At 37.4% G+C, this 115343-nt stretch carries 73 protein-coding genes, 2 tRNA genes and 1 pseudogene (1 of these 76 running past the window's edge); 37 read left to right on the top strand and 39 right to left on the bottom strand.

What is annotated here, in order from left to right; genetic code table 11:
* The 5 genes from AADJ06_RS20465 to AADJ06_RS20445 form a co-directional block, all read left to right on the top strand.
* On the top strand, positions 1-621 hold the end of the coding sequence (locus AADJ06_RS20465; RefSeq protein ID WP_341228362.1) for a DUF4139 domain-containing protein. It extends 942 nt beyond the left edge of the window; 621 of the gene's 1563 nt are visible here — the last part of the coding sequence; its start codon lies beyond the left edge, outside the window; the stop codon is at positions 619-621.
* A 3-nt stretch (positions 622-624) separates the two neighbouring features.
* Positions 625-1221 (top strand): DUF502 domain-containing protein, encoded by a 597-nt coding sequence (locus AADJ06_RS20460; RefSeq protein WP_341228361.1) that lies wholly within the window; start codon positions 625-627, stop codon positions 1219-1221.
* Between the two features lie 7 nt (positions 1222-1228).
* The gene (locus AADJ06_RS20455) at positions 1229-1810 is read left to right on the top strand and encodes a hypothetical protein (protein ID WP_341228360.1); all 582 of its coding nucleotides are present in this window, start codon (positions 1229-1231) and stop codon (positions 1808-1810) included.
* 87 nt (positions 1811-1897) lie between these two features.
* Complete coding sequence (locus AADJ06_RS20450) at positions 1898-3136, top strand: 3-phosphoshikimate 1-carboxyvinyltransferase (RefSeq protein WP_341228359.1); 1239 nt, start codon at positions 1898-1900, stop codon at positions 3134-3136.
* 92 nt (positions 3137-3228) lie between these two features.
* Positions 3229-4716, top strand: coding sequence for an FMN-binding glutamate synthase family protein (locus AADJ06_RS20445; RefSeq protein WP_341228358.1), 1488 nt, complete (start codon positions 3229-3231; stop codon positions 4714-4716).
* Here the strand turns inward: AADJ06_RS20445 and AADJ06_RS20440 are convergent.
* The 5 genes from AADJ06_RS20440 to AADJ06_RS20420 form a co-directional block, all read right to left on the bottom strand.
* On the bottom strand, positions 4706-5119 hold the full coding sequence (locus AADJ06_RS20440) for a PIN domain-containing protein (protein ID WP_341228357.1): 414 nt from the start codon (positions 5117-5119) through the stop codon (positions 4706-4708). The genes AADJ06_RS20445 and AADJ06_RS20440 overlap by 11 nt on opposite strands.
* Complete coding sequence (locus AADJ06_RS20435) at positions 5119-5376, bottom strand: DUF6364 family protein (protein ID WP_341228356.1); 258 nt, start codon at positions 5374-5376, stop codon at positions 5119-5121. The genes AADJ06_RS20440 and AADJ06_RS20435 overlap by 1 nt, the downstream gene beginning before the upstream one ends.
* A gap of 626 nt (positions 5377-6002) precedes the next feature.
* Complete coding sequence (locus AADJ06_RS20430; RefSeq protein ID WP_341228355.1) at positions 6003-6884, bottom strand: tetrahydrofolate dehydrogenase/cyclohydrolase catalytic domain-containing protein; 882 nt, start codon at positions 6882-6884, stop codon at positions 6003-6005.
* Positions 6885-6967: 83 nt separating this feature from the next.
* On the bottom strand, positions 6968-7471 hold the full coding sequence (locus AADJ06_RS20425; RefSeq protein WP_341228354.1) for a hypothetical protein: 504 nt from the start codon (positions 7469-7471) through the stop codon (positions 6968-6970).
* Between the two features lie 15 nt (positions 7472-7486).
* On the bottom strand, positions 7487-9025 hold the full coding sequence (locus AADJ06_RS20420; RefSeq protein ID WP_341228353.1) for a helicase HerA-like domain-containing protein: 1539 nt from the start codon (positions 9023-9025) through the stop codon (positions 7487-7489).
* Between the two features lie 369 nt (positions 9026-9394).
* Here AADJ06_RS20420 and rpsU point away from each other — a divergent pair, with 369 nt between their 5' ends.
* The 3 genes from rpsU to AADJ06_RS20405 all read left to right on the top strand — a co-directional run bounded on the left by rpsU (position 9395) and on the right by AADJ06_RS20405 (position 12628).
* Positions 9395-9589, top strand: coding sequence for a 30S ribosomal protein S21 (rpsU, locus tag AADJ06_RS20415; protein WP_341228352.1), 195 nt, complete (start codon positions 9395-9397; stop codon positions 9587-9589).
* Positions 9590-9630: 41 nt separating this feature from the next.
* Complete coding sequence (locus AADJ06_RS20410; RefSeq protein ID WP_341228351.1) at positions 9631-10560, top strand: tyrosine-type recombinase/integrase; 930 nt, start codon at positions 9631-9633, stop codon at positions 10558-10560.
* 76 nt (positions 10561-10636) lie between these two features.
* Positions 10637-12628, top strand: a complete 1992-nt coding sequence (locus AADJ06_RS20405; RefSeq protein ID WP_341228350.1) for a M1 family metallopeptidase — start codon at positions 10637-10639, stop codon at positions 12626-12628.
* Positions 12629-12703: 75 nt separating this feature from the next.
* Here AADJ06_RS20405 and AADJ06_RS20400 read toward each other — a convergent pair whose 3' ends face one another.
* The 5 genes from AADJ06_RS20400 to AADJ06_RS20380 form a co-directional block, all read right to left on the bottom strand.
* The gene (locus AADJ06_RS20400; RefSeq protein WP_341228349.1) at positions 12704-13513 is read right to left on the bottom strand and encodes a TPM domain-containing protein; all 810 of its coding nucleotides are present in this window, start codon (positions 13511-13513) and stop codon (positions 12704-12706) included.
* Positions 13510-13947: a TPM domain-containing protein gene (locus tag AADJ06_RS20395; protein WP_341228348.1), complete on the bottom strand. Its 438-nt coding sequence runs from the start codon at positions 13945-13947 to the stop codon at positions 13510-13512. The genes AADJ06_RS20400 and AADJ06_RS20395 overlap by 4 nt, the downstream gene beginning before the upstream one ends.
* A gap of 5 nt (positions 13948-13952) precedes the next feature.
* Positions 13953-14546, bottom strand: a complete 594-nt coding sequence (locus AADJ06_RS20390) for a LemA family protein (RefSeq protein WP_341228347.1) — start codon at positions 14544-14546, stop codon at positions 13953-13955.
* Positions 14547-14662: 116 nt separating this feature from the next.
* Positions 14663-16039 carry a DASH family cryptochrome gene (locus tag AADJ06_RS20385; protein WP_341228346.1) on the bottom strand — a complete coding sequence of 459 codons (1377 nt, stop codon included), beginning with the start codon at positions 16037-16039 and terminating at the stop codon, positions 14663-14665.
* A 60-nt stretch (positions 16040-16099) separates the two neighbouring features.
* Positions 16100-16873: a DUF547 domain-containing protein gene (locus tag AADJ06_RS20380; RefSeq protein WP_341228345.1), complete on the bottom strand. Its 774-nt coding sequence runs from the start codon at positions 16871-16873 to the stop codon at positions 16100-16102.
* 434 nt (positions 16874-17307) lie between these two features.
* Between AADJ06_RS20380 and AADJ06_RS20375 the strand changes: the two genes are divergently transcribed.
* Positions 17308-20067 (top strand): TonB-dependent receptor, encoded by a 2760-nt coding sequence (locus AADJ06_RS20375; protein ID WP_341228344.1) that lies wholly within the window; start codon positions 17308-17310, stop codon positions 20065-20067.
* A 392-nt stretch (positions 20068-20459) separates the two neighbouring features.
* Positions 20460-20621: a hypothetical protein gene (locus AADJ06_RS20370; RefSeq protein ID WP_341228343.1), complete on the top strand. Its 162-nt coding sequence runs from the start codon at positions 20460-20462 to the stop codon at positions 20619-20621.
* Between the two features lie 113 nt (positions 20622-20734).
* Here the strand turns inward: AADJ06_RS20370 and AADJ06_RS20365 are convergent, their stop codons facing one another.
* Entirely contained in the window at positions 20735-23191 is a 2457-nt protein-coding gene (locus tag AADJ06_RS20365) for an outer membrane beta-barrel family protein (RefSeq protein ID WP_341228342.1), read from the bottom strand.
* Between the two features lie 344 nt (positions 23192-23535).
* Here AADJ06_RS20365 and AADJ06_RS20360 point away from each other — a divergent pair, with 344 nt between their 5' ends.
* Positions 23536-25125 carry a peptide chain release factor 3 gene (locus AADJ06_RS20360; protein ID WP_341228341.1) on the top strand — a complete coding sequence of 530 codons (1590 nt, stop codon included), beginning with the start codon at positions 23536-23538 and terminating at the stop codon, positions 25123-25125.
* A gap of 3 nt (positions 25126-25128) precedes the next feature.
* Here the strand turns inward: AADJ06_RS20360 and AADJ06_RS20355 are convergent, their stop codons facing one another.
* The 3 genes from AADJ06_RS20355 to tsaE are packed head-to-tail and all read right to left on the bottom strand — an operon-like array spanning position 25129 to position 27161.
* Entirely contained in the window at positions 25129-25533 is a 405-nt protein-coding gene (locus tag AADJ06_RS20355) for a hypothetical protein (RefSeq protein WP_341228340.1), read from the bottom strand.
* 12 nt (positions 25534-25545) lie between these two features.
* Positions 25546-26745: an alanine dehydrogenase gene (locus tag AADJ06_RS20350; RefSeq protein ID WP_341228339.1), complete on the bottom strand. Its 1200-nt coding sequence runs from the start codon at positions 26743-26745 to the stop codon at positions 25546-25548.
* The gene (gene tsaE, locus AADJ06_RS20345; RefSeq protein WP_341228338.1) at positions 26742-27161 is read right to left on the bottom strand and encodes a tRNA (adenosine(37)-N6)-threonylcarbamoyltransferase complex ATPase subunit type 1 TsaE; all 420 of its coding nucleotides are present in this window, start codon (positions 27159-27161) and stop codon (positions 26742-26744) included. Before tsaE ends, AADJ06_RS20350 begins: the two co-directional genes overlap by 4 nt.
* A gap of 176 nt (positions 27162-27337) precedes the next feature.
* Here tsaE and AADJ06_RS20340 point away from each other — a divergent pair, with 176 nt between their 5' ends.
* Genes AADJ06_RS20340 through AADJ06_RS20330 form a run of 3 tightly spaced genes read left to right on the top strand, consistent with a single transcriptional unit; the run spans position 27338 to position 31180 of the window.
* Positions 27338-29173: a penicillin-binding transpeptidase domain-containing protein gene (locus AADJ06_RS20340; RefSeq protein WP_341228337.1), complete on the top strand. Its 1836-nt coding sequence runs from the start codon at positions 27338-27340 to the stop codon at positions 29171-29173.
* Between the two features lie 3 nt (positions 29174-29176).
* On the top strand, positions 29177-30451 hold the full coding sequence (gene rodA, locus AADJ06_RS20335; RefSeq protein ID WP_341228336.1) for a rod shape-determining protein RodA: 1275 nt from the start codon (positions 29177-29179) through the stop codon (positions 30449-30451).
* A 30-nt stretch (positions 30452-30481) separates the two neighbouring features.
* Positions 30482-31180, top strand: coding sequence for an SAM-dependent methyltransferase (locus tag AADJ06_RS20330; protein WP_341228335.1), 699 nt, complete (start codon positions 30482-30484; stop codon positions 31178-31180).
* On the opposite strand, the gene aat is transcribed toward AADJ06_RS20330, so the two are convergent.
* On the bottom strand, positions 31177-31800 hold the full coding sequence (gene aat, locus AADJ06_RS20325) for a leucyl/phenylalanyl-tRNA--protein transferase (RefSeq protein ID WP_341228334.1): 624 nt from the start codon (positions 31798-31800) through the stop codon (positions 31177-31179). The two genes, AADJ06_RS20330 and aat, sit on opposite strands and share 4 nt — an antisense overlap.
* Positions 31801-31802: 2 nt before the next feature.
* Positions 31803-32348, bottom strand: coding sequence for a bifunctional pyr operon transcriptional regulator/uracil phosphoribosyltransferase PyrR (gene pyrR / locus AADJ06_RS20320; protein ID WP_341228333.1), 546 nt, complete (start codon positions 32346-32348; stop codon positions 31803-31805).
* A gap of 263 nt (positions 32349-32611) precedes the next feature.
* On the opposite strand from pyrR, the gene pth reads away from it, so the two are divergent.
* The 20 genes from pth to AADJ06_RS20220 all read left to right on the top strand — a co-directional run bounded on the left by pth (position 32612) and on the right by AADJ06_RS20220 (position 63856).
* Entirely contained in the window at positions 32612-33172 is a 561-nt protein-coding gene (pth, locus tag AADJ06_RS20315) for an aminoacyl-tRNA hydrolase (RefSeq protein WP_341228397.1), read from the top strand.
* A gap of 246 nt (positions 33173-33418) precedes the next feature.
* Positions 33419-33883: a hypothetical protein gene (locus AADJ06_RS20310; RefSeq protein ID WP_341228332.1), complete on the top strand. Its 465-nt coding sequence runs from the start codon at positions 33419-33421 to the stop codon at positions 33881-33883.
* Between the two features lie 233 nt (positions 33884-34116).
* Entirely contained in the window at positions 34117-35304 is a 1188-nt protein-coding gene (locus AADJ06_RS20305; RefSeq protein WP_341228331.1) for a Gfo/Idh/MocA family oxidoreductase, read from the top strand.
* 35 nt (positions 35305-35339) lie between these two features.
* Complete coding sequence (locus tag AADJ06_RS20300; RefSeq protein WP_341228330.1) at positions 35340-36539, top strand: nucleoside permease; 1200 nt, start codon at positions 35340-35342, stop codon at positions 36537-36539.
* 169 nt (positions 36540-36708) lie between these two features.
* Positions 36709-36782: transfer RNA gene (locus AADJ06_RS20295), tRNA-Asp, on the top strand.
* A 316-nt stretch (positions 36783-37098) separates the two neighbouring features.
* Positions 37099-38016 (top strand): hypothetical protein, encoded by a 918-nt coding sequence (locus AADJ06_RS20290; protein WP_341228329.1) that lies wholly within the window; start codon positions 37099-37101, stop codon positions 38014-38016.
* Between the two features lie 37 nt (positions 38017-38053).
* A complete protein-coding gene (locus AADJ06_RS20285; RefSeq protein ID WP_341228328.1) occupies positions 38054-38260 on the top strand; it encodes a helix-turn-helix domain-containing protein in 207 nt (68 codons plus the stop codon).
* A 164-nt stretch (positions 38261-38424) separates the two neighbouring features.
* Complete coding sequence (locus AADJ06_RS20280) at positions 38425-40230, top strand: hypothetical protein (protein ID WP_341228327.1); 1806 nt, start codon at positions 38425-38427, stop codon at positions 40228-40230.
* Between the two features lie 56 nt (positions 40231-40286).
* Positions 40287-40544 (top strand): hypothetical protein, encoded by a 258-nt coding sequence (locus AADJ06_RS20275; RefSeq protein ID WP_341228326.1) that lies wholly within the window; start codon positions 40287-40289, stop codon positions 40542-40544.
* Positions 40541-40786: a hypothetical protein gene (locus AADJ06_RS20270; protein WP_341228325.1), complete on the top strand. Its 246-nt coding sequence runs from the start codon at positions 40541-40543 to the stop codon at positions 40784-40786. The genes AADJ06_RS20275 and AADJ06_RS20270 overlap by 4 nt, the downstream gene beginning before the upstream one ends.
* Before the next feature lie 628 nt (positions 40787-41414).
* Positions 41415-44846: a helicase-related protein gene (locus tag AADJ06_RS20265; protein WP_341228324.1), complete on the top strand. Its 3432-nt coding sequence runs from the start codon at positions 41415-41417 to the stop codon at positions 44844-44846.
* Entirely contained in the window at positions 44843-45400 is a 558-nt protein-coding gene (locus tag AADJ06_RS20260) for a hypothetical protein (protein ID WP_341228323.1), read from the top strand. The genes AADJ06_RS20265 and AADJ06_RS20260 overlap by 4 nt, the downstream gene beginning before the upstream one ends.
* The gene (locus AADJ06_RS20255; RefSeq protein ID WP_341228322.1) at positions 45397-48519 is read left to right on the top strand and encodes a DUF1156 domain-containing protein; all 3123 of its coding nucleotides are present in this window, start codon (positions 45397-45399) and stop codon (positions 48517-48519) included. Before AADJ06_RS20260 ends, AADJ06_RS20255 begins: the two co-directional genes overlap by 4 nt.
* Before the next feature lie 12 nt (positions 48520-48531).
* The gene (locus tag AADJ06_RS20250; protein WP_341228321.1) at positions 48532-49905 is read left to right on the top strand and encodes a DUF262 domain-containing protein; all 1374 of its coding nucleotides are present in this window, start codon (positions 48532-48534) and stop codon (positions 49903-49905) included.
* On the top strand, positions 49898-51010 hold the full coding sequence (locus tag AADJ06_RS20245) for a DUF3696 domain-containing protein (RefSeq protein WP_341228320.1): 1113 nt from the start codon (positions 49898-49900) through the stop codon (positions 51008-51010). The genes AADJ06_RS20250 and AADJ06_RS20245 overlap by 8 nt, the downstream gene beginning before the upstream one ends.
* Complete coding sequence (locus tag AADJ06_RS20240; protein ID WP_341228319.1) at positions 51000-51908, top strand: hypothetical protein; 909 nt, start codon at positions 51000-51002, stop codon at positions 51906-51908. The genes AADJ06_RS20245 and AADJ06_RS20240 overlap by 11 nt, the downstream gene beginning before the upstream one ends.
* A complete protein-coding gene (locus AADJ06_RS20235) occupies positions 51908-53392 on the top strand; it encodes an RNA-binding domain-containing protein (RefSeq protein ID WP_341228318.1) in 1485 nt (494 codons plus the stop codon). The genes AADJ06_RS20240 and AADJ06_RS20235 overlap by 1 nt, the downstream gene beginning before the upstream one ends.
* 1 nt (position 53393) lies before the next feature.
* On the top strand, positions 53394-56648 hold the full coding sequence (locus AADJ06_RS20230; protein WP_341228317.1) for a DUF499 domain-containing protein: 3255 nt from the start codon (positions 53394-53396) through the stop codon (positions 56646-56648).
* Between the two features lie 84 nt (positions 56649-56732).
* A complete protein-coding gene (locus AADJ06_RS20225; RefSeq protein WP_341228316.1) occupies positions 56733-62072 on the top strand; it encodes a hypothetical protein in 5340 nt (1779 codons plus the stop codon).
* Complete coding sequence (locus tag AADJ06_RS20220; protein WP_341228315.1) at positions 62072-63856, top strand: AAA domain-containing protein; 1785 nt, start codon at positions 62072-62074, stop codon at positions 63854-63856. The genes AADJ06_RS20225 and AADJ06_RS20220 overlap by 1 nt, the downstream gene beginning before the upstream one ends.
* Positions 63857-63944: 88 nt before the next feature.
* On the opposite strand, the gene AADJ06_RS20215 is transcribed toward AADJ06_RS20220, so the two are convergent.
* The 6 genes and pseudogenes from AADJ06_RS20215 to AADJ06_RS20190 form a co-directional block, all read right to left on the bottom strand.
* A complete protein-coding gene (locus AADJ06_RS20215; RefSeq protein ID WP_341228314.1) occupies positions 63945-65153 on the bottom strand; it encodes a phage integrase SAM-like domain-containing protein in 1209 nt (402 codons plus the stop codon).
* A 247-nt stretch (positions 65154-65400) separates the two neighbouring features.
* Positions 65401-65538: a hypothetical protein gene (locus AADJ06_RS20210; RefSeq protein ID WP_341228313.1), complete on the bottom strand. Its 138-nt coding sequence runs from the start codon at positions 65536-65538 to the stop codon at positions 65401-65403.
* A 1-nt stretch (position 65539) separates the two neighbouring features.
* A pseudogene (locus AADJ06_RS20205) lies at positions 65540-66722 on the bottom strand (alginate lyase family protein).
* A 306-nt stretch (positions 66723-67028) separates the two neighbouring features.
* Entirely contained in the window at positions 67029-68369 is a 1341-nt protein-coding gene (locus AADJ06_RS20200; protein WP_341228312.1) for a Gfo/Idh/MocA family oxidoreductase, read from the bottom strand.
* Positions 68370-68414: 45 nt separating this feature from the next.
* The gene (locus AADJ06_RS20195; protein WP_341228311.1) at positions 68415-69344 is read right to left on the bottom strand and encodes a hypothetical protein; all 930 of its coding nucleotides are present in this window, start codon (positions 69342-69344) and stop codon (positions 68415-68417) included.
* Positions 69345-69366: 22 nt separating this feature from the next.
* Entirely contained in the window at positions 69367-72861 is a 3495-nt protein-coding gene (locus AADJ06_RS20190; RefSeq protein ID WP_341228310.1) for a family 78 glycoside hydrolase catalytic domain, read from the bottom strand.
* A gap of 271 nt (positions 72862-73132) precedes the next feature.
* Between AADJ06_RS20190 and AADJ06_RS20185 the strand changes: the two genes are divergently transcribed.
* Positions 73133-73447, top strand: coding sequence for a YbjQ family protein (locus AADJ06_RS20185; RefSeq protein WP_341228309.1), 315 nt, complete (start codon positions 73133-73135; stop codon positions 73445-73447).
* A 205-nt stretch (positions 73448-73652) separates the two neighbouring features.
* Here the strand turns inward: AADJ06_RS20185 and nhaB are convergent, their stop codons facing one another.
* The 6 genes from nhaB to AADJ06_RS20155 form a co-directional block, all read right to left on the bottom strand.
* Positions 73653-75128, bottom strand: a complete 1476-nt coding sequence (nhaB, locus tag AADJ06_RS20180) for a sodium/proton antiporter NhaB (protein WP_341228308.1) — start codon at positions 75126-75128, stop codon at positions 73653-73655.
* A gap of 280 nt (positions 75129-75408) precedes the next feature.
* Positions 75409-76041, bottom strand: a complete 633-nt coding sequence (locus tag AADJ06_RS20175) for a type VI secretion system tube protein Hcp (RefSeq protein ID WP_341228307.1) — start codon at positions 76039-76041, stop codon at positions 75409-75411.
* Between the two features lie 14 nt (positions 76042-76055).
* Complete coding sequence (locus AADJ06_RS20170; RefSeq protein WP_341228306.1) at positions 76056-77426, bottom strand: hypothetical protein; 1371 nt, start codon at positions 77424-77426, stop codon at positions 76056-76058.
* Positions 77427-77658: 232 nt separating this feature from the next.
* The gene (locus AADJ06_RS20165; RefSeq protein WP_341228305.1) at positions 77659-81393 is read right to left on the bottom strand and encodes a right-handed parallel beta-helix repeat-containing protein; all 3735 of its coding nucleotides are present in this window, start codon (positions 81391-81393) and stop codon (positions 77659-77661) included.
* Between the two features lie 227 nt (positions 81394-81620).
* Positions 81621-87602 carry a PPC domain-containing protein gene (locus AADJ06_RS20160; protein WP_341228304.1) on the bottom strand — a complete coding sequence of 1994 codons (5982 nt, stop codon included), beginning with the start codon at positions 87600-87602 and terminating at the stop codon, positions 81621-81623.
* Positions 87603-87604: 2 nt separating this feature from the next.
* A complete protein-coding gene (locus tag AADJ06_RS20155; protein ID WP_341228303.1) occupies positions 87605-87958 on the bottom strand; it encodes a LytTR family DNA-binding domain-containing protein in 354 nt (117 codons plus the stop codon).
* Positions 87959-88233: 275 nt separating this feature from the next.
* Between AADJ06_RS20155 and AADJ06_RS20150 the strand changes: the two genes are divergently transcribed.
* Positions 88234-91302 (top strand): triple tyrosine motif-containing protein, encoded by a 3069-nt coding sequence (locus tag AADJ06_RS20150; RefSeq protein WP_341228302.1) that lies wholly within the window; start codon positions 88234-88236, stop codon positions 91300-91302.
* On the opposite strand, the gene AADJ06_RS20145 is transcribed toward AADJ06_RS20150, so the two are convergent.
* The 10 genes from AADJ06_RS20145 to AADJ06_RS20100 all read right to left on the bottom strand — a co-directional run bounded on the left by AADJ06_RS20145 (position 91299) and on the right by AADJ06_RS20100 (position 107090).
* Positions 91299-92717, bottom strand: a complete 1419-nt coding sequence (locus AADJ06_RS20145; RefSeq protein WP_341228301.1) for a hypothetical protein — start codon at positions 92715-92717, stop codon at positions 91299-91301. The two genes, AADJ06_RS20150 and AADJ06_RS20145, sit on opposite strands and share 4 nt — an antisense overlap.
* 1 nt (position 92718) lies before the next feature.
* Positions 92719-93096, bottom strand: coding sequence for a LytTR family transcriptional regulator DNA-binding domain-containing protein (locus AADJ06_RS20140; protein ID WP_341228300.1), 378 nt, complete (start codon positions 93094-93096; stop codon positions 92719-92721).
* A gap of 7 nt (positions 93097-93103) precedes the next feature.
* Positions 93104-93943, bottom strand: a complete 840-nt coding sequence (locus tag AADJ06_RS20135) for a hypothetical protein (protein WP_341228299.1) — start codon at positions 93941-93943, stop codon at positions 93104-93106.
* 28 nt (positions 93944-93971) lie between these two features.
* Complete coding sequence (locus AADJ06_RS20130; protein ID WP_341228298.1) at positions 93972-95186, bottom strand: hypothetical protein; 1215 nt, start codon at positions 95184-95186, stop codon at positions 93972-93974.
* Between the two features lie 78 nt (positions 95187-95264).
* Positions 95265-98339 carry a hypothetical protein gene (locus tag AADJ06_RS20125; RefSeq protein WP_341228297.1) on the bottom strand — a complete coding sequence of 1025 codons (3075 nt, stop codon included), beginning with the start codon at positions 98337-98339 and terminating at the stop codon, positions 95265-95267.
* A gap of 105 nt (positions 98340-98444) precedes the next feature.
* The gene (locus AADJ06_RS20120) at positions 98445-100370 is read right to left on the bottom strand and encodes a histidine kinase (RefSeq protein WP_341228296.1); all 1926 of its coding nucleotides are present in this window, start codon (positions 100368-100370) and stop codon (positions 98445-98447) included.
* Entirely contained in the window at positions 100367-101077 is a 711-nt protein-coding gene (locus tag AADJ06_RS20115) for a LytTR family DNA-binding domain-containing protein (RefSeq protein ID WP_341228295.1), read from the bottom strand. The genes AADJ06_RS20120 and AADJ06_RS20115 overlap by 4 nt, the downstream gene beginning before the upstream one ends.
* Before the next feature lie 93 nt (positions 101078-101170).
* Complete coding sequence (locus AADJ06_RS20110; protein ID WP_341228294.1) at positions 101171-103042, bottom strand: sulfatase; 1872 nt, start codon at positions 103040-103042, stop codon at positions 101171-101173.
* 102 nt (positions 103043-103144) lie between these two features.
* On the bottom strand, positions 103145-105493 hold the full coding sequence (locus tag AADJ06_RS20105; RefSeq protein ID WP_341228293.1) for a family 78 glycoside hydrolase catalytic domain: 2349 nt from the start codon (positions 105491-105493) through the stop codon (positions 103145-103147).
* 1525 nt (positions 105494-107018) lie between these two features.
* Positions 107019-107090: transfer RNA gene (locus tag AADJ06_RS20100), tRNA-Glu, on the bottom strand.
* Positions 107091-107305: 215 nt separating this feature from the next.
* Between AADJ06_RS20100 and AADJ06_RS20095 the strand changes: the two genes are divergently transcribed.
* A complete protein-coding gene (locus AADJ06_RS20095) occupies positions 107306-109726 on the top strand; it encodes a M14 family zinc carboxypeptidase (RefSeq protein WP_341228292.1) in 2421 nt (806 codons plus the stop codon).
* 542 nt (positions 109727-110268) lie between these two features.
* Here the strand turns inward: AADJ06_RS20095 and AADJ06_RS20090 are convergent.
* A partial coding sequence (locus AADJ06_RS20090; RefSeq protein ID WP_341228291.1) for a gliding motility-associated C-terminal domain-containing protein occupies positions 110269-115343 on the bottom strand: 5075 nt, incomplete at its 5' end.

Here is a 115343-nt window from a genome sequence, read left to right as displayed (position 1 = left end):
GAGGTTTCTGAAAACATGCTAAATACACAATTTGACATCAGTATTCCGTATACCATCAATACTGGAAATACAGAGACAGTAGAAATTCAAGATTTAAATCTTCCTGCTAAATATACCACTTATGTAGTGCCTAAATTTGACACTAATGGCTTTTTGGTAGCCGAAGTGTCCGATTGGGAAAAGTATAACTTAATGTCGGCTCCTGCCAAAATTTATTTAGAAGGCACTTTTGTGGGTGACTCATATTTGCGTACTGCTGGTGTGGAAGACAAATTGAAAATTAGCTTAGGTAGAGACGAGCGTGTGGAAGTAAAAAGAGAGGCGATTAAAAACTACAAGTCGAGAAAAACCTTTGGCTCTAACGTGAAAGAAAGTTTCGGGTATGAACTTACTTTTAGAAACCTTAAGAACGAAGCAGTTAATATTTTGGTAGAAGACCAATTACCTGTTTCTCAAAATTCCGACATTGAAGTGGAAATAGAAGAGCTAAGTGGTGGTATATTAGACTCGGAAAAAGGGAAAGTTACTTGGGAGCTTAATATTCCAGCCACTCAAAGCAGTAAACTAGACCTTAAATACACCGTAAAATATCCAAAAGATAAACAAGTGCTTAACCTATAAACCATGGAGCGAATATTAAAACACCTATTAAACTACTTTATGCGAGGGCTGCTCTTTGTAGCTCCCGTTGGTTTTACGCTCCTGCTACTTTATAGTGCATTTGATTTTGTTGATAGCTTGGCTAGGATACGTTTTGCGGCAGATAACCAAAGCCAAGAATACGTAATTCCAGGTTTAGGTTTTTTAATAGTAGTGGGAGGTACGGCCTTAATTGGTTTTGTTTTTACCCGTTTGCTGCCTAGTACCCTTCAAAATTGGGTAGAAAACGCCATTAAAAACTTACCCGTAGTTAAGATTTTTTATGCGGCTTTTAAAGATTTGATATCGGCTTTTGTAGGTGATAAAAAGAAATTTAAACATCCAGTTTTAGTGACATTGAATAAAGAGAATAGCGTGAATAAACTCGGTTTTTTGACCCAAGAAAGTCTAGAACAAATAGGCGAGGCTGAAATGGTATCTGTATACTGCCCGCATAGTTATGCCATCTCTGGCGATATGTTTATAGTGCCGAAAACAAGTATAAAAATGCTGGACTTATCAAGTGCTGAAGCCATGAAAGTTATAGTATCAGGTGGTGTTTCGTTTTCTGACAAAGCTTAATTCGAATATGTATAAACATCTATTTTTTGCTTTCTTTTTTCTAATTATTGCCCAAAGCTATGCTCAAGACCCGCATATGCGTGAAGCCGAAAGCGTAGAAGAGATTCTGAAAAAAAATAATCCAGAAGAATTTGAGGCAATGCAAAATCACGAGAAGTATCTGGTTATAGAAAAAATAGGCTCTACAAAAAGAAAGAAAATATTTCTAGACCAAGAAATAGCCTTACTCACTATGGATGATGTTCCATTTAAAGGAAACCTTACGAGGCTTACAGACAGCACGCTTTCGCTGACATACTTTGATAATACCATGCAGCGGTATGAGCTTCGAATGTTTTATTTGAAAGACATACAGCTCTTTTATAAGCGTTCTGTTCAAAAAGGTTTAAACTATAAACTTTCACCTGTAACGCTTCTTCCATTAGCTCTAGACTGGATTTACTTCAAAAGAAAACCCTGGGAAAACATTAATACCATTTACTATATAGCAGGAATAGAAGCCGCTAGAATATTGGTAGCTAATAGGAAGAAGTTTTTCAATAAGTATAAGTTTAATGAGAAAAGAAGACTCCGTGTTTTTCAATATTGATAAATACACCGTGGACAAAAGCCATATTTTTACAATATTTTAAGTCTTTGCTTTTATCTTTGCCACTCAAAATTTAAAAGGCAGTTCATGGAAAGCATTCTTCTCAAAAAAAACACGCATAGTTACCAAGGTAAAATACCTTTGGCTTCTTCTAAATCAGAAAGCAACAGAGCATTAATTATCAATGCACTATGTGGTTTTAAAGGCGACCTTGAGAACCTTGCTTCTGCCAGAGACACACAAACCATGATTCGGCTTCTTAAAGAAGACTCCGACACTGCTGATGTTTTAGATGCTGGAACTACCATGCGTTTTTTAACAGCCTACTTCTCTTCTAAAGGAGTTAAAAAGCTTATGACCGGCACACCAAGAATGCAGGAACGCCCTATTGGTATTTTGGTAGATGCTCTTAGAACTATAGGCGTAGAAATAGACTATTTGAAAAATGATGGCTACCCGCCTCATCAAATAAAAGGTTTTGCAAATCAAAGTAGTGACACGGTAACTATCAGAGGTGACGTGAGTAGTCAATATATTTCAGCTCTTCTGATGATTGCTCCTACTTTGCCAAAAGGACTCATGATTAACCTTACTGGTGAAATCGGTTCTATTCCATATATCACCATGACTATTCAGCTGATGGCGTCATTTGGTGTAACTGTTAAAGCAGATTGGGATGCCAAAACACTTTCTGTTTCTCCTCAAAAATATGAGCCCATTTCTTATAAAATAGAATCTGACTGGTCTGGTGCTAGTTACTGGTATAGTGTGGTGGCTTTATCTCGCTATGCTGATACCAAAATTGAGCTTTTAGGCTTGAAAGAAAACTCGCTTCAAGGAGATAGTGCTATAGTAGATATCATGAAGTTCTTAGGTGTAGAAAGTACTTTTACAGAGAATGGTGTTCTTTTGACCAAAATTCCTGATGCCAAAAGCTTAGAATGGGACTTTGCAAATTGCCCTGACTTAACACAAACTGTAGCGGTAATATGTGCGGCTAAAAATATTCCAGCTAAATATACGGGAATTGAAAGCTTAAAAATCAAAGAAACAGACCGCGTTTTGGCTCTTCAAAATGAGCTTAAGAAGATAGGCGGAGACTTGGTGGAAATAGAAACAAATCATCTTTACGAGGTAAAAGGAAATCCGAATATTTCTAATATAACAGAAACTCCAACTTTTACGACCTATGAAGACCACAGAATGGCCATGGCTTTTGCTCCTCTAGCAATGTTGATTGATGTGATTATTGAAGAGCCTGATGTGGTGGTTAAATCATACCCAGAATATTGGGAACATTTAAGTGAAGTTATTAAACAGCAATAATATTACTCCTGGTAAACCTTCTTATGAAAAAGCTCGTTTCTGAAAAGAGACGAGCTTTTTTAATAGCTTTGTCACACTAAACTTCAATATAAATGAACTTCATCACATCATTACCTTGGTGGGTATATTTAGTCCTAATTATTGTCACTATTATTCTTAGAGACATCTTCCAAAAAAGACATACCATTGTCCATAATTTCCCGCTAATAGGTCATATTAGATACCTCTTAGAGAGTATAGGGCCTGAGCTAAGACAATATATTGTAGCAAATAACAGAGAAGAGCTACCCTTCAATAGAAGGCAACGCTCTTGGGTGTATGCCTCTTCAAAAAAAGAGAACCATTACCAGGGTTTTGGTACTGACCAAGACATACATGAAGCAGGTTATATTTTCATTAAACCTGCTCTAATGCCCCTAAAAACCGACCCAAACGAATCTTTTGACAAGCCCTGTGCATCTGCCAAAATAATGGGTGCTCACAGAGATAAACCTTACCGACCAAAATCAATTATAAACATATCGGCCATGAGCTATGGCTCACTTTCTGCGGCAGCCGTTTCTGCTCTTAATCAAGGTGCTCATCAATTTGGCTGTTATCATAACACCGGCGAAGGCGGACTTTCTCCTTACCATAAGTTTGGCTCTGATGTTTGCTTCCACTTTGGTACAGGATACTTCGGTGTAAGAGACCATGACGGAAATTTTGATTTAGATAAGATGGTAGCCTTAGTTCAGGCCAACCCTAATATCAAGATGATTGAAGTCAAACTTTCTCAAGGGGCGAAACCAGGAAAAGGTGGCGTACTGCCTGGCTCAAAAATCACGAAAGAATTAGCGGAAATAAGGCATGTAAAAGTAGGCGAAGCTGTACTTTCTCCTGCTTCTCACTCTGCTTTTAGCAATATCCCTGAAATGGTGGATTTTATAGAAACTATAGCCAAGCACACGGGTTTACCTGTTGGAATCAAAGCTGCGGTTGGTAAATTAGAAATGTGGGAAGAGCTAGCTATTTTAATGAAAGACACTGGTTACGGGCCTGACTTCATCACTATAGATGGCGGTGAAGGTGGTACAGGGGCTGCTCCACCCTCGTTTGCAGACCATGTTGCTCTACCTTGGGTATATGCTTTTTCTTCTGTTTACAAAGTATTCCAGCGTTATGGACTTACCCAAAGAATAACTTTCATAGGCTCCGGAAAACTAGGAATGCCAGATAGTGCCATTATGGCTCTTGCTATGGGAGTTGACATAATAAATGTGGCACGTGAGGCTTTAATGTCTATTGGCTGCATTCAGGCACAAGTCTGCCACACTAATAGATGTCCAACGGGTATTGCAACCAATAATAAGTGGCTAGAGGCTGGGCTAGACCCTGCATTAAAGAGTGTGCGTTTTGCCAACTATATGAAAACCCTCACCAAAGAAATTATAGAAATAACGCATGCCTGCGGTTATGAGCATCCAAGCCAGTTTAACATGGATGATATAGACGTTTCTATGGGAGATAATGCCCATACCGCACCGCTAAGGTTAGCATACGGCTATCAGAAAGATGAGGTAGTGATGGCTAAGGATTGAGTTTTAGGAATTCGGAGGGGGTGTAAACGGGTATATCGCTAACTTTAAAATCATTTAAATCTCTAGTGATAATGCCTGCAATCTTATCAACCCCTGCTGCCGAATAATGTTGAAGAGCATCTTCTAAATCATTAAAGTCAGAATAGAGGGCTTGCTTTGCCAAATCAGAATTAGATGAGGTTATTTTCATAAAGCCGAGCAGGACTTTTAGATTCGAAATGGATTGCTCCTTTCCGACTATTTTAGAGCTGATATAGTGAATATTAGCAAGAGAAATTAAGTTCATAAATCCTGTAAGCTCTCCTTTTTCACATTTCCCTAACAATTCGGATGAAGCATCATAAAAAGGGTGCCTTAAATGGAATACATCCAAAATTACATTTGTGTCTATGAAAATATTCATCACAAAAACTTTTCTTGAAGTGCCTCCCAGAGTATATCATCATCTGTTTTCCCTTCAGGTATCGGTACGCATCCGCTCAATGATTTTACTAAAGGTGGTAGGTCAACGTCTTTAACATCTTCTTTTTCTCGTAAAACAGTTTTCAAGTAATTCTCAAACATGTTAGACAAGCTTCTACCAGTTTCTTTAGAATAAGCTTTGGCTTCCTCTATGATACTGGCATCTTTTATAGTCAATGTAAGTTTAGTGCTGCTCATTTTGAAATGATTTTATATCTAAAGCTATAACAAAAAAATAACACGTGCAAGTTCCTTGGAATTTGCACGTGTAATTGTTGTAGTCAAAAGTTTTAAAAAATGCGATTTCAGTTCCCTAGTAAAGAATAGATTGTATCCATTAACAACAAAAAATAGAATAATGAACCAACTCCGATAATAACTTTCTCTATCAAATATAGCCCAGCGGGTTCGTTTTCACTTATCAGGCTAAACTGGTAATTGATGCTTTTTTGCACAGGCATAAAAAGTAAAAAATTAACCGACAGAAAAATCACAACTGCCCACACATCTAATAATTCATTACCAGTTTCTATGAAATTAAACCCTAAATGAAGAAGAATTACTAGTACTGAAATAGTTAACCATGAGAATGGTTTCCCATCATTTTGCACTCCTAACTTATTAATCCTTTTGAGTAACCCAGGCAAGAATATCATATAAAACACCGACCTTATAACTGGTTGAATGTTCAACCCTAATTCATCAAGAATCATTGCCCAGTTTTTATAGAACCAATAAAAAAGATATAGTCCGAAACTGCACATTATTAATAGTGCAAAATTCAATATACCTATATGTCGTAAATGGATATTACTATTCATGATCTACCCATAAATCTCCCCCTTAGAGGCTAAAAGCGTATTATACATCAATGAAGCTACCGTCATAAGACCTACGCCACCTGGTACGGGTGTAATGAAACTTGACTTTTCTGATACCTCATCAAATTTGACATCACCCTTTAGAGCATAGCCACGTTTCTTAGAAGCGTCATCTACTCTAGTAAGACCTACGTCTATCACCACTGCACCTGGTTTTACCATGTCTGCTGTTATGAATTCAGGGCGACCAAGAGCCACTACCAAAATATCTGCTTGCAGCGTAATTTCCTTTAAATTTTGGGTTCTACTATGTGTTAGCGTAACAGTACAGTTTCCTGGGTAAGCATTTCTTTGCATCAAAATACTCATAGGCAGTCCTACTATCTGACTTCTTCCTACCACCACACAGTGTTTACCCGCAGTCTCAATATCATACCTTTTCATAAGTTCTAAAACACCATAAGGCGTAGCAGAAACATAAGCTGGTAAACCCTTTGCCATACGGCCAATATTTATTGGATGAAAACCATCAACATCTTTTTTAGGGTCAATGGCCTCTATCACTTTATCTACATTAATATGGTCTGGCAAAGGCAGCTGCACTATAAACCCATTAATATCTTCGTCTTTATTTAGCTCATCTATAATCTCTAAAACCTCCTCCTCAGTAGCACTCGCATCTCTTCTTACCAGCGTTGATTTGAAACCAATTTGCTCACAAGACTTGATTTTACTAGCCACGTAAGACTCACTGGCTCCATTATCACCAATCAAAACCGCAGCCAAATGGGGTACACTTCCTCCAGCCTCTTTAATTTTATCTACCTCAATTTTAAGCTCTGCCTTTACCTGGGCCGAAATTACTTTACCGTCTATTATGGTCATTTTATCTGTTTTGATTAATAAGATATCGCTTCTATTTATAAAGCAAGAAACCAGCTTTTATATAAACCTAAACCAGGCCAAACCTAGTCTACATACTTTCTAACCTTTTCCATGTCAAATTCATCTTCACCAGACACGGTGATATAGTTGCCTTTGATAGTATTCTCATTCCCATATTTCAAGAATGAGTTCCAAATATGGTCTACAAACCATGTAGGAATATAGCCCCATCTATTATCAGCCACTTTTCTTATAAAAAAACTGCGTTGAGAAATCTCCACAAACAGCCTCTTGTCATATAAGTTATTAAGGTTTTCATCATAAAAAGCGAAAAGTCCATCCACTATCACCACATCAAAACGTGCATTGAACTCTTCTACGAGTTCAAAAAGCAAAGCATGGTCAATAGAACTTGGCGACTCCCAGTCTGTTTTATCTCTAACTTTCGGAATTTCAGTTTCAGGAAACACAAAGTCATCTTGGTGAAAAATGATAGCTTTCTTACCTGTTTTCCTAAAGTAAGTCACCAGCAAATTTGCCAAGGTACTCTTCCCCGAACGGCTTACGCCTCCTATTCCTATAAGCATACTTTAATAGTTATTTTAGAACCAATTCTTCTTTCTAGTACTCACTCCTAAAGCTCCAAGTAACGTCCTGGTCAAGAGGTTTGCAGCAGTTCTTCCTACTTGCCTGGCCGCAGAACTACCCAAAATAGTTTCCATGGTAGATTTCTCTTTCTTAGGTCTTCCTCTTTTAGGCTTTGGAGCATTTTCGGCCTCTTCTGCCGCCTTTTCCATTTTGACACTCAATATTTCATAGGCACTTTCTCTGTCCACATCCTTATTATATTTCTTAACCAATTTAGAATTATCAACGATATCGTCAATCTCCCCTTCGGTCAAAACATCCATTCGGCTTCTTGGCGGGCACATATAAGTTACTGCCAATGGCGTTGGTCTACCTTTTTCGTCTAATGCAGTTACCAAAGCCTCCCCTATTCCCATAGAAGTCAATGTCTCTTCAGTATCAAAAAAGTCTGTTAATGGATAATTATCTGCCGCTTCTTTTATTTTTCTTCTGTCACTAGCTGTAAAAGCTCTAAGGGCATGCTGAATTTTCAAACCTAATTGACTCAAAACTGGGGCTGGTACATCTTGTGGGTTTTGCGTGCAAAAGTATATACCCACACCCTTAGACCTGATCAACTTAATAACAGTTTCTATCTGCTGGAGTAAGGCTTTTGAAGCTTCTTGGAAAACCAAATGAGCCTCGTCAATAAAAATCACCAACTTAGGTCTATCCTCATCTCCAGCTTCTGGAAGCCCCGCATAAAGCTCTGCCAAAAGACTCAACATAAACGTGGAAAACAACTTAGGCCTGTCTAACAAATCTGTCACTTTAAGTACAGAAACCACACCTCTACCTTTATCGTCAATTTTCATAAGGTCGTCCACATCAAAGCTGGTCTCACCAAAAAATTGGTCAGCTCCTTGCTGCTGCAACTCTATCACCTTACGCATGATAGTTCCCAAAGAGGTCGTTGATATTTTACCGTAATCTTGTTCAAACTCCTTTTTGCCTTCATCTGTAAGGTATTGAAGTACTTTCGTAAAGTCTTTTAAATCTAAAAGAGCCAAACCTTCATCATCACAATATTTAAAGATAGCCGAAACAATCCCTTCTTGGGTATCATTAAGTCCCAAAACTTTACCTAACAAAATAGGTCCAAACTCAGATACCGTAGCCCTAAGCCTAACTCCTTTCTCATCACTTAAACTTAATAACTCTACCGGAAAAGCCGATGGTTTATATTCTATTCCAGCAGCATCAGTTCTGGCCACAATAAAGTCTTTGGTTTCACCTTCAGCAGCAAGCCCACTTAAGTCACCCTTAATATCCATGAGCAAAACCGGAATCGAATTTTGACTTAGCCCTTCGGTCAATACTTGTAAACTCTTGGTTTTACCTGTTCCAGTGGCTCCTGCTATTAGGCCATGACGGTTCAGTGTACTCAAAGGAATTTTGATACCCGTATTAGGTACCACCTCGTCGTTTAGTTTTGCAGCTCCTAGTAAAATGCTGTCTCCTTTAAAAGTATAGCCACTGTTAATGGACTCTCTGAATTCGTCAATCTTGCTCATCTAAATGTAGGGGGTTTCTGGTTTTTCGGAAGCAAATTTAATTAAAACCACGTAGTTTTGAGGGCATCAATAAATTTAATGCCTTCATGGAGGACATAATAAAGAAACTTTCACTTGCCATGATTGTTTTCTCTTGCATTCTAATTGTCATTTTTTTGGTCGTTGACCTTGGTTTTTTTGGCAACGAGGTCAGAATCACCGGCTTATACTACGTGTTTATGGCAGCATTTCTGGGCTTTGCAACTTGGATTTATAAAAACAGAGGTAGATTTAAGGATTTTTAGAATATTTACCCCTGATTCTAAGATACTTATTTAAATAACGCTATCTTTGCAGCCCGAAAGAAGAAAAAAGAAGGAGGTGTAAAGTATGCTACAAATAAAAGTTAAAGAAAACGAATCAGTAGAGAAAGCTTTAAAACGCTTTAAAAAGAAGTTTGAGCGTACTCGTGTTTTGCGTGAATTACGTAGCCGTAAGCAATTCACTAAGAAATCTGTTGACAGACGTTTTGAAGTACTTAAAGCTAAGTATATTCAAAAAACTTACGGCGGTCAGGATGATTAATCCCTCGTTGTAAAGAATATTTTTCGACCATTTTTGAGTAAATGAGTTCTGCTAAAGGTACTTTTGTATCAATCAGTGCTTTCTCAGAAATGGTCGATTCTTTTTTATCCTACCTTCAGAACGAAAAAAGGTTGAGCCCAAACACCGTTTTGGCTTATCAAAAAGACCTTGCTCAGTTTTACCAATTTATTCAAGAAGACTTTGAAACAGATAAACCCTCTGAAGCTACTTTCAGAGAAATAAGGGCTTGGATTGTTTCCTTATCAAATCAAAAATTAGCGAACACGAGTATTAATAGGAAAATTGCCACGCTCAAATCTTTCTATTCATTTTTGCTTCGGAAAAATAAAATCAATAAAAACCCGACTTTAAAAATCCAGTCTCTCAAAACGCCTTCTAAACCTCCCGTTTTTGTATCAGAAACAGGTATGACCCAATTATTAGAAGAACTTTCTTTCACTGATGATTTTGCGGGTAATAGAGACCAAATGATTATTGAGCTTCTATATGGAACTGGACTCCGCTTGACAGAACTAATCAATATCAAACTAACAGACTTAGACCTTTTTGATGCGAAGCTTTCTGTACTAGGAAAAAGAAGTAAATACCGCATCATTCCTATTTCAGGAAAATTAAGACTCAATCTAAGTACTTACCTTGGCAAAAGGACAAATGAATTTGAGCAAAGCTCTGAATATTTATTTTTGACAAATAAAGGACAAAAGCTTTATCCTGTTTTTGTGCAAAGATTAGTCAAAAAATACCTCACCATGGTATCAACCCAAACGAAGAGAAGTCCACACGTTTTAAGGCATACCTTTGCTACGCACCTGCTAAATAAAGGGGCAGATTTAAATGCTATTAAAGAGTTACTAGGGCACTCAAGTTTGTCCGCAACCCAGATATACACCCATAATTCCATCGAAAAATTAAAGGATATCCATAAACTTGCCCACCCAAAAGCCGGATAATTCTATTTAATTTGCAGCGATTTAACACTGACTTTGTCTTTACTTAACATCAGAAACGAAAAACAATAATATTTTAATGAAGAAGACTTTAATAGTTGCTCTGCTTTGTTGCCTTGGTTTTGCATCAAGTGTAACCGCACAGCAAAAATCAAATTACGACCACAAAGAGGCTTTTGACCCTTTATTTTCTTACCGACAAGGTACCGTTTACAGAAGTGCCACTGGTGCACCAGGCCCTCAATACTGGCAAAACTCTGCCGACTACCAAATTAATGTAGAACTCAAACCAGAGGAAAATAAATTAGAAGGAAATGTAACTATCACTTACACCAACAATAGCCCAGACCTGCTTCCCTTTGTTTGGCTTCAGCTAGAGCAAAACCTTTTTAATGATGAGTCAAAAGGAGGTAAAACTACAGCATTAGAAGGCGGTAGACATGGCAATATGGGTTTTGAAGGTGGTTATAACATCTCAAACGTAACTGCGGTAAAAGATGTACCCGTTAGCAAAAGACGCTCCATTAGCTCTAGCACTTATGCTTCACACATTATCTCTGATACTAGAATGCAAATCAGACTAAGCGAGCCTTTAAGAACTGGTGAGAAAGTTACCATTTCTATGAACTACGATTTTCCAATTCCTCGCTATGGTTCTGATAGACTAGGAAAACATGAAGCGGCAGACGGTGTTATCTATGAACTAGCTCAATGGTACCCAAAAATGTCTGTATATGATGATGTAGAAGGCTGGAATATACTACCATACATTGGTGGTGGTGAGTTTTATTTAGAGTATGGTGATTTTGAATATAACATTACTGTTCCTTCAGACCATATTGTGGTTGGTTCTGGTGAGCTAATGAATCCATCGGAAGTATTAACTAATACACAAATAAGCCGTTTAAAAGAAGCTGCAAACTCTGACGAAACAGTTATGATTAGAACTGCAGGCGAAGTAAACGACGCTTCTAGTAGACCTAAAAATGATGGCACTTTGACATGGAAATTTAAATGTATCCAAACTAGAGATATAGCCTGGGCTAGCTCAAAAAGCTTTGTTTGGGACGCAGCAAAAATCAACTTACCAAGTGGAAAAACAGCATTGGCTCAATCTGTTTACCCTGCCGAAGTAGGTAGCAATGCTAAATGGGGACGCTCTACAGAGTATGTAAAAGCCAGTGTTGAATTTTACTCTGACTATATTTACGAGTACTCTTACCCAGTAGCTACTAATGTGGCTGGTGTGGTATCAGGAATGGAATACCCAGGAATAGTTTTTTGTGGTGTGGATGATGGTGGAGCTTCTCTTTGGGGTGTTACAGACCACGAATTTGGTCATAACTGGTTCCCGATGATTGTGGGCTCTAACGAAAGAAAATATGCATGGATGGATGAAGGTTTTAACACCTTTATTAATGGCTTATCAAGCAAAGCATTTAACAATGGTGAGTTTTATTCTCCATTAAACAGAAGACAGTACGCACCTTACATGTATGGTAGAGATGCCATCTTAAATATTCCAGAAGTAATCCAGTCAAAGAACTTTGGTTTAGCCGCATACTATAAGCCAGGTTTAGGTTTAGACCTTTTAAGAGAATTAGTTTTAGGCGAAGACAGATTTGACTATGCCTTTAAAGAATATGTGAACAGATGGGCATTTAAGCACCCTACACCTTTCGATTTCTACGAAACTATGGAAGATGCCGCTGGTGAAGACTTAGGATGGTTTTGGAAAGGCTGGATAGCAAACGACTGGAAGATTGACCTTGCGGTGGACGATGTAATGTATATAGACCAATTACCTGCTAATGGTAGTATTATCACTATTTCTACTAAAGAGCAGTTACCTATGCCTGCCATTATTGAAGTAGTAGAATCTAACGGAACTACAAACAGAGTAGAACTTCCGGTAGAAATTTGGCAAAGAGGGTCTGAATGGAAATTTAGATACAATTCTACTTCTCCAATCGTTTCGGTAACTATTGACCCTGATAATAGACTACCAGATGTAAACGGAAAGAATAATACGTGGGAGCCTAAAAGTTACAAGATGCCTGAGGCAAACTAAAAACTGGTTCTTTAAAAATGAAAAGGCTCGATGAAAAAAATCATCGAGCCTTTTTTATGTTTTTATCTTTGGTGATTAATAACTGCCGCCGGCACCGCCACCGCCAAAGCTACCGCCACCAAAACCTCCGAAGCCACCTCCGCCGCCGCCAAAGCCACCACCGAAACCTCCCCCGCCAGACCAGTTTCCTGAATGACGTCCCCAGCCGGTGTAAGTAGTATATTGTCCTGCCGATCCATCTCTCATCATACCTCCACCGCCTCTACCACCTTTCGAGATAGCGGATACTATGATGAAGATAATTACCACCATTAAAAAGAAAGCCCAAACAGGAAACTCACCGCCTGCGTCTGCTTCAGCATCAAACTCACCAGATGTGTATTTTATAATGGCATCCGTACCTTTATCTAAGCCTTCATAAAACCTTGACTCTTTAAAATACGGAATTATGACTCTATCAACTGTTCTTTTGGCATAAGCATCGGGCAAACCACCTTCTAGACCATAACCTGTGGCTATATAAACCTTCCTATCATCAGTAGCCCAAAGCACTACTATCCCATTGTTTTTGCCATCATGCCCTATACCCCATTCTCTTCCGAGTTTAACAGCATAGCTGTTTATGTCATAAGGCTCCACGGTTTTGACCACCACCACCGCTATTTGGTTAGATGTAGTGTCGTCAAAATTTACTAGTTTTTGCTCTAAACGCTGGATTTCTGAACTTGACAGTGCTCCTACAAAATCATTTACCAAACGAGCCGGCTTGGGTGCCGCAGGAATGTCTTGAGCTTTAAGATTAACACCCAAAGCAAAGGTCATTAAGAGCAGTAATACTGCTCTTATATTAAAAAATACTTTAAGTTTTCTCTGTGAGTTAATCATTTAATATTGCCAAAAGAGATGTCGTTTGATATTTCGTTGACATCGTCAGATTGATAAGGAAAGTGTTTTCGAAGAGCCTCGCCGGCCATTTCTATAGCTAAGCTGAGCCCTTCTACGGTATTTCCTGATTGAAGATATTCGAGCATTAATTTCTTTTCTTCTTCCCAGAAATCCGATCCTACTTTTTCATGAATACCTTGGTCTCCGAGAATAGCAAACTGCCTGTCTGAAATAGAAAGATAAAAAAGTACACCATTTCTTAAAGCCGTATGGTCTAAGGAAAGTAAAAGGAAAACCTCTTTCGCTCTTTCGATAGGCGAGTCTATTGGGCAATGTGCTTCCACATGAACCTTAATCTCCCCAGAGGTTTTCAATTCAGCATTGTGAATGGCTGAGGTAATACGATTTTTTTCAGCTTCTGAAAAAACTTTCATATTCTTTATTTGAAATCAAAATCCACGTCTGGTGCATCCTGAGCTCCTTCCGATGCTTCAAAGAAAGCTTTCTTAGAAAAGCCAAAGAAACCAGCCATCAAATTATTAGGGAATGTTCTAACAGAAAGGTTATAATCTCCCACGCCTGCATTAAAATCATTTCTTGCTACCGAAATTCTATTTTCAGTTCCTTCTATTTGAGCTTGAAGCTCTAAGAAGTTTTGATTAGCTTTTAAGTCTGGGTAACGCTCTACTGAAACTAACAGCCTACTTAAAGAACCACTTAATTGGTCTTGTGCTGCTTGAAATTTGGCCATATTCTCTGGAGTAAGGTCATCTGCAGATAGCTGTACTGCTGTTGCTTTTGACCTTGCCTCTATTACGTCTGTCAAGGTTCCTCTCTCAAAATCTGCCGCACCTTGCACTGTTTTGACTAAGTTTCCTATTAAATCAGCTCTTCTTTGGTACTGCGTTTGAACTTTTGACCAAAGGGTCTCTACATTATTATCTTTCTCTACTAAACCATTATAAGAGTTACAGCCATACATACCGAATAGCAGCAAAAAACCTACAATACCTAGGGTTCCTAATTTTTTCATTTTGAAGAAGGGGTTAATTGGTTTTAAAATTATGTAATCAAATGTATCAATTCTCTAACAGTTCTCAAACCGATTAATGAAAACCGGTCAAAAACCATTTTAAGAGGTGATTTTAACTATGGAAGTTCAATCATTGGCTTAGGATAGGCCTCAAAACCTTCTCCATTATAGAGGTTTTGAATTTCTTCGGCAGACAAATCTCTCAGTTCCGGTATCCACGCTTTTACATACGCGGCTTCTGGGTCATATTTTTCTGCTTGTTTCTTTATATGGAAGTACCTATTAGGACGTGGGTCATTTCCTATACCTGCTATATAGTTCCAGTTTCCCCAGTTACTACACACATCATAATCAATCAGCATGCTTTCAAAATAACGTGCTCCCCACCACCATTCTAATTTCAAATCTTTAGTAAAGAAGCTTGCCACTATTTGTCTTCCTCTGTTTGACATATAACCTGTTTGCTTAAGCTCTCTCATATTGGCATCTATAAACGGAATTCCAGTTTCTCCATCCACCCATTTTTGAAAGTCTCCTTTGTCTTGACGCCAGACTTTATTCATATCGTGCTTTATACCGCAAATCTTGAAAAGCCTAATGCCGTACTTCAAAGCCACCAAATGAAAATAATCTCGCCAAATAAGTTCAAAAATCACCCAGTAAGTAGATTCGTTTTTGATTACTTTTTCTTCAAAAAGACGAACCTCATGATAAATTTTTCTTGGCGACACGCATCCCAAGCTTACCCATGCAGATAGTTTTGAAGAAAAATCATTTCCTAAAAGACCATTTCTGGTTTCTTTATAAGTTTTGACGTTTTCGGTTTTCCAGATAAAATTATCTAGCTGTGCTAAACCGGCGGTTTCACCACCTTCATAAAAACTTGGAATGTCTTTGATTTCTTCTTTGTCAAAACCCAGTTCTTCCAAAGTAGGAATACCCGAACATTTGATATCCGCTACACTTTCTAATTGACCAGGAGTTTCAAACAAAGGTCTTACTTTAGCGTGAGCATCCATTTTCTTTCTAAAGTCTGTAAAAACATCAGGAAGAAACTTAATTTGAAAAGGAAGGTCTCTGACGTGGTATAAGGTAGCACCCCAAATTAACTCAATATCAATATTAAGTCGTTTAAGGTTTTGCGAAAGCTCAAACTCCTGAGAGGTTTCTTCTTGAGTTACCTCTTTAGAGGCCAACACATACAGAACGTTCTTCTTCTTAGCTATTTTAGCTAATTCCTCTTCAGGATTCCCTACCCTAATTATCAAATCAGAACCTCGAGCCTGCAAACTCTTTTTTAAGTCTGCCAAGCATTCTAAAAGAAACTTAACTCTAAAGTGTCCCGTTTTCCTGTAACCAAACTTTGATTTCTCGAATTGCCTTGGGTCAATTACATAAACAGGTATTACCCTGCCTAAATCACTGGCCTTTAAAAAAGCCTCATTATCATGTAATCTTAAATCATTCCTGAACCAGAAAAGTATATTTTGCATATTTGAGCGAAGATTTGATGCAAAACTAACAAGTATTTGGCTTAACCGCAGAAAGCTTTTTTAAAGTTTTCCGTTTAAATCCCAGTAATACTCTTTATAGGTAATATCAGTACCTGCTTTCGCTTTTGTTTTAGCGTATTTGTTTATCCAAGTTTCTATACTGGCCGTTTTCTTAAAATCGCCTCCGTACCAATCAAAAAGTTTTGAAACGTTCATTTTATTAGCCGAAACTTCATTCTTAAACGAATCATTTAGGAAACGAACGCCTTGGTCGTCTAACTGAGCATTTAGTTTAGAGGCCACAAAAGCCTCATTTCTTAATGGTGGGCAAGATTTAGCTGCACAAACTAAGGCAAAATGTATACGAGGCTCTTTAAACTGCTTCCTGATTATGCCATGCTCTATATTGTTCAAATCCATGTCCTTCCCTCCTATATTGATAAATTTAACATCCCATGGGGTATTAACAAAAGGTATTTTAATTTTACTTCCAATATCTTTAATACTCGTAATATTTTGGTCGGCATTGTTAAGAATCAATTTTACAGTAAAAGCATTATAGGCATTTATCCAATATGCCAATTTTTCATCCGAAGACCAACTGCTAGCAGGAGCACTTTTAGATATTAAAGCCAAATATTTGTCTAACTGTGCTTCATCTTTAGCAAAGCCTCCATAATTGACAAATCCTTTAGCGTCTACATGTTTTTTCAACAAGCCATCCCAAATAGAATGGCTTACAGGACCGGACGTAGATTCTGGCGAATCAATAGCGAAACAACTTCCTAAGACAAAAAAGAGAGAGGCAAAAAGTGTATAATATCGTTTTTTCATTTTTTTTATATCGTATAGGTTAAAAAGACCTTGAGAATAAAATACGATGGTCCCCCCAAAATAGTTTGATACCGTTAGATCTTAAAACATCTTGCCTTGCATAGCTATACATATACGAAACCCTTTAATTTATAAACCTCTACACTAATTTGAGCACGCATTAGAATTGCACAAATCGAATAAAGACAAAGAAAAAAAATAATGCAAGATGCTTAAAAAAGCCCATACGGAGCCATGTTAACAATTTAATAATGTTTCTCTTATAATAATTTATAGTATTTTTTCTATATTTAGAGTGAGTCTAACTAAATGGGATTTTAATCGGAAACAAAAAAAAGTACTTTTGTGGAAGAGTCCGATCCTTAAAACTTTTTGAAAGACTCTTATTAACAATACTAATGTCAAATTCTTCAAAACAAATTAACCCCAGAGTTATGGTGAGAAAATTTACTTTACTGCGAGCTAGTATGCTTGTAATGGTAGCTATGTTTATGGCTACTGCTGTTTTTGCTCAGAGCGTTATTACCGGTACGGTTACCGACGGTACTAATAATGAACCTCTAATAGGTGCCTCGGTATCGGTGGAAGGAACTTCAATAGGAGCCACTACGGATATTGATGGAAAGTACACACTGAACGGTGTACCATCTGGAAGTGAATCATTATTGGTTACATTTATTGGTTTTACTCGTCAATTGGTAGCTATTGAGTCACAAAGTGTTATTAATATTACATTAGTTGAAGACGCTAACATTCTTTCTGAGATTGTGGTAACATCTGGTGTAATTGATTTTGCCAAAACGAGACAAACTCCAGTTGCCGTTTCTGCCATTTCTACGTCCGAAATTTCTCTTAAAGTAGGAAACTTAGAATTTCCAGAAATCATGGCCAGAACTCCAGGTGTATATGCTACGAAGCAAGGTGGTGGTTATGGTGATTCACGAATAAACCTTAGAGGTTTTGATCAAAGTAACACATCATTCCTTATTAACGGTCAGCCTGTTAATGATATGGAAAATGGATGGGTTTATTGGTCAAACTGGCAAGGTCTTACGGATGTTGCTAGTGGTATCCAAATCCAAAGAGGTTTAGGTGCTTCGAGACTTGCTGTACCTTCAGTAGGTGGTACTATCTCTATCTTTACTAAAGCTGCTGAAAAAGAAAGAGGTACTTCGGTTTCTCAACTTGTAGGAAACAACGGATATTCTAAAACTTCAGCTTCTTTTAACTCAGGTAAAAATTCAAACGGATGGGCTACTTCATTGCTTCTTTCATATTGGAAAGGTGATGGTTACGCTTATGGTACTGCTGGTGAAGGATGGACGTATTTTGGTGCTGTAGGATATCAGCCAGAAGGCTCTAAACATTCTCTTAACCTTTCATTCCTAGGTGCTGCTCAATGGCATCATCAAAGATCTTCATGGGTATCAATTAGAGACTATCAAAACTTTGGCGATAACAGCGGTAAAGATGGCATAGATAGAAGATGGAACACAGACGCAGGTTTCCTAGATGGAGAAGAGTTTAATATGAGACGAAACTTCTATAACAAGCCTCTAGCTACATTTAACTGGGATTGGGATATAAGTTCACAACTTAAGTTGAATACTTCGCTTTATGCTTCTGCTGGTCGTGGTGGAGGAACAGGTCCTCGTGGTAATAACTTTAGAAATGGAGAAATCGATTACTATCCATTTAACATTGACCTTACTACCCAATACAACGAAAATGGTAGAGGAACTCGTGATGCTGACGGCTTTGTAGATTTTGATAAGGCTATTTCGGTTAACCGTTCTACTACCGACCCTTACACAGGTTCAAATAGTAATTTCACTGGACAGCTTTTGGGTTCTAATGGATTCAGAGATGATGGTGTTAATAGAGCTGTTTTAATTAGAAGAGCTTCTATGAACTCACATGACTGGATAGGCGGTATATCAAATTTAGAAGGAACGTTTGGTAAAATAAGAACTTCTATAGGTCTAGATTTAAGATCTTATAAAGGATACCACTACCGTGTGTTAAATGACCTAATGGGTCTAGATGGTTACTATTCTACTGGTAATAGAAACTCTAATGGACAAGTGGTAAATACACTTATTGAAGCCTCTCCATTCAAAGATACAGGTCTTAAAGGGCCAAAAATTGATTACTACAATGTAGGAATAGTAGGCTGGCAAGGAGTAAATGGTTTGGCAGAGTATATAGGCACTAAGCTTACAGCTGTAATTCAGGCCGGTGCATCTAACCAGTCTTTCCAAAGAGAAGACCTATTCGACCAGCCAGCAATGCCACTTTCTGACAAGCAGAACCAAGGTGGTGGATATGTAAAAGGTGGTGCTAACTTTAATATTGATGATAAATCAAACGTATTTTTCAATACTGGGTTTATCTCTAGACAACCACAATTTGACGCTGTATTCCCTAATTTTGCGAACGTAATTAATCCAGATATTCAAAACGAAAAGATTACTTCTTTTGAACTTGGTTACGGATTCATTGCTAAGAATTTCAATGTGAATTTGAATGCATATATCACAAACTGGGGTAACAGATTCCAGTCTCGTACATTATTTAATACTCAGGGAGATTCAGGAACTGCTCAATTCAAGGATATTGATGTTGCTCACAAGGGTATAGAGATAGAGGGAAATTATCGTCCAATGAACAAGTTAAAGCTTCAATTCATGGCCTCTTTAGGCGATTGGAGATATACAAAGGATTTCACTTCTACTATATTTGACAATAACAATCAGCAAATTGGTACTGGAACATTATATTTGAAAGATTCTAAAGTTGGAAATGCTGCACAGACCACAATGGCCTTAAATGCAGACTACAATATCAATAAAACTTTGAGTTTAGATTTGGGTTATCGTTATGCTGGAAACCTTTATGCAGATTACTCTGTAGTTGATGAGGTTTTCACTACACCTGATAACTCAGGGGCGATTAAACTTCCGTCTTATGGCTTAGTAGATGCAGGTCTTACTGCTAGATTTAAATTATTTGGTAGCACTTCTACTTTTAGATTAAATGCAAATAACCTATTCGATGCTCTTTATATTTCAGAATCACAAACAAACATCGCTGCAGAAAGTGGCTCTCCTACTTGGAATGGCGTTGATGTACGTAACTCTGTTTGGTTCGGGTTTGGTAGAACTTGGAATGCCAGTTTAAGACTGAATTTCTAATTCTTAAGACACGCTCTTAAAAGTCCCGCTTCATATGGAGCGGGATTTTTTTGCTTAATCCTATTCTTTTTTAGAAACCACTCCTCAAATAAACCTTTAAAAGACCCTCTTTCCACTTAGGCAAACTCCTTACTTTAAATCCTTTAAACCTTAGCCAGAACCCAATAAAAGTAAAGCTACCAAACAGCCTTTGAGCATACTCTTCACGTAGAGAACATATATATTAGCAAGCATTACTCAGATATTGAGCAAGAAAGTAAGACGTAAGACACTTCTAGTAAGAATATTATGATGATTGCTAATATATTCAGCAACAAAGTGCTAATATTTTACGCATCTTTGAAGTGTAAAAATTAAACGACTCATAAACAAGTCATTAAAACAATACACTTATGTTAGCTTTCAAAAATAATAATCCCGAAAGAGTTTTTGTTCCAATTATCCCTTTAAGAAGAGAGAAGCAAAACCCTTTTGAAAAATCGGCAACCATCACAAAGATGAGTAACAAGAATGCAGACCTACTTAAATTAATGGCTGCTTTCGAGTTAAAGTAATTTAGCACTCAAAAGAGCAACTTTTGTTCTTAATAAATAAGGTATAAAAAAGAGGCTGCCTTTTTGAGACAGCCTCTAAATATAAACCCTTATAAATTAGTTAAACTTAGCTTTTAAAAGCCCCCCTCGTCTCCTGCGTCACCTCCATCCACAGAGTCATCTCCTCGGTTGTTGCTTTTTCTTCTAAACAAACCCTTTCCGTCGCTTTCCATTTTACCAAAACGATACTGGAAATCAATACGGATACTTCTTCTATAAATGCTACGGTTACTTGAAGTTGTGAAATAGTTTAAAGCATCCGTTCTGTTTTCCAAAGCAGATTTAAAGTCAATAGTTTTAACAAATGGATTTTCTAAACCCAAGCCAATACTACCTCTTTTCTTATTTATACTTTTCTTAACGGTTATGCCGTGGAAATAGAAGCCATTTCTGGTTCCTTGAAGCTGCACCCTTGGAGATCTATAAAATGCAAAGAAAGACGCTGCCCAGTCTTTCGGAAAAGAATACGAAGTGTTTAAGTTAAGACCTCCGCTCCAGCCTTCATTTGATATAGTACGATTATCCATATAAGTATAATCTACATTTACTCCACCTCCTAAACGCCATTTGTTTGTAGGGTTCAAATTGGCAGAGATATTAGAACCGTAACGTTTATTTAAACCAATATTCCCATAAGTAGTTTCAGTTACGTCTAATCCGTCTTGTCGGGTAACAGTACTGATAGAAGTAATACTATTATCCTCAATTCTGGAGTATATAGAGAAGTTGATCGAATTAGTACCAAAGTAAGTACTCAAAGCTACCTCAAGCATATCAACCAACTCTGGAGCTAATGTAGGACTCCCGTATGAGATACTATTTGCGTTAGAATAATCTACGAACGGATTTAAATATCTAATGGACGGACGCTGAATTCGCTGTGTATAACTGGTTCTAATAGAACCTGCCTCTTTGAAACGTTTAGATACTGTAATACTCGGCAGAAAATTATCATAACCCGGAATTTCCACATCAGATAGTTCCTTGAAATCGGCATCAATAGTGGTTTTTTCATAACGTACACCTGCTTGAACACCCCATTTATTTGGCAATTCAAAAGTGAACGAAGAATAACCAGCTAAGACGTTTTGGTCATAGTCTAAGAAATTAGATCTGCTATCATTAAGTGCAAAGCTGTTTGTGGTGGTGTTATAGCTATAAAATTGTCCGTCAGAAAGAGCTGAACGTAACACTCCTTTTCCTCCCATTTCCCACTTTATTTTCTCACCCAAAGGTTGTACATAATCTAGTTGGAAACTCAACTCTCGATCTTTTCCTTGATTTTCGCTACTATCAGCTGAAATTCCGTTTTGAAGTGCTGTATAGTAATTGTCAGTATTGTTTTGTGAAACTTGAGCCAAGATAGAAAGCTCCTTTACAGGATTAGCGTATCTCTTGTTGAAGGTAAAGTCTAGATCACTCGAATTACTTTTATCACTTTGATCAATATCTCTGTTATTCTCATATATTAAATCCCTATTAGAATCCAATAAGGTAGATATTTGACCTCCATCACTGCCTCGTACCCTATTTCTTAAAGAATAAGTAATAGAGAAGTTAGTATTCTTATCAAAATCATAGTCAAAAGTACCACTATAACGCCCGCCAGCTCGCACTGCACGGTTATCATCAAGCTGAGTCAAATAAGTAGCCACACCATCAATTACACTCTCTCTAGAATTAATTCCGGTAGTTTTATAATTGTAAGAAGCCCTTCCGCCACCGTTAAGAGAAATACCCCATTTACCATCACGAAGATTAACCCTACCATTACCAGATGAACCTAGAACCCCTACTCCTACATTAATTGAACCCGTAACACCGGCAAGTGTATTTTTCTTCAAAATTATATTAACTATACCAGCCGTTCCATCTCCATCGTATTTTGCACTTGGTGATGTAATTACTTCCACCGATTTAATCTGGTCTGAAGGAATCTGTCTAAGTGCCTCTCCTACACTACTAGCAAAAATTGCCGAAGGCTTATTATTTATAAGAACTCTCACATTAGAACTACCTCTTAATTCCACCTCTCCGTCCAAATCCACGCTTAGCATAGGAACCTTTCTTAGAACTTCTTCAGCAGTACCACCTGTGTTAGAAATATCTTTTTCGGCATTGTAAACCAATCTATCAATCTTGTCTTCAATTAACGAAGCCTGCCCTGTTACGGTTACTGCATCTAACTGAATATTATCCCCTACTAATTTAATTTCGCCTAAATCAACATTTGAATTTTTACGTACCGTCACGTTTTCCAATGACAAAGGCTGATAGCCAACATAGGATACCAAAACCTTATAAGTTCCTGCTTTTACTCCTTCAAACTTGAACTTACCATTATCCGAAGTCAATGTTCCGTCAACTGCCTTATTAGCATCCCAAAGAGCCACAGCAGCAAACTCGACTAAATTATTTGTAACGGAGTCCACAATACTTCCAGAAATTATCGAATTCCCGGCTTGCCCTCTAGACTGCCCGTAAGACAGGTAAGACGACAATAACATTAAGCAAAAGAGTAGTTTTTTCATTTTCTTGATTATTTTAAATTATTACAGGTATAGGAAAGCTTAAACGATTCTACAAAGAAAGACATCATTGCTCTTAAAAATATTGCACCAATGTCATGACAAACGCAGTCAAGTAGATATAAATCAATGATTTGTCGATATTAACAGACTCCTGTCGACCAAAAGCCAATCTTTGAAAAATACAATCTTTGAAAAACACTAGAAATACTAAGTCAAGTGCAGTTCACCGAAAATTACAACTTGCAGCCTGAGAAAACCTTTGTATTCAATTAGCGAGTAATGGCTTTCATGCATCACATAAATGAACTAATTTTGCAGGTCATTTCCGCAGGATAAATTTTCATATGAGTTTCGACAAAGAATTTAATAAGAGAAGAACTTTCGCCATCATTGCTCACCCCGATGCTGGTAAAACTACCTTAACAGAAAAACTTCTTCTATTTGGGGGGGCTATTCAAACTGCGGGAGCTGTAAAATCAAATAAAATCAAGAAGTCTACCACTTCCGATTTTATGGAAATTGAAAAGCAACGTGGTATTTCGGTAGCTACCTCGGTAATGACTTTTGAATACAACGATCTCAAAATAAATATCCTTGATACTCCCGGTCACAAAGATTTTGCGGAAGATACTTACAGAACTCTCACTGCTGTTGATAGCGTAATTTTGGTTATTGACTGTGTTAAGGGTGTGGAGGAACAAACGGAAAAACTAATGGAAGTTTGCCGCATGCGAGACACTCCTGTTATAATCTTTGTCAATAAAATGGACCGTGATGGCCAAGACCCTTTTGACATCTTAGATGAATTAGAGCAAAAACTGGGAATTGGCGTTAGACCAATAACTTGGCCTGTAAATGGTGGTAGAGATTTCAAAGGTGTATATCACTTACTAGAAAATAAGATGAACTTCTTTGCTGTCAATAAGACAAAACTTGAAGAAGATATTTTTGAATATGACCTCGACTCTGAGGTTTTAAGGGGTAAAATAGGCAATAAAGATGCCGACCAACTTCAAGAAGATGTGGAGATGATTGAGGGAATCTATGATGAATTTGATAGAGAAAAATACTTGAAAGGTGATTTAGCTCCCGTGTTTTTTGGAAGTGCGGTAAGCAACTTCGGTGTAATGGAGCTTCTTAATACTTTTTGTAATGTAAGTCCTCTTCCAATTTCTAGAGAAACTGATGTACGCGTAGTGGAACCAAGAGAAAAGAAGTTTACAGGTTTTGTTTTTAAAATCCATGCGAATATTGACCCAAGACACCGCGACAGAATAGCCTTTTTAAGAGTGTGCAGTGGAACCTTTGAAAGAAGTAAATTCTACGAACACGTTCGTTTAGATAAAAAAATGCGTTTTTCTAATCCATATATGTTTATGGCTGATAGCAAAAACGTGGTAGAAGAGGCGTACCCCGGAGACGTAGTGGGTCTTTATGACACAGGTAACTTTAAGATTGGCGATACCCTAACAGAAGGTGAAGAACTACAGTTTACTGGAATACCTAGTTTCTCGCCAGAACTGTTTAGAGAAGTGGTAAATGCAGACCCTATGAAAGCCAAGCAGCTAGAAAAAGGTGTGCAACAGCTTTCAGAAGAGGGCGTGGCTCAGCTATTTATTATGCAGCCTGGAAATAGAAAAATTATTGGTACTGTAGGTGAACTACAGTTTGAGGTAATTGAACACAGGCTACTTCAAGAGTACGGGGCCAAATGTCGTTTTGAAGCAAAACCTTACTCTAAAGCTTGCTGGATAACTTCCAAAGACCCAGATAAATTAGCTGAATTTATTAGGCTAAAAAACAATTTCATAGCCTACGATAAAGACAAAAATCCAGTGTTTCTAGCAGAAACCGACTGGATTTTAAGAATGAATATGGAAAACAACCCTGATATAGTTTTTCATACTACCTCAGAGTTTAAAGTCAAAGCCTGAAAATCAATCTTCAGGAAACGGAATATATACAAAGCCAGCAAATTTGCCATCCATAACGAAAAGGCAGCAATACTCTTCTGGGTTTTTATAGTGTTCCTTAAATAGATCTGCGGATTCTGCCCCTACTATACCACGCTCTATAAACTCCTCTAGCATGGTAGCTTTATACTCATAACGTGTTCCTAGGTCATCTTTATAAAACAGAGTGTTTCCAATAGGTACGTCATTGGCTGTTGCCACAAAAACAGGGTGTTCACTAAATTTTCTACTTCTAATTTGGTATGAACCTTCTTTTAAGTGGTCACATACTTTTAAGAAATCTTCCGTTACTAAACCCATTTGTTTCTTATCTAACTCTGGCGAGTTAGCGTCGTCCATAATTGTGTTTTCGTTCGAATGATTTATCATTGTCCTTTCTATTTAAATTCTGGCTGCTAAAAGAAGCCTTAAATCCCTATGTCTTAAACTAAATTTTTTGGCAATATTCTGATGCGTAATATTTCCTTTGAAGGCATAAACACCTTTAAGAAACCATTGGTTCGTGAGAATCATCTCATCCATACCACCGAGGTTTATTATTTTAAGTAAAAGCGGCGTAAAAATATTGCTCAAACTATGACTGGCCGTATTACTCACACGTGATGCTATGTTTGGCACCGCATAATGAATGACACCGTGTTTCTTAAAAATTGGTTTTTCGTGGGACGTTGGCATAGATGTTTCAATACACCCTCCTTGGTCTATGGCCACATCTATAATTACCGCATTATTCTTCATGCTTTTAACCATATCTTCAGTCACCACTAATGGCGACAATCCTTTCTCAGAACGCATAGCTGCCACCACCACATCTGCTTCGGCTAAAGCTTTACATAGATTTTGCGAATCAAGAATAGAAGTAAATATATGCTGCCCAAGCGAATACCTCAAACGCTGTAATCTATATAAATAAGAATCAAAAATCTTTATATCTGCACCTAAACCTAAAGCAGCTCTGGCAGCGAACTCTGCCACTGTACCTGCTCCTAAAATTACCACCGAAGTGGGCGGAACACCTGCAATACCCCCTAACAAAGTCCCCCTTCCTTTAGCTAAATACTCTGAAGCCAAAAGAATGGCTGAACTACCGGCAATCTCGCTCATGGCTCTAATAACCGCAAGATTACCAGCCACATCTTCCATATATTCAAAGCCAATAGCTGTAATTCTTTTTTGAATCAAAGCCTCAAAATATGCTTTAGACTGATGCTGAAATTGCAGAGCCGAAAGAAGTGCACTTTCTGGCTGCATCAAGGCTATTTCTTCTAAAGTAGGTGGGTCTACTTTGATAACAATCCTACAGGCAAAAACACTATCTCTTGATATACATATCTCAGCTCCTGCTTCACTGTAAGCTTCATCTGTAAAGTCAGCAGCTTCGCCAGCACCTTTCTCCACTTTCACGCTCATTCCGTTTCTTACCAAAACAGAAACAGAATCAGGACTTAAGGCTATTCGTTTTTCTAAAACCGAGTTTTCTTTAGGAAGCCCTATAGAAAACTCACTATTCTGCTCTTTTACCGCCAAAGGTGATTCCTGCGTTTCTAAACTACTCCCAAGTTTTCCTGATGAATCCATCATTCTTTTATTATTTCAAGTCCAATAGTTCTTGATTGATCTTCTTCAATTTCCAAAGAAATAAGAAGATGTGGTACCGGAAGCAAATTAGCTATAACCTCAGGCCATTCTATCAAACATACATTCCCACTATATAAATATTCCTCTATGCCAAAATCGTAGGCTTCTTCCTCATTTTTTAATCTATAACAGTCAAAGTGGTATAGTTCTGCTCCATTATCTATTGGATAAACATTGACAATAGAAAATGTAGGACTTTGCACCGCTTCCGAAAAGCCCAATTGACTGCAAAGCTCTTTTATTAAAGTAGTTTTTCCGGCTCCTAGATTTCCTTCAAACAACCAAACATTGGCATCACCAGCAAATTCTATAATCTGCTGAGCCACACTTGGCAAGTCTTCTAATCTTATATGTTTCAAAGCCTTCTTCACAATAAGCACAAAAGTACTATTATTTTTAAAAATCACCTTTAAAGATATTTCAAGAAGCTTTTAAGCCGTAGTGTAATTTTTATATAATAAATTAGGCTCATTTTGGTTTTAACGTCCAAATTTTAAGACCTTTGTCTTCTAATTTCTAAAGACTTTCCTGGCTTATGTATGATGGCAGAAAACATGTAATTCTTTTCTTCTTTTTTACCATTGGTGCCATTTACCTTATTAGACTATTTTATCTTCAAGTAATTGATCCTAAATACCGTTCTATTGAGGCTACCAATGCTATTAAAAGACACGTTGAGGTTCCTCTAAGAGGACAAATTTATGACCGTAACCATAAGTTGCTGGTCAAAAATGAAGAGGTGTACAATATGTACGTTACTCCGAGAAAAGTCAAAAACTTAGATACCTTAAAGTTTTGTAAGGTGTTAAACATTGACCGAAACTATTTTGATAGTACCTTGGCTTTGGCTACGGCCTACTCTAAAAACAGAGCCTCACTTTTCAAGAAACAATTAAGCAAAACTGAATTTGCCCAGGTAGCTGATGCCATGGTTAATTTCAAAGGCTTTCATTTTGAACAATCTTTCTTTAGAAGCTACCCCGGTCATACACTCTCTAATGCTCTAGGTTACATTGGGGAAGTACCAAGGAAATTTTACGAAGAACAAGAAACCAGATATTATAGAAAGGGAGATTATATAGGACTTTCTGGAATAGAGAAAGAATATGAAGAAGAACTTCGTGGCGAGCGTGGCGTAAGATTTACCCTGATGAATGTAAAGGGGGAAGACAAAGGTAGATACGAAGGTGGTGCTTATGACACCACCGCTGTGGTAGGAAGAGACCTCTACTCTTCTATTGACATGGAACTTCAGCAGTTAGCCGACAGTCTTTTCCAAAACAAAGTGGGTGCTATTGTGGCCATTGAACCTAAAACAGGGGAAATTTTAGTCATGGGTTCTTATCCAACTTATGATCCAAACTTACTCTCGGGAAAAGCTTTTTCTGACAATTATATGAACCTTATCAGAGACCCTGATAAGCCAACTTTTAATAGAGCTATTTCTTCTTTTTACAGACCTGGCTCTACTTTTAAACTTGTTCAGGCTGTAGTTGGCTTACAGCAAGGCGTAATAAATCCGAAAACTTCATTTATTGGAGCGTATTCTCCAATGGGCTGCCATGGTCATGGTTTACACCACATGTCTAACCTTAACAATGCTGTTCAGTTTTCATGCAATCCTTATTTCTATAATGTATTTAAGAGGTTGATTGAAAACACCAACGAGAAAAGCCCATTCATTGGAGCTAGAGAAGGATTGACCAATTGGCGAAACATGGTTGAGAAATTTGGTTTTGGAACGCATTTAGGTATTGATATTCCAGGCGAAAGGAGTCAGCTTCTTCCTGGTCTACCTCTTTATGATAAATACTACGGTGAAAACAGATGGAAGTTTTCTAACATCTACTCCCTCGCCATTGGTGAAGGAGAAATTGGCCTAGACGTGTTGAAACTGGCAAACATGACCGCCGTTTTTGCAAACAAAGGTTACTGGATAACGCCACACCTTATTAGAGGAGTAGGTGCCGACAAAAAAGGCATGAAAGCCCAAAGACTTGAAATACATCAAACAGGAATTTCTCCAGAACACTTTGATGCCATTTATAATGGTATGGAAGAAGTACTAAGAGCTGGTACTGCCCGCCAAGCCTACATGAAGGAAATTCCAATTTTAGGAAAAACTGGAACCTCTCAAAACAAAAAAGGAAGAGACCACGCAATTTTTATAGCTTTTGCCCCTAGAGATAACCCTCAAATAGCAATAGCCGCAGTAGTAGAAAATGCAGGATATGGTGGTTCATCTGCTGCTCCTATATCTTCTCTTATTATTGAGAAATACTTAACGGGGAAAGTAGAAAGAAGAGCTTTAGTAGAAAGAATGAAAAATACAAGTTACACCACAGTGGCAGCCTCTGCCGTAGCAAAATAGTTAATGGCAGGAGAAATTAATATTAAAAATGGGGTTGACTGGATTACCGTAATACTTTACTTATCCTTAGTAATTGTGGGGTATTTAAATATTTACGCAGCCGTATTTAACCCAGAAGACCCAATCGCTTTCTTTTCACTACAGCATAACGCAGGAAGACAGCTTCTTTTCTTATGTCTATCAAGTATTATTGTGGTGCTTATACTTTTTGTAGACTATAAAGTATACGACTCCTTTGCCTATATTTTTTATGGGTTCATGATACTGGCTCTGATAGCTACCATCTTTTTGGGTAGCGATATTAAAGGCTCTCGCTCTTGGATTAAATTAGGTTCATTTTCTTTACAACCTGCTGAGTTTTCTAAAACAGTTACTGCCTTAGCATTAGCGAAGTTCTTAAGCTCACAAACCGTCAATTTGAAGAAATTTAAGGACTTGTGGAAAGCTGCTGCCATCATATTAGTGCCACCTATCATTATTATATTACAAAAAGAAACAGGTTCCGCTTTAACATTCGCCATATTTATGGTAGTGCTTTACAGAGAAGGTTTACCTTCTATTTTCCCTGCCCTTTTTCTAGGTTTCGTTACCATACTGGTACTCTCTCTATTTTACTCTAAATGGTACATCATGGGTGGGCTAATTCTACTCGGGGTGCTCTTTTGGTTTCTAGTATTTTCAAAAAGAGATCGTTCTAGACAAAACCTTTATAACCTCTTGGGGCTCTACCTCTTATTTTCCACCTTCACTTTAGGCTTAGATTTTTTCTTAACTAAAGTACTTCAACCCCATCAACAAAGAAGAATTGAAGCTTTAGTAAATCCAGATGCCGATCCTTTAGGAGCGGGCTGGAATGTAAACCAATCAAAATTGGCTATTGGCTCTGGTGGTTTTATTGGAAAAGGATATTTGCAGGGCACCCAAACTAAATTTGACTTTGTACCAGAGCAGTCTACCGACTTTATTTTCTGTACGGTAGGTGAAGAATGGGGCTTTGTGGGAGCTTTAGTTTTGATAGCCCTATACCTAGGCCTCTTTACTAGAATAATTCTGTTGGCAGAACAGCAGCGGGATAAGTTCGCCCGGATTTATGGTTACTGCGTGGCTTCCATTATGTTTTTCCACCTCTTGGTAAACATAGGGATGACTATTGGGCTTATGCCAGTAATTGGTATACCGCTGCCATTTGTTAGCTATGGAGGTTCTTCCTTATGGTCTTTCACTATTCTCTTATTCATATTCTTAAAACTGGACGCTCACCGAAGCTTTAAGGTCTAAATATTTATTTCTAAGACTTATTTGAAAATAATGAACTCCGTTTACCTTATACCCACGCTACTTTCTCCTGATAGTAAAGACGCAGTTTTGCCAGCAGAGGTAATTGACCGCGTTAAAAACTTGGATGTCTTTTTTGTTGAAAATTTAAAAACGGCGAGAAGATTTATCTCGGCCTTAAAAATTGGGAAAGTAATTGACGACATCACTTTTCACATTTTGACGAAGGATTCTGAATTTGAAGAAACCTTTAACCTCATGGCTACTTTAACAGAGGATGTAGGAATTCTTTCTGAAGCTGGCTGCCCAGGAATAGCAGACCCAGGTGCTTTGGCCGTGGAAATAGGTCACCAGTTAAATTATAATGTAGTGCCTCTGGTAGGACCTTCTTCTATTTTATTGGCTTTAATGGCTTCAGGATTTAACGGTCAAAGTTTCGCATTTAATGGATACTTGCCAATTGACAATAAAGAAAGAGCTAAACGAATTAAGGAATTAGAAAGATTAAGCCATACCTCCGGTCAAACGCAACTCTTTATGGAAACTCCATATAGAAATAGGCAATTATTTCAGGCAATCTTAGCAACCTGCAATCCAAGTACAAAATTGACCATTTCGGCAAATTTGACAGCACCTGACGCTTTCTCTAAAACTAAAAGTGTGGGAAAATGGAAGGAGTATAAAGATATTGACATTCATAAGAAACCTGCCATATTTGGTTTTGGTTCTTAGACCATAACCTCTGCAAGGTTTAAAGCACCTAATGACGGCACAAAAGTCATTTTCTTACTTATTGCTTCTTCAAGTTTGGCTTCATAGTCATCTTTAGGTATTTCTATAGCACCGTATCTTAATACATTGTCATTGATAAACTGGGTATCTAAAAGGATAAAACCTCTATGCTTTAGAATTTCGATAAGGTAATGGAAAGCTACCTTAGAGGCATTGGAAACCAAATGAAACATGGATTCTCCAAAAAACACGCCTCCTATAGATACTCCATAAAGACCTCCCACTAATGTGTCATTCTCATAAGCTTCCACAGAGTGTGCAAACCCCGTAGTATTTAATTGACAATACACATCAATTATTTCATCAGAAATCCAAGTTTCATCAGCTTCGAACCTTGGCTTGGCACAGTGATTCATTACTCCTCTAAAATTTTGATTAACTCGGATATCAAACTGACTCCTATTTAATATAGGTCTTAGAGATTTTGAAGGTTTATAGTTTTCTAAAGGTATAATAGCTCTTGGGTCTGGAGCATACCATGAAATCTCTCCATTGGCGTCAGCCATAGGGAAAAAGCCATTTAAGTATGCGTAAATCAATTCCTCTACCTTTAGAGACATAATTACTCAGAGTCCATCAACCAGATTTTATCTTCCTTAAAGTTCTGCTCTGTCCACTCTACCAATACTCTTTGGGTATCTTGGGTATTAACTTTCTTACCAGTATAATCTGGCTGAATAGGCAAGTCTCTATTATAGCTTCTATCTATTAAGCATAGTAATTCAATTTTTGCTGGCCTGCCAAATGCTTGTAAGGCATCAATAGCGGCCCTTACCATTCTGCCCGTAGCCAAAACATCATCTATTAAAATGACATTCTTATTTTCAACCACAAAGTTTATATTGGTAGCATTAGGCTTCAAAAATGAATCCCTCCGCCTGAAGTCATCTCTATAAAAGGTAGCATCAATAGAGCCACTAAGCACTTTCTTACCTAGCTCCTCTTCTAAAATACCTACTACCCTATCTGCCAGATACACTCCTCTAGGCTGAAGACCTATAATAACAGCGTTTTCTAAATCACCATGATTCTCAATTATCTCTTGAGACAGCCTTTTGAGAATAACACTCAGTAAGGGTTGATTTAAGATTAATCTCTTTTTACTCATTCGCATTAAGCATTAGAAACAAAAATATTGACTTAAAGCCAAAATGACTAAACCTAGCATGTTTCATTTTTTTAAAGTAGAATAAGATTGAATTTTAATGGAATCAAGCTGCTTCCTACATAAACCATTAAGAATACCCTTATATCTTTGCCTTAGTGTTAGTTTCAAATTAAAAATAAGACACTTTAATGAGTAATTTTTTCAGTAACCTTCTCCAAAAATTCAGAAAAGAGGAAAATAATTTACCAGAAGAATTAAACGAAATGAAATACCTTATAGTAGGACTTGGTAATATTGGACCAAAATATGCCTTCACCAGACATAACGTTGGCTTTATGGCTCTAGATAAACTAGCTGCAGAAGAAGGCTTAAAGTTTAGCATGGAAAAACTTGCCTACCATACAGAGTGGAAAGCGAAAGGCAGGAAAATACACCTAATAAAGCCTACTACTTTTATGAACCTCTCTGGCAAGGCTCTGCAATACTGGATGAACACTCTTAAGATTCCAAAAGAGAATATATTGGTATTAGTGGACGACCTGGCATTACCTATAGCCAAGCTAAGACTAAAACCGAAAGGCTCATCGGCTGGCCATAACGGACTTAAGGATATTGAAAGAGCACTCCAAGGTTCGGAATACGCTAGATTAAAAATCGGAATAGGAAACAATTACCCAAAAGGCAGACAAGTCGATTATGTATTGGGCGAATTTTCTGAAGATGAAATGATTCAAATAATGAATAAACTAGAGAAGGTCAAAGAAATGATTTTAAGCTTTTGCTTCGTAGGTGTTAACAAAACTATGAACTCCTGGAATGAATAATTGTACTTTTAGAAGAACTTTTAACTCTACTAGAAATACATACATTATATAGTTAAATAATTTAGGAATAGAATATTATTTGGATTCTACAGCTCAAATAACCACAAAACGATTACCCATTCTGGATAATAAACATAAATCAAAATAATATACCGTATGCCGTCTAGTGAAAAACTTGCACAGAGCTTACAAATACCTCACATTTGCATCATAATAAAAAACGGAAACATAAATATTCCACGAATTATGACACATAAATTAGTAACTTTAGTATTAGTAATCGCAGCAGCTATCTCGGGAGTGAGTTCAGCTAAAGCAAATGACTCTGTAAACGTAAATTCAAATATATACTTATCATCAGGCTCTGAATTTAACTTCAAAGTTTTCATGAATAAGAAAGCAAAAAGGTTCGTAAAAAAGAACAACGATGAGTGGGCAACCTTCAACAATGTGGTTCGTTTGTATAACAATCAAACAGGAAGCTTTTTAAACCTTTCAGATACAGAGAAAGTAGAATTTTCAAACGCTGTAGCAAGCATCAATACGAAACTTGCAAAAATGAACAGCAGAGAGTCTCAACTATGGCTTAAAAAAGTAGATGTAACAGAGAAAGTTTTCAACTTCCTTTGGAGCAACAAAGTTGAAGAAAAGCCATTAGAAAACATTTACGAAATCCCTGCTATTAGCTTAGAAGCTACAGTAGGTAGGTAATAAAACACAGGTTTCTTAGTAAGGTTTACAACGTACACCTCACAGAAACTTAAAGATTTAATAGGTTAGGGTTGAATAGACAAATGCCGCTCCTCATGGGGGCGGCTATTTTTTTTGTATACATTTAACTTTTCTGGCATACTCATAAAATCAGTATCAAATAAAAACCGAAGGCTCTGCTAATTGCCTATCTGTAGTTTTAGCTTTATTTTTAAAGAAAAACTATCCCTATTATGCAAAAATTAGCCATCCTAGGCTCAGGTTTCATTTCAGAATTTTATGCCTCATCTATTCTAGGACAAAGAAGTAAAGATGAAATAATAATAGCCGCTTCTAGAAGTGAAGAAAGCACTAAGAAGTTTGCCGAAAAATTTAATATTCCCGAATACAGCACAGACCTCAAAAAGGCCATAAACCACCCGGATGTAAGCATTGTGGTAATAGGCTTACCAAACTACCTCCACCTCGAAACTGTTTTAGCCTGTGCCAAGGCCGGCAAAGGAGTTATTTGTACCAAACCCCTCGGTCGGAACGCAGCAGAAGCCTTACAGATGCTAAGAGCCGTAGAAAAGACAGGAGTTTTCCATGGATATATGGAAGACCTCGTTTATACGCCCAAAACACTTAAAGCTATTGAAAACATCAAACAGGGCTCTTTAGGAAGAATACTTTGGGCCAAATCTAGAGAAACTCATCCTGGCCCGCATAGCGATTGGTTTTGGGACAAAGAAAAAGCCGGTGGTGGGGCCATTCTAGACCTCGCCTGTCATTGCATTGAAATAGGAAGGAGTTTTATTGGTAAAGAACAGAAACCCATTGAGGTTATGTGTTGGGCTGCCACACAGGTAAAACCAATAGATGCAGAAGACCACGCCATAGGCCTTGTAAAGTATGCTAATGGAGCTATTGGACAGTTTGAAGTAAGTTGGACCTTTCGTGGCGGACTTGACATCAGAGACGAAGTAATGGGAACAGAAGGTACTATCTGGCTAAACCATTTTCTTAGAACAGGTTTTGATATGTTTACCGCTCCAGGCCAAAGTGGTTACGTAGCCGAAAAAGCTGAATCAGATTCAGGTTGGATTTTTCCCGTGGCAGACGAAAATCAAGATCTTGGGTATAATCACATGTTCAACGACATGTTCACAGCTTACGAAAACGGAACTAGCCCCACAGAGACATTTTACGATGGCTACGTGGTAAACGCCATTATGGACGCAGCCTACTTATCGGTTAAATCTAAAAAATGGGAAACAATAGAAATTGAAGATTGGAGAGGAGAAGAACCCAACTCCACGGAAAGTCATAGCCTTACCTCTTACAACGACCAATATTACTTACTCAAAGAAGAGGTCATGCCAAATGGAGGTAAAACACTATTACTCAAAGACAAGAAGACAGGAGAAATTATCAGGAAGTAAACTTCCCTATTTTCAGTTTAAAACAACAAAGCCAAATGAAACTTAAAACCAAGTTACAACTGTCTAGTATGATGTTTCTCCAGTTTTTTATCTGGGGTGTTTGGTACGTTACCATGGGTACCTATTTAATAAAAATTGGCTTTGACGGCCTAGATGTGGGTGCGGCTTATAGTACCATTAACTGGGGTGCTATAATATCTCCGTTTGTAATAGGTATGGTAGCCGATCGCTTTTTCTCTGCGGAACGTGTCTTGGGAATAATGCACTTAAGTGGCGGTATAATACTCTACTTCTTAATTCAGGTAACAGACCCCACCGCGTTCTTCTGGACGCTATTAGTTTATGCTTTACTTTATATGCCAACACTCGCTTTAGTAAATGCGATATGCTTTAATCAAATGTCCGATACCAAAACTCAATTTCCACCAATTAGAGTTCTAGGAACTATTGGCTGGATAGCCGCCGGTATACTCATTAGCTGGATGAAGATTGAAGACACTAGTATGGTTTTTCAGATTGGTGCCGGAGCATCTATTCTACTGGGCGTTTACAGTTTCTTTTTACCTAGCACACCTCCGCAAAACAAAGGAAAAGCTCCATCAATACGCGATATTTTGGGTTTAGACGCTTTAGCACTTTTAAAAGACCGAAATTTTGTAACTTTTATACTATGCTCATTATTAATCTCGGTCCCACTTGCCTTTTACTATAGCTTCACCAATCCTTTTTTAAATGAAATTGGTCTGGAAAATGCTGCTGGAAAAATGACACTTGGACAGGGTTCTGAATTCCTGTTTCTGCTATTGATGCCCTTCTTCTTTAGCCGCCTTGGCGTCAAGAAAATGCTCCTGATAGCAATGGTGGCATGGGTAACAAGATACCTCTGTTTTGCCTACGGCAATAATGAAGCCCTAGCTCCAATGTTATATATCGGTATCATCTTACATGGCATCTGTTATGACTTTTTCTTTGTGACCGGTCAAATTTATGTAGACCAAGCAGCACCCAAAAAAGTAAAAGCTTCCGCCCAAGGATTCATTACACTTATTACCTACGGTTTAGGAATGTTAATAGGAAGTTGGTCTTCGGGCTGGTTTGTAAAGCAATACACACTAGCAGACGGTAGCCACGTATGGCAAACTATCTGGCTAATCCCTGCCGGAATGGCCTTAATAGCTACCATTTTATTCTTGATATTCTTCAACGATAAGAAAAATGCAGTTACTGAAAATTAATCTTCATTTTCTTTTTCGATATAACAAAATCATTACCAACACCTTACACGAAAAACGGACTAAGTGCCACAAAAAAACATGAAAAATATTCAGCACAGGTCTTGACATAAAGGAAATTTAGTATACCTTTGCACTTCCAAATCAGGAAAAAGCTTCCAAATTTGGTTCTGGTCTGGTAGTTCAGTTGGTTAGAATACCTGCCTGTCACGCAGGGGGTCGCGAGTTCGAGTCTCGTCCAGACCGCTCAGGGGAATTATAATACGCTAGTAACTAGCCATTTATGATTCCTCTTTTTTGTTTTAGTCCGCATTTAGCCCGTAACTGCCTTTTTATTCTTCTAGCTTTTCTTTTTTACCAATTACAGGTGCTTCTTAATTTTAGAAAAAGTAATAAAGCGTTTTTATACACATATCACAGCTTTTTCTATTTACGGTTCTCTAAAATTAAACGTACAACAATATATATTAGCTTTATATAAGTTTTCATTAGGAATATACCCAAGAATCAGGATTATGATGGAACACTTAGTTTGGCAAAAGATTAATAATCCTATTGAATTATGACCGGCGAAGAAAAGAAATTATTAAAAAAATTACTTAACATATTCTCCAAACCGTATGGTAAAATTAAATCCTTAAATCTAGGTGTGCTCCTTGATTTAATCAAACAAAGCAAAAAAGATTTAGACATTCCAGTTTTTAACGAAACATTAAATGAAATACAAGAATTCACAAACGCCCAACCAGAACATTTCCTCGATGAAGACTTTGCACTTGAATTACGATTAGCTATTTCTCAGTACAGCTTGAAGCTTCATAGAACCCTTGAATTAATTTTTGCTCATCATTCGACTGTTAGTCTACAAATCCTTCAATTGTTAACTGTAAATACCCCAGAAAGCGAGGAATACGAACAAAGCAAATTAGAATGTGAATTACGTTTCAAAGAAGCAAGGCAAGATTCAATGTGGGTTGAAATTTACAAACCTATTACCCCAAAAAGATTAAGTGTAATAAAATACTTTGAGTTGACTAGTATCGTCAAAGACTTGAATCAGCTCGAAACTAATCTGGCCTTCTATTTAAAATATATCGGACTAATCCAATGGCTACTTGACGAAAATATTAAAAGTTCCGCCTTTCGTTTAAGCATATCAGAACCCGATGCCAAAAACCCATACCCCAACATTTTTTATAAAGGTAACGGATGGAGAATCTTCAAGCATTACGTTGATACCTGCAAGTTCGGTCCATCAAATGGTGTCTTTAGTTATCTCTATCGGCAAATGATAAATGATGGTTATATATGGAAAAACCTATACCATAAAGACTATAAACCCTGGATATATAGCCAGTATGAGATAGATCTTACTAGGATTAAAACATTAAAAGAGATTAGTATTGAGCCTTATGCATATCACTATTATCAGACATTGGCTGACATCAAGACAAAATCGTTATTTCTAGATAACGACTGAGTCTATTCCTTTGTAATTCAACTAAAACAAATGCAAAATGGAATCAAACAAATCAATCCCAACATCTGACTCAAGAGAAGTCCTTTCTAGAAAACAAACAGCAGACCTTCTTCAAATTAATCTTTCCACCTTATGGCACTGGACTAAGAAAGGAAAAGTACAGTCCTATGGCATAGAAGGAAAGGTATACTACCTACGCTCAGAGATTCTGAACTCTCTAACCCCTCTTAACCGTCCTAGTTAAGATATTCCTTCCAATAGAATTCGATCTATCGGTCACACCGAAAACCTTTGAGCTAGTTGAAAAGGAAAGAAAAATCACCTACCTCCTATAGTTGGTTTATCTTAACGTCGATTCTCGGAAAATAAGGAATTCGACAAGTTTTAGAATTTAGAATCACCTCAAGCATGAATAATAGAATCACCCAAACTGGACTTTTTGGAACAGAGAAGCACTATAAAGAAGTAAAAGAGTTAGCTGAAAAAGAAGCTGAAAGTGTAAAAGAGTATCAAAGCATAGACGTAAACGGAGTTAGAGAGCTTGGAGCATTTGAAACGCTGGTCAAATTTAAAACTCAATCCATCACTCAAGTAGATGTTTACCGAAGGAAAGGTACCAAGCGTTTAGAAAATGCTAACGCCATAAATAATCTACTAAACCAAAATGGAGAAGATAATGCATACAATGGCTACATTTCACCCTCTACCAAGAGAAAGTTGGAACAAATGCTTCAAGTGTGGCTTACAGCCATTGAAGTATGTGTTGACCTTAAGAAGCAAGATAGGCGAGTTGACACTGAGCAAGTACTACCTACTTTTGTTACCTTAACACTTCCATCTTTACAAATACATAGAGACAGGGACATAAAAGAACATATTCTTCATCCATTTATAAACTGGCTTAAGCACTCCTCAGATGAACATTACAAGCGTGGAACAAGAAAAGGGGAGCAAAAAGGTTTTGGAGTAAATGCTTTTTTTTGGAGAGCCGAGCCGCAAAAGAACGGTTCCATACACTTTCACGTACTGGTAGACAGGTATGTCCCATGGGAAAGAATAAGAGAGAAGTGGAACCAATGCTGCGAAAAACTAGGCTATGTGACAGGCTATAAGCATGTACAAGAGCGTTATCACAAAGACGGCTTTAGAATTGAAAAAGAGCAATTTAAAAAGGATTGTAAACAAATTCAGAAAATTGCCGAAAAAATTCAAAGTACTCGAAGGTTACCAAAGAAAATACACCCTGTATTTGCTTCGTACATGGAAACAACGGTTAAGTACGGAACACCAATAAGACCAAAATTAGTAAAGGCCGCAGCTAGAGAAAAACAGCTTAAAGCTTATGAAGAGGGCGTTGCTTGCGGATGGACTAACCCTAATTCAACAGATATACATGGTATTCAAAACCTAAACCATGTAGCAGCGTATGTGATAAAATATGTCACTAAAAAGCCTACTGAGATACCTATTCAGGCAAACCAACGAGTTCAATATTCAGAAGATTTTAAAAGGGACTGCATACACACTTTTGACTATGAAGAAGATCCAGTGACAGGAGAATACCATGAAGTAGAGCAGGATATGCAGTTTTATAAGCCGCAGTTTGAAGAAAGGAAGATAAATGGAAGACTTTGGGGCTGTTCGGACAACTTAAGAGGTATCAAACTGGAAGAAGGCCAGAAAGTACTTCAAGATGAAAATGGTTTCAGGTATGTCATGGTAGAAGAAGAAGTTACAGAACCCGAAATTCCCTGTCAATCATTAACAGATGATTCTTCTGAATCTACACCTGATTTAGGAATTGAGATACCTAAGAGATACATCAAAAGGCCATTCTATGACCTAAAATACTATACCAAAGTAGTAGCCGAAATGATAGTGCTTGCACCATCAGACCATACACAAAGTCCTATTTATTCAGATAGAGAGATAGTTGACCATGATGTTCAAGAATATTTAGACCTAGTGACCAATAAGGTAGGTAAAAACGTGGTTAATTCAGCCAGCTTAAGAGTTGGGCCAGCTTTTGAAAGAATGCGAGGTAAGATAATTCCTCTAACACCGGAGAAGTTGGGTTTCAAACCCAAAGAAGGGCAAAAGAAAGCCCATGTTAAACACTCAGAGATACTAGAAAAATATGCTCCTGAACTTTACAAAGACTACGTAGCTCATCATACGCATATTTTTAACTGCCTATATGGGAAGGCTGCATAATTGAATGTTGAAAATGTACACCTAATCTTATAATCGTAATAAAAAGAACCTTTAATATGTTAAGCAAAATAGACCCGTTTTCACTAAAAGGTCAATGGGTAATAGAAGAAAATTGTAATTTGAAATATGAGTTTGAAGAAGAGCACAAGGGAATTTTAAATCCTATTATAGAAAAGGAACACCTGACTTCTCCGGACTTATTCTACCGAATGCGATGCGAACCCAACGTTGACTTACCTCAATTTTTTATAAAATTTCTGGAGGCACATAAGGTTGCTGGTAATAAAACCTTTCAAATTATTTTAGAAAAATGAAAGAATCAAAGTCTAGAAAGATAAGTTTCCGATTATCAGACAAACTGTATACAACGCTAAAAATAGAAGCAGAAGAGGAGGAACTAACACTCTCTAAATGGATAATAAAAGTTCTTGAAAATAGGCCTCAAAAGTTAAAAGAAAACAAGACCGAAAATAGAAACTGGTTAGCTATGATAGTTTGTGTTTCACTCTTTTTAGTTTTCTATACTTTTATAAAAACAAGACGAATTCTTGGCTAAACCTTGTATCAAAAGGAGATTTACAACAACATAACTTGCATGAATAATAAAATGTCGGACAAAATGTAAAATCTCCTGAGTTAGCAGCCCAAACTACAGCCGTTAGGAGTTAAAGTTAGGCCTCGTTAGCGTTCCGGTTAGAACTTCCGTTAGCTCGGTTAGGCCTCTTGTTAGCTCTTGTTAGCTCTTGTTAGGCGGTTTTTCATTGGTTAGGTGTTTCTGCGTTAGGTCAATTTCTAACTAAGAGCTAACTGCGTTAGAAGAAATTTCGGTTAGGTCTTCTAAATAACCTGTAATAGTCATAAAGGTTAAAGTAAAAAAGAATAATACTTCCCAAAACCTACCCATTTCATAGATGCTTTTCTGCTTCAGAAAATTGAATGACTAGAACATTTAGTTTTTCTTTTGAATTTTTAGGAAAATCTTAATAAACTTGATTTTAACTCTGTGTTTCACAGGATTGTTTAAGATGAATACTTTATCAAAGGAGACCAACATAAAGACCTCCTAAAATGAAACTCTTCCCTTTTAAAAAGATACTGTAAATTTGTTGACAATGCACGTTTTCGAATAAAAGCACTTTAGTTTGACTTTTAGTTTTGTATTATTGAAAGATTAACCCTTAATAATGTCCATACAAATAGGAAAAATAGTCAAGAATATCATTCCATCTGAGCCTGTAATTATAAATCAGATTCAGCCCTTAGGAAGTATGGTATCTATTAAATACACTGGGGTAAACAGCAATAAAGCGAATTCTAAAGTACTTTCTAAGTCTGATTTCGAGAATCTGGAAATTCTAACAGAAGATGGAACCTTCAATTTCAAAGGAGACCCTACTAATTTCGGTCTATTCGCAGAAGCTGAAAGAATAAATTCGGCTTATCAATTCGACCCCCTATTTGCAGTAAATTGTAGTATTGTCGACCCACTTCCACACCAAGTTGAGGCCGTCTATAAGTTCCTTTTACCATTACCTAAAATACGCTTCTTGCTTGCAGACGATACAGGTGCTGGCAAAACCATCATGACCGGTCTCTTAATTAAGGAATTAATGCTTCGAGGCTTAGTAGAACGTATTTTAATTGTAACCCCAGGTGGTCTGACCAAGCAGTGGCAGGAAGACGAAATGGGTGTTAAGTTTAACCTACCATTTACTCTGGTAAATAGAGCTCTATTTTCCTCTGACCCAAATGTATTCCATAATACAGAAAGAATTGTTACCTCAATAGATTTCATCAGTCAAGAAGACATCCTGAATGTGGCCAGCAATTCCCACTGGGACATGATAGTATTTGATGAATGTCATAAACTTTCTGCCTATGACTACGGCAATAAGCAATACCTCTCAAAACGCTATAAGGCTGCCCAAGTTCTTTCACAGCAGTGCGAACATATCTTATTACTTACCGCTACACCACATAGAGGTCGTGCTGATACATTCAAAAAACTATTACAATTACTGGATGAAGATATTTTCGCAACTAACGAGATAGCTTCAGCTAGAATAAAAGAACTAGAGCACAATGGGATTAACAAGTTCTTCATCCGAAGACTAAAAGAGGACATGAAGGACTGGCAAGGTAAGCCACTGTTTAAAAACAGGTTTACCAAAACAGTGGCCTACCAATTAACATCTGAAGAAAAAGAACTTTATGATTCTGTAACTAAATATCTCACTTCAAAAAAAGAAGAGGCTACAGAGACCAAAAATATTCATGTGTCATTGGCACTAACCGTAATGCAACGACGCTTGGTTAGTTCTATTTTTGCTATCAGAAACACTCTCGAGAGACGCTGGAAAGCTCTTCAAGGTATTGTAGATGAAGTTAATAAAAACCCGAACTTGTGGAATCAAAGACACAAGCTAGAAGGCTTTGATGTTGACAACATTGAAGAATATGAAGAACTAGAAGATGAAGAACGAGACGCTTTAGAGAACATCCTTTCTGACCCAAGAAAATTTAAGCTTTTCACCACTGCCAAAAGTTTAAGTGAAATACAAACAGAAGCCTCCGAAGTGAAAAAACTTTTTGAAATGGCTCAAAACCTCTATAACAGAAAGCAAGAGGAAAAGAAATTTCAAGAATTACAGGACTTATTACGTTCAAATGGTGTACTAGATAAGGGCGAGAAACTTGTAATTTTCACAGAGCATAAAGACACCTTATTATATCTTGAGGAAAGACTAAAAAGTAGTGGAGGTTATAATGTAGTTACTATTCATGGAGGCAAAAATGTGGATGAACGTAGGGATGCACAATGGTCATTTGCAACCCCTGAAACACAAATTCTAATAGCCACTGATGCCGCTGGTGAAGGTATCAACTTACAGTTCTGCCGTTTGCTTATAAATTGGGATATCCCATGGAATCCTAATAGGCTCGAACAGCGTATGGGTCGAATACACCGATACGGCCAAAAACAAGATGTTTTAGTTTTTAACATGGTTGCCAGTAATACCAAAGAAGGTAAGGTGTTAGAAAGGTTATTAACCAAACTTGACATTATTCGTGAAGGAATGGGAGACGACCGAGTATATGATGTAATTCAAGATGTACTAGAAGGTGTAGGCTTAGACCATATCATTAATTCCGTTTTTAATGGTAAAGAAACTGACCTTGACCGTTTTCTGAATCAAGATGAAGAAGCCCTAAAGTTAAAATTTTCTGAAAAAATTAAAGACCAAAAAGATAAGCTAGCTCATAGTGTAGTTGATTATAAAGATGCCAGGATTTTAAAGGAAAACTCCGATGAGAAGCGGTTACAACCAATTTACATAAAATTATTCTTTGAAAAAGCTTTCAAACATCTAGGTGGAGAATTCACTTCAGTGCGTCCTTCTATTTACCGCATTGATAAAATGCCCGACTCTATTGCCAATGAATTAAAAGACCGTTTTCGGGTTCATTTCGATAGTCTCCGTTCTATGTTTTTCTGCTTTGACAAACAAATCTTTTTAGATTACCAAAACGTGGGTGATTTAGGCAAAGTACATTACATTAACCCTGGCAATCCGGTCTTCGATAGCTTAGTAAATGTGGCAAGGAATCAATACAGAGAAGACATGTTGAAAGGCACTGTTCTTATATCTCCAGATGACAAAGAGGACTATTTTGCTTTTTTTGTAAAAAGTCAAATTGTAGATAATAGAAATGTGAATGGCGATGATAGTGTGGCAGATGAAAGGCTAATGATGGTTATCCAAAATAATTCAAAGGAATTCAAATTCACTTCTCCTGCAAAATTTATAGACCTACATGCTCCTACCGACTTCGCAAAAAATGTAGAGCCTCCCTCTGACATGAATCAAGACCAGGTAATTCTATGGAGCTTTGAAAATATTACTCAACCTCAGTTTGAGGAAACCCAACAGCACGTATTAAATGACTCAAGAGATCGTAAAGGATATTTGGAAACAGCTTTTACACAGGTAATTCTTGACCTCCAGGGCGAGATTCAAGAGTTACAAACGAAATTGTTATTTGGAGATCTTCGGGTACAAGAAAAACTAAACAAGAAGCAAGAAAGAATAGAAGAGCTTATTGAAAAGAAAAAATCGAGATTAGAGAGTTTGGATTTAATGATGCAGCTTAGCCCCAAAGCACCTGAAGTTTTAGGCTGTGCGTATATAATTCCACTATCACAAGTAGAATACACCGGACATTACGGTATGTCTAGAGATGACGAGGCTGAGGCCATAGCTATGGAAAAAGCGATGAACTATGAATTATCCCAAAACTGGACTCCTAAAGATGTATCAGCTAATAATGAAGGCTATGATATAAAAAGCATCAGCAATGAAGAACTTAAACGCTATATAGAGGTGAAAGGTCGTAGCGGAAGTGATGGAAGTGTAATGCTTAGCGAAAACGAAATGAACAGGCTAGCACAACTAGGAAATGCGGCATGGCTTTATATTGTAATTAACTGTAAGTCAACACCTGAGCTATTCAGAATACAAAACCCAGCCAAAGCGTTACAATTCATGAGGAAATCAAAGGGTATTCAATTCTTTCTTCCAATGGCGGAGTGGCAATCTAAAATTATTGCAAAGTGAAACCTTTATTCACCATACATGGCGGAGAGTTCTTATTTGGGAATGAAGTTGAAAAACGATTCCCAAACTTATCTATTTGGATTCCATCTAAAGATAGTGGAATTGACTTTTTATTAACAAATCAAGAGGTCACTAAGTCGCTTACAATTCAAGTTAAGTACTCTCGTGACTTTAATTGGTCTCATGGTAATGATGTAATACAGTCATATGTTAAAACTACAGCTTGGTATAATTTGAAACGTGAAAAAATCGTGGATTCTAAAGCAGATTACTGGGTATTTGTGAATTATGACGGTCTTACCCATTCAGCAGACTATATATTCGTAAAGCCTAAGGAACTAATTAGCATTTTCGATAAATTTAAAACCAATTCTTCCAACATTGTCATGTATTTAGCTGTTTTCAAAAGCAATAAATGTTACGAAACCAGAGGCCTTAAAAAATCTGAGCTTAAAGGTTTATTAGAAGGAAAATTGGATAACACTATTAGAGATTTCAGCCCGTTTCTTGAAAATTGGGAAATCCTAAATAAGCATTTTATAACAACAGTATGACCCAAGCTAAAAAACTAATAGAAGTAGCCCTACCTATAAAAGAAATCTCATCTGAAAGTGTACGAGATAAATCCATACGCCATGGGCATATTTCTACTTTACATTTATGGTGGGCACGTAGACCCTTGCCTGTTTGTAGAGCTGTGGTGTTTGCTAGCTTGGTACCAGACCCACTTGACCCACATTGCCCGCAAGCATTTAAAGATGCTGTTGAAATTCTATTGGGGTCAGAAGCAAAACCACTGATGGAGCAAGGACTTGTAAACAGATACAAACCTTACGATGATATACCATGGACTGCGGTAATAGACCGCATGGAAGACAATGCCCGTAACAGACTGCAAATGTTTATAGGTAAGTTTAGCCTCCCCATGCAGGAATACCTTTTAGGCAAAACAAAAAAACAACCTGGAGCAAAGGACAAACTAAGTAATGACAGCCTAATAAAGTGGGATAATAAAAACAATGAGGCTATTATTGGTAAAGCTCGCAAGCTGATTTTTGTAGCCCATAATGCTAGATCTGGAAAGAGTGCTGAAGCATTAATTACCGAATTTGATAGTCTATGGCAAATTATAAAAACTGCTGAGGAAGCCCTTTATAGCACCCCTAATCGCCACTTAGAAACAGAAGAGACAATACAAAAAATAGAAAGTTTAGAAAAAGTCAAAGAAGCATTTCTAAGCAAAATGCCGAAGGTGTTTGACCCATTTGCTGGTGGAGGAGCTATACCATTAGAAGCAGCCAGACTAGGCTGCCGCAGTTACGGTAACGACATTAACCCCGTAGCCCATATTGTACAAAAAGGGAGCTTAGAATTCCCGCAGAAGTACGGCAAGGCCATTTTTTATACGAAAGATGAGTTTTTAAAATTATATACCCAAGAGGCTTGGGAAGCCTTAGATACGAAATGGTTAGTCTATGAAAACGGAGACCCAAATGCGGTAAACATTCCCAACCGTCTAAGTTTTGATGTAGAGTATTATGCCAAAAGGTTATTAGCAGAAACGGAAAAGGAAATTGGGCAGTTTTACCCCAGTGAGTTCAGAGAACTAAAAAAAGGAAATAGCACCATTACGCAAGAAATTAAACCTATTGCCTATTATTGGGCAAGAGTTGGAACTTGTAGCAATCCTAGTTGTAAAGCTGAAGTTCCTTTATTAAAACAGTTTTATTTAGCTAACACTAAGGCTAAACAAGTTTATCTCCAACCTATTATAGAAGGTTCTTCTATTGCCTTTACAATTGAAATAGGCAAGTGTGTAGAGGAAGGCTGGGTGGATAGAGGAAATTTAAAATGTCCTTGTTGTGGTAATGCTACTGATGTGAAAACTTTAAAAAAGCAGTTTCTTGAAGGAAGAACAACTGAAAGGTTATTAACAGTTATTTGGGATGATATAGCAGGAAAGACCTACAGACTCCCAACAACTCAAGATATTGAATCTATCAATAACTTACCAATGTCGAGTATTCAAAGACCTTCTGAAAAAATGCCTGTGGAGTATACTCAAGCACTTCCTTCTTGCACATGGGGCTTGGAACAATGGGGTCAAATGTTCTCCAATCGTCAACTTTTAGCCATGCAAACCTTGATTTCGAAGTTTAGAAATTTAGGTGAAACATTCGAAAGTTTTAATGAATACGGAAAAGCACTTTCTACTTATCTGGCAATATTAATCGATAGAGGAGCTGCAATTAATACTACATTTGGCAGATGGGATGTTTCTCGAGAAAATATCCAAAGCCCTTTTTCTAAGCAGGCTATTCCAATGATGTTCGACTATCCTGAAGGAAATCTTTTAGGAGACACAACGGGAAGTCTTCTAAATCAACTAAATTGGATCACGAGGTATATTGAATCAGAGTCTGACAATTCATTTTCGGCAATTCTTCAGAACGCAAGCAGTGGTGATAAAACTCAATTTGGTGACAAAAGTATAACAGCGGTTATTACAGACCCGCCATATTATGATGCCATTGCATACGCAGATTTATCAGACTTCTTTTATGTTTGGCTTAAACGTACTTTAGGAAATGTTTATCCTTTAAATTTTGCAACTCCTAGCACACCCAAATCTGAGGAATGTACTGCACTTAAACATCACCATAAAAATAGCAAGGCTGAAGCCAAGCAGCACTTTGAAAACAAGCTAACCGAAATATTTGATGCCATAGAGCTACAAACTACTGACATAGTAAGCATTATGTTTGCCCATCAAAGTACAGAAGCTTGGACTACACTTTGTAATTCTATTCTAGATGCTAGAATGAATATTACAGGCTCTTGGCCAGTAGATACAGAAATGGCAAATAGAAGTTTAGGCTTAGCTGGAGCCGTTTTGGCTTCTTCCGTTACAGTATCAGCACGACCTTCGCAGCGTAAAGACTATGGAGATTACAAAGAAGTAAAAAAAGCCATAGAATCTACCGTAGAGAAAGAAGTAGAGTTACTATATAGTTTAGGTTTTAGAGGGGCCGATTTACTCACTGGTTGTTTTGGTCAGGCAGTAAGCGAGTTTGGCAAATATGAAAAAGTAGAAAAAGCAGATGGCTCTGAGGTTACTGTAGCCGAGCTGCTAGAAATGGCAAGGAAGTCTGCTTTTAATGCCCTACTTAAGGGCTTTGATGGAGATGATTTTACCAAGTTTTACATAGGCTGGCTTCAGCTTTATGGTTTTTCAGAAAGTGATTTTGATGATGCAGCCAAGTTTAGCAGAGTAGGTCTTACCATAAATGTACATGACCTTTTCACTGAGTATATTTTCATTAAAAACGGAAATAAACAGACACTAGGCGGTTTTAAAGAGCGTATAGCACAAAGTAAAACCCTAGGAGAAAAAGCAAACAGCAAACTCATAGACCAAGTTCACAAAGCGATGCAGCTCTATTTGGGCTCTAACCGTGGCCACTTACTACGTTATTTAACTGAGTATGGTGAAAACCCTGATGGTGGCTTTTGGAGAGTTGTAACTTCATTATGTGAGTTATTGCCAGAAGACCCAAAGAAAGATAGTGATTATACACAAGCCAATGGCCTTTTAGCTAATAAGGATAGTCTGCTTAGAGAAAGTAAGAGCAATCAAGAAAGCAAAGGTGTTCAAACAGGTTTGTTTAGTTAAATGAGATTAAATATGAAAACACTAATTTTAAAACTACCAAATACGGAGGAAATAATAAGTCTTACGAAAGATGACTCATCCAAATTTTGGGTATCTATTAGTCCGGAGTTAAAAATTGAAGAAGACCAAAATTTGGGTTATTCCGTTATTGAAATTGATGCTGAACTTGATATTGCTTATGGTTCAGAATATCTTATAAACATTTTCATTGACCAAATAAACGAGATTAAAAAGAAAGAAATTGATGACATTTCTCATGGAGTAGAATCCGAAAATAATGATTCTTCTATCTCAGAAACCCATATTACAAAACCAGATTTTGACCCTGAGCAAATCCGTGTAGACTCTAAAAACTTCTCAGTTCTTGATGTCGTAAGGTTTATTGACAAGAAACGAATTGATTTATCGCCGGATTTTCAGCGTTATTTTGTTTGGAAAGACTCTGTTAAGCAATCAAGACTAATAGAATCTCTACTTCTTAGAATTCCCCTACCTGTATTTTATTTGAGTGAAGATAATGAAGGTTTATATCAAGTAGTGGATGGTTTACAAAGGCTTACAACCATTGATTTGTTTTATAAAAACAAGTTGAAATTAAAGGGTTTGGAGTATTTAGAGGATTGTGAGGGTGAAACATTCGGAACCCTTAAGCTCAAATATCAAAATAGGATTGAAGACACTCAACTGACATTCAACATTATTGCTCCAACAACTCCATCTTCCGTGAAGTTTGAAATTTTCAAAAGGATAAACGAAGGTGGTAAACCTCTCAATAGGCAAGAAATTAGAAATAGTATGGCTAAACCTAATGTAAGGCAACTTATCCAAAGTTTAGCTTCGTCAGAAGGCTTTATTAATGCGACTGATAACAGTATCAAACCAATTAGAATGGAAGACCAAGAATTGGTCATGAGGTTCATTGCCTTTTACATCTCAAACCTCGAAATTACTGAAAGCCCATATAAAGGTGATATGGAGTTCTTTTTAGATGACACATTGGATTATTTAAACAAAAACTACTCACCCGAGTTAGAAGGAACCTTAGAAAATTCATTTAAGAATGCCATGGAGAATGCCTACTATTTATTTGGCAGATATGCATTTAGAAAAACTACTTTTGAGGCTTACCGAGATAGTAGAAGATCATTGATTAATAAATCTCTTTTCACCGTTTGGTCAGTATTGCTATCAAAAATACCACCTCATGTATTCCATAAAACTGTAAACAAAGGCCAAATGGTAGAATATTTTGTAAGTAAAATCACCGAGGATCAAGCTTATTTTGATTCCTTAACCATAGGAACGAATCAAGCGAACAAGCTTAGTTACGGTTTTAAAATAGCCGAAAGTTTAATCAACGAATCATTAAAAATAAGCCATGATTAAAAAAATACAAATCCAAAATTTTAAGTGCTTTTTAAATACTTCAATTGAATTCAACGAATTAACAGTTTTAGCGGGAGCAAATGGGGTTGGTAAATCAACAATTATCCAGGCAATGCTACTATTACGCCAATTTTACAAGAATGAAGATTCTAAAAATGTTATTATTTCTATTAACAATAAAATAGACTCGTTTCTCGAGTTGGGCAGTACTCAAGAAATTTTAGCGACTGAATCTGACTCTTTAGATATACAATTTAAAGTTGAAGATTCATTAAATCATTCGGAAACAATTGTTTTTAAAATAGATAAAGAAAACCCTTTGAGTTTATCTGCTGAAAAGATGTCTACAGATTATTCATTTAAAAACTCCTTTAATAAGTATCTTCATTATTTGAACGCGGAAAGGCTTGGCCCGAGAAATACTCAACAAATGAGTGTTCAAAAAGACTTAAATGTTGGTTTTCAAGGAGAGTTTACAGGACAAGCAATTTCACTAGCATCTAAGAATACAGAATCTATTTACGAGTATAAACAGTTTCCGAAAAGTGAGGCAAAAACATTTGAAAAACAAGTGGAATATTGGATGCAATTTATAATTCCAGACATTGAAATTAATGTTTCCACTTATGAAGATATAAATCAAGTAAGAATTGGGATAAGAAAAAAAGGTGCAGATACTGCTTTTTTACATCCTAATAATATTGGGTTTGGAATATCATATTCTTTACCAATAATTGTAAGTGCTTTAATTGCCGAACCTGGCTGCATTTTAATTATTGAAAACCCTGAAGCTCATTTGCATCCGCTTGGTCAATCAAGGATAGGGCAGTTTATTGCTAAAATGTCGAATTCAGGAGTTCAAATAATTATCGAAACACATAGTGAGCATGTAATAAATGGTGTTCGACTCGCAACAAAAAATGGCTTTAAAGACAAATCTAAAGTAACATTGAACTTTCTTAAATCTGATAAAAAACTAGAAATAATACCTTTAGATATAAATGAAAATGCAGAGCTATCTGAATGGCCAGTTGGTTTTTTTGATCAAGAAGAAAGTGACTTAAGTACTATTTTCAAGTTAAATAGAGCAGGTTATGAAGGCTGAGTTTTATTTATTGAATGAATCATTTGATTCTATTAATCCTGATATAAGTAGCTTCGAAGATTCAATAGGATTGCTTTCCGAGGATACTGAAAATATCAAAAGTAATGGCGATTCCATTTTACGTCACAATGATATTTATGAAGTCAACATTGGAAATAATACTCCTCTGTATAAATATTTATTTGAAGGAGATTTGAATTCTAGGAATAGTTCTAAAAAGTATTTAATGAAAATAATTGACCGAGCAAAAGAAACGAATTGGTCAAATTCCGATATTAAAGACTTGGTGAAAGACCAAGAAACTGCTGATTTTTGTAATGAAAAGAAAGCTTATGGTTTTATATCATATGGGGGTAAGGCTATCAAGGGTTTAGAAAAATATACAATTTCAAACATTAAAACTTGGTTTAGTTTTCACAGATATTTTTTGGGGAAATACCCTTGTGAGCCTTATTATTTTATTGATGAATGTCGTAAAAACTTCCCTTACATTCATATTCATACTAGGGTAAAAATGGAAATTGATAAAACAGATGGTGGTTGGATTAATTTCACACAATCCTTTGTAAAAGGTCTCTCATGTTTAAATGATACTTTACCATATTATTTAGAGAAAAGCTATGTTAGGAAAAGAGACTTACTAACTTTTAGTGCTTCCGTTGGAATTGATGTTACACCAGAAGGAAATCTAAAACATAAACCAAATATGACATTTGAGTTTTCTACAGTTAATGGTCTAAAAAAAGTGTGTTGTGAACCTCATATGAAGTTTAATCAAAGTGACAAAGTCGGGGATAATACATATTATAAAAATAGAATTTATTTTTATGAGAGCGACCCAGATATAGAAAATGGCAAAATATTAGTTGGCCACATTGGACAACATATTGATTTTTAATGCAATTAAAAGATATCATACAATTACCCGAAGGTAGACGACTAGAGTTTAAAGAGAGTTTGCCCAAAGCCATAGACTTGGCTAAGACCATTGTGGCCTTTGCTAATGATGCTGGCGGAGAATTGTTTATTGGTATAAAAGATAAGCCTAGAGAGATACTTGGTGTGAAGGGAGATGTGATGGAATTAGAGGAGCAGATAGCTAACATAATTCATTCCCATTGTCATCCTGTTATTCTTCCAGACATCTCAATTATTTCTGATAAATCTAAATCTGTTTTACGAGTAAAAATTCATCGGGGCAGCCAATTACCTTATTTCCTTAAATCCAAAGGGAAAAACGAAGGAACGTACATAAGAGTTGGTTCGTCTAGCAGGCAAGCGGATGTAGAAATCATAGCCGAGCTAGAGCGTCAAAGACGCAATATTTCATTTGATGATGAAATCGTTTTTGATATTGAACCTGAGGATATTGAATTAAAAGAATTTAGCCAATTGTTTTTAGAGAAAACGGGTGAAGCCATTACTCCAAATACACTAAAGAAACTTGGCCTTACAAAGGAGGTGCAGGGAAAACTTATGCCAACCAATGCCTTACTCTTATTTGCAGATGCAGAAAGTAAACGACAGCTGTTTCCTTACGCCAAAATAGAATGTGCAAGATTTAAAGGAACTAGTTCAGCAGTTTTTATTGATAAAAAAACTTTTGAGGGCAATATAGCTGTTCAGGCAGAACTTGCTTATGAGTTTGTACTACGCCATATAAACAAAGGTGCTGTAGTAAATGGTGTTTATACAGAAGAGCGTTGGCAATATCCTATTATAGCTATAAGAGAGACTATTCGTAATGCAGTAGTTCATAGAGATTACTCACTTACAGGTAAAGATATTAAGATTGCCATTTACGACGACATGGTAGAAATTACTAGTGCAGGTAAACTTTTACCATCTATAGATTTTGATGATTTAGAAGCACGTCAATCTGATGTTAGAAATAAATTAATAGCACCAGTATTTAAGAAAATGGGGGTAATAGACCAATGGGGTAACGGTCTTAAACAAATAGCAGATGAACTTCGAGATTATAAAGAGATAAAGTATAGCTGGGAAGAGAAAGGCATAGCACTACAAGTACAATACACTAATACAGAATACAAGCAACAGCAGGAGTTGCAGCAGGAGTTACAGTCTGAGTTACAGTCTGAGTTACAGTCTGAGTTACAGTCTGAGTTACAGTCTGAGTTGAAAAAGAAAACACTGTATAGTAAAACGTTACAATTTCTAAATAAAGAGGAGCTTAGCAGGAAAGAAATTTCTTTAAAATTTAAGCAGAAGCAAATATCAGGTCATTTAGCAAACATCATACGAAAGCTTGAAAGTGACCAGTTGATTGAAAGAAGTGAGGGTGAGCTAAATGACCCAAATCAGAAAAATAGAATAACAGAAAAAGGAAAGGTGTTTTTGGCAATCCTAAAAAAGAAATAAAATGCAACAAGATAATCTATACAAAGCCTTTAGTCTATTCATAGAAGCGTTTAGACCTTATACAGTGTCTATCTTAATGAAAGAAGTAGGAGACAAGTGGCCAGATATGTTTTTTGATTCGCTATATCCAAATCAAAAAGAACACTGGGAAATGGGCCTAAGAAGTGGCTCCCAACCTGAATCATTAGTTGATTACCCCTACCTAAAGGGTTTTGTATTAAAGTACAAAGACCTACTACGTGATGATTTTGGTAGAGATGTCAACAAATTGGCTACTCAACTTGAGACCATTAATGAAATCCGTAATAAAATGGCTCATTTTCAAAGCATAACTTCGGACGAATACAATATAGTATTCATTAATATGAAGCGAATTATGCGTGCCGTAAAAATGGAGGATTTAGAAACGGAATTGGCTCATTTACATGAAGCAAAGGAAGAAATTAAGCCCGTTCCTAAAAAACTTGAAAATAGTGCTGAATTACAGCCTTGGTTTGTCATTGCAAACCCTCATATAGATATCAAAACAGGGCGTTTAGACGAATCTGTTTTTGCGGCAAACTTGGCCGAAGTCGCACTCGGAAATGGCCGTGAAATATATAGAAGTAGTACCGTTTTTTTTGAAAAGACTTTTTTCACAGCTGGTTTAAAAAACATAGCCAGAACCGTAGTAAAAGGTCTTAATGGCACTGAAGATGGCAATAACACGGTAATTTCGCTTCAAACAGGATTTGGTGGTGGAAAAACACATACCCTGATATCTCTTTTTCATGTAGCAAAAAATGGAAAGAAACTAGCTGAATCTACTTATGCCAAAGAACTAATAAACTATACCAGTTTACCACAATTTGAAGAGGCAAATGTAGCTGTGTTTACAAATACCACAAATGATGCTGCCAATGGTCGCATGACCACAGATAATATACGCATTCAAACTATTTGGGGCGAATTAGCTTATCAATTAGGTGGTAAAGATGCGTATGAGATTGTTCGATTAAATGATGAACAATTTATCTCTCCTGGTGGCCTTTTTAAAAAAGTGTTAGAGAAATGTACTCCAGCACTAATTTTAATTGACGAATTAGCTGATTACTGTGTAAAAGCATCTGCCCGTTCGGTGGGCAAAAGTAACCTATCCGAACAGACAATAAGCTTTATGCAAGAGCTTACAGAGGCAGTAGCATCTACCAATAATTGCGTTGCTGTGATTACATTACCCGCATCACCACAAGAGGTAGGCAATACTCCAGAAGCTCAGTCTATTCTTAATTCCCTACAAAAACGTGTAAGTCGTGTAGGAGCTGATACCCAACCTGTAGCTGATGATGAAATATATGAAGTAATAAGAAGAAGACTTTTTGAAAACATTGGTGACCAAAAAAGCTTAGAACAGGTAGCATCGAAATATATGGAGCTTTATGAACAACATTTTACAGAGCTACCGGGTCACGCTGTTAAGACACAGTATAAAGAGAAGATTTTAAAATCATATCCTTTTCATCCTGAGCTAATTGATATTTTTAGAGTAAAATGGGCCAGTCATCATGATTTCCAAAGAACAAGAGGTGTATTGCGTTTACTGGCTGCAATAGTTAGTGACCTTTGGAGTCGTCAAAATTCACTTAGAGGAGAAAATCTATTAATACACCCTGGTCAAGTTAATTTCGCCAATTTAGACGCTCTGTCAGGGCAATTAAAAAAGCTCTACGGGAATGGCTATGATTCGGTAATTACGGCTGATGTGGCGGGTTCGTCAAGCAACGCATTTAAGATAGATGGTAATAAAGCAGAATATGGAGGCAATAATTTAACTCAATCTCTTTCGTCTGTAATCCTCATGAACTCATTTGGAAACGAAGGAGCTAATAAGGGGATTTCTGTACCAGAATTGAAACTTAGTTTACTTACTCCAAGAGGCTTTAATCATAACAATGTAAATGGAGCTTTAGACGAACTAGAAAGCAATGCCTATTACTTATATTATGCACAAGCAGGAGGAGCTAGCAAAAGGTATTGGTTCAATACCAAGCCCAATATTAATATATTAATTAATAAAGCAAAAGGAGACATCAAGGATGTAGATATCACTGCTGAAATTATTGATAGGTTAACTGCTAAATCAAAAAATGTACAATTCTTTAATACTCTAGTAAATCCTTCAGAAGATATTCCAGAGCAAACTAAACCTACATTACTAATTCTTAGTCCTCAGCATCTCGCAAACCCAAACGAAGTTTCAAAAACGACAAAAGCACTAATTGAAAAAATAGCAACTAAAAAAGGAAATAGTGAACGTATTTACCGTAATACTATTCTTTTTCTACTTTGCTCAGAAGTAGGAATAAGCAGGTTACAAACCGAAGTAAGAGAATACCTAGCGTGTAATAAAATAAGTTCAGAATATCAGGGACAACTCGAAAAAGAACAAAGAGAAGATTTAAAAAAGAGAATGAATGATGCCTCTCAACAATCCGAAGTTTCTTTAGTACCAGCCTATTCTTTGGTAGCTAAATATTCTGTCAAATCAGATATTTCAACAGTGGCCATCAAACAATTTAAGGACAGTATAGATAGCCAAATAAACACTACTGTTTTAAGTACGCTCATGGAGGAAGAGTGGCTTTTAGAGTCTATAGGCTTAAATACCCTTAGAAAAAATAATTTACTTCCGACCGCCGAACAGTCAGTTAAGGCTAAAGACATCTATGAGGCTTTCTTGCGTTTTGATGATAAGCCAATGATTACAAATGCGGAATCCGTAACTCAAAGCTTAAGAAAGTACTGTGAAAATGGGGCATATACTATTGCTACAGGCGAAGGCGAGCAAAATAACTTCACCCGATATTTCTTTCAAGAGTCTGTTCCATTTTTTGATGTAAAAGATGAAACTTATTGGTTAATAGACAACTCTCTAAGGCCAGTACCTAAGGAACAAGTAGGCGGAGATTCAATTAGCGAAAAAGAGGAAACACCACTTACCGTTCCTACAAGCACTACTTTGAATGTTGCGGCTGAGCCAGCTCATGCTTCAGATAGAAATATAAAATCTTTGACAGTATCAGGAAAAGTAGCATTAGAGAACTATACCCAACTATTCAATAGTTTCATAATGCCATTAGCTCAGAATAATATTGAAATAGAAATCAAAATAAAAGCAAATTCTACCGCAGCTAAGCCACTGACAGATGCTAGTCATGAATACAAAATTGTAAAGGAATCCGCCAAGCAGCTCGGACTTAATTTTGAAGAGGAATGATGAAAAGCTAACTTTTAAACATCCTTTTCAAAAACTTTACCATACCCTATAAAACAAATCATTTTACAAAACCACAACTAAAACATGAGCACACCACTTCAGCTATATCTAGAGAAAAATAGTATTGAGGAAAATCGTTTCTACGGCCGCTTTATTCAAACAAATAATAACGCATTTGTATTTACTAATGTTATTTCTAAATCCGAAGGTAATTTACTTATTAATGAAAAAGGAAACCGTGAGAATGTATGGTTAGGCTTTAGAAATGATGGATTTAAGGAGGGGAAATATTATGAGTTTAGTATTTTCATAAAAGGCGAGAATCAGCTTCCGAATATAGATTTATTCAACAACCCTCCTCTTAAATCAGACAAGAATCCATATGAAGAAATAGTTTTTGATAGGTATAACAGATTAGACCGACCCGAGTCCAACAAAATCATTGCCAACCTCTTACGTGAAATCGGCAAAGGAATGTATTCTTCTAAAGAGCGAATGATTTTCGAGCTTTTACAAAATGCTGATGATGCACCAGCCGGAGAAGAACTCAAATTTCATATTGATACACATCATGAATATTTGTTAATCATGCATAATGGTCTCCCTTTTAGTAAGAGTGATGTCGGTGCTATTACAAGTGCCGCTCAAAGCACTAAAAAAAATGACAAGAAGAAAACTGGTTATAAGGGTATTGGCTTTAAATCTGTATTCACAGATAGCAGCGAAGTAATTATAAAGTCGGGAGGCTTTATATTTCAATTTGACCGAGAATATTCCGCATACAAAGACTTTGATACATTTTATTTTGATAGAGAAGATTATAAAATTGCTCCCCAACTAATTTCTCGACACAAGCGAAAGTGGGAAGCCGAAGCAAAAAGTTTCAACGGCAATAAAGATGTACCCTGGCAGCTCTTACCTATTTGGAAAAACGAAATAGCCAGTGAGTTAAATAATAGCCGATTAGTTGAATACAATAATAATGTTGGTATAGCACTAAAAATTAATCGTAAAGTAATCGAGGATTATCTTGAAGCTGTAGATACTATAGCTGAAAACCCCGTTTTTCTATTATTCTTACGGCATATAAAAGTCTTTAAATCTTTCAAAAACGGACTTACCATTCGGAAAAAAGGTGAAAATCCTGTTCAAATTATAAAACAAAAAGGAAGAGATTATACATATGAAAGATTTTACTTTAAAAAGGAATGTGATGAAATTTCGATTAATCAAGACTCTTTTAAAAACGAGGGTCTTACAGTATTCCGTAATGAAGAAGTCAACGACTATGGAGAGGTAAGCTACTTTTTATCAAGAGATGAAGAAGGAAAGGACAAAATTGATAACATACCGCCTAAAATAGCTGCCGCAGAATCAACCCTGATAACTTTTGCTGCACCGATTATTAATAATAAACTGGGATGTGAGCCAGATTACCTTTTAGATAAAGATTTCAACTCGTTTTTTACTTATTTACCTTTAACAGAAAAACGTATTAATCTACCTTTTTTAGTTAATGCAGACTTTGTACTCTCTTCTAACCGTGAGGGTATTCAAGGAGACAACGAATGGAACATTTTCCTATTCGCCAAAATTGGACGCTTATACCTTAATTGGCTAAAGGAGATTGCTGAATTGGGTATAAGCCAGAATTCTCTACATCCCGAATATTTATCACTCTTATTAAAGAAACCACTTACCGACCAAAAGGAAGTACAGGCCTTAATAAATGTTTTCAATGAGATATACCTAGAAACTCTTGAGGATACAGCATTTATAGTTGATTATCGAAACGAGTTGCGGACTTGCTCTGAAATCATAATAGATGAAACTGGATTCACAAGTTTATTTGGGGAAGAAGTCTTTTATGCTATTCAGAACGAAGATAAATATTTAGTTCTTGATGGCATAAACACCAATTATCTAAAATATCAATATTTAGATATCGCTCTATTTGACTTTAGTTATTTAATAGAAATCTTAGAAAAGGAAGAAAACATTGAGATACTAAAACTGAATTTCAAAAAAAGTGACATTGTAAGCCAAGTTAAATATCAAAAATGGGTTGAAGACAATGTAGGAGTCTTAGGTAAATTAGCTCTTGAGTTATTCTTCATTCCTGTTGAATCTGAAATCTATTCATTAAACTTTATAACCGAATATGATGACTTTTTCCTTAGAATTAATGAAAACATTCCTGTTACAATACTAAATAATTTAGGCTTAAAAGGTGTTGAATTAAAATACTCGGATTTCCCTAAACTAATTGATGTCGTTACTTCTGAAGATAACTATTTAAACCCCATCAAAGGGAAACTCACATTTGAAAAATTAACCTTCGAACGTGACTTTACAAGTCTATCTTCTAAAGAAAAGAGTTGGTTCATTAATTTCCTCCAAAATTTAAAAGGTATTGGCCCAGACACATGGGGTAAAGAATTGAAGTTATTTAAATCGCAGAGTGGAAACTTGAAAGCTATTCAAGAGTTGACTAGTAATGCCTCTGAAACCATACCAAATTGGCTAAATGAGTTTATAATTGATAGAGATGAGGAGAGAACTCTAAGTGCAAAAGTATTAGATGAACTTATACCTCGTGCTGATATTTTTGACACTATAATTTGCAACCCCAGTAATTTCACCTCAATTACGGAGTTGGTAGATGTCCCGAAAGAGTTAGATAGCTTTTACACCTATTGTTTAGAATGCTATGAAGAAATTCCTGAAACAGAAAGACGTAACATTAGTAACATACCTTGGCTATATAATGAAAGGAATAACACCTTTCAATTAGCAAATGAACTATATTTTCCTGTTGGCTTACATAAAGCTAAGGAATCAGAATATAAAAGGTATGCCCTACTTATTGAAGAGAATACTGCATTACTGATACCTCACCACAGCTCAGTCGAATTAAAGAAGACATTTAAGTTAGGAGGTAACACAGATAATATTCAAGGTCATATCCCTAGGAACATGGGGTTGTCTTTGGAAGACAGTAATTTACTTCTGGATTTTCTCAAAGTAAATAAGGAAGATAACTTTTTATTACATTCATATTTTGAGGAGACTGAAGGGACATATTTTCATCATGAAACGGCTAGAATACGAACCTACTTTTCAAAGAACAAAAATCTAATCTCTCTCATAGAAGACATAGATGATTCTAACTTAATTTTACTTCCCAATGACTTATACCAGACTGGCTTAGAGACAATTGGACTTCTTGAGGGTGAAGAATTAATAGAATACTTGTTAGATATTAATTATGGCAACATTGCTTTTGTAGATTTTTTATATCCTTACAAAGCTAAAGAAACCCTTTGTAGCAAGTTTATAGCCAATATTTCAGCGTTTAACATTAATTCGCAAGCTGAATATTCTAAATCATCTCCAGAGTTTAAAGTTATTGAATTGGTTTTAGGTCAGGAGAAAGAAAAAATAACGCAGTTCAGGCAAATCATCATTCTAGATGGCGAACTGTTGTCTGAAAAATCGGTATCTGATGACATTTGGTTTCCAACAATAAAAAAGGAATTAAAATTAAGGTTAAGCGATTTATTTCCTTCCGATTTCGAAGGAAATGCCTATAGCCTCAATCAAATGCTTGAACTGTTCTCAGGAGTAGGTAAAGTAAGTGAATTAAAGGAGCTCTTTAAGGTAAGGAAGTATAGGTTTAAAGATGAAATTGCAAAAAAATTACTTGAGACTACAGACAAAAGATTTAGTGCCAAGGATTGCACTTTCTGGCACTTTTACATGCTTGAAACAGGTGAAGTAGACATTTTATCTGAGTCAACTACTTTCTTAGATTTATTCGAATCTAATCGAGTTCTATATGAAGAAGAATGCATTAAATTCCTCGATTATTGTGTTTTAGAATCTATTGAGAACCCATTTGATTTTTTCTCCTTCCCTGACTTTGTCCCAGCTGAAAAAATTTGGAGTGAGAAATATGCCTTAGAAAGCGAATTAGTTCCTAACTGGCTAAAAACATGGATTAGCGGCAATGATTCTAAAATAAGCTACTTAACAAACAGTGTGGTTGGCCTTAATCATGACGAAAGTAATGTGGTCAAATTTAGAATAGGCGTCGAAGACAATAACAAAAGTGCTCAGGATATAACACGAAGCTTACTAAGTGATTTGCAATTACGAAATAGTCTAATTTGGTTAAAGGAAAACACGAGAAGTATTCAATTAAGCTCTGTTTCTCTAAAAAACATATATGAAACGTTTGAGGAAAGGAATGTTTCCATAAAAACGCTTTTAATTCCGGTAATAATTGAAGGACAAGTTGTCCTGAAAAGCTGGAATAAAGATGACATATATCATCTTGAAAATTCCAAATGGGAAGAGTATGTACCCGATATTATCAAGGCCATAAATCATAACGATCAGTTCGTTTTAAATGAGGTACTTCCTTCCTCCTTTACTATTGAGTTAGATGCAATAGAAGAAGGCTTCCTGGAAGTTTTGGATACAAACAAACTTATAGCTTCAGATAAGTTAGAAGAGTTAAATTTAGGTTTCTACCAAAGCCTAAAAAACCACGCAAATGCCTCTATAATTAAGGTTTATAATGATACAACTCTGCCCTATAGATTTAGATATCATGATATTATAGATGTTGAAGTAGACTTAAAAATAGATTATGAAGTTTTGGAAACAGGAGAGATCATTGTATGCCAAAATCAAATAGAGAATATTCCTGAAGTCATTCGTTCAGAATTGAATAATGACTTCTTTACGTCCTTACTTGAGAAGAAATTTGGATCTGAAAAAAATGAAAGTTTTCAAGAAATTGATTTGTCTAAATCTGATTATCAATTTTCACCTGAAGAAGTAGATGCCCTTAATGTTCTTTTTGATGGTCAACCTCCGGAAGAGTTCTATAAAGACTGGAATGTAGCTGCTCTAGTAAAAGCACTCATCTATTTACCTCAAATTGGTTATGATGTCACAGAAGCCAAAAAGTTGTTAGCAGAGAGCCATAAATACGCACAACTCGAATCAGTTTTCATAAATGGAGATTCTGAGTCAGAGTACCTAATTATGGGCCGATCCGCAGCGAATGGGCTACTTTATTTAACAACTCAGGCATGGGAAAGATTAAAAGGTAATAAAGTGCATTTATTTGTGAATTTTGGAGGAACCCAAAAAGTTTTTCAAAATCAGCAGGCTGTATTAGACTATGCCATGGAAAGTTCGGACTTCCAGATAATGCGAATTATGACAGAGCCTACCGCCGAAAACATAAATGATGTTCTTAGTGGTAATTTTGATAAGAAAAAAGTTTGGCTAGTTTTCAAAATGAAGAGTGATGAAAAAATAGATCACCTCTTTAAGAGATGGGAGCCAAATGATAAGTTTGACACGGATAGTAATAGAGAGGGAATTACACCAGATGAAAATATGATTTAATGAGTTTACCTATTGAAAAACATATTGAATTCTACAAAGCAGAATACGCTGTTCAAGAACAAGACTGGCTTTATTATGTTCAAAGCCCAATCAAAACACTGATTGCAAGTAAAGAGAGAGAAATGTACGCAGGTTTTGCCTCGGGAATAGAAAGACACTCTGGCTTACTCTTATTGAAAGTTAGAAACGAATCGGCTCCTAGGCTAAACCAACCTTATTTTTTAAGTGTGGTTTTAGAACCAAAAACTCCCCCCAAAGGATGGTCTATTACTTATCAGCAATTTCGAGAGAAGCACCATATTGACTATTATGAAGGTATTGGTGGAACCATTGTTCCAATCAACTATTGGAAAACAGAAGGCAATTTCACCTTCTTCTTATGTGAATCCTTAGATGATGAGTTAATTCCTTTAATAGAACAAGAATGCTTTTCAAAATCCATCTACCCGCTAGTTCTTTTAGCAGAGTCTGATCCTCCCCTTGATTATCTAGTGAATTTAAAAGAGTTTCTTGAGAAAAATAAGAGCAATAAGATTGTAAATAGTACAGGAGATAACAGAAGTGCTCTAAGCCTTCAGAACTTAGATAATGGTCAAGATATTATACCTTTCCTTTTAAAGGATATTAATGAAAAAGAAATAACCCTTATTCAAGGCCCACCCGGAACGGGAAAGTCATATACAGCCGCTGCCATAGCGAATGAATATATTAATAATAATAAATCGGTTGTAATATGCTCCTTGGCAAACAAAGGGCTAATCGAAATAATAGGCCAAAACACTTTAAAAGAAGCTTTAAATGCTAGAAAAGTACACAAAACTAGTCTTAGCAGCCTTGAAAAAAAGGAACAACCTAAGCTCAAAAAGGCGACTGAGATTATTCCAATTGAAGGTAAGCTATTATTAACAACCTATTACTCCTTGTCAAAATATTTTAAGGCATACAAAGGGAATAAATATCGCTTTGACCTTTTAATAATAGAAGAAGCTTCTCAGGCATTTTTAGCCACCATAGCGATGTTTATTGAGATTTCAGAGCGAACATTAATTATAGGAGACTTCAAGCAAATCCCTCCAGTTGTCAGGTTAGAAAAGCGTCAAATAAATAGAATACACCCTAATTTAAATCAAGCAATTAATGGCTTAGAAACTTTTACATTAAACAAAACAGAAAGCACATATAGATTTACTAAAACAAGACGCTTAACTGCCTCATCTGCCAATCTTACAGGACTCTTTTATGAGAATTCACTCGAAAGTATCTCAAGTTTGACATTACCCGTTGCAAATAGCAGTAAGTATAAAAATATCTTTAATGACTCCGGAAATCCGACAATTGTCTTCTTACCTAAGGAGTCCTCCAATCCTTTGTCCAGCTTTCATTTTGTTGATAAACTACTTCAAATAGTAATGAGTTTATTAGAAACATCAAACGAATGTACTGTTGCCATACTAGCTTCGAAAAGAGATATGGAAGCAGTCTTAATCAGAGAATTCTATTCCAAATACGGAAAATTGAAACGAGTACATTTTAGCACAGTACATCGTGCTCAAGGGTTAACAGTAGATTATTGCTTTTTTTATATGCCGCTAGAAGCTACACATATGGATCTGAATCCTAACTTATTCAATGTAGCTACAAGCAGGGCGAGAAAAGGAACTTGCATACTTACAAAGGACAGCATGAATATGATGGTAAATACATCTGCAGAAGTGCAATCCTTTCTAAAAGGATGTCAAGATGTCACAAAAACCTTTACGGAGTTTATGGAGGTAGAGTTTTAAATAGAAGAGTTAATTGTACTGCTATTATTAGGCTCATATAATACCCTCCAAGCATATCCTCATTAAAATCAAATGCTTATATGAGCCGCTAAGCACTCAACAGCTCCGCAAGGGCAAGAGCATTATGAGATTGCCCTTTACCGATGTATTGGAGGAAGGTGGCCTCTCTAGTGTGTCCTGTCATAGACATTATTAGCGGAGTCGCATATTTGCCATACATATTGGTCGCAAGAGAACGTCTTCCAATATGCGTGCTAATCAACTTCCACTTAGGATAAACGCCTTCTACTTTTCTATTAGTTTCAGGGTCATTTAATGCTCCTTTGACTTCCTCATCAAGACCAGCCAATTTACCTACCTCTTTTATAAGTCTATTATAATTTTGGTCTGAAAACTTTAATGGAAATGCTCCTCTCCTTTTCTTTAATACTTCTTCCACCTCAGGAAAAATAGGGAGTAATACTTCTTTTCCTCCTTTTTGTTGCTTCAGACTAATAAGCCGATGACCCTCCATTTCCGTAATGCTTTCTTCTGTCAATTTCAGGAGGTCAGAAACTCTTTGGCCTGTAAAACAACTAATTATCAACCAATCACGTGCAGCCTCTAGGCTTTCACTAGGTAGGTCAACAGTTTTTATTAGTCCTAATTCCTCTAGTGTAAGAAAGATTTTATAAACTTTCCCAGGTTTGGCTGTCAAGCTCTCCAATTGATAGCTAGTCGGGATTCCTTGTGTTCTAGCGTAGCGACCAATGGTCTTCAACATATCCACAACCTTCTTTACATAATTAGGGCCATACTGCTCTTCCTCTCTTAAATACTCCTTAAACTCTTCATTGAACTCCAAATCGATATGATTCATTTGAAAATCTCTTCCAGAATATTCTTGATACTTTAATATTATCTTTTTTATTGATAGAATCTTTTGGAGTGAACTTTTGGCTAAACTTTCAATCTTTTGATCGTGGTAGCTTTGAATTAGATCAATCAGTAATGCCGATTTAATCTCTTCTTTTTTTGGAGAAATTGCATTCTTCAACCAAGCTGTGTTTACACCTCCTTTCGATTGATTAGAATTATAAGCAGTTAGTATTTGAAGCCTTAGTTTTTCAAGGTCAGATTGAACGTTCTTACTAAGCACGTCCCTTGCATTTTTTACCTGTCCTTTAGACGTACTCCATTTTTCAGAATTAATCACATAGGGAGTTTTAGCCTTTACATCTATGGAAGAGTCACGAAGTCTCACATAGATGTTTGCAGGATTTCGTTTTGATTGAATCAAGAATTTAATTGATGCCATATTTTTAGCCCGTATTTAGCCCGTAAATATGCAATTTAATAAAACTAAATACAATCCAAATAAAACAATATGGCTATAACTTTCTCATATATAAGTTGTTATGAATTCACCTAAATTGTATAAGATTGCATCACACGGTCTCGTCCAGACCGCAACACTAAAGCCTCATAATCATTCGATTATGAGGCTTTTTCTTTGATACCTATTTCATTTTTCTCGCCAAAACGAAACATTCTGAACCTAGTGGTCAAAAAGAATTGACCACCAGTTTTATTTCATGTTTTCCTAGCTCCAAACGTACTGAGCCAAACGCTGAATTTACTTTTTTGCCATTGTGCATCAACTCTTTCCCTGATTCGGAAGCTACCTCAAATTCAGCTACCATATTAGTTATAGAGCCAAATTGCCGAGTGCCTTACAGGCAGGTTCCTTATCACTTCTGAATTTATCGGGTAAGGAGGTAACTTCATATAGGTCTTTATGTACTCTTCATTATTATAGGCAAGTGCCGTAAATAGAAGTGACGAATGACAGGCAGGCCATTCGTCCCAGATATAGATGTCTTTATCAAAAGGCCATTCAGATTTATCTTTGATATATGGATATAAGAATTCTATTCCTTTTTTAAGCGATTTGCCATCTTCGGTGCTGTATTCAAATAGGTTATCCTCTTTTGTGGAAAATTTGAGCCAGGTTACAAAAGGCATCCAAGTTGAAAAGTGAATAACCATAAGGCTTAGTGCGTGCAAGTTCTAATGGCAAACTCCCGTCATCGGCCATTTGGTTGGGCAAGAGTATCTTTTAAAAACGATCTGTACATAACTTAATTAGTTCTTCGTTCTCTGTCAATGTGGCCATAGATGCCGCAGTTACTGCCCAGCAAGTACCATGGTTATTCTTCCAATTCATTTCGGCTATTCCGTATTCATGAGTGGTCATCCATCTTAAGAATTCGCCAAACCAGTTTTTAAATTTTATGATTTTAATCTCAGGAATAGCCCCCTTTTTTGAAAGTACTTTTACAGATTGAGCTACTTCCACAAGATGATAGGCATCAATTAGGCCGATACCTCTTCCCGTAACTTTACCAAAAATGGCTTGTGCTTAAAGCATATTCGAATTCATCATCCTCTCATCATCAATAAACCATGCATTTAGATGTTCTAGAGCTTTGTCTGCATAAACTTGTTCCTGAGTGTTAAAAAAGGCCGAGGTTAACGTAGAAACTATTTCACTTAGACGAATCATTGCAAAACGATGTGCTGTAAAATTATTTGGGTTTGTCTGCCCATCTTTTTGGATGTAAACACCGTTAAGATCTGCTGGGTTTGGCCACCAGTAATCACCTTCGGAATAAAAGTCATGTATTCCTCCAGAACTCCGTTCACAATGTGAATCTGCTACTGTTATAGGTTCCGATAGTAGAAAGGCTTTTGCTCTTGCTATTTCTGTAGCTTTAAGTCTTTCAATAACTTGTTCTCGTAGTGTTGGAGAAGTGTATGCACTGTTACTTAGAAGTAATGGGCTACATAGTACTACTATCAGTAGTGAAAATCTGTTTTTACTCATAGCCTGGCTAGCTTAAATCTAGTTCTGGTTTGTTGTACATTTTAGGGCATAATACTTCTACTGACAAATCGTTTTCCAAAGATAGGCTCAATGGCATCTCGTAATCATTACTTACTTTTCTGAATCAACATCATCAAATCCATACCCCGCGTGATGCTATTGGATGAACCGTGCCTTTTGCTGTCACTATTTTAACAGGAATCTTCCTGTAATTTACCGCCATTTGTAGGACCAAACTAATGAATGGAAAACTCATTTTGGATGAGACTAAATCAATAGTGCTAGTTTCTACAAAGCAGCTTTTAGCTATATAGTAGGTCTCCAGCCTTTGGCGTATTCTCTCCCCCATAATTCCAATGCTTTAAGATTTAGCATTCTTCCTGTTTTAGGGTCTACCTCAAAACTCTCATCAATTCTATAGGCCACATTTCCAAAGTGTACTAAAGCCATACTATAGGAGGCGTCATCTATAGGAGCCTGCAATGTTTCTTTACCTCTAATGGTATTAAAAAAGTTTTCTACATGTATAGAGGTCATTCCTCCCCCTCCGCCTAGTTCTAGACCACCTTCTTTGGTCATAGCATTCACTGTTTTTACTAAATTTCCATCTCTATCATAGAGTTTGTACAAATCACGGTTCACCAATACACTGCCTTCGCTACCATAAATAATGGTACCACGTCCTCCGCCGTAAGTGGCATACCCATTTCGGCTTTTACCATCCCATTTAATGGCGGTATTGTTATCAAACTTAAAGGTGGCCTCCATAGTGTCATACATTTCCCATCCATCATTTAAGAAGGAAGCTTTTATGCCATCTACAGCTACATGATTTGGGTAATTAACTTGAAGTGCCCATCGAGCCACATCCAACTCATGCGTACCATTGTTTCCTAATTCGGCTGTTCCATAGTTCCAGCCATACCAGTGCCAGTTATAGTTCCAAGTTTCAGAAGTGTAATCACGTCTTACAGCTGGCCCCTGAAACAAATCCCAATCTAAGCCATTAGGAATGGCACTTGCTTTTTGCAGCGGAACTTCACCACGTTTATTATTAAAAAATGCAACGGCTTTATAAGGTGTACCAATAATGCCATTATGAATTTCCTTAATAATTTCGATGGAATGTGCTGCTGAGCGTTGCTGATTCCCCATCTGAACTACACGGTTATATTTTTTCTGAGCAGCCACCAAAAGTTGATTCTCAGCCATATTGTGACTGCAAGGCTTTTCTACATAAACGTGCTTGCCTTCTTTCAATGCCATAATAGAGCCTGGAGCGTGCCAATGATCAGGAGTCAAATTAAAGAATGCATCTACTCCTTTATCTTCAAGTACTTTACGAATGTCGTTTTCAAGTTTAGGTGTATAGCCAAGTTTTGGTGCTAAAACTTTTGCGGCCTTTAAACGTTGACTTTCCATGACATCACAGAGATAAACGAGTTCTACGTTATTCACTTTAGAGCTCATTGGATCATACATTGCGGGCAACCTTCTGCCTAAACCGGCTATGGCAACTTGAATTCTTTCATTGGCTCCTATTACTTTTTTATAACTTTTTGCCGAAAGGCTACTCGCTCCACCTACCATGGCAGCAGATGTTCCTAATGCCGCTTTCTGAATAAAATTTCTTCGAGATGTTTTCATTGTTCTAAAACTTTGATTTGAATATTTTAATAATTGAAGTGACCATCATTTTTTAACATTGATATAGTCAAGGAGTACTTTTTTGACAACTTCAACTGATCCTTGTTTCAGACCCCCGTTTGTGGCTCCTGTAATCCAATATAGCACCATGCCTGCATCTGAACAATCCCACTTACCTTTTTGGAATGTAACTACATCGTCAATTTCTGCAATTTTTCCTTGGAGCCATACCCACTGAATTCTTGGATCTGGATGATTTTTTGCCCAATCCCATTCGTTGATATTCACTTTTAGGTTTATGTTTTGGTCTGGAATTCGTACTTCCTCAATCCCAAAATCTAAAATCTCCTGCCAAGTAAAAAAGTCCCCCGCATCATCATTGGCTGGATGATGAGTTACTACTTTCACAAATTGATGCTTGTCTTTAGAGCTAGCTTCTAAGGCATAGCCAATAATATCTGGTTCTCCAGACTCAATAATCCAAAGGGGGTCTAAATCATTAGACTCGTTTATAGCATTACTTAAATCTTTAATTGTTTTGTCTTTTTGCCATTTCGCATCATAAAATGTCAGCTTATCAAAACCTCCCCAGCGTCTAGCAGTTACGTCACAAGCACTTTGCATTAAAGCATGCCTTTCTATTTCAGCAGCTTCTGAAATCCTCTCAACTCGCTCTAAATCACAACTATGGGAATAATGCACCAACCTATTCTCAAGCCCAGATGCTCTTAATAGAGCAAGGGACACTGCTGTGCCGCCAAGGTCATCTGGGTCGGGAGAGTTACCATCAGCTACAATTGCAATCCTACCAAGAGGTGGGTTAATATTTAAAACTTTAGGTACTTTATTAACTGGTGACGATAAATGTCGAGTTTCCTTTACTTTCCCCTCTTGACTAGCCGAAGAGGAGACGTACGTAGTTTGACCGTTTGAAAACGAGCCAAAGCTCAGCAAGAGTATTATTAAGTAAAGCATTAATTTCATTTTAAGGTATGTTTTAAAAAGAATTGACCACCAGTTTTATTTCATGTTTTCCTGGCTCCAAACGTACTGAGCCAAACGCAGAATTTACTTTTTTGCCATTGTGCATCAACTCTTTCCCTGATTCCGAAGCTACCTCAAATTCAGCTACCATATTAGCCGGAATCTCTATCTCAAATACTTGCAAACGAGGATTCTTAAATTGATAAGTTCCTTTGATAGTACCGTTAATCGTAGGCACTTCTATTTGACTATTTTTCAATTTGCTCATTTGAGGTTTAATAACCGCAATTCCGAAACCAGGTGTTTTAGGTTGAATACCCCAGAGTCCTCTTGGAATAACATTGGCAGGTACTGCACCCCAAGCATGATTCCAGTCAAGATTGTTTTTGTATTTTAAATCCCACGCTTCTAAGGTCATAGTAGAGCCTGCTCTTATCATGTTATACCAGCTTCGGTCACTGGTATCAGCCAAGAGCTCTAAAGCATAGGCAGCCGCTCCTGCATTATAAAGGCCATCCATTAAATATTGTGAGCCATAAACGCTGCAAGCCATTCCTCTAGATTTCACATGGTCTACCACAGATTGAATATGTTCTTCTGGCACCATATTAAAAGCAAGTGGAAGCATATTGGCATGTAATGCCGCATGGTCTGTTCCTATGCCGTCTACATACACTCCTCGTTCCGAATCAAACATTTGTTCATTCACTGCTTTTTTAGCCTTTAGAGCTCGTAATTCAAAGTCCATCGACTCTTTAGTTTTGCCCAAAACTTTGGCAAACTCCGCCATGATTTTCATGTTTTGATAATAAAAGGCATTCACCACGGTATTGTAATCTTTAAATACATAAGCATCACGCTCTCCTTTATTAGCTGGGTCACCTCCCCAGCCAGCCGATGGCCAGTCCACTATATCTCTAAAGGTCTCTTTCATGGTTTTAGGGAAACCAAGATTAGCCATTAACTCGGGAGTCATTTTGGTTGAAGTTATTAGCCCATCTTCATTCGCCAACTCATAAAGTGTTTTGAATTTCAACTGCTCATAATACTTCTCAATGAGCTCCATATTACCCGTGTACATATAATCTGCATGAAACATAAGAGCTACATGCTGCTGCCACTCTGTAGGCCATGTAGGATGCTCCATAAAATACTCTATGGTTTGTCTTGCTATGGCATATTCGCGGTCAGTGGTGTAATGGCTTAATTGATTCAAGTATGCATCTGCCTCATAAGGAATTCTTTCACGGTCGCCGTCTACATAAAGCCCATTAAAAGTAGTGGCCTTTATAGTGTATTTACAGATATCCCAAACCTGATTTAAGATATCATTTGAGCTTTGAAAATCACTAGCAGATTCATCCCAATAGCTGTGATAAGCTAATTGTGTAAAGTTTTCTGCACTTAATGCTTCTTTTGCACCTTCTACCTCGGCATATCTAAATGGCATCAATACAGGAAAACCATCTGGGAGTGGCAATGCTTTCCCAGGCAGTGTGTTTCTTTTATCCACTTTGATAGGAAGTTGATATTCTGTTTGACCAGGTTTTACTGCAACTTCAATTTCTTGGTACCTGATATGGCTTTTATGAAACGGTGTTCTGTTAATGCCTTCGCCATCTAATTGCTCCCCAATTCTAAAGGTTAAAACATGTGCTTTTTTCGCCTTGTATGTAAAATTAATAGTACCAAAAGCGGCTTTCCCAAAATCTATAAAATATACCCCGTCTCTTTTTTCAAATACGCTTGGTTTAATTTTGTCAATTTGAAAGCTATTAGGAGTTGTAATTGTCTTTTTGACCTCACCCACTTTGAATGATTGACTCGCAGCGTATCTAGAAAGTCGATTGTCTTTGTCCCAAATTCTAGATTTCCAATAGTAAGTTTTCCCAGGAATTAATGCTTGACCTGCATATTCTATTTCAAAAGATTTATTGGTTCTCACCTGCTTGCTATTCCAAACGTCACCAATATTATTATCAATGTTTTCTTGAGAAGAAGCCACCAACACTTGATAGGCGGATTGACTTACAGCTCCTTCAGGAACTACCCAGCCAAATTCCGGTTTGTGGTCAATTATTTCAACACCCTCGGTATCTCTTATCCATTCCACTGTCAATTGGCTTGGTCCTTTTGAATATTCGTCAGAATGCTCCAGAATAAGCTGATTAGTTTTAAGACGGAAGGCCTTTAGCTTTTCTTGATAAGCAGCATTTTCTGCCAAGTTGTTAATTTCTTGTGGGTCTTCTTTAAGGTTATAAAGCTCTTCTATAGACTGGTCATTGACATATCTAAAGTATTTCCAGTCTTTGGTACGCACACCTTCGCTTGGCGGAATATTTCCAAATTCCCATAAATGTTCTACCAAAACCGTATCTCTTCCAAACGCCTTATTCGAATTTTCAACAACAGGTATTAGGCTTTTCCCTTGCCATCCTTCTGGTTGTTTCAAACCCGCAAACTCCAAAATGGTAGAAGGAACATCTACATTCAAGGCCATCACATCACTATCATTTTGATTATGGTTTCGTGGGTCAAACACGATGAGCGGCACCCTTATAGAATTATCATAAAGCAGCCACTTACCTGCTAGTTGGCGTTCGCCCAAAAAGTACCCATTATCACCCATAAGTATGATAACTGTATTCTGGTCTAAGCCTTTCTTTTTGAGTTCCGCACGAATCTTAGCTATTTCACGGTCAATCCCAGAAATCATGCGGTAATAGCCCTTCACACTATGTTGGTATTTTTCAGGGGTGTCATAACGCCAAGTCCAGCGTAATCTATTGAAGCCGTCGCGTACCATTTTTGGTAAAGACTCAAAGAAACTATCCTCGCCAAGCTCTGGATCGGGCATTTGGGTATCTTGAAGTAATTGGTCAGATTCCTCCTGCCAAAAATACTGGTCTTTGGCGGAGTCGTGAGCGTGAGGAGCACTGAAACTTAGTGAAAGGCAGAAAGGCTTATCTGCTTCTGCCCTATCTATAAAATCAATGGCTTGCTGTCCGGTGTACCGTGTAAGGTGGACGGTATCTTTTCCAATGGTCTTATAGTAATAGCCTCGTCTGTCAGCGTAAGCATTATTTCTATCATAGGATTCATATTCATCAAACTGGCTCTCCAAGCCGTCATATCTTACACCATATTTACCATAAAAACCTGTCTTGTAGCCATTCTGTTTTAAAACAGTAGGATAAGAGCTCGTCATATACGACTCACGAATATTACCCGTTTGGAAATTAAAATTGTGCTTTCGCTCATACATCCCTGTAAGAATACTCGCTCTACTAGCAGCACAAATAGGTGTGGTCACCATGGCATTCTTAAAGTAAGTTCCTTCTTTGGCTAGCTTATCCATTTCTGGCGTGGAAATCAGCTTATTTCCTGCATAACCTAAGGCGTCAAAACGCTGGTCGTCAGTTAAAATGAAAATAATGTTCGGTTTTTGGTTTTGAGCTTGCGAAGGAAAAAGAGAAACGCAAAATAGAGCTAAGAGTAGTAATCTCATTCTTAAAGGGTTGATTGATTGGTGTACCTAATAAAAGCATCCCATCTAATTAAGGGATAATTTATTTCAAACTTATCATTTAAAGCATCAAAAGGTGTCATGCACTGTGCATGTAGGGCTTTAGTTTAAGGCTAACCGAATCTTAAGTTACTCTCATACCAATTAAACTCCCCCCATACCATTTAAAATATTTAATAATTCACTTGTACGATTTTGATAGACAATAGCCTTGAATTAAGGTAAATTGTACTCATAATCAAACAAGATAGACATGATAATAACAACTACAGAGACCGTTCCTAACCAAGAAGTAGCTCAAATTTTAGGCGTAGCAAGAGGAAGTACTGTAAGAGCAAGAAACATTGGCCGAGACATTTTTGCTGGCCTTAAAAACATTATAGGTGGAGAAATAGAAGAGTACACAAAACTTCAGGCTCAAGCCAGAGAACAAGCTCTTCAGAGAATGCAGCAAGACGCACAGCGATTAGGAGCTGACGCCATTGTGAATGTGCGATTGGCAACGTCAATGGTGATGCAGGGTGCCTCAGAAATACTAGCCTACGGAACAGCAGTAAAACTCAAATAAAATGAACGACATGGAATCTGTATTAATAACCATTGCCTTGGCGGTATTCATCTACCTAGTAGTAAGAAGAGTAAAAATCAAAGACCAAGAGAACTTTGAAAACAGGGATAACTAAACCCTAGGAAATAGCTATAAAGTAAAATGAGCCTTAATCATCAAATCAATATTGATAATTAAGGCTCTTTAGGTTTGAGTACTTTATCTCCTATAAGAAATACATCACTCCAAGCAATCCTATTCCACCTAAGACTATGGTATAAGGCAGTGCCATTTTAATCATTTTGACGTAAGATAAGCGGATGGCTGGTGCTAAAGCTGACGTTAATAAGAACAAGAAGGCTGCTTGGCCGTTTGGCGTAGCTACACTTGGCAGGTTAGTACCAGTATTGATGGCGACAGCCAGTGTCTCTAATTCTTTCCTGCTGATGGTGCCTGCTTGAAAAGCCGCCTCAACTTCATTTATATATACCGTTGCCACAAAAACGTTGTCACTTATCATTGACAAAAGGCCGTTGGCTGCATAAAACAATGCTGGCTGAATGGCCTTGTCTTGCTCTAAAACATAATGGATAATTGGCTTAAATAAATGCAAATCATGAATCATACCTACTATTACAAAAAACACTGCTAATAAAGCTGTAAAAGGTAAGGCTTCCTCAAAAGCATGACCAATGCTGTGCTCGTCTGTAATTCCTGTAAAGGCTGTTTGTAAAACAATAATAGTTAAACCTATCAAACCTACTGGAGCCAAATGAAAAGCCAAGGCCGCAATTAAGAATACTGCCGAAATAGCTTGTACTACCAATGCGTACTTCTCTGAACCTGTTCTTTTGGCATCTTCTTCTGTTAAAAAACCATCTATAATATCTCTTACCTGTGATGGTAATTTAGCCCCAAAACCAAACGTACCAGTTACCTCTAATAAAACGCAAGTAAGCAGACCAGCAAATAGTACAGGAATGGTTACTGGAGCCATGGTATAGAAGAACTCCATAAAATCCCAACCTAACTTATCTCCTATTAAAAGGTTTTGTGGCTCACCCACTATGGTGCAAACACCCCCTAAGGCTGTACCTACAGCACCGTGCATCACTAAACTTCTTAAAAATGCTCTAAACTCCTCTAAAACGTCTCCTCCCAATTCCATTCTATCAGGTACGCCACTGTCATCATAATCGGTATTACCAGAGTGTACCTTATGGTAAACTTGGTAAAAACCTACAAATACACTAATTAAAACCGCCGTAACCGTTAGGGCATCTAAAAAGGCACTTAAAAAAGCAGCTATAAAACAGAAGAGAAGTGATAAAACTACTTTGGAACGTACTTTAATGAAGATTTTACCGAACACAAACATCAGCAAAGGCTTCATGAAATAAATACCAGCCACCATGAAAACCAATAATAAGATGACCTCTAGGTTACCTTCTATCTCACGAAAAACTGTTTCTGGACTGGTCATCTGCAGCAAAACAGCCTCTATGGCTATTAAACCTCCAGACTGTAATGGATAGCACTTTAGTGCCATGGCCAGTGTTAGTATAAACTCCCCAATTATTATCCAGCCGGTAGCCGAGGGGCCTATGGTGTAAAGTAAAATTGGGTTTAAAATTAGAAATGCTAAAATGGTTTTCTTGTACCAGCTAGGGGAATTCCCTAGGAATGAGTTAAATACCTCCATACTATAATTATACTATAAACCTTTAATGCGATTTACTATTTTTTAAGAGTGCATTAAAGTTTCACCAAACTTAGAATAATTATAATTGACATAAAACAGAACAGTACAAAAGTGCAAGAAAAAAGTAGGCGAGTGATAAGAATAGAATCGAACTCTTTAAAATCGCCCCCATTTAAACATGCTAACTTGATACCTATTTAAAATTAAACCATCTGATTTTCGGTAATCAGATGGCATGTAGTTCTAGACAGTCTTTCTAAATAACGTATTATTTGGCACCCTAAGGTTGAATCGAAACTGCTGTACTATTAACGTAATCTTCAATTACCATGGTTTCATAGGTAAACCTCAAAGTCTCAATCAATTCATAGAAGTCAAGTTTAAGTTCATTATGCGTTAAACCAATTAACCTTGCATTTGTTAGTGTGTACTTAAATTTTACTTCTTCACTCCCATTAGATGGATGATTTCCTAAAAAATATACCTCCATGTTAACTTGATAATTTTTTATTAAAGCATCTGCTAATAATGGCGTTGCTCTATCCATATGTTTTTTAAGGATGAGTGGTGTGTAAATAACAGCTCCAGGCTGAAAATTTGTCATTACTTTTCCCAAATCTAGATTGGCGGTAATCAGCTCGGAGGCATTCGTGAAATCTATGCCCGCATGCCAGGAACCATAACCTCCAGAAACTGTAGAACCATTCACAGTAAAAACGGCCAAAATCTTAGTAAAATTAGAAGCTGCTACGGCATTAGTTAGGTGACCTTTGGGCAGTAATTTTTCGTCTTCGTTACCACCTGAAATATGGGTTAGGTTTCCCAAAACAAAACCTTCTTTAGGTGTAATAATATTAGCTGCTCCAGCGGCTGTAAAACCGAAAACTAGTAGAACAAGAATTATTTTTTTCATTTTTCTGTAAGGTTTTATTTAAAAATACTTTTTGAATCAGATAAGCCAAACGCGGTAGGATGCAGGTATTTCCCTTTTTCAGCAACTGGCTTTTCTTCGGTGACTTTAACTCTGTTATGCTTTGCATAAGCGTCATTTCTTATGCCCGTTACCATCCAGCTAACTTTCACATTCGGCTTCTCTGTCTTTATCTTAAACTCGTTTTCGACTATTTCTTTCGCTATTATTGCTTGGCTAAATTGACCTATAGCCGTTAGCTGATATCGAAAGTCCATATTTAAAGCGTCAAAATAATCAGGCAATATAACTGTGGCATCACCATTTTCATCTGTCAGCACATTCCCGTTATAGATATTCATCATGTCAGGACTCTCCACAAAACTGTGAGATAAATACTTATTCTTTGGGTCAAGTGGATGATCAATCTTGAAAGTACCAGCTCCTTTGGCTATGGAACCAGAAACCGTTAAGTTTCCGTCAATTTTAGCCGATCCTTCTACGGTAAGGCCACCTTCTACATAAGCTGCTATGCCCGATGTGGAACCCTTTCCTTTAATTTTTAAAGCATGCGGATATCCCGAATTTTCTATAAATAACTTTGCCTCTTCATTTCTCAGATTCGTCCCAATCAAGACTTGCTCTGCCAAATCTGGAACCTTCGAAAGAATACTGCCACCATAAACAACCAGCTTAGTATCTGTGGTAGCATCAATAGCTGTTTCTAAGGAGCCTATGGTAACACCACTACGAAAAGAGGCATCACCACTTTTAAGTACTACTAAAGCATTTGATCTGGTTTCATGACTATCGCCATTACCCAGCACAAAGAGCCTATCTGTTAGATTTATTCCATACTGGTTAAGCGGTGTATAGTTAGACGCATAAGTACCTAACACAGTTTCTCCATAAGACCATGCGGTATTTTGAGTACCTATAGCTACGCTAGAAGCACCCTCGGCAAAGTTATCTCTTCCTATAGCCACCGAACCCACTTTTCTTGCATGATCTCCCGCCCCTATTGCAATGGAATAAGGAGCATTTGGTGGAACTACATTGTTTAGTCCAAAAGCAAGAGAATAATCACTTTGCACATTACTATACGCTCCTATAGCGACAGCACTTTTGGCGTTTACATAAGCCACCTTTCCCAGAGCTATGGCATATTTGTCTCTAGCTTCAGCCCCATCTCCAATAGCTACAGTAGCCGTATCTGTAGCAACAGAATTAATTCCTCCGGCGATAGAGGCTGTACCACTAGCTGCGGTATTGGTACCGTAACTAAAGGAGTTTACTCCTGTAGCCGAACCACCACCCATGGATATACCCTGCCCATAAGAACAGACGGAGCAAACCAAGAGTAAAATCAAATAAACGTTTTTGTTCATAATATGGATAGTTTAGGTTTAGGATATTTCCTATGCTAGAAAGCTTAAAAAGGAATACCAAAGTTCCCTCATTACCAAACACTTGTCAATCACCCTAAAGGGTGAATTTTCATAAATTTTGCCGCTTTTTTGTCACCCTTAGGGTGACATGGGCGTACTTTGATAGAATTAATAAAGCGAATTGACTCTTTTTACTAAAAAGCAACCATTAATAAGTAGGATAATAGAGAAGTTAATTTGGACAGGTAAAAGGCCCAGCGTTTGCGGTAAACACAGCACCATCTCCTGCCTCAAAGCCAACTTTAAGAAGGACATGATTCTCTCCATGAAATAATACCTCCGCTGGGTTAAACACAGTACTTTCTGCTTCTAGTACTTCAGAAGAAACCTCTATAATATCTGTGTTTATATCCTCACTAACATTTACATAAGTCAAAAAAGAATTTCCCTGATATTCATAAGCACCTAGATCTACCACTGCAGACGGCAAGCTGCTGCCATTTATGATTCGTGGATTAGCAGCTAAGTCTGAAATAAACGCCACATTTAATGAGTCATTAATCCCTTTATCAGTTACAGGAGAGCATAATTTAAGGCTAAAGTCTCCAGCAATTGATGGTGTCATGCTAGGAAGTAGTCCTTCTACAAAAAGTGGGTCTACACTTGGTAAGTTACCGTTAGCATTATCAAAAACCCCTTCAAACATGGAGAAAGCAACTGTATCAGAGCCGTCATAGTTTAAGATATGATTAGTAAGACCAGAATCAAACTCAGCATAATTCTGCCAAAAGATACTGTTACTTATGATAACAGGAGTGGTATTGTTAATCGTATAAATTCCTGCAGCGTTTCCATCAGAGTAATTAGAAGCGAAAGTACAGTTGGTTAGGCTTAGCTTCATTTCTCCAGTATTAAACAAACCAGCCCCCGCTTGTTTAGAGAAATTTCCTGAAAAAAGACTGCCAGAAATCTCGAGTTCACAGTTTCCATCACAATTATTATAAATACTAGCCCCTCTTTGCCCTGCACTGTTGCCCGAAAACCGACTATTCCTGATAATGGTGTTACTCAACCCTCCTTGGCTTCCATTATTATATAGTCCTGCACCATTTGTAGTGGAAACATTATTTATAAATGAGCAATATTCAACAAGAGGTGAAGACTCCCCATCAAAACCATTATTATACAAGCCTGCACCTGTCCGAGCATAGTTATTACTTATTACACAATTCCTGATAGTAGGAGATGATTTGCCTGTTTGCTCGCCATCATTTAAAATGCCTGCCCCATCTAACTCATCTGAAAAAGCGGCCCCAGTAGAATGTCCGTGACTAATGGTAAAACCATCTAAAAGGGTCTCTCTACCCACATTTTGTAATCTCACCACGTGATAAGAGTTATCACTACTATCACCTTTTACATTAATATCGCCAGATAATAAAGATTCATTCAGACTGAAGTTTCTAAGTGACAAATCATAATTAGCAGGCTCTACTCCTTCAAAACCACCAAAAAGTTTTGTACTATCAACCATGCTAAAGGAAAGGTTTCTATCAGCACTTTCTGTAGGATAATAAACTCCTTTTGCCACCCAAATAGTATCAATAGCTATACAGCGACTTTGCAATAATTGGGCATCTTGAATAGTAGAAACAGCGTCTTCCCAAGAACTACCCGAGCCAGATTCACCAGCGTCATCATCCACATAAATTATCGAGCTAGGAATACCTGTAAACTCAAAAGCACCAATATCTGGCAGACCAAGCCTAGTTTTACCAAAAACATCCGTGGTAGGAGCCCCGGTATTGGTTCCAGCATTTATTAGAGGTGAACAGAATATCACTCTAAAATCAACCGATAAATTAGGGCTACTAAAGGCATTTGGGGCATTAAATACTAATGGATCTAGCGTACCTAATAAATTTCCGTTAGACTCATCTGTATTATCTTCTACAAACGAGTAGAAAAACTCCGAACTGGCATTATCTAAATCTATAGTGTTTCGAATATCGTCTGAGTCATACTGCGAAGCACCATTAGCATAAGCTAAACTATTTTTTAAAATCAAATTTAATGACCCCGATCTTTCATAACCGTAAATAGCTCCACCATACCTAGCCGCATTACTTACAAAACTACAGTTAAGTATTTCCAAGTCTAAATCGGTGGCTATGGATGATATGTAGAGACCTCCACCTCTACCCGAAAACCCACCAGACCTATTTCCTGCAAAGGCCACATTTGTTATACGCACCTCTACATTATCCGATATATCACTAAAATAAAGGCCACCTCCGCTAAATTTGCTTCTATTACCTCTAAAGATACAGTTCTCTACTATGGCTCCTGCCTCTCCGAAAGAAACGCCATAAGAACCCATACCTCCTCCTGCGTTATCTGAATTATTATTCTCAAAAATAATATTTCGAGCTATGGGGTTTGAAGTTTCCCCTGAGCCATCTCCTTCATTATACCAACCTCCTCCTATATCATATTCAATACTAACACTATTGAAATTAGCATTGCCATCTCTGATGGTAAAGCCATCTAAAACGGTTTCTTTACTTACATTTCTAGTAGTTACTACATTATAACTGTTATCTAGACTATCACCTACCGTCCCTATATCGCCGCTGAGTATGGTTTTATTGATTTCAAAATCCCTACCAGATAATGAAAATGTATTAGGTTCTGTTCCAGAAAAACCACCAAAAACCTTCACAGAATCAGGAATATTAAAAGTACCATAACGACTAGAAATTGAAGGCTTATAAGTCCCTTTTGCTGTCCAAACACGAGTACCCGGAACAGCGTCAGTCAAAGCAGATTCTAGTTGAGTATAGGCATCAGCCCATGTACTTCCGTTAGCCAGACCTGTAGCGTTTTCATTTACATAAAAGCGTTTAGCAAACTCCGCTGCTCCTATGTCAATTCGGCCGTCATTTACTCGCATAAAACCGTAAAAGTCTTCATGTGGCGTGTTAGAAAGTGGGTCTCCTGTATTCAAAGCAGCGGAAGTACTTTTAATTCTAAAATTTTCTGTACTCACAGACACAAAGTCAGGGTCACCCGAAATATTTCCGTCAAGCCCAAGGCTTAGTCCAGAACCGGTAAAATCACTTAAAAGATTATAGCTACCTATTATGGAGGAGCTACTACTTGATATATCATTTCCGCCTGTGCTTCCTGTGTTATTATAGAAAATACAATTAGTCACAGTATTAACAGAGCCAGCCCCGCAAAGACCGCCTCCATCTTTACCTGAGGAATTTTCTACAAAAGTAGAGTTAGCTATAGTTAGGTTATTTCCTGTTTCCGAATATATGGCACCACCTCTTTCACTGGTAGCGTTTTGATAAAAAATACAATTTGTAATTGTTGAGCTTACGGTACCACTGTTTCTCGTATTAATAGCTCCGCCAAACTTAAAACTTTCATTCCCGACAAAACTAGTTTTTGATATGCTTATACTCCCTTCCTGCACCCTAATAGCACCACCTAGATAGGCCTTGTTATCAACAAATTTGCAGTCATTAATCTCTAATTCTCCTGAACCTCCAAAATTATAATTGACAGCCCCGCCCCATAGGCCAGTGTTAGTCACTCCAGTTACATCTCCTCCACCATTTTGGAATTTTATGCCGCTAATAATACATGGAGCTGAGAAACTTAATAAACGAAAATTAATTCCGTTGCTACCGTCTAAAATGGTCTGCTGAACCCCATTCCCCTGTATTACTAACTCCTTATTAAGTGAAATCTGTGAATTTAACAGAATAGCTTGCCCGTTTATGGAACTACTAAAGGTTATGGTATCTCCAGCGGATGCAGATAAAATTTGCTCTCTGAGACTACCTACTCCTGAATCATTTGCTGAACTCACCGTAAAAGTGGTTCCAAAAGAAGTACTCTCAAAAAGGAGCACAATAGTCAGGCTTTTTAAAAATAAAAGTGACTTGTTTTTCATAGCTATAAGTTGATAACACAAAATTCATTAATAAACAGAATTCCGTCAATCACCCTAAAGGGTGAATTTTTATGAATTTTGCCGACTTTCTGTCACCCTTAGGGTGACATTGAGGCTTCTTGATGTTCAGGGTAAAAAATAAAAAAAGGTACTTTTAGGCAGAAAAACAGGCCGTCTCCACTCTGGAGACAGCCTATTTTAAAATCAACCTTAATCAAATGAAACTATTAATTTCCTCTAACCTCTAATTTGTGATAGCTTTCAGTTTTATCTTTTAGCCCTTTGAATTTAAGGAAATAAGTTCCCGTTTCCAGCTCATTGGTATCTAAGCTGAAAGTGTTTACACCGCTTTGATAAATAGTATCAGAATTATAATCTCCCTCTTTAGACGCAGCGGTGGTTAAAAGCTCTATTTCAAACTGCTGTTCAAAGGCACTTGCAAACGGAATAAGTATTTTTCCATCTTTAGCTATCTTTTGAACAATCCCTTTACGCTTATCCAACCTACCCTTGTTTTCAATAGTGTAAGTAGCATACTCTGGTGCCGCAGAGTTATTAGCAGTGGCTAGTCTAACTCCTTTACCACCTCCTGAAGAACCCCCACCAGTAACTACGTTAGGACAATCTTCCTGAATAGCTAAGAAAACCGAGCCGTTTTGAACTTCAAAACCTGGCTTAAGTGTAACGGAATGCTCTCCTTTAAAAATCACTGTGGTGGGAGATTGCACCAAACCATCGGACTCTAAAAGTGATTTATGGTATTCCCCTGCAGATATTGAGGTGTTTCCTGCGGTGTTATTATTTACAGAGAATGGAGCCCCTCCATTTTCGCAATCATCGGTATCATCGTTAATAATGGTCAAGGTTACCTTATTGCTACCGCCAATATTATAATCACCTCCGCTCAAAATTCCAAGAATGATACTTTCGTCTAGTTCCTCCTCAGTATCGGCTGTAGGGTCAATTTGCAAATTGGCTAGCAAGCCTCCTTTTGGAATATAAATGGAGCCTTCATTACCATTAAAATTGTGAGCCCCACTTACCGTATAATCTACACCATAAGTGGCAGTACCAGCTACAATAAAGTAAACCAAAATACTATCCGAGGCTGCTGTTCCTACTGTGACATTCACACTTAGCGAGCCTATTTCATCTTCCTCTATTGTGGTAGCTGTACTTGAAATAGAAGATGAAGTGCTAAAGCCAGAAGATGAAGTGCTAAAGCCAGAAGATGCTGCATTTAAAGAAGCATAGTAAGAAACCGTAGAATCCACCTCTGGACTACCAACATTAAACTTCCATGAATAATTGGTGGTGGCAGGGTTTCCATATTTATCTGAGATATTGAATAGGTCAACTTTAATGCTATCTCCCAAATATTGAAGCACATCCACCGTAGGTGTTAGAATAATTTTGTTATTAAAACATCCTAGAATAGCCGGAATAGAAGCACTGTTTGACAGCCTAGTCATGGTAAAGTTGCTAGCATTAAAAGAACCACATGCTAAGGCTTCATTGAAAGTCTGAGATATTTCATCACCAAGAGAGTAAGCATCATCTGCTGGCTGAGGAAGTCCAAAAGCCTCTGGCCCTTTTCTATCAAATACACCACTCGCTCTTTGTGAGTAAACTACATCTAAACCACATTTTAATTTTAGCCTAAAACTATATTCGCCATCGGCAATTGCCCCTACAGCTAAATTAAGACTTGTGCCAAAAGAGCTGTTTTGTATTTGTGCTTTTGGTACTGTAATAGCTTCTATCCAATTACTGGTTCCTACTTTGGCATATTCCACTACAATCTCGTCAAGGTTGGCATAGTTATAATCACTCATGGTTATGCCCAATAGGTTATTATTTGCCTGACTTACCACGAAACCATTTTCTGGTGCAGTAAGCGTGATAGGGCTACAGCCATTGGCAAAAAATGCTGAAATGCTTATTTCTTTGCTTGTAAACGGGAATGGTGCTGTGGGAACCTGACAAGCATCTATCGCTTCAAAACGTATGTTTTCAAAACCATAAATATTAGGGTCGAAGCGTTTCACCCCTATAGTTACAGGAACTTGCTCAAGGTAATCGAGTTGATAATCATAAGCTACATTAAATGGATTCCCGTCTTTAGTAATGGTGGCTCCATTACTACTGGCGTTAAGATGCCTCAGCCAATAAGTCCTATTTTCCTCGCTTTGACTCGTATTTCCTATTTGTAGCTGAAAAACACCAGTCTCATTTTCTGGAATTCCGGCAATTACGGGATTGGCCGACGTTAGCGAAACTTCGTATCTTGGCTGGGTGCCAGGTTCTGTAGGGCAACTACTGGTACCCGCTATCAAATCAAACACTGGTGTATTATAAACAGGGTCTGTTTTTACATCAATGCTAAAATAATCACCAGGGTTTTGATCACCTATGGAGTAGCCAGTGGTGGTTTGGGTGGTGACTGTGTTACTTGTAGATTTTCCCGTTTCCATTTTGACCCTGATTTTCACACCTCCACTAGCACCTGCACCACCAATTTCTGCCCCTAATTCATTGGCTACGCCTAAATCAATTGCAAGGTCAAATTCTGTTGTGATGGTTCTTTTAGATGAAGCCGTTGTGCTTGAGGTGATAGTACCGCCTGCACCGTCAAAAGATATATTTTCTACGAACCTAGCTTTTCTCTTTAATTCTTTATTGTTCTCTACGGTTTGTTCCCACACACTTATCTGATCTTCCCACTGTTCTTTTTCTGCTTGGGTACTGCCAGGGTTGTTGATAAAACTCCTCAAAGTAGGGATAACCGTATTAACAATATGATTTTCGCTATAAATGTATTTTGTTTCAAGACTGTCTGTAGAAATCATTAAGAATTTCCTTAAATACAAAGAGCAGGTATCAGGTGAATAAATCACCTCATTAGTTACTGAATATAACAAATTCAATGCAGCACCTATGTACACATCTCCTTTGGCCCCAGTTACAAAATTACTGTTAGAAGTAGAAAATGCCTGGCTATTAGTGGTTGACATCACCACTTCATTTCCTGTTTTTACATTGCCTGTAGTAATAAGAGAGCCTCCTAGCTCACCCCATACTTTTGATTTAACAGAGACTCCTATTCCATTTTGAGTTTCTACGCCAACTTTTACTTTACCCCATATCTCCGTACTACCACCAACTTTTGCAAAAAACCTAGAAGCCGTTTCTATTGTAGTACCTTGGCTCCAAGAACTAAAACTTTGATCTCCTGGAGGGTCTCTTAAGATAAGCATAGGTATCTGTGGAGAGACTGTAGTAAAGGTTCCAATATTAGATTTCAGACCCGTTACTACTGGCGTCATAACCAAATTTGGTGCACCTCGACCCCATATATCTGTAAATACAAAAGCCAAGGTTTTATGATGTGGAGGAATAATATTTGGCAGCCCACCAGTTAACGTTAACTCTATTTGACCATTTACAGTCATTGTATCTAATTCTTCATTGACATCATCTACCTGAATATTAGTATTCATGATGAGTGTAGAATCTTGTGCTGGGCATTGTTTTAATGGGTTTCCTTCCCATACTTTTACTGTAAATGTTCGCTCTTCAGCTTGTACAAATATTGGATTTAATGATAAATCTGCAGCTCCAGTCAAACCAGATGTCCCGTTACAAGGACCCTCAAGACCATAGGCAACAATCTGCGGTTTTTCATGAAAAAATAGATTTAAGGTTGTATCTGCATTGGTGATATCTCTAACTCTAATGGAATCTGGATAGGCGTTTAAAAATGCGGTCATTTCTATCCCGTTCAAATCCTTTCCGGGAGGTACCTCAGAAAAGGAATTAACAGAAACCTTGTACTTCGCAGCTGGCAGGCGAACTGAATACGCACCTGAACCTGCATTGGTGGTTATCGTTTTTTGGAATGTAGGCAGTACAGGACTACCCTCAAAGTCAGGTAAAACTTGCGAAAATGTAATATTCGCTCGTCCTATATAATAGTCATTACAATCAATTGTAACAAGCCCTGAGATGACATGAGTAGTGGTGTCTTTAAAGTCTATACCATTGACAATAACACCATTACTGCCTCCCACCGCAACCGATTCTTGATGCAATTCAAATTGGTGTGTTTCATATTCTGGTTTAATATAATAACTCCCTTCTTCTAATTTAATGGTGCTATATTCACCATTTTGACCTGTTAGTTTTCCGTTATCAACTGGTGTACTATTTTCAGCCATTGATTCTAGTATAGTTACATCAGGCATAAGATAAACCTTAGGATTACTAGGTGATGCACCATCACAATCAGTACACTCTTGGCTTACTACGCCAGCAATTACAAAACCTGTAGTATCATTAAAAAGTAAACCGGAAGGTTGTGGTAGGGATTGCCTTACAATAGTGGTAGCCATATCTGGGTCAAAACCATGTCCGGGGCTTGAAGGTGTAACCTCAAAAGTTGCTTGGTCTCCTGAGCCTGAAGCTGTATTTCCATAATAAACATCTGGGATATCAAACACCCCATTAACTCCCGTTACTGTGGTGTACTCTTTATTCACCACACCACCTGGCACAGAGGTGGTCCTTTTTGCGGTAATGTAAATTCCCTGGATACCAGGAGTTCCATACCTATCTCTTACCACACCACTAATAACACCATTCGGATGGATTACTTTAATCTCTTCTTCATTTGAATACCTAACACCATTATAGCCTCCTTTCCCGTTACAGGAGTTTGAGACTTTTCTACGAAAACGAGTAGTTGTTGATAACTCTGGAAGTGCATAGGATTGGTCATCACCAAATGTTACGTCGGACCAAGTAGAACCATTATTTGTACTCTCTTGCCAACTAATTGATTCATCCGGGGAAGCACTAGCATCCGATACTGATGCAAGTTCGCCATTCGTATATTCTTCATGCGGAAATGGAATCATCTTGCCTCCTGTAATAGTTCCTCCAGAAACAGTTGGATTTCGTTTTTGAAATATGACTTGAGATGTGATTGCTGAACTACCACAATCAGATGCCTGCCTATAAATCCAAATCACATCGGCATTCATGGTACCCAAAGTTATAGGAGTAGCTCCCGAACCCGCTGCAGTATAATGAGCCCAACCTGAGGAAACTCCATTAGTGGTAGATGTTCTATACCACTTGTAAGTTACAGAACCTACCGTACTTGAAGCACTACTGACGTTGGTAACGGGCGGAATAGTTTCGCCTGGACAAAGCCATAAATGACTGTCATTTTCGACAGAATTAACTATTGAACCTGCTGTTACACTAATATCAGCAACTCCAACACTGAGACTAAATGCCCCTTCGGTGGAAGAATACCACCCTTCAACCACAACCGTATAAGTTCCAGGGCATAAATCTTTTACGATTTTTGAAGTATTAGCATAAGAGGTACCACCCTGATCGTCATCTTCTAATACGGTACCAGAACTGTTTACCAAGCTGATAAAGCTATCATCCATTCCACTATTTGTTGTAGAGTAATCGGTAGATATGGTTACTTTCTTTGATGAGGTAATAGTAAATTTATAAGTCACATCGTTTGCAGACCTAAAACTTCCTCCTGACCAATCATTATTATATCCTAAATAGGTTCCTGCTCCTGATGGCTTTGAGCGGTTATGGTTGGTGTGGTATCGTGTCCCTGATGATATTGTGCCAAAGTCAAGAGGATTAGTTTTATCACCTTTCGTATATCTCCAGGTATGCTTTATCTTATGTTTGGTACTATTGGAAGAATTGGTTTCTTCAAATTCCGTCCATTCGGCGGCAGGGTCATAAAATGGTGTACGACGTCCCCAGAAGTATGCCCTATTTTCATCTCCACTGTCCCATCTACACCTTTCTCCACTATCATTTTCCCAGGAAAAAACCTCATAATCATAATAATGTGAACTACTAGAAAAGGTTCCCATTTCACCGCTGGCTGTATAACCCCAAGAATTTGAGGTCATATCTTCTTGGTAGCAAAAATTAGGGGTATTAGAATGACCACTGCTTTTAGAAAAAAGTTGTTCAGATGATCCATTTGTATCTTCCCTTGCTCTTGAGATCCAAGTTTGCTCAGGGTTACCACCACAGCAACCGTCATCATCTATCATACCATAGCCTTGCACAAATTTGACTTGGATATTAATATCATCATTGGTAACCTGCCCCAAAACGGCGAAATTAGCAGTTAAAGCTATAAATAGTAGTAGTCTTTTCATATTTAAAACGGTTTAAGGATAGATGGTATAGTTCTCAGTATTGTATTTTTCTTTCTTCTTGGGATGAGTATTTCCTGGTTGTTTTGAAGTCTGACGTAATGTGAATTGTCTCTTTCAATAATGGAGGATATGTAGTCCTTGTTGACTAGGTTAGTCCGGTTAATTCTTAAAAAGACGTGCTGACTAAATATTTTCTCAAACACCCCTAGGGAGTATCCTGAAAGAAGTTTCTGCCCATTTTTCAAAAGAACAAAAGTGTAGTTTGAGGCGGCCTGAAATTGATTGATTTCATCCACCTCAATTTCCTTGAGTATTTTAGGTATATCGTTAGTATTTCTATTAATGAGTGTGTTCATGGCTATAGGTTAATTATAGTAATGTAAAGCTCACCATTAAATAGATCCCTGTCAATCACCCTAAAGGGTGCTTTTTTAAGAATTTCGCTTGTTTTTTGTCACCCTTAGGGTGACATGAAAGGTAATAAGCAGTATTTTAGTGTTGAAGATGATTTAGAAAACAGAAATTTCATTTAAGCAAAGTGCCAATTGGCAGAGTCTTGTTTTCTGATTCTATTATTTACAAGGCCATGAGGATTGTAAGTAATTTAACCCCGAATTATACATCTTAGTCCGTGAAAAAAGACCTTCTATTTCCCCTAATATTCTTATGTCTATTCTCTGTCTTTTCGTGTAAAAAGAAAACTGAATTTTACGGGAATACCATTAAAGAAAAAGGCACTTCCCATACCAGCAAGGCAGACACCAATTTATATTTCAAATCATATAACACTGCTGACGGTCTTATATCCTCAGAGTTATTAAACGTTTATACTGACAGCTTTGGTTATATATGGATAGCCACTGGTAAAGGAGTTATGCGTTTTGACGGAACTACGTTCACGCCTTTCTTTGATGACATTGACAAAAACATTCGTCTCCAGGGAGCCACCTCATTTTTTGAAGACTATACCGGAAAACTTTGGCTCTTCTCAGGTGCTGGATATCTCCACTGGTATAATAGAGAGACCAACAGCATGGTGGCACACGCTACCAAACTAGAGAATGGCTGGTCTGATGAAAGACCCATGAATATGATGCAGGGAGCTAAGGAGCATATTTGGGTAGGTGGCTATGGTGGAATACAAAAAGTGAGCCTAAAGAGTGATAGTACGATGGTTTTCCCTATTGAGAAAATTAGAAATATGGACTGGCCCCATCCTGAAAAAATACGTATTGAAATATTAGAAAAAGACCTTGATGGTCAAATATGGCTGGGTACCAGAAAGTTTGGACTTGTAAAGTTTGACCCAAAGACTGGAGCGTATGATTTTTTAAGAGATAGACCTGCCTTCAAAAACAAACTACTAGACGATTGGATAACGGATATTGAAATAGACAAAGATGGCACCTTCTGGATTTCAGATTTTGAACGTGGCCTCGTTCATTTTGACCCCAAAACTGAGACTATACTTGACTTCATTGAAGTTGAAAACATCATAAATTCTCCTTACAAAGTAGCCATAAGAGAGGTGCTAAAAGAAGGGAATTTGATATGGTTGGCGACCAATTACCATGGTTTGCTATTGTTAGATGTAGAAAACAAAGAAGTGGTGGTAGCGTACAACACAGAGAACTCTGAACTACCTGCTAATAAAATAATGACCCTTAACAGAGATGCTCAAAATAACTACTGGCTCTCAGGAAGTCATTTAACGGCGGCCTCTTCTGTTTTTTATAAGTTCAAATCCACCGCTCTTGGTAATAACCTGCCTGTCTATGACTTGGCCGCAACCGACAATGGAATTATTGGAAGCACGAAAAAAGGCATTTATGCTATAAATGGAAAGGGCCTTATCAGCAAAAAGTCATCTGACAACACCGCTTACTTCGGACTGTTACAGCGTAACAATAAAGAGATTTGGGCAGGAAGCTCCTTCAAAAATTACGTTTTTTCATCGGACCTTAAAAAAACTAATCAAACGTATGAATACGACCAAGTAGTAGACTCGCTTGGTAATTACCTAAGAAGGGGCTTACGAATCATGGAGGACTCTCAAGGAAAAGTCTGGATGATTGACAATTGGAATAGACTGAAATTCATTGAGCCAAAAACAGGACAAATAAAAAATATTTTTGAGCTTGCTCAAGACCCCATCAGTAAAAAATTCATTCAGGTTAAGTGCTTTCTCGATGACCCAGAAAATGACAGACTACTGGTAGGAACAGACATAGGACTGGCTACTTTAAGTTACGACGAATTAAAGCTTAACTGGATAAATAAATCTCCGCAGCAGAGTGAATTTGTTAGTTACTTATACCGAGATAAACAAAACAAATTATGGGGAATATTTGCCAATAAAATATTTGAGATAGACAACGAAGACTTAAGTCTGAAACCGCTACTGATTCAAGACAGAGACTCAGAAGAAAACTTTAACTGGATAGTAGAGGAGCCCATAAATACTTACTGGATGCAAAGCTCTTTAGGTATTATTAAGTACGAAGATGGCAAAAGTAGTTTGTACAAAAACAGCAATTTTAGTGAAGGCAGTTTCAATAAGCCTGCTCCGGTAGTTACTTATAACGGGAAAGTGTATTTTGGAGGTGAAAACGGTATAAGTGTTATAGAACCTGAACTTTTAAAAGCCAATCAAATAGCCCCTTTTATTAACCTAAGCTCAGCTACAGTCCCATTTTTAAAAAATGATTTAGCGTACGACTCTACCGTCTCTATTGGTCATAGAAAAGGGCTAGAATTAGAATACTTTCAAAATAGATTGAGTTTTGAGTTTGAAGCCTTACATTTTAAAGAATCTTCAAACAATAAAATAAAATATAAACTAGCTGGATATGACGAAGAATTCAAAACCTTAAAACACGGCAATGAAGCCTTTTACACCAACTTAAATGCCGGGGAGTATAAACTAGTTTTTGCGGCAGCGAATAGCGATGGTGTTTGGTCTGAAGAAAAGTCTTTCCCTATAATAATTCATCCGCCATGGTATAAAACTTGGTGGGCCATTATACTCTACGTATTACTTTCGGTAGCTGCTATTTATGCTTGGATTAGATACAGAACCTACCTGAACCTCCAAAAATTTAAGGCTACCGAAAATATCAGGACCAAGATATCGGCAGATTTACATGACGACGTAGGTAGTATTTTGACAGGCCTCTCCATGAAGTCTGAGCTGATGGCACTAGGCGTAAAGGAGATAGAGCCGGAAAGCCTGAATAAAATAAGCGAAATGGCTAGAGAAGCCATGGAACGCATGCGAGATACAGTATGGGCTATTGACTCCCGAAAAGATAAGTATGAAAACCTTTTGGACAGGATGAATGCTTATGCCAATACGAACCTCCCCCTAAAAAACTTTCAGTATGATTTTGACACCGCTGGTTTCAATTCAAAAGCCTTTATTCAGCCTGACGTCCGTCAAAACCTCTATCTAATTTTTAAGGAAGCCATCACCAACCTCCTAAAACACTCCAATGGCAACAAGGTCACGATTAACCTTCAGCAAGAGTCAAAAACTGTATTAATGCGTATAAAAGATAATGGTGCTTTAAAAGAGGATACTCCAACGGATGGTTTGGGCCAAAGCAACATGAGAGCTAGAGCAGAGAAAATAGGCGGAAACTTTAGAACTTATTATGACCAAGGCTTTATAGTGGAGGTGGCTCTTAAACAGGCTTCTTAATCTTTATAGGTCACCAACACTTTAAAAGGTTGGTTTCTAAGATTAGTATTTACATCTAAAAGCGTAATATTAGTTGAATTAAATTGATAATAATAAGTATAAAGACCTCCACCAGAAGGATAATAGGCCTCGCCTATGGTATTATTGACATGAGACTCTTTATAGATATGAACCTGCACAGATATGATTTTATGGAAATCTAAACCATGCGGAATTTGTGTGGAGCTATTATTTACGTCAGTGGTTCCTTCTATTAACTTTTGCTTTATTTTAGGAGCACTACTTCCTAATTGAGTGTAATTATTGGCCACCAAATCTCCTGTACCACCCGTTTTACCTATCTCTACATTTTCCTGAGAATTAGCATTGAGATAGAGTTTATTTCCTGTATTGAGGTAACTGTAAGAGTCTATTTCATTCCCATCTAAATTCATGTGGGTATCAGAACCAATGGAAAGGATACCTGAAGTAGCACCTTGAGACTCTCCTATTTTAGCAATATGTAGTCCATAAGCAGGCGAATCAGTACCTATTCCTACTTTATTAGTCGCGGAAATGCTAAGTCCCGTACCCTTGGTATTTCCGGTATGTATAAAGAGGTCTGAACCTTCCTGAGTTATTTCTGCTCCTTCAGAATTATCTGGTTTATGGAATACCAATTTAGATGCCATACTGGAAGAGTTCCGTTTCAATAATATTTTAGGTTCTGAATGGTCAATGGTGAAATTTCCTCCCGATAAATGCAAGCGAGTTTGTGGATTAGTCTGGTGAATACCTACTCTACCTAAGCTAGAAATTCTAAAAATATCAGCTAGGACAGAAGACCCTATAGCAAAATGGTTAACTCCATAGTTTGCATGTTGTGCATTTATATACCAATAAGAATCAAATCCTTCATTACTAAAGTGGATTCTGGATGGCGAACTAATACCTGTCTCAAAAAGCCTCAAGGTAGGCTCATTTAGAGTACTTAGATGTGAAACATCAAGCCTGGCCTCTGGGGAGTTTGTACCCACGCCTATCAGCCCTGTATTAGATATTCTTAACCTTTCTTTTAAATCTGTTTCTCCGTTTTTTGTGGTATAAAACTGAATTTTTGTGCCGTTTGCTGTAGTGCTCCACACTTCTGAGGTAGCCAGTCTCATTTTAGCTCTAGAGCTGGTGTATTCTAAACCATTATAACCCGCAGCATTTAGCTCAAAAAGGGCATTATTAAAAGTTACGGAAGATGGATTGACAAGCGTCCCTAAAGACTTTTTTATGCTCATTTCTGGTACTCCTGCTCCCAAGAGAAATAAACTAGCCGAACTGGCTTTTTGTTCTACTTTGCCATCAGGCATTATAGTGACGCTTTGGCCAGCTATATTTAAGCTAGAAATAGCGAGCATACCAAACAGAAATAAACGTTTTATCATACTAATAAACTCTGTTAATAAACCCTCTATGTCTTCTTAAATGCATTAAAAGGCCTTTCCCTTTACGTCTAGATAGTGGCAGCTCTTCACCGTTTTTAAATACGCCATAAAGTACACCATCTATCTCTGAGAGGGTTTTTAGGTAATTGAGATTAATAAGTAAGCCACGCTTTCCCACAAAAAAATTGGGGCGTTTAAGAAGCTGGTCTGCGTAAACTTTTAAGGTAAATGAGCTAAGAAGCACTTCTCCCGTACGCAATAAAATACAGCTATAATTCCCATCACTTTTTATATAGCGTATCTCAGGAGTTAGCACATTTCTTTTGCCATGATTTAAGCTAAAATAAGTTTCGCCTTTGCTGTTTTGTAACACTTTCATGGCTTGTTTATTTATAGGAATAAAACAATCGCACATTCATGAGCCGCAAAATACCCGTAGAAGAGACAGGAATATTGCCATTTAATGGCGGCCAATTACCAAATTCACTGTGAATGGGTGGGTCTTCAAAATCATAAGTATATGTCTTTTTTACAGGAATTATTTCTATCCAATAATTCTTTTCAGACTGGTTTAGATTAAAATTATCTGTATCCCCAATGGCCACATCTGTTTTCCAGCAGCCACGATTAAAGGCACCTCCGCCATTACTTCTTGTGTGCATTCTTACGGTATCTTTTTGGATTACACCCACAAAGTATGTTTCATGTAGTAAAGCCAATAAATCCATTTCAGAATTGCTATCCCAGCCGCAGACCTCAAATTCTTTGAGCCTGATATTATTCCGCTCATGATTTAAACCAATAGAAAAAGGAGCAATAAGCGAATAAAAACCATCTATTCCCCACACAAAGCCATTCTGAAAGGGCATGGCCTGTGCATAATAATCAGGTTCTATTTCTGAGGGATTTCTATCAAAATGCTCTGGCCTAAAAGCTGCTCCTGGTACGGCAATAGCAAAACTATCTGCCTTGGTACTAAAACCACCTATGGTGCTGTCTTGTCTAATAAAAACGGGTAAATTATTTTCATTAGAGTTAAGTGGACTTATAAAGTATCGTTTTGCGGTTACGCTTCTAGAAACTAGGCTATCCGTTATGGCTTTATCTACATGGAGTGTATCTCCCACAAACCTGTTGGTTTTCACAGAGTCTGGAAACATTTGGGAGTGCTGGGCTATTGCCGCCGCATTAATAAAAAGTAAAAATATAATTAGTTTAGATTTCATAGCATTTTGATTTTAAGGTTCTTGTGACTTACTCTTCGTAGGTAATTAGTATTCTTACTGCTTTATTTAAAATTTCACTACTATTTCCTGATTTATTGGCTATAACTACCTCCGCATCATTGTAATAAAAATTGTACTCCCTATCCGCAGTATTGGTAAAGTTTTCAGGAATCCAGACGTTAGAAGAAACGTTTACTGCCACATCTACAGACAGAATTCTATCGGCATCTGCTAAACCATGTGCTATGTAGGAGCTCCCACCACCACTGCTAGACGTAAATGAACCTACTAACTTCTTCATTTTAATACTTGGTGTTAAGGCGTCATCTCCTAGCGTGGTATAGCCTCTTAGTCTGGATTCATCTCTTACAGCAAAAATGCCGTTTACTTTAAGTTGGTCTTGGTCAAAATCTCCATAAATTAAGGGTTCATCGGAGTCAGAATTTTCTATATACAGCTTGTCGCTTTCTGTTTCATGAAAACCAGCTTGATAACCCACAAAGACGCTCCCTGAACGATTAGTCATAGGACTTAGATAGTCTCCGCCTGTGGCATGACCAATATAAACATTATGATTACCCAAAGTATCTGTAGCCCCTGCCTGTACTCCAAACGCTACGTTTTTTATACCTTTGGTATTTCTGCTTAGGGCTTGGAAGCCAAAGGCTGAATTGTTATACCCTGTTGTAATACTGCTGAGAGCAGTTCTCCCAAAGGCTGAATTGCTATACCCTGTTGTATTGTTGACAAGGGCACCCCAACCCATTGCAGAATTTGAACTTCCTGTTGTATTAGAAAATAATGACCGCCGCCCCAGAGCAGAATTAGCATAACCTATACTGTTATTATTAAGTGCTTCGTTCCCCAAAGCTGTGTTATGGTAGCCGCTAGTATTATAATATAAAACTCTAGTTCCAACTCCTACATTATCGTTTGCTAATAAAGAGTGCGTCCCTTCATCTATCCTACCAGCATCTAGGCCTATAAAAACACTATTTCCTGGGGCTGCCAAGTGTAAGGTCTGACTATCTAAAACTGCAATTTCTTTTCCGCTTGCCGTGAAACGTATTTTGTCTTCATCGCTCGTTTTTTCAACTTCTACTTTGGTATTGCCATCAGCGTCTGATACTGAATCACCACCACCAGGAGCTGGCGTAATGCCCGTGGGTTCTACTAATACTGATTGGGCAAATAATGAACTGCTTAATAATATGAGAAATGAGAAGTAAATTATTTTTTTCATGATTCTGTTCTTTTTAAAAGACTTTGCCAAACCGATTCCTGAAGGTCTATGCAATTGATAAGGTTTTATAAAATTTATTTAGTTCTCAGGATTCACATCCAAAACCACCCCCAGCTCGGCATCAAAAACGGAACCTGTTTCTGCTTCTATGCGATAGGCTCTGGCTTTGCGACCCGTGGTGATTGTGCAGGTTTGTGAAGCAGGAATGACTACTACGGTACAATAGCTTGGCACTACACCATTATTCCAGTTCGCTGCCGTGTGCCAGTCTGAAGAAACTGCTCCTGTGAATGTTGAAATAACCCCAAAGCACGGTTTAATTTGATTTACTGGTATACCTACGAGTATAGCACAATTTACACTATTTAGCTCCAGCCATAGTGTGTCAGCACTTATTCCTGCGGTATTGGGGGTAAATGATTGCTCTATGTTGTCATAAGTGCCAGCAATTACCGTTTTGGCCTCATCCACCCACCAAGTACTGGCAATTGTTTGTATAGGGCTTACACCAACGGTTGTAATGTTCATTTCTTTTACTCCATCACTTAAGGTACCCTCAAATGGATATATAAGATTTCCATTATTTACAAAGTAAGGAGAAGAAATTGGATTTCTAATATACATCGTGCCGTCATTAACTAGACTGTCGGTGCTATTAAAAAATAATGAGAAATTTGGCCCTTCAATCAAACCTTTATTTAAAATGGAAGATGATATAGAAATACTACCATTTAGCTTGAATACTCCACATGAGCCATTTAAGAAAAAATTGCCTGTATTTACAATTCCAAAAGTTCCCGCGTTTTCGACTTTGACAAACCCATTATTTATTAATGTGTCTGAATTTTGTAAGCCCGTTTCCTCCGAATTAGAAATACTTAAACTTCCGTCGTTTACGAATTTTTCCTCATTGTAAAAACCAACATCGCCTGTGCTGTCTATAATTATTTCGCCATGGATACTGTTGTATGTTTTTAAACTATAGTTTTTTATGCCATCATTTGTTGAGTTAAGTATTCTTATGAGTCCATTGTTTATTAAAGAATCCCTAGTCTCAATTTCCAAACCATGAAAACCTGCCTTTTGAATGTACAAAATCCCATCATTTATGAATTTTCCATCGTTAAAAAAACCATTATCACCAGAGCTGTCTATAATTATTTCACCAAGAATAGTATTGACCAAACTTCTTTCCCCTTCATTTACCATTCCATCACCCCCTGAATTGTAAATAGTTATTAGGCTATTGTTAATTACAGAGTCGCCAAAGTAGCCTATAGCCAAACCTTCGTAAAGAGAATTAGAAATAACTAAACTTCCATCGTTATTGAACTTTCCTGAAGTATAAAACCCTCCAGCACCAGAACTATCAATGCTAATTTCGCCTTCACTTTGATTGAAAACTAAAGCACCCTCATTATGAATTCCAGACTCTTGAGAGCTTTCGATAATAAAAACCCCATTATTCAATAAGGAGTCCGTATTTATCTCAGTGTTATGAATACCATGAGTACCTGCTCTTTTAATTGTTATTTCACCTTCGTTGGTAAATTTGTTTTCAATCTTAAAACAAGATAAGCCAGTAGAATCAATTAGTATTTCACCTTCATCAGTATTAATAAAGACAGTACCTTGATGCTCAATACCGTTGGTTTCTGACCTAAGAATTGTAATTGATCCATTGTTTACAAGTGAGTCTAAATTTGTGGTGTCAATAAAGACTCCGGTACCAGAGTTATTGATAGATATAGATCCTTCATTTACTAATTTGTCAAAAGATATAACCCCCTTATTTACGGTATTGCTAATCTCTAAGCTAGCACCAGATGTGTTTAAAAAATATTCTTCTTGAAAGAAGCCAGCTAAAACCGATTCATCAATTTCTATTTGACCATGGTTGACTAAAGAGTCCCTTGAATGTATTCCATAAGTATCACTTTTTTTGATAATAATAGACCCCGTGTTAACCAATTTCTTAAAAGTAAAAATGCCCGAACCCCCTGTGTTTTCTACTATTATTTGTGCCCCTACTTCGCTTTTAAATAAACCGTCAGTAATTCCTATTCCGTGCTCTCCAGTGTTTTTAATATGAATCAAGCCATTATTAAGAATAGAGCCTGAGGTGCCTGGGAGTAAAACTATTCCATCTTCTGTAGTCTCATTTATGAATATTTCTCCGTTGTTTTTTATTAATTGATTAGTAAGAACCCCCTCCTTTGTAGTAGAGTCTATGATTATTTCTCCCCCAATTTCATTAAGAAGACTACTCCCGGCATTATCTAGCTCTATTCCATTCTCTGCACTTTTACTGATATAAATAGTACCTGAGTTAACAAGGTTTAAGAGGCCAAAATCCTCTATCCCATTATGTAATCCGCCTTTGATGTTTAAAGCCCCCTCATTTATAAAGTCGCTACTCGCAAATATTCCTTCATCTTGAAGAGAATCAATGGAAATCACACCATTACTTAAATTTTGGAAATCATTATTAGTGACCAGACCTATTTGGGTAGAACTGTAAATATTCAGTTCTCCTCTATTTAGATAAGTCCCGTCATTATTAAAGCCAAACTGACCATCGTAAATCGTTATACTTCCTCTGTTGGAAGACTGCGACGAAGTAGAGTTATTATCAAAGCCAAAAAAGTTCACATCATTAATGTTTACTTCAGCATTATTCCGGTTTTGGAAAGTGCCTTTATTTACTATTCCAGAGGAACAAAGTGAAATATAAACCTCACCCTGGCTTGCCATGTTTTCAAACCTACCACTATTAACCAAAAGACCATCAGCAGCAGTGTTAATTATCACTAAGTTACCTGCATTCCAGAATCTCGCTTCATCCTCTAATTCAAGGCCATTAGAAGTACTATTAAAAACAGATAGCGTAACTCCGTTTTGAAGAAAAATAGCTTGATTGGTTTCAGTGGCATGTGTAGATTCCAGAAGAATACTTTTCACATTGGTATTAGCATTTATGGAGACAGAATCATTGTCTATTTCTACATCATTTAAGATGGAGGGCACCCCGTTAGGATTCCAGTTATTGGCGTCTTCCCAGTTATTCGTACCTGCACCTCCATCCCAAGTTTTGGTTTGAGCTTGAGCAAATAGATTTAGTAGTACGAAAAAGGCAGTAGTGGTGTATTTCATTTTTGATGAGCTAAATGAAATTCAAACTAATCAATATGGCCCGTACACCTAGCCTCTCTTTTGTAAGTTGCAGGTTTGGTTTTGTAAATGGCAGAGGTTTCTATTTTATGGCTTATTTTTTATATCAAAAACCCCCAGTACTCCTTGTTCATTAAACTTGTTTTTTAATTCAAAATCAATGTTCATTTCATTCAATTGATTAAAAACTGCAAGCTTTTCTTTCAAAAGTTTCAAGCCCATTGATGTCTTTTTTGGCTTCCTTTTGGCTGCCAAGCCTACGCCATTATCATCTACTTTTATGGTAAAACCATTTTCATTTTTCTCAAAACTGATGCAGATTTTTCCAGGATAATTTATGTCTTTAAAGCCATGCCAAACGGCGTTTTCTAGCAATGGCTGTATAAGCATTAATGGTATTTTATTCTTTAAAAAGTCAGCATCTTTGGTATGCTTTATTTCATAGTCAAAGCTATTTTCAAAACGCATTTTTTCTAAGTCTAAATATACTTTCAGGTGTTCTATTTCCTTCTCCAAAGTTATTTCAATACTCTCTGAATTCCTTAATACGCTACGCATCAATGTGGCGTATTTGGCCAAATATTCAGAAGCTTGACGGGGTTTCTTATCATAAATGAAGTCGTTTATGGAATTGAGAGAGTTAAAGAAATAATGAGGGTTCATTTGTAGCTGAATAGACTTCAGTTGGGCTTTAAATAAGTTAGTCTCTGCCTCTCTTTTAAACTTTTGATTTACTAAATCCTTTTGCGAAGCTTCTAGCTGCTTTTCCAGTAAATCTTTTACTTCTTTCTCTAGTTTTTTATTTTCTTCTAACTGCTCTATCACCTTGGCTTTATAAGCTGCCCGCTCTCTTTCTGCGTCTAGCGTTTTATGTGTAAGTCCAAAATAAAATATGATAAGCTCCAGCATCAGGCCAATCTGTAAAAAATTAAAGCCTTTAAAACCTGCCAATGATGGCCCAAAATAATCTCTCACAAAAGTGCCACCCCGATACATAGTAAACGCCAGCTCTGCAAAAGTGAAAAGTACAATCAATAAGGTGGCTGTTAATACATAATACTTTAGCTTGTTTTTCACTACCAAAAGCGTTCTCACCAACACGAAAATAATGATAAACATGGGTATCAAATGGAGGAAGCTAAGGTATTTGAGCACAAAGAGGTAGTCTTCCTTAAAATAGGAAAATAAGGGATTAAACAAGCCCATAAAAAGAGCCATTCCTTGGTATATCCTGAGCATTTTAAAGGATAGCCTATCGGTGTTTTTTAAGTCCAAAAAGTGTATAAAAAAGGCCGCATAGATACAGTAGCCTAGCTGCTGTGCAAAAACCAAGGCTATTTGATATAAACGAGGACTGTTTGGAAATAAAACATTATGCTGACCATTAAAATCTAGCCAAATGAGCAGCAGAATAGAAACCACCAAAATATAGAGAATATAGAACTTGAAAAAGTGGTTTTTAAAGGCCAGAAAGTTCACTAAAGCCAGCAATAAAAAGACGAAAGTTAATAGCAAAGAAAGCCATTTCACTATATCACTGGACCGGGAGTTTATTTGAAATTTATTTTTCAATGCTTCCATATCTTGCCCTTCCATAAAAATGGGGTTCAGCTGAAAAGGGAGATTACTCAGGCTTCTGGCCTTTAAGTGAATTATGTTTTCGCCTTTCTGGAAATTGACAGGAATAAAATACCTGGCATAGGGGTTTTCTAGTTTATTCAGAGCCATTCCTTTGCCCGCCCAAAACTGCTTTTTTGAGGTTCCATTGCTAATTTCAAACCATGCCATATCAGGATTTCCAAGGGAAACAATACCCTCTTTTGCTGTTTCTGTATAATATTGAAACTTAAACGCCAGCGTATCTTTTTCTGTCTTTTCATAATTAGCTGGGGCTTCCCAAAAAACATTTAACACCGAGTCTGTACACGAGGTACAAGATGGCAAAGGAGGTACTTCAGCCCAAACAGTCACGACTGTCATAAAGCCAAAAAGTAACAAAATAAGCTTTTTCATAAAGCTTCTATTAATTTATAAACCTCCTCTTTTCGGGACCTACTAATGGGTAGTTCTGTTACTGATTTTAGTAAAACATAAGGCTTGTCGCCTTTGCTAACCTTTTTAATCTTATGAATATTGATAAGATACTTACTGTGAATTCTTACAAAATGAGATTCCGCCAATAACTCTGATAAACCTTTTAGATTTTTACTTACGACCCTTGTTGTCCCATTTTCTAAATACAGTTTTGAATAACTCCCATCTGCTTCGGCATAATGTATTTCCTTTAAATTCAACACCTCCTGACCGTTCCGAGTATTTATTTTTAAAGTTTGCGAACCGCTGGTCAATTCGTTCTTGGAAACCAAGCTTTTAAGCAACAGTTCTAGTTCATCTGTACTAATAGGCTTGGTTAAATAGCCGCTAGCCCTATGTTTAAAGGCTTCAAGAGCATATTGTTCAAAAGCCGTAGTGAAGACAATATGAGAGCCTTTAAGGTCTGCCTGCTCTAAAAGTGAAAAGCCATCCTCATCACCCATGTGAATGTCTAAAAAAATAAAAGTGGGTGTTTTGGTCTGCTTCTTAAGAACCGCTAAGGCTTCTTTTACCGAACTCGCTTTGCCCAATATATCTATGGGAAGTGTCACCCAGGCCAACTGCTGTTCCAGCGTTCTTATACAATGTGCCTCATCATCAATTAGTACAGCGGAGTACTTTTTCATGGGCTAAAGATACTTATAAACAGCAAACCGCATAAGCTATTGCCCAAATCGGAATAAATCCGAATACCCGAAACACTTCCTTCTAAATAAAAATTAAAGGCAATTTTGAATAATCTGGTCATAAGCAAAGCCGATAAACATTGGGTATGACCAGCTCTTATAACCTCCTCTCCCCACGTCGCCTTTTATTTTTGGGTAAGCATACTCCTTTAAGGTTGGCAATAAGGGTCTAGCTTTTTTATCCAAATTCCTGATAGCTATCGCCAATTGGAGCGTCATTGGTTCATATTCTTGGTGGATAAGTTCATCTTTTAGCAGTGCATATGCCTCTTTGTTTTCTGAAGTTTTATTTATCAATATTTCAGCAGCTAAATAACGGTTTGGCTCAGAAGCATCATTCAGCATTTCTTTTAATTGGTCCGAAATCTCATCAACTTTAATTTCAGGATTTTGCAAAGCTGTCAATCCCCAGAAACGAACATTAGCATTTTTACTTTTTAACAATTTAGAAAGCTCTTCAATCTCTGAAACCCTACCAACATTCTCTGCAGCATTCAGGGCCTCGTTTACATCAAAAAATTTAGTATTACCCGCCATTTCATAAACCGAAGTATTGTTTTCTTTGGCCAGAAGCATCATGTGACCCTCATTCATAAGACCCGTGTCATGCGTTTCTATCAAATGCTTTTTCAAGCGTTCCTTTAACTTTCCGGCCACTCCGCTTAAAGCTTCATCATTTATGACATTGCGAAGCTCTTGCGGGTCTTGCTCTAAATCATAAAGCTCCTCAAATGGCTTTGGCAAAAACATCTTCATGGACTCTGCACTTAACTCACCTGCATCACGTGCTCTTAGTAATTCTTTATACGACCATTTATCAGGCCCATAAATTTGGGCATTGATAATATAGGGCAAATGCGGCATGTAATTTCTGATATACATATACCTACCATCAAACACCGAACGGCTCATGTCATAAGAGTCGTCGGCTCTGTCTCTATAGCCAAAACTGTAAGCATCTTGATTTGACTCAGAACCTAAAAAGTTATCACCCTCCATAATATCAGGAGTATCAATCCCTGCCAATTTTAAAACAGTAGGAGCAAAATCCACAAAACTTACATTTAAATCATTATGCCCCTTTTCTATGTTAGATACCAGGTGTTTGAATTTTTCAGGAACATGCATGATAAATGGCACTCTTAAACCCGTATCATACAGCCAGCGTTTATAACGAGGCAGCCCATGCCCGTGGTCAGAAAACACCATGATGATAGTATTTTCATACTCGCCATCTTCTTTTAATTCCTTTATAATTTCACCTACTTTTTGGTCAAAAACCGTCATTAGGTCATACTGGTGAGCCATGATTTTTTTAAACTCAGGCGTATCAGGAAAGTAAGGAGGAATGACCATATCCTCTGGTTTATGCTTTGGATTTACAGATTTGGTATCTTCCGCCACATATCTATTGGTATGGCCTTCATGCGTAATCATAGCATTATAAACACTAAAAAAAGGCTGCTCTCCAGCTCTATTTCGCCAGTGAGCAGTATTTCCTAAATCATCCCAAAGCCCTTCCGGACTAAAATTATAATCTGTTTTAGCATTATTTGATGTAAAGTACCCTTGTTCTCTAAAATATTCGGGCAAAGTCTTAAAGCCTTCGGGTCTTGGTATTTCTGAACGTAAGTTCTGTGTTCCGTATGAGGTAGCAAACATGCCCGAAATCAGAGTTGCTCTGGCAGGAGCACAAATAGGAGCATTAGAAAATGCTTGTTCAAACAGATAACCATCAGCCGCTAATGCGTCAATATTTGGTGTAGTAGCTTGTTCATCACCATAGCAGCCCCAAGCTGGAGAGAAGTCCTCATGAGAAATCCAGAGGATATTAGGACGTTCTTCTTCAGAAGTACAAGAGAACAATAGCCCAAGGCCAATAAAAATTAGATAGTTGAATTTCATTTTATCAATAGAATAATAGTATTAAAAGCAAACCTAGCTTCTGTCGGCAAAACCCAACAAAGAAGACCAAAGAATTTACGAAACGGAAAATTTAGCGTAACATTATAAAGACACTTCTAAGCGATTAGTACCTGGTTTTAGCTCTTGTACAAACCCGTTATATTTAAAATCACCTTTAATTCCTTCTGGAAGGTTTATCTCAGCCTGTAATATTCCTTTCACCACCTTGTACTCGGCTTTTATTAAGCCTGTTGGGTTAGGCAAAGTTACTTTGAGTTCTTTCAAAGAGCCTAAATTAGGAGAAACTAAAACCTCGTCAAAACCAATAGAAGCAGACTGAATTCCTGCAACCAAGCTCATGAAAAAGTAAGCAGGATGTGCACTCCAAGCGTGGCAGTCTGACCTATCATGTGAAGCAAAGCCGGTTTCGCCCGTAGTGGTGTATCCTTTATCAAGGTATGTGTTCCAAGGTACCATACTTTTAAGGAGTAAATCACCTCTTTTAGTTTTCTCCATGGCTTTGAAAAGATAAAAGGAAAAATAGCTACTCGCCATCTCATCAAAGTTTTGATAAGATAGCACCCTTTTAAGCATGTCTTCCTGCTGATTTTCAGGAATCACATCCGCCAATATGGCTAGGATATTAGTGTGTTGAGAATATATCTCCTTGTTCATTTCATCCCTAAAAAGGCCTAAGTCTCCATTATACGAACTTTCTCTCACACCTTTTTTTAGTAAATCTGCTTCTGCCCTATAGGTCTTGGCCTTTGCTGTTAAACCTAAATTCTCGTAAAGCTCCACTACCGAGTTTAGGGTTAGAATGTAATAAGTAGTCAACATGATGTTATGCTTAAAAACACCAACCTCGTTCATTCTTGGTATGTTTCCCTTACTTATGCTCCAGTCTAAAAAGTTTTTGACGTTTATCTCATTCAAAATATTTAGCTGCTTATCTGTATGTCTTCTATAATAAGAGAGAACATTGTCAATAGACTCCTCAAACTGCTTAACATACTCCGTATCTGCCCTGAAATTGTGGTAATCATTCAAACTCTGAATCCATGCTAGTGACCAAGTACCTTGGTCAAAATCGAACCTAGATGGATAAGCAGATTTCATTAGGCCAGTTTGTGTGTTGACCGATTGAGAATACAATCTCATCACTTCTTTAAACAGGCGGTCGTCTGTGGTATTAAACATAGAGATGTGCCCTATAGGACGGTTATCACCACCATAACTTAGCTGCTCATAATAGGGCGTATCATAGTAGGTTTCGCCGGAACACATTTCAAGGGTTCTTTGACTCATCTCAAAAATCTCATTTACGGTAGCATCATCACTTTCAAATGTTGCCATATTCTCATAAGGATATCCTGAATACTCCAGCTTTAATCCAGCTATTTCTAAGGCTTCATTTTCAGTTTCTATTTCTAAAGAAACGTACCGAGCCGTACGCTTCCATAATGGTCTAAACGTTCGATTGCCCCCATCTGGTTTATAAATATCATATACGCCATACATAGTTAGCGAACCCACCGAATCTCTATGGGCCTTAAGATTTACCCCTTCATAAAGAGCTTCCGCAAATTTCATTTTAACCTTACTCCCTTTCCCTCCTTTAACTTTTAATTCAGGGTAACCCATGGTAAAATCTTCAAAATCAAATAGTACCTCTGCTTTAGTATTAGGCAAAACTTTCAATGTGCTTTCTCCACTCAAAAAACCTTTATGCCCCGAGACATTATTGCTTCGCCTTATTGCCAATGGGAGTACCTCATAATTAGCCATGGCTGGGATATTTCTAGCTACCAAAGACCAAGGCTCTTTTCCTTCAAAGCGTAATTCTTCGGCGTTTTTCCATCCACTATCCTCATAATCCACCCTTTCCCAATTCCATGGATATTTAGAAGCATCTACACGATCTCCAGGACCACAAGCATAGTAACCGTAAAACCATCTGTTGGTAAACAGCATCTCTTGGTAAGTCACCGGAGAGTATGATTCATTCTTAAACACCTTCCAGTTTTGGTTAGTATTCAGTCCTTGATGTTCTTCCTTTTGGGCTCGCAACATAAAAGCCGTTTGAACAGAAAAAATAGACATCTGTTTATCTTTTCCAGCGTTATTTACCACCGCAGCTAATACGTTTTTCCCGCTTTTCAGAAATGGTGCTATATCAACAATATCATATTTGTACGTTTTAAGGTCTCCTTTGGCAGGTCCGTAAGAAACACGCTTCCCATCCACAAAGAGGTTATATCTGTTATCAGCAGATACCTCTACGTTTAGTTTGTCAGGTACTTTCTCTAAGTCAAAGGTCTTTCTGAAGTGATAAACACCATATACTTGGTTATTAGCTTCGGGGTAGGCTATCCAAGGAGCGTTTTGTCCAATAAGGCATGAACTAAAAAGCAATATTATTCCAAAGGCTTTAAAAAGAGTTAGCTTCATATTCTAGGGTTGTAGACTGGCAATTTAGATAAAATTATGTGCCAACTATAAATTTGAAGGACAGTGTAGGCCAGGTGGTGAGGACAAATAAAAAAAAACTAAAATGTCAAAAGCCCTCTTGATTTCTCAAAATCTTTAGTCGTCTTTAAATAAATATCATAAAGTCTGGCGAGCATGTTCTAGAACTTCAATTCAAACCAAATAATTAACCTTTGTCGTGAAAAACACACAGATAGAGCGGATCTTGTTATTCATCGCATTTTACTTTTTGTAGCCATGAAGTAAAATTACCGTATCAAAAATAAAAGTACTGCAGAGTCCGCATGCGAGACACGCCTGAGGGAAATTTCATCCGTAGTTACAGAGCCATAATTTAGTTTTGTGTCCTGCTGAATAACACATTTTTCTAGATAATTCTTAGCCGGTGCTACTTCCATATTTTTGGAACAAGAAAATGCTATAAGGGCTAAAAGGAAAATGGATTTATAAGGCATGGAGCTTTTCTGACTACGATTTATAGCTACGGTTATTTTTATGAGAATCAATAGCAATTTGGATAAACTGACGTTTGTTTTAGTATATTGAATACAGGTATGGTGAAATACCACAGTGTGCCTTTTAGGAGACAATGTGGCAGGGAAATATAAGGAATCCCTTAAGATCTGTGGGAAGACCGCCTGTCACACGTACAAGGTAGAAGACCTTGCACAGCGGAGAAATAGATACTAAGAATGTCTGAAAACCCTCCAAACCAACAAGCCCTGAAAAAAACCAGCAAAAAAGTGGCCTAGAAAAAAAAGTAGTTTATTACTGTCTGTTCCTGTCCTAAATACATAGGTCATTATCAAACTAACAAAAAGCAAGAGCAATCCATAAAAAAATGGAAACCATTGAAGTTGATTTTTTAGTCTTGATTTGCTTATTTCAATATGAGCTATAGATAGTACTAAAACATATGCCAAATAAGTAAAAAAATCCCAAATAAGAGTCATTGCAAAGCCAGCTATAATCATTTTGATATGATTGATTACAGAGCTTCCTTCGTCTATAATATTATATTCCCCCGATAGGTAACAATGCATCAGATCGTCAACGAAAATTGTAAATGGAATTGAATACCAAAGAGTTTTATTTAATTTATTCACAGTCAATTTCTGGTTTCTTGTTTGTTAGAACTTCCATTACCTCTTTATAATTTGGTTGTATTGATTTTCCTCTATTAGAGTCTCGCCAGAGTGGACTCTGCGGCACTACTGCATAAATGTTGTATTTTATTGCATTTTACTTTTGTAGCCATGAAGTAAAATTACCGTATCAAAAATAGAAGTACAGCAGAGTCCGCATGCGAGACACGGCTGAGGGGAACTTTACGAATTCTTGACTTCTTAAGTTTTCTCAAAAATCAGAATTTATCTCCTATCCCTCAGGTTTTGTTCTTGACCCGATAGTGTGGGGCAGGCAGTGAGGACAAAAAACAAAACTCCTAAAATGTCAAAAGCCCTCCTGATTTCTCAAGAGGGCTTCGTGACCCGTACGGGAATCGAACCCGTGTTTCAGCCGTGAAAGGGCCGTGTCCTAACCGCTAGACGAACGGGCCGACTGGTCCCATAATTCGTTGCAAGAAGCGTAAAAACTTACCTGTTTTTGACATTATGTCTCAACTCGTTTCCGAATTGAGATGCAAAAGTAAAGCATGGGTTTGGATTACACAACTTCTGGCTAAAAATATTTCATTTATTTTTCCATCCAATTCTCAAATACATCAAATATGGCCTTTCAAGCCAATTATTGTACTTTTGAGTACTTAAAAAAATGAGAAAAATAATTTACACCCTTATTGGTCTTTTGGCGTTCGTTTCGATAAACGCCCAAAATGCCTTTACCCCGTCTGAGTTTTTAGATTATGAATTAGGTTCGCGTTTTACCTTCCATGCTGATATTGAGCGGTATTGTGATTATCTGGTCAATTCTAACCCACACCAGTTCAAAAAAATAAACTACGGAAAGACAGAAGAGGGTCGAAACCTTTTTGTGATAATTCATACGAATGAGTCCAACTTAAAAAAACTTGAATCACTACGTGAAAACCATCTTAACAACATTGAAATTTATAAAGGCGAAAAAAGTACGGAAGACGTTTTAATTACCTGGTATAGTTTCAACATTCATGGTGATGAAGCATCTAGCTCTGAAGCTGCCCTGAAATACATGCATTATTTAGCTTCTAGGAATACCTCTCCCTCAGAAATTATCATAGTAGACCCGTGCCTAAATCCAGATGGTAGGGAGCACTACGTGCAGTGGTATAGCTCTGTTCATCATAATCACAGCCTGTATAACGAAAAAGCCACCGAACATCAGAAACCTTGGCCGCAAGGAAGGTACAACCATTATTTGAGTGACTTAAATAGGGATTGGGTGTGGCAGGTTCAAAAAGAAAGCAAACAAAGGCTAGCTCTTTACAATTCTTGGATGCCGCACCTTCATGCCGACTTTCATGAAATGGAACCCAATAAGAGTTACTTTTTCCCACCAGCAGCCGAACCACTACATGAGGCTGTGGAACCTTATCAAAAAGAAATTTTAGAAACTATTGGGAAAGATCTAGAACAAGGTTTTGAAAATCAAAAGTGGGACTACTTCTCTAAAAAGGAATTTGACCTCCTGTATCCATCTTATGCTGATACCTATGCTACGTTTAATGGGGCCATTGGGCTTACACTAGAGCAAGGTGGTGGCGAAGCGGCTGGATTAATGTACATCCAAAATAATGGAGACACGCTGACTTTGACAAAAAGAATTGATAAACACTTTTACACCGCAAAAAGCTTATACGAAACAGCCTTCAGAAATAAAACACATATCATAAGCAGCTTTCAGAATTTTCATAGTTACACCAAAAAAAAAGGAAACGGCTTTTACAAAAACTTTGTAATCAAAAATACGCCTAAAGCAAAAACTCCAGCTTTAATCCAGCTTCTTGATAACAACGGTATTACGTACCACTATGCTCATGAATCTAAAGTATTAGAAGGCTATAATTTTCACCTCAATCGTCTTGATTCTTTCATGGTAAACAGAAATGATTTGATCATTTCCACTTTCCAGCCCAAGGGTAGACTCGTAAGGGTTCTCTTTGAACCTGAAACTGCAATGAACGCTACCAAAACTTATGACATCAGCAGCTGGGCGATACCATACTTGCATCATATTAAGGCATACGCCGTCTCTGACAGCTTTACTATCAACAAAGGGCTACATCTACTGCAAATGGAAAACGAAGTGGTAGAGCTTGATTATTTAGCATTTTCTATAACGTTAAACTCAGCTGCCTCCACGGCCTTTCTTTCGGAGGCTCTTCAAATGAAAGCCATAATAAATGTGGATGAAGGTGTTCTTGTTATCAACAAAAACAGCAATAAAGACATTTTTGAGAGCTTATTAGAAAGGGCCAAATCCTATAAACTTGATATACAAAACTTAAGAAAAGCAGATCTTAAGCTGCTTAAAAAGAAAAATTTAAGCTTTCTAAGCAAACCCAAAGTCGCGGTTCTGGTAGGTCCTGGTGTTTTTGAAGAAGAACTTGGAGACCTCTTATTTTACTTAGATAAACACCTCTCTTTCCCTTTTTCTGAAATATCGACACAAGGTTTCGAGAATATAACCCTTAGTGATTTTGATGTTCTCATTGTTTCTAACGGAAACTATAACAGGCTAAAAATGGATGAGGAAAGGTTTAAAAGGTGGCTTGCGGAAGGTGGAAAATTGATTTTATTGGAAGGTGGAATTACTATTAGTGAATTATTAGATATTGGCAAACTGGCAGAAATAAATACGGACGAAATCAAATACTCAACAGACAAAAACAAACCCTTTAATTTAATTCAAGGTGCCATGTTCAACACCGAAATTGACAATGCTAGTTCTTTACGCTTTGGATTAGAAGATGGGCTTAACTTTAATCTAACAGGCATTCCAAAGTATGCCTTAAAAAATTCTAAGACCTATTTACCCTCTACTATTAACGCTGACGACCACTTAAGTGGTTTTGTTGGCAAAAATGCGAGGACTTTCTTAAATGATTCTTTTATATTAGGCACTTATTTTTTCGGTAATGGCGTAGTTCATCAGTTTGCTATAAATCCCTTATTCAGAGGTATTATGGAAGATGGAAAAATTCTTATGGGAAATGCTATCTTTCTTTCCAAACCAGCCAAGCCATTGACTGAATAAAACATTTAGCAGAAATGCTAATTTGATTATATATAAAATCTGTCGAGCTGCAAATATTCTTGTAATTTCTGTTTGTCAAAACAGAGCACACTAAGACTTTCTCAAAAGAGTCAAAAAAGCATATTATAATGCCATGCTTACCTAAACTTTAAATTTGAATTGGTTCACAAAGCTCTTCAGGCAAGTTAGCCCTACCAACAAAACCATTAGCAGTTTTTTCTTCCTTACTCCTGAGGTTTATCCTTCTTAATTTTTCTTCAATGCTTTAAGCGTATAAATTCCGAAGGGAAAATGTGGCTTTTCGAGGCCCTTATACACCTTTATAAGCTACCGCTACCATTATTCTAATTAAGCACCCAAAACCTTGTTAAAAACAGCGAATAGGTAGCTTTAAAATAACTAACCCTTATGAGCATAGTATTGATAGGCACTATCCCTTAATTTCAGTTAGGAGGAATTAGATTCTTTTTCATATTCTAACACAAAAAAAGTCCGCCAAAGCAAAGCTTTGACGGACTCTAGGTCTAAAGTTTAGGTTTATATTATCTCGCTATGGTAATGTAACCAACAAGTGGCTTACCAGCACTATCCGTTTTGATGTTATAGAAGTAAGTACCGTCTGGAACAAACTCTTCACTGTCAAATCTCATTCCTTGATTTGAACTACCGTCCCACTCAATAACCGTTTCTAGGTCATCAATGTTATCAGGTCTCCAAACTAAGTGACCCCATCTGTTATATACTTCAAGGTCCGTGATTCTTAGCCCAGTTGGCATACTTAATTTCCAAGTGTCATTCACACCGTCACCATTTGGTGAGAAACCACCTGGCATTACCAGAAGAACATCGGAAGAGATTGGAAGATTGATGACCGTTGGCGATGAATCACCAGGGTTAATATCCTCACCATCGTTAGAGTTATCAGTCACTGTACTATCTGCACCATGCCCTACTGCTGTTACATAATTATTATATGGACCAGCATGACCTTCATGGTAAAGTCTTACCGTAAAGAATACACTATCCGTATGACCAACTTGCAAGATACTATTGCTATCAGCCACTAACAGGTTATTGTCAGTTTTACCGTCATAGTTAGTATTAATAGTAAGCTGTCCATTATTATTTGCCACCGGAGTACCCACTATTTGGAAATCAAGGGTATCGCTGAATGTTAACAATAGACTATCAATTAACTGAACACTGTCAAGGTCAACATTACCGATATTCTTAACCATCACTCTATAAGTTATGTCATAGCTAAGGTCATCATACTTTTCAGCATCCACCACACTAAGTCCAACCGCAATTGCCGGATTAGAAGTAAGACTATCAACCTCAAATTTAACTGGTGTTGCTTCATCGTTGTTTCTTGGGTCACCGTCATTATCAGGGTCAGCCAATAATCCGTTTGTAGATGTATCAGAAACTTTGTTAGAATCTACTCCTGCTTCTGCCATGGCAGAGTTGAAGTATTGGTCTGTACTTGCTCCAGAAATATCTACTATCACTTTAAAGTCAATGCTAAACCTATCTCCCACAGCCAATGTACTCAGTGAGTCAACTAACAGCGACTGACCATCTATTCTACCCGTAAAGTTCGGATTAGCAGTTAATGTTCCTGTGGTAGTTACTTCCATGGTATCACTAACTATTACCGCTCCGTTACCAAATGTTCTATCCAAATCGTCAGTTACCTGAACATTGTTTAGAACGCCACCTCCCATGTTAGAAACATAAATGGTGTATGGCACTTCGAACTGGTTATTTCCAAGGCTTACAAAGTCTCCAACAACTTTAGATAGTCCAATCAAGTTTCCGTCAATCGGATTATTGATAACAAACTCACTTACATTGTTAGAAAGGGTGTTGTCAATTTGGTCAAGCTCAAGTAACTCAGCCTTATTAACAATCTTACCAGCTGCAGATACTTTAGATAGGTAAGTTATGCTTACACTTTCTCCAGCTTTCAGCGAGTCTATACTGGTAGACACTATTCCGTTTACAAAGCTTGCATTACTGCTTGCAGAGATAAACGCTAAGCCACCTGGAAGTATATCTCTCACTACTACACCGGTTGCCGGGAATGTGCTTAGGTTTTTCACTGCTACTGTGTATGTAACAGTATCACCAACATCCACCGTACTTGCCGAACCTGTTTTGCTTACAGCAATATCAACATACTGCGTAGAATCGATTACCACAGGGTCCCCTTCACATTCTGTGATGGAAACATTAATGGCGGCCGCCTCACTGTAACATCCTAATTTACTTCTCTCAAAGACATAGAACGTTCCTTCAGATACCATTCCGATGTTGGTTACAATCGGAGCGTTGATTGAATTACTTGTATGGAATTCAAAGCTTCCGTTAGGCGAGCTTATCATTGCACTACTTAAATCAACCGTTTCAAAAGGACACACATTAGAAATATCAGCAACCACGGTAGGCTTAGACACTGTCGCTCCTACGCTAATTGTTATTTCATTTGATGTATCACTCACACAGTCACCAATGTTAGACCTACAAATGGCAGTGTACTTATAAACACCTGCTTCTGTTGGGCTAATAGCTAATACTCCACCTTCATCACCTGTTGACCATACAATAGTACCCGTACATCCTGTTCCTGTTAAGGAAGCCGTTTGACCAATACAGATTGAAGAGTTCTTACAGCTAATGAACGGTTTGTTTGGCAAGCCAACTGCTATTTCTAAGGAATCAGCACTTTCGCTCACACATATGCCATTAGTACAGAATGCTGAGTATTTCGTATTCTCATCTAAGGTTACTGAAATTGTATTTCCAGTAGCTCCAGTAGACCATGTAACAATACCGTCACATCCGTAAGCTTTAAGCGTTACAGACTCTCCAGGACAAACCAGGTCTGTACTGCAGGCTAATGTTGGTTTGTTAGCAGCACCTACCGTAATAGTTACTGGATCTGACAACACACTTATACAATTAGCTCCTTCTTTACAGATGGCAGTGTATTTCGTGGTAGTAAATGGCCTTACTGTGATAGAGCTTGTTGTTTGACCAGAAGACCAAATAACTGCTCCGTTACAATTATCAACAGATAATGTCACATCAGCTATTTCACAAAGACTTAATGCACTAGCGGTAATAATTGGTTTCACTACATCACAAGTACCACATCCGTTAAACTTGTCTTCTATAATAATTCCTTCAGAACTATCACTAGTACCACAAGTATTAGTACACTTCACAGAATATGTTCCAGCGGAATCAACCACAATAGATGCAGTAATGGCTCCAGTGTTCCAAGTCAATGTACCATTGCAACCCGATGCTGTAATTACAGCACTCTCACTAGGACATATCTTATTAGTGGTAGTCGATACTACCGGAGCTGATGGCTTACCACCAGAAGTAATGACCTTGCTTTCAGAAGGCATACTAGTTCCACATGCGTTCGAACATGTAGCTGTGTATGTTCCAGCTTGAGCTACATAGATGGTATCGCCAATTGCTCCATTACTCCATTTGACAGTTCCTGTACAAACATCTCCAATAAGCATAGCTGAATCTGGTAAGCATAAGCTTGTTTTGTTTGCAAGTATTCTTGGAGGTGATGGATTACCATTACTTCCTATTTCTATAACTCCCGAAGGTGCACTCTCACCACAACTGTTTACACATTTAACGGTGTAAGAACCTGCTCCTACTTGAATCATTTCACCTGTAGCTCCATTGCTCCAAACATATTCAAAATCACAACCTATACCTTTCAACGTAGCCTTCTCTTCTCCACAAACATTTACTCTGTCTGTAGTGATGATTGGCGTATTAGGCACACTTGTTTTAATAATTTGAACTTTATTGCTCACTGGGCTATCACCACATGTTCCTTTACAAACAGCGGAGTAAGTTCCAGCAAGATTGACCGATATGGAAGCTCCAGTCGCTCCTGTTGACCATAGTATTGTTTCAGTACAGTTAACCGCTGTTAGTGTCACACTTTCATCTCCACATATTTCAAACTTCGCAGCCGAAACAACTGGTGCTTCTGGTGTTTCTACATTATTGATAACTAAATCTGAACTCTTATCAGATAAGCCACAAGCACTAGTACACGTTGCCGAATAAGTCCCTGCTCCTACCTGTATAGTTGCTCCTGTTTCACCCGTACTCCATTTGATCACTCCAGAACAGTTAGTAGCCGTTAAAGTTGCTTTATCCGTACCACAAACCTCTGTTTTATCTGAAGACACATTTGGAGCTATTGGTGTTGAGCCGGTACCTATTGTAATCGCATCACTGTTTGGAGATGTACCACATGCATTACTACATGTAGCCGTGTAAGTTCCTGTTCCTACTTGAATAGTAAGACCAGTTGTTCCTGTACTCCATACTACAGTACCATTACAATCAGCAGTAAGTGTTGCTTTATCTGTGCCACAAACCTCTGTTGCATTTGAAGTAAGTGTTGGTGCTACTGGTGTAGTTCCACCACCTATTGTCACCTCATTACTATCACCTGATGCACCACATGTATTGCTACAGGTAGCTGTATAAGTTCCTACACCTACTTGAATAGTAGTGCCCGTTGCTCCAGTACTCCATTTTACTGTTCCGCTACAATTTTCTGCTGTCAACGTTGCCTTCTCAGAACCACATATTTGTGTATCATTTGCAGAAATCGTAGGTGCATTTGGTGTAACTCCACCACCTACTGTCACCTCATTACTATTACCCGATGTTCCACATGAACTACCACACGTTGCAGTATAAGTTCCTGCTCCTACTTGTATAGTCAGGCCAGTATCGCCGTTACTCCATGTTACTGTTCCACTACAATCCGTTGCTGTAAGTGTCGCTTTTTCAATTCCACAAACCTGCGTCTTATTGGTAGTAATGTTTGGTGCGTTTGGTGCGTCTCCACCTCCAATAGTTACCACATTACTAACTCCAGATGTTCCGCATGAGCTAAGACATGTAGCTGTGTAAGTTCCTGCTCCTACTTGAATAGTAGTGCCAGTTGCAGTAGTACTCCATGTTACCGTGCCATTACAGTTAGTTGCAGAAAGTGTTGCTTTATCCGTTCCACAAACTTGATCCTTGTCTGATTCAATGGTTGGCGGATTAGGCAAGATTCCATTTCCAATAACAATTGGATTTGAATCACTACTTTCTCCACATTCATTTACACATTTCACTGTATAAGTTCCTGCTCCTACCGAAATCACATCCCCAGTAGCTCCGTTACTCCAAACATAATTATAGTTACATCCAAGAGCCATTAAGCTAGCTTTTTCTTCTCCGCAAACAGTTGTTTTATCAGAGGTTACTACTGGCGTATTTGGTGTTCCTACTTTAGTTATTTTAATAATGTTACTTCCTTCAGATGTTCCACAATCAGTAACACACTTAGCCCAATAAGAACCAGCTCCTACAGAAATAGTTGCTGTATTGGCTCCTGTGCTCCACAGAAGACTACCGGTACAGCTGCTTGCTGTGATGGTGACTTTCTCTGTACCACAGATCTGAACTTTGTCAGAAGTGATTACTGGGGCAGATGGAGTTGCACCTTGTTCAATTGTAACTGTATTACTATTTCCTGATGTACCACATGAGCTGCTACATGTTGCCGTGT

It is taken from the genome of uncultured Arcticibacterium sp., from assembly GCF_964021845.1.
Taxonomy (GTDB): domain Bacteria; phylum Bacteroidota; class Bacteroidia; order Cytophagales; family Spirosomataceae; genus Arcticibacterium.
This window is presented reverse-complemented; position numbering and strand designations above follow the sequence as displayed.

Bases quoted from the DNA above. Each gene is read 5' to 3' on its own strand.
- AADJ06_RS20460 (WP_341228361.1), top strand. From the start codon at position 625: ATGGAGCGAATATTAAAACACCTATTAAACTACTTTATGCGAGGGCTG.
- AADJ06_RS20455 (WP_341228360.1), top strand. From the start codon at position 1,229: ATGTATAAACATCTATTTTTTGCTTTCTTTTTTCTAATTATTGCCCAA.
- AADJ06_RS20450 (WP_341228359.1), top strand. From the start codon at position 1,898: ATGGAAAGCATTCTTCTCAAAAAAAACACGCATAGTTACCAAGGTAAA.
- AADJ06_RS20445 (WP_341228358.1), top strand. From the start codon at position 3,229: ATGAACTTCATCACATCATTACCTTGGTGGGTATATTTAGTCCTAATT.
- AADJ06_RS20440 (WP_341228357.1), bottom strand. From the start codon at position 5,119: ATGAATATTTTCATAGACACAAATGTAATTTTGGATGTATTCCATTTA.
- AADJ06_RS20435 (WP_341228356.1), bottom strand. From the start codon at position 5,376: ATGAGCAGCACTAAACTTACATTGACTATAAAAGATGCCAGTATCATA.
- AADJ06_RS20430 (WP_341228355.1), bottom strand. From the start codon at position 6,884: ATGACCATAATAGACGGTAAAGTAATTTCGGCCCAGGTAAAGGCAGAG.
- AADJ06_RS20425 (WP_341228354.1), bottom strand. From the start codon at position 7,471: ATGCTTATAGGAATAGGAGGCGTAAGCCGTTCGGGGAAGAGTACCTTG.
- AADJ06_RS20420 (WP_341228353.1), bottom strand. From the start codon at position 9,025: ATGAGCAAGATTGACGAATTCAGAGAGTCCATTAACAGTGGCTATACT.
- rpsU (WP_341228352.1), top strand. From the start codon at position 9,395: ATGCTACAAATAAAAGTTAAAGAAAACGAATCAGTAGAGAAAGCTTTA.
- AADJ06_RS20410 (WP_341228351.1), top strand. From the start codon at position 9,631: ATGAGTTCTGCTAAAGGTACTTTTGTATCAATCAGTGCTTTCTCAGAA.
- AADJ06_RS20405 (WP_341228350.1), top strand. From the start codon at position 10,637: ATGAAGAAGACTTTAATAGTTGCTCTGCTTTGTTGCCTTGGTTTTGCA.
- AADJ06_RS20400 (WP_341228349.1), bottom strand. From the start codon at position 13,513: ATGATTAACTCACAGAGAAAACTTAAAGTATTTTTTAATATAAGAGCA.
- AADJ06_RS20395 (WP_341228348.1), bottom strand. From the start codon at position 13,947: ATGAAAGTTTTTTCAGAAGCTGAAAAAAATCGTATTACCTCAGCCATT.
- AADJ06_RS20390 (WP_341228347.1), bottom strand. From the start codon at position 14,546: ATGAAAAAATTAGGAACCCTAGGTATTGTAGGTTTTTTGCTGCTATTC.
- AADJ06_RS20385 (WP_341228346.1), bottom strand. From the start codon at position 16,039: ATGCAAAATATACTTTTCTGGTTCAGGAATGATTTAAGATTACATGAT.
- AADJ06_RS20380 (WP_341228345.1), bottom strand. From the start codon at position 16,873: ATGAAAAAACGATATTATACACTTTTTGCCTCTCTCTTTTTTGTCTTA.
- AADJ06_RS20375 (WP_341228344.1), top strand. From the start codon at position 17,308: ATGGTGAGAAAATTTACTTTACTGCGAGCTAGTATGCTTGTAATGGTA.
- AADJ06_RS20370 (WP_341228343.1), top strand. From the start codon at position 20,460: ATGTTAGCTTTCAAAAATAATAATCCCGAAAGAGTTTTTGTTCCAATT.
- AADJ06_RS20365 (WP_341228342.1), bottom strand. From the start codon at position 23,191: ATGAAAAAACTACTCTTTTGCTTAATGTTATTGTCGTCTTACCTGTCT.
- AADJ06_RS20360 (WP_341228341.1), top strand. From the start codon at position 23,536: ATGAGTTTCGACAAAGAATTTAATAAGAGAAGAACTTTCGCCATCATT.
- AADJ06_RS20355 (WP_341228340.1), bottom strand. From the start codon at position 25,533: ATGATAAATCATTCGAACGAAAACACAATTATGGACGACGCTAACTCG.
- AADJ06_RS20350 (WP_341228339.1), bottom strand. From the start codon at position 26,745: ATGATGGATTCATCAGGAAAACTTGGGAGTAGTTTAGAAACGCAGGAA.
- AADJ06_RS20340 (WP_341228337.1), top strand. From the start codon at position 27,338: ATGTATGATGGCAGAAAACATGTAATTCTTTTCTTCTTTTTTACCATT.
- rodA (WP_341228336.1), top strand. From the start codon at position 29,177: ATGGCAGGAGAAATTAATATTAAAAATGGGGTTGACTGGATTACCGTA.
- AADJ06_RS20330 (WP_341228335.1), top strand. From the start codon at position 30,482: ATGAACTCCGTTTACCTTATACCCACGCTACTTTCTCCTGATAGTAAA.
- aat (WP_341228334.1), bottom strand. From the start codon at position 31,800: ATGTCTCTAAAGGTAGAGGAATTGATTTACGCATACTTAAATGGCTTT.
- pyrR (WP_341228333.1), bottom strand. From the start codon at position 32,348: ATGAGTAAAAAGAGATTAATCTTAAATCAACCCTTACTGAGTGTTATT.
- pth (WP_341228397.1), top strand. From the start codon at position 32,612: ATGAAATACCTTATAGTAGGACTTGGTAATATTGGACCAAAATATGCC.
- AADJ06_RS20310 (WP_341228332.1), top strand. From the start codon at position 33,419: ATGACACATAAATTAGTAACTTTAGTATTAGTAATCGCAGCAGCTATC.
- AADJ06_RS20305 (WP_341228331.1), top strand. From the start codon at position 34,117: ATGCAAAAATTAGCCATCCTAGGCTCAGGTTTCATTTCAGAATTTTAT.
- AADJ06_RS20300 (WP_341228330.1), top strand. From the start codon at position 35,340: ATGAAACTTAAAACCAAGTTACAACTGTCTAGTATGATGTTTCTCCAG.
- AADJ06_RS20290 (WP_341228329.1), top strand. From the start codon at position 37,099: ATGACCGGCGAAGAAAAGAAATTATTAAAAAAATTACTTAACATATTC.
- AADJ06_RS20285 (WP_341228328.1), top strand. From the start codon at position 38,054: ATGGAATCAAACAAATCAATCCCAACATCTGACTCAAGAGAAGTCCTT.
- AADJ06_RS20280 (WP_341228327.1), top strand. From the start codon at position 38,425: ATGAATAATAGAATCACCCAAACTGGACTTTTTGGAACAGAGAAGCAC.
- AADJ06_RS20275 (WP_341228326.1), top strand. From the start codon at position 40,287: ATGTTAAGCAAAATAGACCCGTTTTCACTAAAAGGTCAATGGGTAATA.
- AADJ06_RS20270 (WP_341228325.1), top strand. From the start codon at position 40,541: ATGAAAGAATCAAAGTCTAGAAAGATAAGTTTCCGATTATCAGACAAA.
- AADJ06_RS20265 (WP_341228324.1), top strand. From the start codon at position 41,415: ATGTCCATACAAATAGGAAAAATAGTCAAGAATATCATTCCATCTGAG.
- AADJ06_RS20255 (WP_341228322.1), top strand. From the start codon at position 45,397: ATGACCCAAGCTAAAAAACTAATAGAAGTAGCCCTACCTATAAAAGAA.
- AADJ06_RS20250 (WP_341228321.1), top strand. From the start codon at position 48,532: ATGAAAACACTAATTTTAAAACTACCAAATACGGAGGAAATAATAAGT.
- AADJ06_RS20245 (WP_341228320.1), top strand. From the start codon at position 49,898: ATGATTAAAAAAATACAAATCCAAAATTTTAAGTGCTTTTTAAATACT.
- AADJ06_RS20240 (WP_341228319.1), top strand. From the start codon at position 51,000: ATGAAGGCTGAGTTTTATTTATTGAATGAATCATTTGATTCTATTAAT.
- AADJ06_RS20235 (WP_341228318.1), top strand. From the start codon at position 51,908: ATGCAATTAAAAGATATCATACAATTACCCGAAGGTAGACGACTAGAG.
- AADJ06_RS20230 (WP_341228317.1), top strand. From the start codon at position 53,394: ATGCAACAAGATAATCTATACAAAGCCTTTAGTCTATTCATAGAAGCG.
- AADJ06_RS20225 (WP_341228316.1), top strand. From the start codon at position 56,733: ATGAGCACACCACTTCAGCTATATCTAGAGAAAAATAGTATTGAGGAA.
- AADJ06_RS20220 (WP_341228315.1), top strand. From the start codon at position 62,072: ATGAGTTTACCTATTGAAAAACATATTGAATTCTACAAAGCAGAATAC.
- AADJ06_RS20215 (WP_341228314.1), bottom strand. From the start codon at position 65,153: ATGGCATCAATTAAATTCTTGATTCAATCAAAACGAAATCCTGCAAAC.
- AADJ06_RS20210 (WP_341228313.1), bottom strand. From the start codon at position 65,538: ATGGTAGCTGAATTTGAGGTAGCTTCCGAATCAGGGAAAGAGTTGATG.
- AADJ06_RS20200 (WP_341228312.1), bottom strand. From the start codon at position 68,369: ATGAAAACATCTCGAAGAAATTTTATTCAGAAAGCGGCATTAGGAACA.
- AADJ06_RS20195 (WP_341228311.1), bottom strand. From the start codon at position 69,344: ATGCTTTACTTAATAATACTCTTGCTGAGCTTTGGCTCGTTTTCAAAC.
- AADJ06_RS20190 (WP_341228310.1), bottom strand. From the start codon at position 72,861: ATGAGATTACTACTCTTAGCTCTATTTTGCGTTTCTCTTTTTCCTTCG.
- AADJ06_RS20185 (WP_341228309.1), top strand. From the start codon at position 73,133: ATGATAATAACAACTACAGAGACCGTTCCTAACCAAGAAGTAGCTCAA.
- nhaB (WP_341228308.1), bottom strand. From the start codon at position 75,128: ATGGAGGTATTTAACTCATTCCTAGGGAATTCCCCTAGCTGGTACAAG.
- AADJ06_RS20175 (WP_341228307.1), bottom strand. From the start codon at position 76,041: ATGAAAAAAATAATTCTTGTTCTACTAGTTTTCGGTTTTACAGCCGCT.
- AADJ06_RS20170 (WP_341228306.1), bottom strand. From the start codon at position 77,426: ATGAACAAAAACGTTTATTTGATTTTACTCTTGGTTTGCTCCGTCTGT.
- AADJ06_RS20165 (WP_341228305.1), bottom strand. From the start codon at position 81,393: ATGAAAAACAAGTCACTTTTATTTTTAAAAAGCCTGACTATTGTGCTC.
- AADJ06_RS20160 (WP_341228304.1), bottom strand. From the start codon at position 87,602: ATGAAAAGACTACTACTATTTATAGCTTTAACTGCTAATTTCGCCGTT.
- AADJ06_RS20155 (WP_341228303.1), bottom strand. From the start codon at position 87,958: ATGAACACACTCATTAATAGAAATACTAACGATATACCTAAAATACTC.
- AADJ06_RS20145 (WP_341228301.1), bottom strand. From the start codon at position 92,717: ATGATAAAACGTTTATTTCTGTTTGGTATGCTCGCTATTTCTAGCTTA.
- AADJ06_RS20140 (WP_341228300.1), bottom strand. From the start codon at position 93,096: ATGAAAGTGTTACAAAACAGCAAAGGCGAAACTTATTTTAGCTTAAAT.
- AADJ06_RS20135 (WP_341228299.1), bottom strand. From the start codon at position 93,943: ATGAAATCTAAACTAATTATATTTTTACTTTTTATTAATGCGGCGGCA.
- AADJ06_RS20130 (WP_341228298.1), bottom strand. From the start codon at position 95,186: ATGAAAAAAATAATTTACTTCTCATTTCTCATATTATTAAGCAGTTCA.
- AADJ06_RS20125 (WP_341228297.1), bottom strand. From the start codon at position 98,339: ATGAAATACACCACTACTGCCTTTTTCGTACTACTAAATCTATTTGCT.
- AADJ06_RS20120 (WP_341228296.1), bottom strand. From the start codon at position 100,370: ATGAAAAAGCTTATTTTGTTACTTTTTGGCTTTATGACAGTCGTGACT.
- AADJ06_RS20115 (WP_341228295.1), bottom strand. From the start codon at position 101,077: ATGAAAAAGTACTCCGCTGTACTAATTGATGATGAGGCACATTGTATA.
- AADJ06_RS20110 (WP_341228294.1), bottom strand. From the start codon at position 103,042: ATGAAATTCAACTATCTAATTTTTATTGGCCTTGGGCTATTGTTCTCT.
- AADJ06_RS20105 (WP_341228293.1), bottom strand. From the start codon at position 105,493: ATGAAGCTAACTCTTTTTAAAGCCTTTGGAATAATATTGCTTTTTAGT.
- AADJ06_RS20095 (WP_341228292.1), top strand. From the start codon at position 107,306: ATGAGAAAAATAATTTACACCCTTATTGGTCTTTTGGCGTTCGTTTCG.